The organism is Rhizobium leguminosarum bv. viciae (genome assembly GCF_012276115.1).
Taxonomy (GTDB): domain Bacteria; phylum Pseudomonadota; class Alphaproteobacteria; order Rhizobiales; family Rhizobiaceae; genus Rhizobium; species Rhizobium leguminosarum_T.
This window is the reverse complement of record NZ_WIEU01000027.1, coordinates 1-89346: the sequence shown is the minus strand read 5'-3', so window position 1 is coordinate 89346 and position 89346 is coordinate 1. Positions and strand designations below refer to the sequence as shown.

Below are 89346 nucleotides of genomic sequence, written 5' to 3'. Positions count from 1 at the left end.
TTCACTATTTTGTATTGCTCGACGGATTGCCTCTGTCGTTGTGGCGCTCCCGTGTAGAACCTGGCCCATAGTGCCTCCCTCCATTCTAAGGAAAATAATGCACCATCAAATGCCGGGACTAAACACCTAAGCCCTCCGGGCCAACTGTGTTAACGGCGCGCGAATGCAGTGTTCATGCGCTTAAGGATGTTAAAGCGTTACAAAGGGACTATATAGCGGGCCGAAGTAACTTCCGAGAATCCGCAAGAGTCCCGCATGGCCCCCATCATTTCCGTTCAGAACCTCACCAAGACCTACTCCAATGGGTTCGAGGCCCTGAAGGGCATCAATCTCGACGTCGAAAAGGGTGAGATTCTGGCGCTGCTCGGGCCGAACGGCGCGGGCAAGACGACACTGATCTCGATCATCTGCGGCATCGCCAATCCGAGCGGCGGCCGGGTGCTGGTCGCCGGCCACGACGTCGTGAAGGATTTCCGCGCCACCCGCGGGATGATCGGGCTGGTGCCGCAGGAGCTGACCACCGATCAGTTCGAGACGGTGTTCAATACAGTCAGCTTTTCGCGCGGGCTGCACGGCAAGAAAGCTAATCCTGCGCATATCGAGAAGGTGCTGCGCGCGCTCTCGCTGTGGGACAAAAAGGACAATATGCTGCGCCAGCTCTCCGGCGGGATGAAGCGGCGGGTGCTGATCGCCAAGGCGCTATCCCATGAACCGGATATTCTTTTCCTCGACGAGCCGACCGCCGGCGTCGATGTGACGCTGCGCAAGGACATGTGGCATGTCGTCGAAGAGCTTCGGGCCTCCGGCGTCACCATCATCCTGACCACCCATTATATCGAAGAGGCCGAGGAAATCGCCGACCGTGTCGGCGTCATCAACGGCGGCGAGTTGCTGCTCGTCGAGGACAAGGCGGCGCTGATGGCCAAGCTCGGCCGCAAGCAGCTCATCCTCGATCTCACCGAACCGCTCAACCGGCTGCCGGATTGTTTTGCCGGCAACGGGCTGACGCTGGAGGCAGACGGCAACCGGCTGACCTATGATTTCGACACTGACGACGAGCAGGAAAGCATTGCAGCTCTGCTGACCAGGCTCGGCGAGAACAATATCCATTTCAAGGATCTCTCGACGCGGCAAAGCTCGCTCGAGGACATCTTCGTGGCGCTGGTGGGAGCGGAAAAATGAACGTCGAGGCCGTCAAATCGATCTATTTCTTCGAGATGGCGCGCACGCGCCGCACGCTGCTGCAGAGCGTCATCTCGCCCGTCATCTCGACCTCGCTCTATTTCATCGTCTTCGGTGCCGCTGTGGGATCACGCATTCAGGAGGTGGAGGGCGTGTCCTACGGCGCCTTCATCACGCCCGGCCTGATCATGCTGACGCTGCTCGGCCAGTGCATCAGCAACGGCTCTTTCGGCATCTATTTCCCGAAATTCACCGGCACGATCTACGAGGTGCTTTCCGCGCCGGTGGCGATGACGGAGATCCTGCTCGGTTATGTCGGTGCGGCGGCGACCAAGGGCATGATCATCGGCTTCATCATCCTCATGACCGCCACTCTCTTCGTTGACGTTAGGATCGAGCATCCCTTCATGATGATCCTGTTCTTCCTGTTGACGGCGATCACCTTCAGCCTGTTCGGCTTCATGATCGGCATCTGGGCCGGCAATTTCGAGCAGTTGAACCTCATTCCCATGCTGGTCGTGCCGCCGCTGACCTTCCTCGGCGGCAGCTTCTATTCGGTCAGTATGCTGCCGCCCTTCTGGCAGGCGGTCAGCCACCTCAACCCGGTGCTTTATCTCGTCAGCGGCTTCCGCTGGAGTTTTTACGGGATCGCCGACGTCAACCCGGCGATCAGCCTGGCGATGATCACGGTGTTCCTGGTGATCTGCCTGGGAACCCTCGGCTGGATCTTCAAGACCGGCTACCGGCTGCGGAACTGATCAATCACGCGAACACGCGCCATCGGAAAACCCGATGACACCATCGGTTTCTTCCGTTTTTCTTCGACTCTGATCCGAGGCATCTGCTGCATCAGCCGAGAAGGAGATGGCAGATGACAGATATCAGGATCGAAGGCGCGAAGATCGTTATTGTTGGCGGCAGTTCCGGAATGGGGCTGGCGCTGGCGAGGCGTTTGCTCGGGGAAGGGGCGGCGGTGACGATCGCCGGACGCAGCGAAGACAAGCTTACGGCGGCCCGTCGCGATCTCGGCGAGCATCCTGGATTGGCGACGGTTGCCGTCGATATATCGCGCGACGAAGAAGTCGCGGCGCTGTTTTGCAATAGCGGGCCGGTCGATCACATCGTCAGCACGGCGGCCGATATCGAAGGCGCCTATCAGCTGCTGCCGTCGATCGAACTTGCGGCGGCGCAAAGGGTGGTCGAAAGCAAGTTCTACGGGCCGCTGCTGCTGGCGAAATATGGCGCCGTCCATCTGCCGCCCTCAGGATCGATTACTTATACGTCAGGTGTCGCGGCCTACAGGCCGGCGGCGCGTGGATCGGTGGTCGCAGCCGTCAATGCGGCGCTCGAAGGCCTGGTCAGGGCGCTGGCGGTCGAGCTGGCGCCGATCCGGATCAACGCAGTGTCGCCCGGATGGGTGGATACGCCGATCTGGAGCTTCGTCGCCGGCGACGCCAAGCAGGCGACACTTGATGCGATGGCGCAGCGCCTGCCGGCCGGACGCGTTGGACGGCCCGATGATATTGCCGATGCGATCCGCTTCCTGATCGGCAACGGATTCACGACAGGCACTATCCTGCATGTCGAAGGCGGGCATCGCCTGGTCTGAACGGCGAGAGTTCTTCGCTTGCCGATTGCAGCAGGAGGGTAAGCGCCGGCGGCTGCACGCGCCTGCGCCGCCACATCATCACCAGCGAGGCTGCGGGTGGTTTGCCCGGCCATGGCAGTTCGACGATGTTGTCCCGCATTGCCGCCGGGCCGACGGCAAGGCGCGGGACGAGGCTAAAGCCGGCGCCGGATGCAACGAGCCGGACGATTGTCGCGATGCTGTCGGCTTCAGTCACGATTGGTGGTGCTGCAACATGTGCTTCGGCAAAGGCAGCGTCGAACAGGTGACGGTAGACGCAGCCGGTTTCGGTGGCGACGAAGGGGGCGGTGCTCAGCGCCGCGAGGCTCTCCGGTGGCCGGGCTTGAAAATCGCGACCGGCAATCAGCATCAGCGGTTCGCTGCAGATGCGGCGCGTCAAGAAGCGCTCATCCTGCTGCCCGCGATCGAAGGTGAAGGCGATGTCGATCGAGCCTTGCTGCAATTGTGCCAGCAATTCGCCGCTGCTGGTGACCTTGAGCTTGAGGCCGACGTCTGGGTTCTCCTTGCGAAACAGTGACAGCCAGGGCGCCAGCCGCCCGGAGGCGATGGTTTCGAGCGTCCCCAAGGTGATGGACTGTCCGGCGCTGCCGGCTGCAGCACTGACGGCTGCCTTCGCCTCGTCGTTCAGCGCCAATATCTCTTCGGCATAGGCCTTGAGGACTGCACCTGCGGGTGTCGGGATGACGCCCTGCCGGGAGCGGAGGAAGAGCTCTGCGCCCAATTCCTCTTCGAGCGCCTGGATCTGGTCGCTGAGGCTCGACTGAGCGAGATTGACCTCGGCAGCGGCGCGCGTGAGACTTTCGTGCCGGATCACCGCAAGGAATGTTTTCAGTTGTCGTGGATTCATGTCGAGCTCCGGTATGGGCGCAGAAGCGCCTTGACGCAGGATATCAACAAAGCCGAAGGCGCTGCAACGCAGGAGCATGTGGCGGCGAACTGCTCACCTGCTGCGCATTGCGCCAGTTCCCCTCAGGCGCTGCTGACGAGAAGGGCGCCGGAGATGATGAGGAGGGTACCGGCGACGAGCTTTACGATGTCGAGCTCGGAGGCTTCGCCGAGAAAGACGGCGCCGATCGCCAGTGTCACCAGCACGTTGCAGCTCCAGATTGGGGCGAGTTTCGAGACGGGGACGCCGTAAGTGAAAAGCGCAAAGCTGATGAGGCCGGTGCCGACGGCAAAGCAGGCGCCTGATATGGCGGCAAAACCGAAACCTTCGGCGGTCCAGGGGGCAGGGCGCCAGATGAGTGTCGCGATCAGCCCGGCAAGCGCGCAGGCAGCGCCGAAGGCAATCAGGTAGACGGCGGAGCCGGTGGCAGCCGTGGCGCTCTGCTTCTGGAAGATGGCGGTAATGCCCCAGAACAGGGCAGGCAGAACGCCGCCGATGACGATCGGCCAGAGTGAATTCATTGCGAAGCTCCTGTCGCACCCATGGGTCAAGGCCTCGCTGCGGGCGAAGGCCGGCCGAACTGTGGTGCCACCAGACTAGGAGTTTCTTTTTGCTCTTTGTGGTCTTGTTGTTGCCCTTGAAAGTGACAGATCCGACCGTTGCCGTAAAGGCGCCTGCAGCGGCAGCAGATCATGAGCGCTGCGAGGCTAATCGCGCATGCGGAGTTCGTCGGTCTGCATCTGCAGCGAGCCCAGCGTTTCCAGGAAGCTCATGCCGAGCAGGCTCTGGTCGAGCCGGCCGTCCTCGGCGACGCTGGCTGCGACATTGTTGCGGACGATCGGGCCGATCGCCACCTGGTCGAGGGTGACGGGTGCTGCGCGGCCGCGGCCGTTGGCGGTCATGACGGTCATGGAATAGGTGAGGCGGGAGAGGTCGATGCCGATCCGTTCGGCATCTTCGTGCGACAGCGCCACCATGCTGGCGCCGGTATCGACGAGCATCTCGATCGTTTGGCCGTTGACCGCGACATCGGCTTCGAAATGGCCGTTCAACAGCTTGTGCAGAATGATCTCCTGGCCGCCCTCGCTTGTGGTGACGACGACAGCGCGGCCGGGAACGAGGCCGGCGAGCAGCCTGTTGCCGACGCCGAGCGCTTCCTGGCGATAGAGATAGACGGTCACGAGCGCCAGGATGATGACCAGCCAGATCATCATCTGGCGCATCGTTTCGCCGACACTGCGCCGGCTCGCCCAGATGCCGGCACACAGCATCAGTGCGATCGGCAGCAGATAGACGACGCGGCCGAAGTCATCGCTCTGCAAGCCAAGGATGCGGCTGTTGTCACTGTTGAGGATCAGCACGGCAAGGCCGATGCCGATTACGACGAGGAAGACGGTCAAACGAATCATAGAGGCCGCTCCGGCCCGGCGACAAGGCTTGATTTCATATGGTTCGGCACCTTGGCGGAACCTGCAAGCCTTGCCGGCAGCAGCGCCATGATCCGCTTTCGCTCAGTGTCGGAATAGCTCGTCCAGCTGCCGATTTCCTGAAGAGTCCGGCCGCAGCCGGAACAAAATCCGGTGGCTGAAACCAGGGAGCAGACGTGAACGCAGGGTGTTTGCATGGAGGATATATCGGAGTTTCAAAGAGCGGTGGCAAGGGCGCAAAGGGTGGCGATCTCGCAAATTTGTTGCGTTGCGCCCAAGGTATCGCCGGTGTGACCGGCAAGCTTGCGGCGGATGAAGGCGGTGAAGGCGAGCCCTGCGATGCCGGTGGCGAGCAGGCTTGCGACCAGCGGCCGCAAGCCGAAGGCGGGCCAGATCAGAAGCGCTGCGACAAGGCAGGCTGAGGCGAGCGAAAACTGCATCGCCGCCTCGTCCGGTTGGCCGGTCGAGGCGGCCACGCCATCGGCCTTTGCCGGTGCCAACCGCTGCCAGTGCCAGGCGATGGCGCCGCGGCTGAGAGCCGCGACGGCGGGAATGGCGAGGGCTGCAGTGACCGGCGAGGAATGGCGGGCGATCGCAGCAAGCGCGGCTGCGCGGATCGCGAAGGAGAGGATCAGCGCTATCGCGCCATAGGTGCCGATCCGGCTGTCTTTCATGATGAGGAGGCTCTGTTCGCGGCTCTTGCCGCCGCCGATACCGTCGGCCGTATCGGCCAGGCCGTCCTCGTGCAGCGCGCCGGTGACGAGGGCCTGGATGGAAAGCGCGATCAGGGCCGCCATCAGCGGGTCCGCATGCAGCCCCAAAAGGAGGAGGAGGGCAAGTGCGGGGATGAAGCCGATGACGATGCCGGCAAAGGGAAAGGCGCGCACCAGCCGGCCGAGCCTGCCGTCATAACCTTTGAACAGCGATTGCGGCATGGGAATGCGGCTGAGGAAGGCGACGGCGCGGGCGGTATCGACCGCATAGTCCTTGATCTTCATTCTGCTTCATTCTGCCGGAGGTCTCGGCTTATGGTCGCGGCGGCGCTTTTGGAGTTGTTCGCCTCGTCCGCCCGCTTTAAGAGAGTGGCCACCCGCAAAGAAGCTGATTTGCGGGAAAAAAACAAGAATACCCGGATTCATAGGAAAACCGCACAGATGAGCGTTTCAGGCCTGCCGTTCGACGATTTCCGTACCCTGCTCCGTGACCTGCCGGGGCCGGATGCCCGCGCGCTGGTGGCGGCGCGCGAGCGTGACGCGCAGCTGACCAAGCCGCCGGGCGCGCTCGGACGGCTCGAGGAAATCGCCTTCTGGCTTGCTGCCTGGACGGGCCGCACACCTGCCGTCAACCGGCCGCTGGTGGCGATCTTTGCCGGCAATCACGGCGTCACCAGGCAGGGCATCACGCCCTTTCCGCCAACGGTGACGCAACAGATGGTCGAGAATTTTGCAGCCGGCGGTGCGGCAATCAACCAGATATGTGTCGCCTATGATCTCGGGCTGAAAGTCTTCGATCTGGCGCTCGATTACCCCACCGGCGACATCACCGAGGAGGCAGCGCTTTCCGAGCGCGATTGCGCCGCGACCATGGCCTTCGGCATGGAGGCGATCGCCGGCGGCACCGACCTGCTTTGCATCGGCGAGATGGGCATCGGCAATACGACGATTGCGGCGGCGATCAACTATGCACTCTACGGCGGTTCGGCGCGCGACTGGGTGGGGCCGGGCACCGGTTCGGAAGGCGAGATGCTGGAGCGCAAGATCGCGGCGGTGGAAAAGGCGGTGGCGCTGCATGGTGACCATCTCGACGATCCGCTCGAGATCATGCGCCGGCTTGGCGGCCGCGAGATCGCGGCGATGGCCGGCGCGATCCTTGCTGCGCGTATGGAGCGCATTCCGGTGTTGATCGACGGTTATGTCGCGACCGCAGCGGCGGCGATCCTCAAAGCGGCCAATCCGTCGGCACTCGATCATTGCCTGATCGGCCATGTCTCCGGCGAGCCCGGACATCTGCGCTCGATCGAGATGCTCGGCAAGACGCCGCTTCTGGCGCTCGGCATGCGGCTCGGCGAAGGCACCGGTGCCGCACTTGCCGCCGGCATCGTCAAGGCGGCCGCCGCCTGCCATTCCGGCATGGCGACCTTCGCCCAGGCAGGCGTGTCGAATAAGCATTAAGGCCGCGGTAGGCGCCGTCGATCCGCACGCGTTCGCTTGCGCGGCCTAAGCGGATTCGGTATTTGCGTATTCGCTCATCAAAGAGGAGACGGCAAAGCCTCTCCCGGTCTGTGATGCAACGGAAAGAGGAGAGGGCATCTTGACGAAGCCTGCGGTGACGAAAGAGACCGGACTTCGGCATTTCATCGCCGCCGCCAGCTATTCCTGGGCGGGCTTCCTGAGGGTGCTGAAAGAGGCAGCCTTCCGCCAGGAACTCGGCTTCTTCGTCGTTTCGATCGCGGCGCTGGCGCTGGTGGGAGCTACTGCGGGCGAGATCGTCGTCGCGGTGCTTCTGTTTCTCGGGCTCTTTTCGATGGAGGCGATGAATACCGCCGTTGAAGAGGTGATCGACCGGATTTCGCCGGAGATTTCAATCGTCGGCAAACACGCCAAGGATCTCGGCTCCTTCGCGGTGACCTGCATGATCGCCGCCTGCTGCCTCTATCTCGGCTTCGTTCTCGGCAAGCATCTGTTCTTTGGATCCGGATGATTTCACGCTGGATCGGCCGAATGTCATCCAGATCCAAGTCTAAGAATTGAAGCATGATGTTGCCCGAAAACCGCTCACACTTTTCGGCATCATGCTTTCGCTGAATCAGGCAAAACTTTTGCGCTTGCGCGCGACGGCCTGGGCCTCCTCGACGGCCGGCAGGCTCTGGAGCACGCGCTTGGCGGGCAGGATGGCGATAACTTCGGTGCCCTCGCGCAGCTTCGATTTCAGCAGGAACTGTCCGTCATGCTTGGCAAGGATCGCCTGGACGATCGGCAGGCCGAGGCCGGTGCCCTGTTCGGCGCTCTTGATGGCGATCGAGCCTTGGCCGAAGGCCGACAGGACGACGGGAATCTCTTCTTCCGGAATGCCAGGGCCGTTGTCCTTGATCGAGATGTACTGTCCGCCGCCGGCCGTCCAGCCGACCTTGACGTGGATCTCGCCGCCCTGCGGCGTGAACTTGACGGCATTGGAGAGAAGATTGAGCACCACCTGGCGCATCGACTTCTCGTCGGCCCAAATGGCCGGCAGTTGCCGCTCGAACTGGTCCGAAATGGCAATGTTCTTGGCGCGGGCGCGCAGCTGGACCATGCCGATGCAATCTTCGGTGATATCGAGAAGCGAAATCGCCTCCTCGCTCAACTCGTATTTGCCGGCCTCGATGCGCGACAGGTCGAGGATCTCATTGATGAGATCGAGCAGATGCTGGCCTGAACGGTGAATGTCGCCCGCATATTCCTTGTAGGTCGGATTGGCGAGCGGCCCCATGACTTCGGCCGACATCACTTCGGAAAAGCCGAGGATGGCGTTGAGCGGGGTTCTGAGTTCGTGCGACATGGAGGCAAGGAAGCGCGACTTGGCGAGGTTTGCCTCTTCGGCGCGGCGGCGAGCCTCATCCGACATCGACTTCGCCACTTCCAGCTCGGCGATCAGGTCGTCCTTCTCCGATTGGTAGGAAAGGATCCTGAGGTTCGACTTGAAGAGCCGGTCGCTGATATAATTGAAGAAGACGAGGGTGGTGGTGAAGAGCCCCGTCAGGCTGATTTCGAGGAGGTCGCGCGACAGGCCGCTCTTGGCGGCAAGCGCCAGGACCGCCGGCGAGAAGGCGGCGAGCACGGCGGGCGTCAGCATGAAGTTCGACATCGCCGTGATGGAGAGCGCGATCAGCAGCGTGGCGCCCTTATAAAGAATGAAGCTCGATGGCTCGCAGGTGTCGCAGCCCTGCAGCGCGAAGACGGCCCAGCAGCAGCCGAGCAGGAACTGGCCGGAGAGCAGCAGGCGGCGCCATTTGCGGGCGCTCTCGGCGGTGATCTCCTGCCGGCGGGCGCGCCTTGCAAGCAGGATATTGCCGGCGTGACAGGTGACTGTCAGCAGCGACCAGAAGAGCAATTGCGTATCTTCAGTGAAATAGACGCCAAGCGCGGTGATGATGACGACGAAGAGCGGCATGATCGTCGCGCCCTGCAGCACCGACGCCACATACATGTCGAGCACGTCACGATCGAAGGAGGAATTGGACGCATGACCGGACTGAAGACGTTCGCGCGTCTGCCGCACGGCCTTGGAAACGGCCTTGTTGCGGTGGCTGCGCGACCTGTCGACGATGATCTTGTCGGTCGATGTGCTTACGCCGGTACTCATGTGCACGTTGAAACTTCATCCCAGGGTGGATAAGAGCTTAACCGGCAATTCTTAAGAAGATGTTTGCCATCTTTGCCAAGGATTTGTTTTTTAAGGAGGCAAAAGCGTGACACGGGGTCTGCGCCTGATTCGCGACGGCGTGATTGCTTTTGCCCTGCTGGCGCTCGTGGCGCTGATCGCTGCCAAGCTCAACGATGCAGCAAAAATCGAGCATGCGGGCGCCTTCCATGCTGCCGACGGCGACAGCCTGGTATTGGGAGACGAACGGTTGCGCCTCGAAGGCATCGATGCGCCGGAACTCAACCAGAGCTGCGAGCGGGCGGGGAAAGCCTGGGCCTGCGGGCGCGCGGCGCGCGAGGCGCTGCAGGACATGGTGCTGGCATCGGGAACGCTTTGTCAGGGCAGCCGGCGCGACCGCTACGAAAGGCTGCTCGTCGTCTGCCGGAGCGGGCCGGGCGGCGACATCAATGCCGCCATGGTGCGCCGGGGCATGGCCATCTCCTATGGCGATTATGGCAAGGAGGAGGCCGAGGCGAAGGCTCAGAAGGCCGGTCTCTGGGCCGGGACTTTCGAGCGGCCGCGCGATGTGCGCGATCATGCGCGCCAGAGTTCCGGTTTCGATGGCGCCCTGCGCTTCATCGGGCAGGTCGTCGGGTGGGAGTAAAGCCATGAGCGACGAAGCCATGCTGGAGACGCTGCGACGGGAGATCGCCTGCTGTCGCATCTGTCGCGACGCACCGGCGAAAGGCCTCGAATACCGGCTGCCGCACGAGCCGCGGCCAGTGGCGGTGATCTCATCGAGCGCGCGCATCCTGATCGCAGGGCAGGCGCCCGGGCTTCGGGTGCATGAGAGCGGCCTGCCGTTCGACGATGCATCGGGCGACCGGCTGCGATCATGGCTCGGCGTTGACAGGGCAAGCTTCTATGACCGCGGCCGATTCGCCATCGTGCCGATGGGCTTCTGCTTTCCCGGCTATGATGACAAGGGCGCGGATCTGCCGCCGCGGCGCGAATGCGCGCCGTTCTGGAGGCAAAGAGTGATCTCGGCCATGCCGCAGATCGAACTGGTGCTGGTCATCGGCCAATATGCGCAGGCCTGGCATATGGCCGGCGAAAGACAGGACAATATGACCGAGACGGTGCGAGTGTGGCGCGACGGTCTTCGGTCCGACCGATCGCCGGCGGTGCTGCCGCTGCCGCATCCGAGCTGGCGCAACAGCGGCTGGCTGAAGCGCAATCCCTGGTTCGAGAAAGAATTGCTCCCGGTCCTGCAGGAACGGACGAAAATGCTGCTTTCCTGAAACAAAATTCTTTTCGTTGCGCGGAATCGAGTTATACAAAGAAAATAATTCGAAAGGACTGTTGTGCGCATGGATCGCCTCGACCGAAAAATACTGCGTCTTCTGCAAGAAGATTCGACGCTTGCCGTTGCCGATCTCGCCAAGAAAGTGGGTCTCTCGACGACGCCATGCTGGCGGCGCATCCAGAAGATGGAAGAAGACGGCGTCATCAAGCGCCGAGTCGCCATCCTCGATCCGGAGAAGGTCAATACAAAGGTCACCGTCTTCGTGTCGATTCGCACTGCCACCCATTCGATCGAATGGCTGCGCCGCTTTTCCGAGGTGGTCGCCGAATTCCCCGAAGTGGTCGAATTCTACCGGATGAGCGGCGATGTCGATTATCTCTTGCGAGTCGTCGTGCCCGATATTGCCGCCTATGACGCCTTTTATAAGCGGATGATCGCCAAGATCGAGATTCGCGACGTTTCCTCCGCCTTTGCGATGGAGCAGATCAAGTATTCGACGCAGCTGCCGCTCGACTACATGATTCTCGACAATGCCAAATCCAACGAGGATTGAGGTCAAGCGTGCGGCCGTGACCGCACGCGACACTGCAAAGTCCAGCGCGGCCTCATGCCAGGCGTGAGTCTGTGACCTCGGATATGCCCGTTGGAGGCGACTTGTGACATCCTGGCCGCACGTGGGAATGCCAGTTAGCAAGGCCGAGTTTGGGGATGTGCGGTCCCCCGACTGAAAAAAAGCCTTAAAAATAGCGAAAAAACGCTCAAATCGAACCAAATTCCTGGAAAAATGAATAGCCTGGTAAGGATTCTGGGGTTATGGTCGATAAAACCAGTGGGCGATATGTCATAATTTTGTCTCATTGGTATCGAATTCAGAACACTATGTTCTAAACCGCCATCTTGTTTGTGCTTGTTAGCCGGCGGTAGAGTTTATGCGCTTCACCAGTATGTTCGACGGGGTCGGACGGTGGAGAATTTGACAATGGGTGTAGCGTGTGCGGCTTGCGATGGAGGATTTCCGTCGCGGAGCCGCTTGGTATGTTTTCTTTATAAATATTTGAAATTGTTGTATAAAGATCACGTTGCCGGGGAAAGTAGCCCGTGAGAACCCATCTGGCGTGTATCGACAATTGCTTGATAGAGCCTTGTATGTGATGACGGTTTGGCGGTTCGATCGATCCGCACGCCGAGATGGCTGTTCAAACTGGGCCGGCTTCAAATCGACTACCCGATCTGAAGCCAGCCCCGATCGACAAAGGAATGGATTGGTAAATGAACATCAGAATGGTTTTGCTTGCATCAGCAGCAGCATTTGCTGCATCGACGCCGGTTCTTGCAGCTGACGCTATCGTTGCTGCCGAGCCGGAACCGGTTGAATATGTTCGCGTCTGCGACGCTTACGGCACCGGCTACTTCTACATCCCGGGCACCGAAACCTGCCTCAAGATCGAAGGCTACATCCGTTTCCAGGTCAACGTTGGCGATAACCCAGGTGGTGACAACGACTCTGATTGGGATGCAGTAACTCGCGGTCAGGTTCAGTTCACGGCCAAGAGCGACACCGAGTATGGTCCGCTGACCGGCGTCATCGTCATGCAGTTCAATGCTGACAATGCCACCGATCAGGACGCCATCCTCGACTCCGCTTACCTCGACGTCGCGGGCTTCCGCGCCGGTCTGTTCTACAGCTGGTGGGACGATGGTCTCTCTGGCGAAACCGACGACATCGGTTCGGTCGTAACGCTGCACAACTCCCTCCGCTATCAGTATGAAAGCGGCACCTTCTACGCTGGTCTTAGCGTCGATGAACTGGAAGACGGCGTTTACCAGGGTACCGTGGACCCCGTCACCGGCGACTTTGTTCCGGACGATGGTCCGAACAATGTCGGCGTTGCCTTCGGCATTGGCGGCACTGCCGGCGCATTCAGCTACCAGGTCACTGGCGGCTGGGACGTGGACAACGAAGACGGCGCCATCCGCGCGATGGGTACGGTTGAAATCGGTCCCGGCACGTTCGGCCTCGCCGGCGTATACTCTTCCGGCCCGAACTCGTACTACTCCTCGGCTGAATGGGCTGTCGCTGCCGAATACGCCATCAAGGCAACCGACAAGCTCAAGATCACCCCGGGCGTTCAGTACTACGGCAACTACTTCGGCGGTGGCACGGAAGTTCCGGAAGACTTCGACGGTCTCGGCGATGCTTGGAAGGTCGGTCTGACGGTTGATTACCAGATCGTCGAAAACTTCTACGCCAAGGCTTCGGTTCAGTACCTCGATCCGCAAGATGGCGAAGACTCCACGTCGGGCTACTTCCGTCTGCAGCGTGCGTTCTAATCCACTTGGTGGATATGCTCCCGGTCTTCGGACCGGGAGCAGTTAAATCAGTTTCTGATCCGAGTGACCTCCGATCAGCTACGGGGACGGGTTCCGGTCTTCCCTGCCGGACCGTCCTTGCAGCGTTTTTGGTGTTGCAGTCTTCAAGGCAGTCTTTCAGGAACGCCTTTTCAGGTGAGCCGAACAGGTACGTTGCGTATCGTATGTCGGCATTTTGTTAGCCTCGGCTATTGAGGCACCCCCTTTTCAATTTTTCAAGCGAGCTGGATCGGCCGAGATATTGCCGTGCGGACGGCTGTCGATTGATTGTCTTCGTCTGCGTTGGCTGGCTTTGCGGCAACGGGTCGTGAAAAGAAAATCGAATGCCGACAATGTGATTACAGCTTTTTGGGAGAGAGGATACAACCCTTGCTGGGGGCTGGCATTCATTCTTACTCTCGGATAGCTTGTTCTTATGGACGATCTCAACGACTACTATTATTTCGCCGCTGTCGTCTCCAGCGGCGGTTTCGCTTCTGCAAGTCGCGATCTCAAAATACCACGTTCGAAACTCAGCAGGCGGGTCAGCCGTCTCGAGGATGGGCTTGGCGCAAGGCTTATAGAACGCTCGACGCGTCACTTCCGGGTGACAGAGATCGGCCAAGCTTTTTACGAAAGATGCCAGACCATACTGCAGGAGGCCGATCGTGCCAAGTCGATCGTCACCGAGGCACAATCCGATCCGCAAGGCGTGGTGCGGATGGGGTGCCCGCTCGCTCTCGTCGACATCTCGGTCGGGGGCATCCTGCCTGAATTCCTGGAACGTTACCCGAAGATCAAGCTGCAGATCATCGGCTCCGAGCGGCGCGCCGACCTCATCAACGAACGGATCGATCTCGAGGTGAGAGCGACCAACGAGCCGGAGACGCAGACGAGCCTGACGATGCGCAAGCTCGACCGGGCGCGACGTATCCTGGTCGCAAGTCCCTCGCTCGTCGAGCGTACCGGCAGTTTGAATTGCGTTGACGAGCTCGCCGACCTTCCGACGCTGGCAATGACGTCATGGGTGTCGTTCCACACCTGGGAACTGGTCGGTCCGAATGACGCCAAACAAGTGATTCGTCATCAGCCGCGGCTCACCTGCCGCAGCACGACCGCCATCCTCGACGCGGCCCGGGCCGGTCTCGGCTTCGGGCTTCTGCTCGAAAGAGCCTGCGAGGCCGATCTCCAGGCTGGCAAGCTTGTGCGGGTGCTGCCCGAATGGCAGTCGGAGGAGAGCCAGTTCTATATCGTCTTCACGACGGCCAAGGGCATGCCGCCGGCGGTGCGGGTCCTGATCGATTTCCTGGTCGAAAAATCCAAACAGCATTGACTCACAGCGCCAGGCATCTTTATTCAAGCCGGCATCCCGCCTTATCTCAACCGTGCCAAAAGCTTTTCGCCGGCCAATTCCCTGGCGGCATCCTTGCCGATCCAGCGGGCAGTTTTATCAGGGCTTTCTGCCAGGATCTTTGCAAGTGCCAGCGCCGGTGCATGGCAGGCGAGATTGCGCTTGCCGATGCTGCGCAGCGCCCAATTCACCGCTTTGCACACGAAGTTTCGCGGGTCGCCGGCATAGGCCTCGATCAGCGGCAACCAAGCGAGGAAGGTCGCATCAGGTTCCTTCTTCAAGTGAACCGCAGCACCGGCAATCATGGCGAAGGCTGTGCGCCTGATAAATTCACGCTCGTCGGCGGCGAAGTCTGAGATGAGCTCGTCCAGCCCCGCCTCGACGAAGAGATCGGCGGCGCAATCGACGATCTCCCAGGAGTTGAAATCATCGGCCCAATGTCGGGCTTCTTCCGTCGTCAACCGCTTCGGTTCGGCTGTGTAGAGGGCGAGCAGGCGGGCTTCGCGGATATCGCTTCGCCAGAGCTGCATTGCCCTGAGGTGATCCTTCTTCGCCAGTCTGGCGACCGCCCGGATATCGGAATTGGAGATGCCGAGGGCGCCGCCGGTAACGATGCCGAAGCGCGCCATGCCGGCGACATTCTCCTCCGAACGCAGCGTTTCGAGATGCGCGATCAATTCGGCCGCATCGGAGGAGGGGCCGATCATTTCTCGAGGCGGGCGAGCAGCGAGGATGTGTCCCAGCGATTGCCGCCCATTGACTGCACGTCGCCGTAGAACTGATCGACAACGGCGGTGACCGGCAGTTTGGCGCCGTTGCGGCGGGCTTCGGTGAGCACGATGCCGAGATCCTTGCGCATCCAGTCGACCGCGAAGCCGAAGTCGTATTTGCCTGCGTTCATGGTTTTGTGGCGGTTTTCCATCTGCCAGGAACCGGCCGCACCCTTGGAAATCACCTCGACGACTTTTTCAATATCGAGGCCGGCGCGCTTGCCGAAATGCAGCGCTTCGGCAAGTCCCTGGACGAGGCCGGCGATGCAGATCTGGTTGACCATCTTGGTCAGCTGGCCCGAGCCTGCCGGCCCCATCAGGCCAACCATGCGGGCATAGGCGTCGATGACCGGCCTGGCGCGTTCGAAGACGGCCTCGTCGCCGCCGCACATGACGGTCAGGATACCGTTTTCGGCGCCGGCCTGGCCGCCGGAGACGGGAGCGTCGATGAAGTCGACGCCTTTTTTCCTGGCCGCGGCATAAAGTTCGCGGGCGACCTCAGCGCTGGCGGTGGTGTTGTCGATCAGCACCGAACCGGGCTTCATGCCGTGTAAAGCGCCGTTCTCGCCCGATGTCACCGAGCGGAGATCTTCGTCATTGCCGACGCAGACGAAGACGAAATCGGCACCGGCGGCGGCCTCGGCCGGGGTGGGGGCGGCGTGGCCTGAAAATTTCTCGGCCCAGGCGGCGGCTTTTGCCGGCGTGCGGTTATAGACGGTGACATCGTGGCCGCCTTTCGTCTTCAAATGCCCCGCCATAGGGAAACCCATGACGCCGAGACCGATGAACGCGACTTTTGCCATATGTCCTATCCTTTTCCTCAAGTGCAGGCCCGAGGATTAACCGAAACGACGGGAGCAGAAAAGCCATTACGAGAAACTCCATTCCAATTGATGGATCTGAGGCTGGCCATTGGTCAGTCGAGATCTAGATTAGCGAAAGAGCACAATGTTTCCGGGGGTGACATGAGGGAAATTCCGACGATCAAGCCCCGGCGCAAAGGCCGCAGCGGAATGCAGGCGATGCTCATTCCATCGCAGCAGATGGTCGCAGAGCAGATTCGATCGGCACCGGAAGGTGTCCTCACCGAAGTAGGCACTCTCCGTCGCCGTCTCGCCGCTCAATACGGGGCGGACGCCTGTTGTCCGGTGACCGTGCAGCGGCATTTGCGTGCGATCGCCGAGTTGTCATTCGGCGCGCTGGAGAAGGGCGAGCCGGTTTCGACGGTTACGCCCTATTGGCGCATGGTCGATCCCGCAAGCCTGCTTGCGAAGCGTCTTGCCGGCGGCCCCACCTTCATCCGTGAGCGCCTGGCCGCCGAAGGTCGGGAGTGAGGGACGCGCGAAAAAATTCCGCTTGAGGCCGATTTCCAGGCCGCAAAATTTCAGCAAAGGCCAGATGTCGCAAATAAATTTGTCGATATAAATTATAGATTTCATCATCATGGCATTCATCACTGACAGGGGTCGACCAGCCGAAACAGGCCCGGCACCATCAAAAAAAGGGGAAAGTCATGATTTCACGTCGACAAACGCTCGGGCTTTTCGCAGCCGCTGCGGCCACGGCAATCCTGCCGGCTGTCCGGCCGGCACGCGCTGCCGCCAGCGAATTCCGTATCGGCTGGCAGAAGAACGGCGTGTTGGCGCTCGCCAAGCGGCGTGGCGCACTTGAGAAGCGGCTTGCCGATCGCGGCATTACCGTCAGCTGGTCGGAATTCACCTCCGGTCCGCCGCTTCTCGAAGCGCTGGGTGCCGGGGCTCTGGATTTCGGTGCGACCGGCGATGTGCCGCCGCTCTTTGCCCAGGCGGCCGGCGGGCAGCTCTATTATGTCGGTCTCTACAAGGGCAGCCCGGCAGCGTCGGCCATCCTCGTGCGCAAGGATTCGCCCATCAAGACGCTTGAAGATCTCGAGGGCAAAAAGGTTGCCTTCAAGCGCGGCTCCAGCGCGCATAACGTAACCGTCAAGATTCTGCGCCAGGCGGGGTTGAAGCCCGAAGATGTCGAGCAGCTCGACCTTTCGCCGCCGGATGCCGCGGCCGCCTTTAAGAATGGCAGCATCGACGCCTGGTCGATCTGGGATCCCTATCTGGCGATTGCAGAAGCCGATCCGGAGACGCGTATCCTGACGACCGCCGAAGGCATCGTCGACTCCTACAGTTTCTTCCTCGCCAATCGCGATTTCACCGATGCCAACGGGCAGGTGGTCGTCGATGTGATCGATGAGCTTGCCAAGGTCGGCACGTCGGCCCAGAGCAATATCGAGGAGACGGTGAAGGAACTTTCCGAGATCACCGGCGTGTCGATTGACGTGACGCGCGTGACATTGACGCGAAAGGGTGCCGATCTCGGCAGCGTCTCGACCATCACCGATGCCGCCGCCGCCTATCAGCAGGCGCTCGCCGACGAGTTCCACGGGCTCGGCATCCTGCCGAAGAAGCTTACGACCGGCGATATCGTCTGGCGTCCCAAGGCAAGCTGATTTTCCGGCCGGGCCAAGATTTCCGCGAGGCGGCATGGAGAGCGCCCCCATGCCGCCGAACCGGAAAAATATTCCCCAAAACAGATTAGAATAGCAAATTGATATTGTCGATCTAATTGGTGGTCTATGTCACTATCCTCATGATCGAGCAGACACCGAAAGGCATCTACCTGCTGCCATCCGATCGACAGGGATATTTCAGATGCTCGCGCATAGACAGACAGCCGGCCTTCTTGCCGCCTCCGCCGCCACGAGGATCCTTCCAAGCATCTGTGCGGCGGCGGCGCTACGCAAGGCAGACAGAGAGCCATCTCGACCACGCGAGTTGATTTTCGAATTCCGCAGCTAAAGGACCGTCTTCCAATGACCACCATCTCTCATACTGGCCAATCCGGGCCCATCAATTTCCTCTGGTTCATCCCGACATCGGGGGACGGCACCTATCTCGGCTCCGCCGATCTCAACCGCGCGCCCGAGATCGGCTATCTCACGCAGATCGCCCAGGCCGTCGACCGGCTCGGCTATTCCGGCGTGCTGCTGCCGACCGGGGTTGCCTGCGAAGAATCCTTCGTGACAGCGGCAGCCCTTGCCGCCAAGACCGAGAAGCTGCAGTTCCTGGTGGCGATCCGCCCGGGCACGGCGTCTCCTGCCTATTATGCGCGTCTGGCTACGACGCTCGACCGCGTCTCCAACGGCCGCCTGCTGCTCAACATCGTCGTCGGCGGTAGCCCGGCGGAGCTTGCCGGCGATGGCATCCATCTCGAGCATGACGAGCGCTACGCCCATGCCGAAGAGTTCTTCACCGTGTTCGAGGAACTGCTGGAAAAGGGAACGGCAAGCTTCGACGGCAAATACATCAAGGCAACCAACGCGCGCCTCGGCTTTCCCTCGGTGCAGAACCCGCGTCCGCCGCTCTATTTCGGCGGTTCGTCGGATGCCGGCATCGACTTCTCCGTCGGACGCGTCGACAAATACCTGACCTGGGGCGAGCCGCCGGCACAGGTTGCCGAGAAGATTACCAAGGTGCGCAAGGCCGCCGGCGAGCGCGGCCGCGAGGTGAGCTTCGGCATCCGTCTGCACTTCATCGTGCGCGAAACCGACGAGGAGGCGTGGGAGGCGGCCGAGCGGCTGATCCGCCATCTCGACGACGAGACGATCCGCGAGGCGCAGGAGCGCTTCGTTCATGAGTCCGATTCGGTCGGCCAGAAGCGTATGGCCGCCCTTCACGGCGGTCGGCGCGACAAGCTCGAAGTCTCGCCGAACCTCTGGGCCGGCGTCGGCCTGGTGCGCGCCGGTGCGGGCACGGCGCTGGTCGGCTCGCCGAAGACGGTGGCCGCGCGCCTTCGCGAGTATCAGGAGATCGGCATCGATACGGTGATCGGCTCCGGTTATCCGCATCTCGAAGAGGCCTATCGCGTCGCCGAGCTGCTTTTCCCCGAGCTCGGCATCACCCGAGAGCAGCAGCGCCTGGGTTTCAACAACGAGTTCGGCCGCAAGCAGGTCTTCGCAGGCGGAAGCCATGGCGGCAATCTGAAAGTCGTCTCCGGCTCCTGATCTCGAACGAAGACGCAGAGCGTGACACCGTCGCAAGCCGCTTACGGCTTGCGGCATCCTGCTCCCGATAAGCGCGAGGACAATGCATGTCGACTTTCGATACTCCGTTCGTACGGTCGGTCGCTTCCGAAAAGGCCGGGAAGGCGAGGTTCCACCTGCCGCTGCCCGGCCTGGAGAAGCTGACGCCCTATCTGGTGCCGATGGCGATCGTGGCGTTCTGGCAGCTTGCCTCCTCGGCCGGCTGGATCTCATCGCGCATCATGCCGTCGCCGGCCGATGTCGGCCTTGCCTTTTGGTCGACGATGGTTTCCGGCCAGTTGCCGAATGACGTGCTGGTGAGCGCCAGCCGCGCCTTTGCCGGTCTTCTCGTCGGCGGCTCGATCGGCTTCCTGCTCGGTATCGCCAATGGCGTATCGCGCATCTCCGAACAATTGACGGATACGACTCTGCAGATGCTGCGCACCATCCCGCATCTGGCGATGATCCCGCTTGTCATCCTGTGGTTCGGGATCGGCGAGGAATCGAAGCTGTTTCTCACGTCGCTCGGCGTGCTCTTCCCGGTTTATCTCAACACCTATCACGGGGTGCGCAATGTCGATCGCGATCTGATCGAGATGGGCAAGGTCTATGGCATGGGCAACTGGACGCTTTTTCGCAAGGTGATCTTTCCAGGTGCGCTGCCGTCGATCTTCGTCGGCCTCAGATATGCGCTCGGCATCATGTGGCTGACACTGATCGTATCGGAATCGATCGCTACATCGTCTGGCATCGGCCACATGGCCAACAATGCCCGCGAATTCATGATGACCGACGTCGTCGTGCTCGCCCTCGTCATTTATGCCGTGCTCGGCAAACTTGCCGATGTCATCGCCCGGGTGCTGGAGAGGCGGCTGCTCGCCTGGAACCCGGTCTATCAGAAATAGGAGAGACGCCATGACATCGATCGCAAATGAGCGTTTTCACGCCGTCGCCGAAGAGCCAGCTTATGCGCGCGAAAACGCGCCGGCAGTGGGCCATAGTGCGCCCGCGGCGATCAGCCTGACGGGGCTTGAAAAGAGTTTTGGGGCCAACCGCGTGCTGCGCGGCATCAACCTGCATATTCCGGCCGGCCAGTTCGTCGCCGTGATCGGCAAGAGCGGCTGCGGCAAGAGCACGCTGCTTCGCATCCTGATGGGCCTCGACGAGCCGACTGCCGGCGAGCTGCATTTCGAAGATGCCGACGGCGCGCCGGCGAGCCCGAACGCGCGTATCGTCTTTCAGGAGCCGCGGCTGCTGCCCTGGCTCAGTGTCGCAGACAATGTCGTGGTCGGGCTCGGCGACGGCGTCGACAGCCGGGCGGCGGCGAAGGCGGCCGATGCCGTGCTTGCCGAAGTCCAGCTTGGCGAAAAGACCGGGGAATGGCCGGCGCGGCTTTCCGGCGGGCAACGGCAGCGCGTGGCGCTGGCGCGGGCGCTGGTCAGCCGGCCAGGCGTGCTGGCGCTCGACGAACCGCTCGGTGCTCTCGATGCGCTAACGCGGATCAGCATGCAGGAGCTCATCAACCGTGTCTGGCGCGAACTCGGCTTCACCGCAGTGCTCGTCACTCATGATGTCAGCGAGGCGGTGCATCTCGCCGATCGGGTCATCGTGCTCGATGAGGGGCGGATCGCACTCGATCTTCCCATTCCGTATCCGCGTCCGCGCCGGCACGGCCATCCTGGCCTCGCCGAGCTGGAAGGCCGGCTGCTTGCCGCGATTCTCGGCACCGACGGCGGCCATTGATCCCAAGTCTATTCGCGACGCTACATGACCTCGGAATAGGCGAGGCGTGTCCGCGCGAGCATGCATGTCTAATGGCGAAAATGTATAGCCGCTTGGATATGTGAAATTCACTCACCTCTGCCACGCGCACTAGATGCAGCAATATTTTCTCGAGTTGTTTTACGTCCAGCTTGACTCACTCATACCTCCACGGCTATACGTTAATCCATAGCTAACGGGGTATGGATTGTAGATGTCGGACACCCAGGATGTGCTCTTCAGAACGCTCGCCGATCCGACCCGGAGGGCTCTTTTCGAACGGCTGTGCCGCGAAGGAGAGAAGACGGTCGGGGCTCTGACGGCTCGGGCCGGGGTCTCGCAACCGGTCGTCTCGAAACATCTCGGAATCCTGAAACAGGCCGGATTGGTGCGTGATCGTCACGAAGGTCGCCAGACCCACTATAGTGCCCAGCTCGGTGCGCTGGCACCGCTGGTCGACTGGACAAGTGAGATGGCGGGCTTTTGGCAAAATCGGTTCGACCAGCTGGAAGATCTATTGAAAAGGATGGACCAATGACCGAAATTTCAAACGAAACCCGTTCCGTCATCGTCGAACGAGAGATCCCTTTTCCGCCGGAAAAGATCTGGCGCGCGCTCACGCAGCCGCATCTGATCGCTGACTGGCTGATGAAGAACGACTTCGTGCCGGTCGCGAATCACCGTTTCAAGCTGAGCGCGGATTGGGGCTCGGTCGATTGCCAGGTCCTGGAAGTCGAGCCGAACAAGACCCTGTCTTACACCTGGGCTGCCTATGATCTCGAAAGTGTCGTCACCTGGACTCTCACGCCCACGGGCGCGGGCACGCAGCTGCGCATGGAGCAGTCGGGCTTCCGGCCGGATCAGCGGCAGGCTTACGGGGGCGCCAAAAGCGGTTGGCAGCAGTTCTTCGCAAAGCTGGAGCAGGTGCTGACGCGGATAGAGTGAGACCGTTGCCAAAACGGATCACGCCATCCGCTTCGCTTGTTTTCGCAGGAGGTTCCCTTGAACTGGAATAACTGGCTTCGGCAGATCCACCGTTGGCTGTCCATTGCCTTTACGCTGGCCGTCATAATTAATATCATTGCGATGCTGCAAGAGAAATCGTCTGTCTGGGTGGGCCTCATGGCGCTGCTGCCGCTGACTTTGCTGCTGCTCACCGGTCTCTACTTGTTCGCGCTGCCATATGCCACCAGGTGGCGCGGCGCAGGACGCAGCGGAGGGTAGGAGTGAAGGCAATGTCCGGGAAGACATCCAAGACCGCGGCAAAGGTCACGAAGAAGACAGTCGCCAAGCCTGATACCGCGGAGCCGGTCCTTCTCTCGGGCGGCAACCCTCAGATCGCCAAGGGTTACGGCGACGCTCCCGTGCAAGCCTACATCGCCGCCATGCCCGGCTGGAAAAGCGACGTCGGGCATCGCCTCGATGCGCTCATCACGCGCACGGTGCCCGGGGTGTATAAGGCCGTGAAATGGAACTCGCCCCTCTACGGCATCGAAGGGCAGGGCTGGTTCCTCGGTGTCCATTGCTTCGCGAAATATATCAAGGTTGCTTTCTTCCGCGGCACGTCGCTCAGCCCCATCCCGCCCGGCGAGTCCAAACAAAAGGAAGTGCGTTACTTCCACATCCATGAGGAAGACCAACTCGACGAGGCTCAGTTCGCCGCCTGGGTCGAGCAGGCCAGCCAATTGCCCGGCGAACGAATGTGAACGGACACGAAGATTGAAAAAGTAGAGCGTCCTTTGTGCGTCCGAAAGGACGCACGGCGCTCTAGGCCATCAGCACCTAAGGGATCGAGGGGGAGATATCGATGAAGAAAGCCACGGCAATCCTGAAGAAGAGCGGCTCCAGCGAAGAGAAGGACGGAGACTCTCCTTCTCGTTTGATCGATGCGAAAATCGAGGAGTTGAACGATTGGCGCGGCGAGATGCTCGCCCGCGTCCGAACTCTCATCAGACAGGCCGAGCCCGACGTGGTCGAGGAATGGAAGTGGAGAGGCGTTCCGGTGTGGGAGCACGCCGGGATCATCTGCACCGGCGAGACCTACAAAAGCGTGGTGAAACTGACCTTCGCCAAAGGCGCCTCGCTGAAGGACCCTTCAGGCCTCTTCAACTCCAGCCTTGACGGCAATACTAGGCGCGCCATCGATTTTCATGAGGGCGACGAGATTGACGAGGAGGCGTTGAAGGCGCTCATTCGCGGTGCTGTCGCACTCAACACCTCAAAGCGGGCCGCCGCTCGTCCTGCCGGCTCGGGCAAGAAATCAAGCAGTGCTTGAGGCTTGGCTTATTTCGCCTGAAACGCGTCGCGTCAAACTTGATTCATGCGAGGCGATTTGGTTTTGCGTGACATGCGATCAGTGGATCGGGCTTTCCTCGCGCTCGAGGAAGAGTTCCAGATTGTCGAGACCGATCTCGGTGCCCTGGAGGCGGGCACCGTTATCGGCGTAGCCGTCGAGGAAGACCACCTGTTCGGTGAAGACCATTTTCGTGCCGCCGGGTGCGGCTTCGAAGGCAACGGTTGTGAGCGATGCGGAGATGCGGCTTTCCCCAAGCTTCATCTCATAGGCATAGATGATGCGGACATCGGGTACGATATCGATGTAATGGGCGTCATAGGCATGCAGGAGGCCGTCAGTATCGGCGACGTAGTTCCTTTCCGCGCCGCCGGGACGGAAATCGAGCCCGTAGTCCAGCGGTACCCACTCGCCATGGCAGGCGAACCATTGCCGTTTGGATTCCGGTGTTGACCAGGCGCGGAAGACGCGAGAAATCGGCGCCTTGAGATGGCGTTCGATGACGAGAGTGGCGTGTTCGGCGGATCGTGTCGTCATTCGGGGAGGGTCTCCGTTTCATTGGCGAGAAAGTGGTCCAGCCTGTCGAAGGTGGCGGCCCAGCGGGTCTTCCTCTGTTCCACCCAACGCTCGACGGCGGCAAGTGCATCCTGCTGCAGGCGGTAGGTTCGCACCCGGCCGGATTTTTCGGAGAGCACGAGGCCGCTTTCCTCCAGCACCTGCAGATGTTTCATCACCGTCGGCAGGGCAACCGCAAGCGGCGCGGCCAGCTCGGTGACGGAGGCCGGGCCGCGACCGAGGCGATCGATCATGCCGCGGCGGCTGCGATCGGAAAGTGCATGGAACATGCGGTCGAGATCCGCCTGGCCGTCCATCATTCCGCCGCATCCCGGAAGCGAGCCGGCAGTCTCTCTTTGTAAGGGTAGAACTTGAAGTAGGGGCGGGCCTCTTCCAGTGCCCTTGCAAAGGACGGGCGCGCCAGCAGTCGATCGTAGTAGCCGCGAAGGTTCGGCTGTTCCGATGAAAACGGAACCAGAGTCTCGGCATAGAACAGGGCGGGGGCGGCGGCGCAATCGGCCATGGTGAAGCCGTCGCCCGATATCCATTGCTTGTCGGCGAGCTGCTTTTCGATCATCGCATAGGCGGTCGCGAGCGTCGCCTTGGCGGCTGCCACCTCCATTTCATCTGCCGTGCCCTCGGGGCGCCGACGATTGCTGACGATGGTCTGCATCGGTGCCTGGACATAGTGGTCGAAAAAGCGGTCCCAGAGGCGAACCTGCAGCGCCCGGTCGATCTCCGGCGGCAGCAAGCGAACGGGGCCGGGATAATATTGCTCGAGATATTCGATGATGATCGATGTCTCGGGAATGGTGCTGTCGCGCGCCTCGTCCCGCAGCAGCGGCATCTTGCCGATCGGCCAGAAGCGAAAGAAATCGGCGCGCGAGCTCTCGTCGGAAAGATCGACGATGCGATTCTCGAAGGGAGTGCCGTTTTCGTAAAGCGCGATCAGCACTTTGTGGCAGAAAGAGGCGAGCGGATGCCCATAGAGCACGAGCGACATGCGGCGACCTTTCCTATCGTTGCGGTAAACTTTACCGATCGACTAACTATCAGGTCGTGACGCATTTTGCAACAGATACTTCGCCAACCGGGCAAGTATTCCGTCAGCCGATATATCGGGTGTTGGCGTCAGCCATCATACCGGGCGATCACCAAATGGCCTGGTGTCGGCTGGCCGTCTTCCATGCGCACGTTGATATCCGATATCTCGACGAGTTCGAAACCGGTGGCCGTCAGGCGTTCCCTGACGTAGGCGTCGGCATGGGCGAAGCGCTGGTGTGGGCCGACCATGTAGGCGCGGCCGGCGAGTATTTCCTCGGGTAGGGTTTCCGAGGAGAAGATGAACAGGCCGCCCGGCGTCAGGTTCTCGGCGGTGCCGAAGAACAGCGGTTCGAGCGCGCCGAGATAGGGCAGCACGTCGGTGGCGGCGATGATGTCGAAGGCTTCCTCATCGTTGTCGTCGAGGAAATCCTCGACCTCGGCGACGAAGAGCGTCTCGTAGAGATCCTTCTCATGGGCGATCTCGACCATCTTCTCCGATATATCGATGCCGGTCATATCAGCGCAGAGGTCGCGCAGCGCGCCGCCGGTGAGGCCCGTGCCGCAGCCGAGATCGAGCAGCCGCTTGAACGGTCCGAGCTTCAGCGCCTGCAGGCGCTGGCGCACCAGCATCGGCACGTGATAGCCGAGCTGCTCGACGAGCACATCCTCGAAAACCTCGGCATGCTGGTCGAACAAGGTCTCGACATAGGCGTCGGGCGCCTTGACCGGCGTTTCGCCGCGACCCATCGCGGCAATGCGCACGGCTGCACCGCCGTGATCGTCGGGATCGATCGTCAGGACTTCCTCATAGGCTGCAACGGCGGCGTCGACATCGCCGGCCTTTTCCAGCGCCAGCGCGCGGTTGTAGGCCTCGCCAAGAGCTTCTTCGTCGATCTTCTTTGCCATCGCAGTCCATCGTCCTTTTGTTTCAGGCCGTCCTTTTATTTCAGGCATGCGTCTAAGACTGCTTTCGATGTTTTGCAATGGTGCGATTGCGGGCGCAGAATGGCCGAAAAGAAGACCGAGGGAGGAAAGGCCATGAAAACGGAGCCAGTGAGGACATCATCGGCGAGGGAAGGAGATGCCGGCCGGGCATTACTGCTACCTACGACACCAAACGAGGTCACCAACACGCTCAGCCATTATTACCGTGGTGAACTCGGGCGGATGACGAGCTGGCGCGACCGCATCGACCGGACGTCCAACTGGGCGATCACCGTGGTCGCAGCACTGCTTTCGGTGTCGCTGTCGACGCCGACTTCGCATCACGGGGTGCTGCTGTTCGGGATGATGCTGGTGACACTGCTTCTGATGATCGAGGCACGGCGCTATCGCTTCTTCGATATCTATCGCGCCCGCATTCGCCAGATCGAGCGCTGCTATTTCGCGCAAATCCTGGCGCCCGACGCCAATGCCGGCAGCGAATGGGCGGTTGTGGTCGCCAGCAGCCTGCGCAAGCCGCGCTTCCTGCTCAGCTATCAAGAGGCGATGCACCGCCGGCTCAAACGCAACTACGGCTGGATGTATTTCATCCTGTTGCTCGCCTGGTGCCTGAAGATCTCGACGCCGAAGCTGCAGGCGGAGGGCATGCCGGCGCTGCAGGCGCAGTCATGGGCCTATGTCATCGACAATGCCGTGCTCGGGCCGGTTCCCGGCCTTGCGGTCATTGCCATCGTCGTCGCCTTCTATCTCGGCATGCTCGGTTTCGCGCTTCGCCCGGATCGCGACGAAGGCGAATTCGGCCATGGCGAGGCGCATGTCTGACGCGGTCAGAACATATCGCCCGAACCGTTCACACTTTTCGGCATCATGTTGCAGAGCCGATCAGTGCAGGATGAACTCGCCCTTGAGTGCCCGCCACTCGGTTGCCGAGATCAGTTTGCGGTGGATGTAGCGCACCGAATGCAGCGGCCCGTCCAGCTTCTCTTCCCAGAATTTCAGGAAACCGCGCATTTCGGGAAAATCAGGAGCGAGGTCGTAATCCTGCCAGACATAGGTCTGTAAGATCACCGGGTGGTCCGGCAGACGGTAGAGGATCTGGGCGGTCGTCAGACCATAGCCCTTCAATTGTTTTTCCATGTCCTTGTGCATCGTATTCCGCTTCTTCTTGTTCCCACTCGCGCGCTTATTAGCGCTACATGATATGGAAACATGCGAGTGGTTAACGGAAGCTTTACAGATACTTCGTAAAAGGACAATTTATTTTTAATATCAATGTCTTGGCAGCATCGTCCCAAGAGTGCTGCCAAACCGGCTTTTGTTTGATGAATGCCATAATCCAAAGCCGCGACACAGTTTTGGGCGTCATGAATCAGCGCTTGAGGTGCCGGGTCAGGCGGCGCTCGAACCAGGCCCAGAGATGGCGTAAGGCCTCTACGATGGTGAGGTAGAAGATCGCCGCCCAGAGATAGGTCTGGTAGTCGAAAGTGCGGGAGAAGGCGTAGCGGGTTTCGCCCATCAGGTCTAGCACGGTGATGATGGCGACGACCGCCGAGCCCTTGATCAAAAGGATGATCTCGTTGCCGTAAGGGCGAAGTGCGACGATGAAGGCCTGCGGCAGGATGATCTTGCGGAAGGCGATGCTGTTATGGATGCCAAGTGCCGCGGCGGCCTCGCGCTGGCCGTGCGGCACGCTTTCGATCGCGCCGCGCAGGATTTCCGCCTGGTAGGCCGCGGTATTGATGGTCATGGCAAAAAGGCCGCAATACCAGGCTTCGCGGAAGAACCACCAGATGCCGACGGCCTCAAGCTGCGGCCGGAATACGCCGAGGCCGTAATAGACCAGGAACAACTGGGCAAGCAGCGGCGTGCCGCGGAAGAAATAGATGTAGCCGTAGGCCAGCGCGTTCAGCACGCGATTGTTTGACATTCGCGCCACGGCAAGCGGTAACGACAGGATGGCGCCGCAGATAACGGAAATGAAAACGAGGCTCAGCGTTATCCAGAGACCATGGAGGTAACGCGGCCCGTAGCGGATGAATTTTTCCGGATCCCAGCCATTGATGACGGAAATGACAAGAAGGGCCGCGAGCACGGCCCAGATGGCGACGAGAATATAGCCGGCCATGCGCGCCGGCGTCATCGGCTTCATCAACTCGCGGGGCGCTGGCTGCGGCGGGATCAGCGTTTCGGCGTAGCTCATCGACGGACCTCCGAACGTTTGGCCCAACGCTCGACATAGACGAGCAGAAAGGAGGAGAGGATGGCAAGCACCAGATAGAGACAGCAGGCCACACCATAAAAGAAGAAGGGCTCCTTTGTCACGCGCACGGCGACACTCGTCTGGCGCAGGATATCGGCGAGGCTGATGATCGAGACGTAGGAGGTGTCCTTCAGGAGCACCATCCAGAGGTTCGTCAGGCCCGGCAACGCGATGCGCACGAGCTGCGGCAGGATGATCAGGCGCAGCGTGCGGCCGCGATGCAGCCCAAGCGCGTCGCCCGCTTCATATTGACCCCTGGGAATGGCGTGGAAGGCGGAGAGCAACACTTCCGAACAGTAGGCGGAGAAGACGACCGAAAGCGCGATGACGCCGGCGAGAAAGGCGTTGATCTCGATCGGCGGCCCGTCATAACCGACGAAGGCAAGCAGAGACTGGATCAGCATCTGCATGCCGTAGTAAATGATGAAGAGCGTCAAAAGCTCCGGCAGGCCGCGGAAGATCGTCGTGTAGATGCCGGCCGCCAGCCGCAGTGACTTTTCCTCCGACTGCTGGCCGAGCGCCACCAGGAAGCCGATGGCGAGGCCGATCGGCAGGGTGACGATCGCCACCGAAACGGTGACCTGCAGGCCAAGCGCAATCTCGTCGCCCCAGCCGGTATCGCCACAGGCAAGGATCGTCGACTGACCGAACCAAGTGAAGATGCCAACGGGCCCGCACAGCGGATCGAAAATGTGCACAATCCAGCTCCAGAAGGAGCCCAGCGCGGAAAATAATCCGCCCATGCGAGAATTCCCCTCACGGCTTTTGCCGTTTTAATCTTGCTCTCTTTGTCAAACAAAAATGGCGGAAGAGCAAGCCTTCCGCCATTACCTTCATCGGCGAGATAACGAATTTCTTATTCGCCGTAAACGTCGAAGTCGAAGTACTTGTCCTGGATCTTCTTGTATTCACCGCTGGCGCGGATCGCAGCGATCGCCGTGTTCAGCTTTTCCTTCAACGGGTCGCCCTTGCGGATGGCAATGCCCGCGCCGTTGCCGTTGATTTCCTTGTCGACCGGCAGGGTCGTCAGGATCTTGCAGCAGGCGCCGGCGTCGGACTTGACCCATTCGGAGAGAACGACGACGTCGTCGATGACGGCGTCGACACGGCCGCTGGCAACGTCGAGCTTGTATTCGTCAGCGGTCGGATAAAGCTTCAGCTCGGTGTCGGCGAGATGCTTCTCGGCATAGTTGGCGTGCGTCGTGGAGGTCTGCGCGCCAATCACCTTGCCCTTGAGGCCGGCGACGTCTGATATCGTCGAATCCTTCGGCACGGCAATGGCTGGCGGGGTGTTGTAGTACTTGTTCGAGAAATCGACGAGCTTCAGACGCTCCGGCGTGATCGACATGGAGGAGACGATCATGTCGAACTTCTTGGCGTTGAGCGCCGGGATGATGCCGTCCCAGTCGGTGCTGACGAAGGAGCATTCGGCCTTCATTTCAGCGCAGAGCGCCTTGGTGATGTCGATGTCGAAGCCCTGGATCGTGCCGCTGGCATCGACGAATTCGAAGGGCGGATAGGTCGAATCGGTGCCGATCACGTATTTTTCGCCCTCGGCCATGGCCGAGCTGGCAAAGAGCGACATTGCCGCGATCGAGGCTGCCGCGAAGATACGGGTAGGGTTAAGCATGAGGATCCTCTCTGTTGGTAGCCGTCGCTCGTTTTTCTGTTGGGCTGACGGCCGCAGTTCAACGGTGTCGACACCGCCTTGTGGCGATAATCAGACTTTTTTTCATGGAATTGCAACAGAAATTCCCGCGCAATTGTGCGGTGCAAATAACAGGCGAGATGAACGAAAGCAGACTGCAACATTCACGGGAGGTTAATCCGGAGCTTTCTAGAACCGGAACAAATCGGTGGGTTGGCGCTTTGCCATTTCGCCGTTTCGCCTCATTGCGACGCTAGGGGGCGGAACCAGGGCCTGGCGGCCTCAAGAAGCTCAAACAGGATCGAGGAAACCCGATGGGCAAGAAATCAAGTTTGTTTGCGAGCGCAGCCTTCCCGCTGCTTTCCCTCTCGCTGGCGCTGCAGCCGGCATCGGCAATGGCCGCCGCGCGCGGCGCCGCAACCGAGACTGCAGCCGTGCGGCAGATTGAACAGGGCAGCTTCGAAGTGGCGCAGGACGCGCCCTCCGAGGAGGAGCTCTTAAAGAAGAAGCGCAAGCAGAAGGAGGAAGCTCCGGCTGAACAGGCGCCGGCCGCCGAGCAGCCGAAGGAGGCGCCCGCCGAGAAACCGAAGGCCGAGCGGAAGGAGGCGCCTACGCCCGAACCCAAGGCAGAGCCGGAACCGCCGAAGGCCGAAGCGCCGAGGGAGGAGCCTGCGCCCGAAAGCAAACCGCAGCGGAAAGCTAAGCAGGCAGCTCAGCCGGAAGCCGAGCCGCAGCAGGAAGAGCAACCCGTAACGCAGGAAAAGCCGAGAAAGCCGAAGAAGCAGGAGACGCAGCAAGCCGAGCCTGAGGCGCAGCCGGCGCCCGAGCAGCAGCCGGCCGCCAAGGAAACTCAGCCGGAGACGGAACAGGCCCAGCCCGAGGTCAAGCCCGAAGGCGGTAAGCGGGAAAAAGGGCAGGATAAGGCCCAGGGCCGAGACAAGGGCAAGGCTAAGACCGAAACTGCCGCTCCCGAGGCGGTGTCGCCGGTCGAGGAACAGGCAAAGCCCGAGGTGAAGCCGGAGGCAAAACCCGCTGCCGAAGCGCCTGCCAAGAAGCCGACAAAGGGCGAGGCTGCGGCACCCGCAGAGAAGCCAACCGAAGACAAGGCAGCCGCTCCCGAAGCCGCGCCCGCCGAAACGCCCAAGGATGGCACGGCTGCAAAGCCTGCCGCCAAACAGCCCGCCGGCGAACAGCCCGACGGCGGACAGCCGGCTGCGCCAGCCACCGACACCGCCCAGCCGCTACCGGATGCCAGCAGTGGTCAGCAGGTGGAGCAGGCCATTCCAGCGCCGGAAAAGGTTTCGCCCGAGGAGCTGGAGCGCCGCAAGAAGATCGCCGCAGATCCGGCCAAGAGCAACGAGACCGTCGTGCTGCCGGTCGAAAACGGTGCAGCCGTGCTCGACAGCGACAAGGATGCCGACCGCAGCAAGGGGCGGGAAGGTCGCCGTGACCGTGACAAGCTGCGCGCCGAGAGCCAGGAAGTGAAGGTGCCGACCTCGGACGCCGATGCGCAGGCCGTTGCCACCGCTGCGGCACCGGCGATCAAGCTCGAGGCAGTGACCAGCGAGAAAGGCACGAGGCTCGATACCCGGCCGCAATTCGTCCGTCCTGAGGGCGCGCGCATCGACGACCGCACCGACGACAGCCGCGTGATCATTCAGTACAACAATCAAGTGATCGTGCGCAGCGACGACGACAGGCGGTTTCTGCGCGACGGCGAACGGCCAAGCTATGAGCAGCTGTCGGGCGATCGTTATCGCGAGACGATCGCGCGGCCGGAGGGCTATCGCATCGTCACGATCCGCAACCGCTACGGCGATATCATCCAGCGGTCGCGCGTCGATGCCCGCGGGCGCGAATACGTACTCTACTACTCGCCAGATCTCTACGAGGACCCTGATCGCGACTACTTCGAGGATCCGGGCGCCGATCTGCCGCCGATGCGGCTGCGCGTGCCGCTCAACGACTATATCATCGACACCAGCAGCGATCCGGACCGGGATTATTACGAGTTCCTCAGAGAGCCGCCCGTCGAGCAGGTAGAGCGCGTCTATTCGCTTGACGAGGTGAAGTATTCCGCCCGTATTCGCGACAAGGTGCGTCGTATCGATCTCGACACGATCACCTTCGCCACCGGCAGCGCCGAAATCCCGATGGCCCAGGCACGCACATTGCGCAAGGTCGCCGACGCGATCAACCAAGTGCTGGAGAAGGATCCGAGCGAGACCTTCCTGATCGAAGGCCATACCGATGCGGTTGGTTCCGACCAGAGCAACCTGATCCTCTCCGACCAGCGGGCGGAGTCGGTCGCCAACGTGCTCTCCGATGTCTACGGCATCGCGCCGGAAAACCTGGCGACGCAGGGCTATGGCGAGCGCTACCTAAAGGTCAATACATCAGACCCAGAACAGGAAAACCGCCGCGTCACCATCCGCCGCGTCACGGCACTGGTCCGCCCGGTCGCTTCCAACAAATGATGATGTGGGTGCTCCTCTCCATTTTGGGGAGGGGCATTCTGTTTGCTTCTTCTTTCCACATTGCGACGCCTTTTAGCGGCCTATGCGGCGCTGCCGACGCCCCGTATCTTTGAATTCATACGGCGCAGATTGCGATGTCAGCATGTCTTCTTGGGGATTGCCGTACAAGTTTACGGTGCTTTTTAGCCCACCGTGTCTCCGGTACTTTTAAGGAAAAAGTGCATTTTTTGAGTATCAATTGGAACGCTAATCCTGTCATCCGGGCCAACGCGCGATGACGCGTGGATCTGGGCAGTAAAGGCCGCTGGCCCGACCTTGCCGATCGCCAGTGTGTATGGACCGAGGGGCTCGATATCGGCGACATGAAGGCTCACAGTTGAAACGTTGGGATCCCCAACCATAGTATGTTCCGGTCGGATTCCGAGAACCACTGATTGTCCCACTGCCACCGAAAGGCGCTCGGCTCTTTGTGTAGGAACCGGAATGTCGACCCCACCCTCGGCTTGGAAGGCAATTCCACCGGCGTTTTGCACAAGTTGCCCCTCGATGAAGTTCATGCTTGGCGAGCCGATGAAGGCAGCAACAAAGAGATTCTTCGGAGATTCATAAAGGGTGATCGGATCAGCGGCCTGTTCGATCCGCCCTTGATTCATAACCACGACCCGATCTGCCATCGTCATCGCCTCTACCTGATCATGTGTAACGTACACGATCGTGGTTTTGAGCCTGCGGTGTAAGAGCTTGATTTCTGTTCGCATTTCAATGCGCAATTTAGCATCGAGGTTGGACAACGGTTCGTCGAACAGGAACACATCCGGCTGGCGAACAATCGCCCGGCCAATCGCCACACGTTGGCGTTGGCCACCTGAGAGCGCGTTCGGCTTGCGTTTCAAATAGGCACCGAGATTGAGGATGCGCGCCGCATTTGCGACGGCGGCATCGATGTCCTGCTTCGGCGTCCCGCGCACCTTCATGCCGTAGCCGATGTTTTCGGCAACCGTCATATGCGGATAGAGCGCGTAATTCTGAAACACCATGGAGCAATTGCGCAGACCCGGGCGCAGCGTGGTAACGTCCCGCTCGCCTATACGGATTTCCCCTGACGTCGTCTGTTCCAGCCCCGCGATCATCCGCAGGGTGGTTGTCTTCCCGCAGCCGGAAGGTCCGACAAGAACCACGAATTCCTTGTCGGCAATTGCCAAATCGAGCGGAGGGATGACCTCAACGCTACCAAAGGACTTGGTGACCTGATCCAAACGCACCTGGGACATGCTGTAACCTTTTCATGAGAATTCCATCGCCTGGCCCAGCGCATCGGCCCGAAAATCGGAGTCGATTTTCGGAAGGCGCGATGCGTGGACTGAAAGAGTTAGAGCGTCCATTGTGCGTCCGAAAGGACGCACGGCGCTCTAAGCGGCGATGGTTTGCTTCTTCTTCCAACGATGTCTAATCCCATCCCGACATCGCCGGGATGGGATGTTGAGGATGGGTTTACTTCGCAGGCAGGCCCATCGACGAACGATAGGCTACCAGTTGCTTGTCCCGGCCAAACTCGTCCGTCAGCTTGTTCCATCCGGCAGCCACGGTATCCAGCGCCTGCTGCGGCGTCACTTCTCCAGCCAATGCCTTGGAAAGCTCGATCTCAAGAATTTCCGTATAGGAGAAATAGCCCGGCAGGCGCATGTCGAGCGCCGTATTCTTGGCGGTCACCGCGTCCTTCTGGCTTCCAAGATATTCCTTGGCCTCACGCTCGGAAAAGATCTTCGACCACAACGCCGTATTTGTCGTGTGCGAAAGACGGTAAGGATTGACGCCTGTGCCGCCGGTGATGGCCGCCTGACCGGAAACCGCCGGGCTCGTCAGGAACTGGATATAGTTCCAAGCGGCCTCTTGGTTCTTGGAGGACGACGGTACGGCTGCCTGCCAACCGCCGAAGGCCATGAAGGAAGTCTGGACGACCTCGGGCTGCTTGTCCCACTTTTTGGTCTTGTAGTTCCAGATCTCGTCGGATCCCGGCAGGGATGCCGAGCCGACGCTACCAGCAACCTTAGACTGCTTCGGGTCGGCGGCGATGACGCCGGTATCGCCCCAGCCGATCGACTCGGCAACCTGGCCACCGGCGAAGGCGGCGTTCACTTCGCCGAACGAGAAGTTCAACGCATTTGGCGGCGCCAGTTTGGAGGCGCGGATATATTCCTCAAGGCCGCGCACCCAGCCCGGATTGTTGACCTGCGCATCCATCGTGTCGGGATCGAAGAACATGCCGCCGGGATTGTCGGGATGGCTGGTGTATCCCGCCACGTGACTGAACAGGAACCAGAATTGCTGGCCACCACGGCGGAAGGCTTCCGCCGTGCCCCAAAGGCCCTTGTCCGGCTGCTGGAAGAATTCAGCGATGTCGAGATACTGCTTCCATGTCTTCGGCGGGGCCAGATCGTAGCCATACTTCGCCTTGAAGGCGCTCTGGTTTTCCGCGTTTTCAAACAGATCAATGCGATAGGTATAAGTATGGGCATCACCGTCCATGGTCTGCGACAGGACCTTGCCGTTCCAGACCATCAGTTGCTCGCGGTAAACCGGCGCGATGTCCTCCCAGTCGGCACCTGATTGCATATTCTTGGGCATTTCCGAGAGAAAGTCGGTGAAGTCCGGTGCCCAGGCCGGCGCAAAGGCAACCACGTCGAACGTGTCTTCACCCGAGGTCAACGAGGTTACGATTTTCGGATAGAGTTCCGACCACGGAAATTCGACGACATTCACCTTGCCGCAGGTCTTTTCTTCCCAGCCCTTGGCCGCGAGTTGCAGCGCAGAAGCAATATAGGGGCCTGTCTGCGTCGTGGCGGTGAGCGTGACACCGGTGTAGTCCGGTTCGCACGCGAGCGCGGATGTGACGCCCGCCATGGCAAGTAGTCCTGCGGCCGTTGAACTCAGTAGCAATCTTCTCATGTTTTCCTCCCCGGAATTGAACAATGACTAGGCTTGTCGAACGGTCACTTTATTGCTCCTAAAAGCAGGCCAGACCGCATCAGCCTGCTCAAAATGCCCGCCATGACGACCATGGGTATGATCGCGACCAGGGCGGCTGCCGATATCGACCACCACTCGTCGCCGCGTTGGCTGTTTTGCCCGGCAACGAGAATGGGAAGTGTCTGCCATTTGGAACTGGTCAGGAAGAGTGCGAACAGGAACTCGTTCCAGACGAAGGCGAGCGTGATCATGAATGTCGCGATCAGGCCTGGCTTGGACATGGGCAGGACGATACCGAAGAAAATTCTCCACGACGGCACATTGTCGACCATCGCCGCCTCTTCGACTTCCACCGGCAGTGCCGCGAAGAAATCGCGCATCAGCCAGATCACGATCGGCAGCGAGAAGGCGACATAGGCAAAGGTGAGGCCTGTATAGGTGTCCACCAGCTTGAACCCCAACTTGCCCATTTCCGTATACATCAGGAACAAGGCAAAGGCGGCGACGATCGGCGGAAACATGCGCTGGCTGACAAACCAAAAGACGATATCATCATTGCCGAGGAGCGGCCCCGGAAGCCTGATACGGCTGGAGCCGATGGCGAGCGCAAGCGCAGCGACAAAGGCGTAGATCAGCGAAATAGCTTGTCCGTAGCCCAGCACATGACGGCCAAGCAGATATCCGCCGAAGGCAACAACGACGAAAATCACGCCGGACAGCAGCTTGACCTCGAAGGTGAAGCGCACCAGCGCGTAGGCTGCCATCGATCCGATGAAGGTGGCCAGCAACGATGCGGAAAGCCCGACGATCGTCGAGGCGATGAAGGTGTTGTAGAACTGGCCGCGCGCGCCCGACAGAAGCTCGCTCCAGGCTGTCAGCGTCGGGTCGAAGTCGACAAATGGAATATAGGTCGGCCCGCCGACGACGCCAAGCGGCGACTTGAACGAGGTGATCACGACCCAATAAAGCGGAAAGAAGGTGAAGGCCAGCCAGAGCAGGCAGCCTGCGAGCGCCCACCAGCGGCCGGATCCTTTGAGGTCACGCACGCTCATTTGTGCTTCTCCAGATAGGGCTTCAGGATGGCGAGATAGACGAGCCCGATCACGGTAATGACGATCAGGAAGAGGAAGGAGAGGGCGGAGGTGTAGCCGAGGTTGAACTTCTTGAAGCCCTCCTGATACGCGAACAAGGTCAGCGTTTCGGTCGAAATGCCAGGCCCTCCGCCTGTCATGACGAACACCGTGTCGATGATCTTGTAGCTCTCGATGAGGCGGATGAAGACCACGGCCACCGAAATCGGCAGCATCATCGGGAACGTGATCCCCCAGAACTGTTGCCAGGGGCTGGCATTTTCAAGCGCGGCAGCCTCGTAGACGTCCTCGGGCAGAGTTTGCAACCCGGCAAGAAGCATAAGGATGACGAAGGGTGTCCACTGCCACACTTCGACAGAAATGATGGCGCCGATAGCCCATCTGGTCTGTGTCAGAAACGGCAGGTTGGGAAAACCGAAGACGGTCATCAGCTCATTGAGCGGGCCCATCGTGGGATTGAGGATCTGGCGGGCAATGAGTGCGACGGCAACGGGCGCCACCAGCATTGGCACCAGGAAGCTGACCCGGAACAGACCTTCGCCAGGCACCCGACGGTTGAGCGCCAGCGCCACGGAAAAACCGATGACATACTGCAGCGTCACCGCGACAGAAGCGATGATCGTCGTCGTCCAGGTGACACTCCAGAAGCGCGGATTCTGAAGCAGTTCCGCATAGTTGCCGAAGCCGACGAACCGCGCGGGGATCGGCGGCACGAGCCGCAGGCTCATGAAGCTGGTGGTCAGCGAGTAGATCAGCGGGAAGATCGAGATCACCAGCACGATCAGCAACGCCGGCCAGATGAAGAAGTGTTTGATCGGGTCGTTGCGGGTCATGCTGCGCCTCCTTTCTGGAGAAGCGCCTCGATTTCATCGATCTTCGGCATGGCAGGCGCGGTACCCCGCCGCGTCACCGCAATACCGGCGGTCGCGCAGCCGAAACGCACGGCCTCGACCGGACTAGCGCCCCGCGAGAGCGCTGCCGAGAAGCCGCCGACAAATGCGTCGCCGGCGCCGGTGGTGTCGATGACGGCTCCCGACGAGACCGCCGGAACATGAACCGATTGCCCGGCCGTATGATACAGCACACCGCGACCACCCAGGGTGATCAGCGCGGCTTTCACGCCCTTGGCAAGAAAGGCGTCGCCAGCCCGTCTGGCGTCGTCGAACGTGTCGAGCGGAAAACCGACGATGGCGGCTGCCTCGGTTTCGTTTGGCACGATATAGTCACAGAGCGGATAGATCGTGTCTGGAAACGGCTCGGCCGGCGCTGGATTGAAAACAGTGGTAACGCCGGCCGCATGGGCGATTTCGAGGGCGCGCTGCGCCGCTTCGGCCGGTTGTTCGAGCTGGGTAACGAAGACAGCCGATTGCTCGATGGTTTGGCGTGCCGCTTCAACATCATCAACGCCGATGGTGCCTGCGGCACCTGGATAGACGATAATCGCATTGTCGCCGTTACCGTCATTGACGTAGATGAAGGCAGCGCCGGTCGGCATATCGTCCATCTGCACAACCTTCGGCGTCACGCCTGCTTCTGCATAGGTCTTCAGCGCCATGTCGCCGAAAGTGTCGCGGCCGATCTTCGAGATGAAGGAGACTGTTCCACCGGCGCGGGCAGCAGCGACAGCCTGGTTGGATCCCTTGCCGCCCGGACCTACTGCAAAACCGGTCCCGGTGATGGTCTCGCCGACGTTTGGCATGCGCTTGGCCAGATAGGCCGTGTCGGCGACGAAGATCCCGAGGATCGAAACACCCACCTTCATTATCGTTTCCCTTCAAACGGCTTCCGGCGGAATCACGCCTTTGGTGAAGAGGAAGCAGCCGTAGAAGCGGTTTTCGCCCGTGGTGATGACGCAATAGGCCTTTTTGGCTTCCTCATAGAAGGCGAAACGCTCGATGCCATACATCGGCGCCGGCTTGCCCTCGGCGCCGTCGATAACGGCCTGGACTTCCTGCTGCACGGGAGGGATCTCGTCAGGCGCGCCCATGATTTCCATTCGCCCGGCAGACGGCTGCAGCGGCGTATCCAGCGGCATTACCGAAAGAATAGCGTTGATGGCGCGGGCAGCAGACACATTGTCTATCCGCAACAGCTTGCCGAGCATCGTTTGCCGGGCAATGGAATCCGAAGGAAAATTGGTGTCGGAAACGACGACCGTGTCGCCATGCCCCATGGACCGGAGCGCATGCAGCACATCCGCATTCAGAGCCGGATCGATATTCTTCAGCATGAAAATCCTCCCTTAGTTGCACCATTTCGCAGCACCTCGTGCCGCAAAACAGAGCCCAATAACCGCAGCTCCTTTACAGCTCTGCGATTCCCTCAAATTCCGTCGTTCTCGCCTGCCGGTGCGGTTCTCCTCCCGCCCGGATGACCAGAGTTGGAGCCCTTATTCTCCGTAGGGGATCCAGATATTCTTCACATCCACAGCGCGGCGAAGGTATAGCGCGCCTTCGGCAGCGGCTCTGTCCATCCAGTCCGTCGCCTTGCCATTGTCCACGAAGGTTCGCTTGAGATTGCCCGACGACAGCTTCTCCACCGTCGTCGAAAGTTCTGCCGAGCCGAAGGCCCACAACGCATCAACGTCATTGTGCGCCGCAAGGATCTTTGCCAGTTCGATCGCCGACCCGGTGACGATATTGACGACACCGGCAGGCACATCCGACGTTTCCAGAACGGAATAGAAATCCGTGGCCGAAAGCGGGAAGGCCTCACTCGGCACCGCGACGACACGATTGCCGGTGGCAATCAACGGCGCAATCAGACTGATAAAGCCGAGCAGCGGCGCTTCCGGCGGGCAAATGACGCCAACGACGCCGATGGCTTCCGGCATGGCCAGGGCAACGCCGCGAAGCGGCGGCTGGTGAATGCCGCCTTCATATTTGTCCGCCCAGGCTGCGTAGGTGAACAGACGCGAAATCGCGGCGTCGACCTCGGCGTTTGCATTGGCTGCGGAAGCTCCGGTCATCGCTGTTATCCGCGCGGCGAACTCGTCGGCGCGGCCACTGAGGTTTTCGGCGATGTAATAGAGAATCTGGGCGCGGTTATGAGTGGTCGCATTCGACCAGGCGGAGGCGGCCTGTGCGGCAACCACCGCATTGCGGATGTCCTTGCGGTTGCCTTCGCCGACCTCCCCGATCGCCTTGCCCTTGGGCGAGGCGATGACACGGGAATAATTGCCGTCCGGACGCGCCTGCTTGCCGCCGATGAAGAGCTTTGCCGTTCGGTCGATGGTTGGCAGGGCAAAATCGCCGGCAACCGGCTTTACTTGCGAAATTGCGGGCATTGCTGCACGGGCCTTGCGACCGACCCAAGCCTTCGGCTTCAGATATTCGTAGCAACCTTCGCGTCCGCCCTCGCGGCCGAATCCGGATTCGCGCTTGCCGCCAAAACCGACGGCGGCATCGAAAAGATTGGTGGCATTCACCCAGATCACGCCGGCTGCAAGTTTTGCCGCCACGTTCAGCGCCAAGCCGATCGTCTCGCTCCAGACGCTGGCGGCGAGGCCGTAACGGGTGTGATTGGCAAGCTGGATGGCCTCTTCCGGTGTGCGGAAAGTCATGGAGACCGCAACCGGGCCGAAGATTTCCTCGGTCGCGACGATCGATGTCGGCTGCACGCCGCTCAGAAGCGTCGGCGGGTAGAAGCTGCCACCCTTCGGCAGGTCGACCTTGGCCTGATGCAGTGTCGCGCCTTCTGAAACGCCCTTTTTCACCAGCGCTTCGATACGCGTCAATTGCACGGGCGCTATGATCGCACCCATATCGATGCATTTGTCCAAAGGCTGACCAACCCGCAATGTCTGCATGCGGCGCTTCAGCCGTTCATGGAAAAGATCGGCAATGCCTTCCTGGACCAGAAGCCGCGAACCGGCGCAGCAGACCTGTCCCTGGTTGAACCAGATCGCGTCGACTACGCCTTCCACGGCGCCGTCGATATCGGCGTCGTCAAAAACGACGAAAGGGGACTTGCCGCCGAGTTCCAGCGTCAGCGATTTACCGCTACCCGCGGTGCGCTCGCGAATAACGCGCCCGACTTCGGTGGATCCGGTAAAGGCAATTTTGTCGATATCCTGGTGCCCGACGAGCAGCGCGCCTGTTTCGCCTTCTCCCGTCACGATATTGAGTACGCCCGCCGGAAGGCCCGCCGCGGATGCCAGTTCGGCAAAGAGAAGTGCCGTCAGCGAGGTGAATTCGGCAGGCTTCAGGATCACGGTGTTGCCGAGCGCCAAAGCCGGCGCCACTTTCCAGGCCAGCATCAGGAATGGGAAATTCCACGGGATGATCTGGCCGACGACGCCGACCGGCACATGATCGGCAAATTCCGTGTCCTGGATCTGCGCCCATCCAGCGTGATGATAGAAATGACGGGCCGCCAGGGGCACGTCGAGATCGCGGGTTTCGCGGATCGGCTTGCCGTTGTCGATCGCCTCGACCACAGCAATCAGACGCGCGTGGCGCTGGATCATCCGGGCAAGCGCATAGAGATGGCGCGCCCGCGCATGGCCCGGCAATCGCGCCCATGATGCCTGTGCCTTGCGGGCAGCAGCAACCGCGTTGTCCACATCCGCCGCGCCGCCGTTCGCGAGCTTCGCCAGGACCTTGCCGGTGGCTGGCTCGAACGTGTCGAAGTTCTTGCCCGACGCGGAGGGCACGAAGGCGCCATTGATGAAGTGACCGAAACCGGAAGCGTGGCGCGCTAGCCAGTCGCGAGCCTCGATATCGGATTCAGGGGCAGGGCCGTAGGACATTTCGTCGAAATACTTTGCAACAGTCATCTGGATCATCCAATCGGGTGTCTGTTGAGGGCCGAATAGGCACCGGTGACGTGATGCTCCAGCTGCCGCTCGATATCCGCAAGCAAGCTTGATGCACCGATGCGGAAGAGATCGGACTCCAGCCACTCGCGTCCCAGTTCGTCCTTCATCAGGAACTGGTAGTTCAACACGTCCTTTGCCGCGGAAATGCCTCCGGCCGGCTTGTAGCCGATCTTGATACCAGTGCGCTCCTGATAGGCGCGGATCGCCCGCAGCATGGTCAATGTCACGGCCAGCGTCGCATTGACGCCTTCCTTGCCGGTCGAGGTCTTGATGAAATCGGCTCCCGCCATCATGCAGACCAGCGAGGCCCTGGTGACATTGCGGAGCGTCTTCAGGTCGCCGGTCGCCAGAATGGCTTTGACATGCGCATCACCGCAGGCGGCGCGATATTCTTTCATTTCCTCGTAGAGTGCTGTCCAGTTGCCGGTCAGCACATGCTCGCGGGTGATGACGATGTCGATTTCCTTTGCGCCATCGGCAACTGACGCCTCTATTTCCTTGAGCTTGAGGTGGTGCGGGCTGAGGCCGGCAGGGAAACCGGTCGAAACCGCGGCGACCGGAATGCCGGAATCTCCGAGCGCCTCGACCGCCGTTGCAACAAAACGATGGTAGACGCAGATGGCGCCGGTGGTGATCGAACGCCCGCTCATGCCAAGGGAATCCAGAATGTCGGCGCGTATCGGATTCATCGCCTTCGCGCACAACCGTTTGACGCGTTCGGGGGTATCGTCGCCGTTCAATGTCGTCAGGTCGATGCAGGTCACCGCCTTCAGGAGCCAAGCTGCCTGTGCGTCCTTTTTGACGGTGCGGCGTCCGGGAAGCGAGGCTATACGGCGCTCTGTGGCAGACAGGTTGACCCGGGTGTCAAGCACCCAAGACAGATCGAGCTCCATCCCGGTATTGCGCGGCCGGTTATGGGTGCCGTCCGGCAATCGCGAAGGGGCTGCGTGATGCGTCGCGTTTGCCGCATTGTGAACAGCAACGGTTTCCAAATCGAATCCTCCCGGCCAGAGCGTGAAAGTCCTGTTGCCATCAGTGCAGACGCACGAAGCGGAAGCTTCACGACTGGGTCAAATGTGACTTTTTTTTCACTGTTTGTGACGTTTGCATCACCGCGCCGCTGCGTCAAGTTTAGATTTCAATAGGCGCAGAAAAAATGCGGATCTCTCAGTCGAAGTCGTTCATACCGTTTTCGGTGATGATCACATCGAACGACTTCATGTCGCTGAAAAAGGCCGGCTTGAGCTTGCCGATTTTGCTGCTGTCGGCGAGAAGAATATTCTTTCGTGCCCGGGACATCGCCTTTTTCTTGATCTCCGCTTCGTGAAAATGCGCGCAGGTCGCGCCACGCCGGGCATCGATACCGGCTGCAGAAAGAAATGCCACGTTGATTACAAGCTGATCGAGCATTTCCAGCCCCGTGGCCCCGGAAAAGCTCGCCGATGCGGGATGGTAGAGACCACCGAGCATAACAAGGCGAACGTTGGGTTTTCGCGTCAGACGATCGGCGACATTCATGGCGTAACAGATCGCCGTTATGTGAATCTGGTCTGGGAGGAGATCGACCAGATAGGGTAACGTGGTGCCGCAATCGAAAAACACCGTATCATCATGGTGAATGTAATCAATGGCTTGTGTGCAAACTTGCCGTTTTGCAGCGGCATGACTGTCGGCTGCTTTGGAAATTTCATAGGGATCGTTTTCCGCTTCGACAGCCGGAACGATATGGCCGCCGAGAAACGCGAACTGGCTTGCATTGGCGCTGACATCACGCCGAACCGTCATCTCTGAGACGCCCAGGATCTCAGCAGCATTCTTGATGTGCAGAATGCGATGTTGTGAAAGGGCCTCGGACAAGACTGCGATGCGCCGGCCCCTGCGACTATCCATATCGCGTGTCTCCCTTATCGTTTACACTGCAATAGTGTTCTGATGAAAATTTAACAAGGGACTGCCATTCCCATCTCGTTTTTCCCTCGACCTACGATCCGGCATTTGCGCGGAGATACAGCTTCTGCATCAACCGGCTGCGCGCGATATGGCATATCGCCTCAATTTTATAGGGAAACCCCGCGATTTGGAATGAGAATTTGTGACTAATCTTCCATTTTTTGATGGAATAGTCACAATGCCGCATAAATGGTGCCCGACTTCGGCTGCGGGAAGCGGGGGGGACGACGAGATTGACATTTCGGCCGGCAGGGACGACTTCGTCACGCCTCTGGTCGGGTGGCCCTCCGACCAGAGGCTTCATCCTCGCGACTGCTTAGGGCATTCCTGGCTGCGCGTGCTACTCGCCGGCTCTCCTCGCTGCCGTTTCGATCACATCGGCGACCTTTTCTGGTTGGGATGCGAAGACGGCGTGGCTTGCCTTTATTTCAGTCACGTCGCTTCCCGCACGTTTTGCCATGTCGCGTTCCAGCTCGGGGTTGATGGAGCGATCCTCGGTGGCGACGATCGACCAGCTTTTCTTCGACCGCCATGCAGCCTGAGTGATCTTGGCGGAGAATGCCTGCTTTGCGGCGAAGACCTGTGACTTTGCCATGAAATTGGCTTCGGCTTGCGGAAGGTCGGCTGCGAAATCCGCGGCGAAGGCGCCCGGATCGAGATAGAGATATTTGCCGTCCTTCGTTTCCTTTATATCCATGCTGCCGGCGGGCTTCGAGCTGGCGAGGCTTAGCAGGCTTTCGCCCTTGTCGGGCTGGAATGCCGCGACATAGACCAGGCCCGCGACCGCGGGATTGTTGCCGGCTTCGGTGATGACCATGCCGCCGTAGCTGTGTCCGACGAGCAGGACCGGTCCGTCCTGAAGGTCGAGAACCCGCTTGGTCGCCGCCACATCGTCGTCGAGCGAGGAAATGGGCTGCTGGACGATGGTGACGTTGAAGCCGCGTTTCTCGAGAATGTCCGTCGCCTTGCGCCATCCCGAGCCGTCTGCCAGCGCGCCGTGGACGATCACGATGTTCTTGACCGCGGCAGCCTCTGCTGCGAACGCGATGGCGGTGGTGGCAAATGCAAGCGCTGCAGTGAAAAGAAGACGTTTGTACATGACTATCACTCCTTTGGTCATTGTTGATGATCGGGATATTGATGCGTTTCAGGTTCAGCCGAATGTGAAGGCGTAAGCCTGCACGCCGGGATCGAGGAAGCGGATCTCGAAGTTGCGGGCGGCGACCGTGCCGGACTGGCGGACGAGTTGATAAAGCCTCGTCGCGGTCACCGTGCCATTGCCATCGGCATCGATGTCGGAGCCGTGGTCGAGCCCCGGCGCCTTGCCGTCGATCTTCACCTGGAAGCGGATCGGCTTGTCGCTGGCGCCGGGACCAAGAACGAGATGCAGATCGCGGGCGCTGAAGCGATAGGTGATGCCGCCGCCCGGCTGATCAAGCGTCGCTTGATCCCGGCCGACGGTCCAGGTTCCGGCCAGACCCCAGCCATTGAGGCCGGGTTCGGCAATCGAATAGTTGTGCGCTGTGTCTGCCTGCAGCCCTTCGGGAGAGGCGAAGTTCGCCGCCTGTTGGTAGCCGAGATAGGTTTCGCCGGAGCGGATATTGCCGAGATCAGGACCTGCTTCCACGCCCTTGGCATCCGGCACGACCGGCGCACTCGCCGTCGTTTGGCTGCCGGATTCTCGCAGCAGGTCCTGAATGGCCTTTTCGGTCCTGTTGTAATTGCCTTCGCCGAAATGGTGGTAGCGGATCTGGCCCTTGGCATCGATCAGATAGGCGGCAGGCCAGTAGCTGTTTTCGAAGGCGCGCCAGATGCCGTAATCATTGTCGATCGCAACGGGATAGCCAATCTGGAAGTCGCCGATCGCCTTCTTGACGTTGTCGATCTTCTTCTCGAAGGCAAATTCCGGGGCGTGGACGCCGATCACCACGAGACCCTGATCCGCATATTTTTCGGCCCAGGCCCTGACATAGGGGATGGTACGGATGCAGTTGATGCAGGAATAGGTCCAGAAGTCGACGAGCACGACCTTGCCTCGCAGCTGTTCCGTGGTGAGAGGCTCAGAGTTCAGCCATTCGACCGCGCCGTCGAGCGAAGGGGCGGGGCCTTCGACGGGCAAGTCGCTACGAAAGGGCTTCCTCGCGTCAGCTGCGGCGACCATTACCTCGTTGCTCGCCAGCTCGGAAGATGCGCCACTCAGCGGCTTTGCATGCAGCCTGTCGAGGACGGCCTGTTCCAGCGATGTGGTGCTGGCATAGGAGAGCCGGGCGAGCAGGCTGGTGTCGAGGCCGAGCGCGATGACGGCGACACCCGCCAGCACGGCGGCGCCGAGTACCTGACGAATCCTGTCGCCAACGCCCAGCGAACGCTTCATGGCGGTGAATATCCGGCCGCCGACAAGCAGGGCGACCGCAAGCGAACTTGCAGCACCAGCGGCATAAGCGATCAGCAGGAAGGTCGTCTGCAGATTGGCGCCCTGCAATGCAGCTCCGGTCAGCAGAAGGCCGAGAATCGGACCGGCGCAAGGCGCCCAGAGCAGTCCGGTGGCAACGCCGAGAAGAAGCGCGCTCTTGACTGTCGTGGTGCCGCGCCCGCCGCCGGTGGCGTTAATAAGATTGTTGCCAAGGTCGACGACCGGCCGGGCAAGCGTGCTTGCGAAACGCGGCGAAAGCAGGCTGGCGCCAAAGAGCGCAAGCAGGACAATGGCGGCAAGGCGGCCATATTCATTGGCGCGAATGGCCCAGCTGCCACCGACTGCGGCGAGTGTGGCGACCAGCGCGAAGGTGGCGGCCATGCCCGCCAGCATAGGCAGCGTGCTTCTGACGAAGGGCTGTCCGGCACGCGCGAAGACGAAGGGGAGGATGGGGAGAATGCACGGGCTGAGGATCGTCAGCGCGCCTCCGAGATAGGCAATGATCAGAAGTGTCATCATCGTTTCCTTTGAAACCGATTGATCGGGCTCTGGACGGCGATGGAGCCTGAACCAGCAACGGCGGGGATATGGCCGGGCGGACGTATCCCCGATGTGTCGGGTTTGGCGGGGAAATGTACCGAACTATTGCGATGAGGCGCTGACGATACAAAGCGATACAAACTACCGTCCCGGCGTGGGCCGCGGCGAAATGTCTGCTGCCGGTGCGATGCTTTGCTCGGTCGCCGCGATTGTATCAGAATGTATCCTCACGGCCGGAAGCTACATCCGTATTCAAAAATCGGAGACTTGCGACATATGGTCGATACAAGCGCCGCGTCATATCCGCACTGTGATCCATTCGACAGGAGAGACCAATGTCAGAGCAAATCAACCATCACCGCCGCCGTTTCTTCGGCATGACGGCAGTCGCCCTTGCGGCCGTCGAGTTCGGCGTGGCCGGCATGGCCGCCGCCCAGTCGCCCACGACGGCCGCATCGGTGCCAGCTATAAAGCCTGGGACCAACACGTCCTTTGAAGCGCTGAAACAGGTCAAGGCAGGCGTGCTCGATATCGGTTATGCCGAGGCGGGAAAGGCGGATGCCCCGGTCGTATTGCTGCTGCATGGCTGGCCCTATGACATCTATAGTTTCGTCGATGTCGCGCCGCTGCTTGCTTCGGCAGGTTACAGGGTGATCGTGCCTTATCTGCGCGGTTACGGGACGACCCGCTTCCTGGACGATCAGACGCCGCGCAATGGCCAGCCGTCAGCGCTCGCCGCTGATATGATCGCGCTGCTCGATGCGCTCGATATCGAGAAGGCCGTCATTGCCGGCTACGACTGGGGCGGGCGGACCGCCAATATCATGGCGGCGCTCTGGCCCGAGCGCTGCAAGGCGATGGTATCGGTGAGCGGCTACCTGATCGGCAGCCAGGAGGCCAACAAGAAACCGCTTCCGCCCAAAGCCGAACTTGCCTGGTGGTACCAGTTCTATTTTGCCACCGAACGCGGCCGTCTGGGATACGAGACCAACACCCATGATTTCGCAAAGCTCATCTGGCAGACGGCTTCGCCGAAGTGGAACTTCGACGATGCGACATTCGACAGATCGGCCGCCGCCTTCGCCAATCCTGACCACGCCGCGATCGTCATTCACAATTACCGCTGGCGCCTGGGGCTTGCCGAAGGCGAGGCCAAGTATGATGCCTACGAGACGACGCTTGCCACAACGCCCATCATTTCGGTGCCGACCATCACCATGGAGGGCGATGCAAACGGTGCGCCGCATCCGCAGCCTTCCGCTTATGCCGGAAAATTCTCCGGCAAATACGAGCATCGGACGATCGGCGGCGGCATTGGCCACAACCTGCCTCAGGAAGCGCCGCAGGCTTTTGCGCAGGCGGTCATAGACGTCGATCGTTTCTAGGTCGACGATGCCGGTTGCAGCGCCTCGTTGCTCCGGCCAGCGGAATATGCGTAGGTCGCGTCTGTCGCTTCGGTCAGGAACGAAGCGACCGGCGCGGCCGCTTCTATCGATAAGGAACAGGGAAATATGGATCATGTCGATCACATCCTGATCGTCGATGACGATCGCGAAATCCGCGAGCTGGTCTCGGGCTATCTGCAGAAGAACGGCCTGCGCACGAGCGTTGCCGCCGACGGACGGCAGATGCGCAGTTTTGTCGAAGCCAATGCGGTCGACCTGATCGTGCTCGACGTGATGATGCCCGGAGACGACGGGCTGGTGCTGTGCCGCGAACTGCGCGCCGGCCGGCACAAGACGATCCCGATCCTGATGCTGACGGCCCGCACCGACGAGATGGACAGGATCCTCGGGCTGGAAATGGGCGCCGACGACTATCTTCCCAAGCCCTTTGCTGCGCGTGAGCTTCTTGCCCGCATCAAAGCGGTGCTGCGGCGGACGCGGATGCTGCCTCCCAACCTGCAGATCAGCGAGGCCGGACAGTTGCTGACTTTCGGTGACTGGCGGCTCGATACGGTCGCCCGGCATCTTCTCGACAGGGAAGGGACCGCGATTGCGCTCAGCGGCGCCGAATACCGTCTGCTCCGCGTCTTCATCGATCACCCGCAGCGTGTGCTCAATCGCGACCAGCTTCTCAGCCTGACGCAGGGCCGCGACGCCGATCTCTTCGATCGCTCGATCGATCTTCTAGTCAGTCGCCTGCGTCAGCGGCTGGGCGACGATGCGCGCGAACCGACCTATATCAAGACGGTGCGCAGCGAAGGCTATGTGTTTTCGGTTCCGGTCGAAATATCGGAGCCGCGCCAATGAAGGCGGCAATCCCCTGGCCTTCGGGCCTGACGTGGCCAAGCACATTGCGGTCGCGGATATTTCTCATCCTCCTGATCGGATTGGCCTTGGCCTACGGGTTGTCGTTCAGTGTGCTCTATATGGAGCGGTACATGTCGGCCAAGGCGGTGATGCTCGGCACGCTGGAAAACGACGTGGCGACATCGATTGCGGTTCTTGATCGGCTTCCGCCAGGCGAACGCGGCGATCTGCTCGACCGGCTGAGCCGCGGCAATTATCGTTTCGTGCTCGGGCCCGGCCTTCCCGGCGTGCCTGACACATCAAGCAAAGGGGCAGAAATCTCAGGAAAGATCGAGGAGGCCATCGGGCACCGCTTTCCTATCCGTATCGAACGGATTCCTGGCGATGTGAACCGATTGCAGGCGCATCTGACGCTGAGCGACGGAAGCCCCTTGACGATCGACGTCACGCCGAAGGGCGTCATGCCGATCGCCGCGTGGCTGCCTTATGTCTTCGTCGTCCAGATGGTGCTGCTCATCCTCTGCACCTGGTTTGCGGTTCGCCAGGCGATCCGGCCGCTTGGCGAGCTTGCCGCCGCCGCCGATGCTCTCGATCCGAACAAGGACAGTCCGGCTTTGAGCGAGGCCGGGCCAAGCGAGGTCGCGCATGCGGCAAGGGCGTTCAACGCGATGCGGGAGAGGATCGCCCATTATCTCGAAGAGCGCGTCCAGATATTGGCGGCAATCTCGCATGACCTGCAGACGCCGATCACCCGCATGCGGCTGCGTGCAGACATGACGGAGGAGTCACCGGAGAAGGGCAAGTTGGTGCACGATCTCGGCGAAATCCAGCGCCTCGTCCAGGACGGCATAGCCTATGCGCGCAGTGCGCACGGCAGTGGGGAGAAAAATGCCCGCATTGACCTTGCCTCGTTCATCGACAGCATAGCCTACGACTACCAGGACATCGGAAAGGCAGTCACCGTCATCGGCCTGGTTCAGGGTGCCGCTTTCACCAAGCCGCATGCCCTTCGCCGCATCCTGTCGAACTTCATAGACAATGCGCTGAAGTTTGCCGGCGCCGCCGAGATCGGCGTCGAGCGAAGCGTAGAAAACGATATCGTCATCACGATTATGGACCGTGGGCCTGGAATCCCCGACGATATGCTCGAGGCCGCCATGCAGCCATTCTTCCGGCTGGAGCAATCCCGAAACCGGGAGACCGGCGGCACCGGTCTCGGTCTTGCGATCGCCCAGCAGCTGACGGCCAAGATCGGCGGGTCGCTCCGGCTCTATAATCGCGCCGGCGGCGGCCTGGCCGCGGAAGTCACCATCCATTGACGTCGGGGGTCGCCGCAAAATCTCGCCAGGTTTTGTATGCGAAGATGTCCTGGATACCGGATGCTACTTTTTGTGACATTTGTGGCGTTTTCGGAAACATGGCCGATATATCCGTCGGTCAAACCACACTCCGTCAACCCGGCCGCGCCGCGGCCAGTCGCATGCAGCGACGCAACACAAGGAGTGTTCCATGACGAAGATCGACAAGGTTCTCTATACCGGCAGGACCCACACGACGGGCGGGCGCGACGGCGCATCGCACAGCGACGACGGGCATCTGGATATCAAGCTTTCGCCTCCGGGCAGCAACCGCGCCGGGACCAATCCCGAACAGCTTTTCGCCGCCGGCTGGTCTGCCTGCTTCGTCGGCGCGATCGGCATTGCTGCCGGCAAGCTGAAGGTCAAGCTTCCTGCAGATGCCGCCGTCAACGCCGAGGTCGATCTTGGGGCGACCGGCGGCGACTATTTCCTGCAGGCTCGCCTCAAGGTCAGCCTGCCGGGCATCGAAGCGGATCTGGCAAGGGCGCTTGTGGATGAAGCGCACCGGACCTGCCCCTATTCGAAAGCAACCCGCGGCAATATCAATGTCGAATTGAGCATTGCCTGACGGATGGGATCGATCGCCAAAAGAAACATGGCGAGGTCGGTCGGGCCTCGTCGATGGAGGAACCAATGAGGCTGATGATCATCTGCATTCTGGGGGCGACGATTTTCGCAGCGCCCTGCATCTACAATGTAAGCTCACAGGAGCCGTCGCCGCTTGCCGGCCTCGTGACGGCGGCATCCTCAGGGGAGCGGCCGCCGTTCCAACTGCTCTTTTAGTTCACCAGGGAGAAAGACAGTGAAACTCTATCAGAACGAAATTTCCTCGGCGACATCTCGAGTCCGCATCGCACTCGCCCTGAAAGGACTGACGGCCGAAGCGCTGCCGGTGACCATCCTCGGCGAAAATGCCGAGAGCCGGCAGGCCGGATATCGCAGCGTCAATCCGCAAGGGCTTGTACCGGCCTTGCTGACGGATAGCGGCGTTCTCCTCACCCAGTCACTGGCGATCGTCGAGTATCTCGATGAGCTGCAGCCTGAACCACCGCTGCTGCCTGACACGGCGGAGAGCAGGGCTCTGGCGCGGTCAATCGCGCTTGCGATCGCAGCCGAGATCCATGCGCTGTTGCCGCCGCGGATCGGCCTGCATCTTCGCGCCACGTTCCAGGCTGATGCCGATGCCATCACCGCCTGGGATCGTCATTGGGTCGGCGAGGGAATGGCCGCGGTCGAGACGATGATCGCCGGCCGCAGGCGGGGGACCTTCGCCATCGGGGATCAGCCGAGCATTGCCGACATCTTCCTCTTCCCGCAGGCGATCGGCGCCCGGCGCCTCGGCTTCGATCTCGCCCTATGGCCCAATATCGCCGAGATTGTCGCCAGGCTGGAGGCGATACCGGCTTTCCGGGATAATGCGCCGACACCGAGACGATGATGCAATCGATGAAGAAGCGGCCGCAGGTGGTTGTGGCCGCTTCGCTTCTCGTGTTCGGATGAGCGATTCGCCCTGACGGTCTTTCGGCCGCTTTTAGCGATCGACCCTTGCCTGCAGATGTGCGGGATAACGATCGCCTTCCACCTTGATCGTGGCGAGCGCGCTTTCGATGCTACGGAGATCTTCAGCCGTCAGTTCGACCTCGGCGGACTGGATGTTTTCCTCGAGGCGGTGCAGCTTGGTGGTGCCGGGGATCGGCACGATCCAGGGCTTCTGCGCCAGCAGCCATGCGAGAGCCACTTGCGCGGAGGTTGCTTTTTTGCGGGCGGCGATTTCTCCGAGACGATCGACGAGCGCCTGGTTGGCCTTTCGCGCCTCCTGAGAAAAGCGCGGCACGACGTTGCGGAAATCCTTGCTGTCGAAGGTGGTCGTTTCGCTGATCGCGCCAGTCAGAAAGCCCTTGCCGAGCGGGCTGAAGGGCACGAAACCGATGCCGAGTTCTTCAAGCGTCGGCAGGATTTCCTGCTCTGGTTCGCGCCACCATAGCGAATATTCGCTCTGCAGCGCCGCCACCGGCTGGACCGCATGGGCGAGGCGGATCGTCCGGGCGCCTGCCTCCGAGAGGCCGAAATGCTTGACTTTGCCTTCAGCGATCAGCGCCTTGACCGTGCCGGCGACATCCTCGATCGGAACATCGGGGTCGACACGATGCTGGTAGAAGAGATCGATAACATCGGTCTTCAAACGCTTCAGCGCCTGGTCGGCCACCGCGCGGATCTGTTCCGGCCGGCTGTTCATGCCGCTCTGGCCGCCATTGGCATCGAAATTAAAGCCGAATTTCGTGGCGATCACCACCTCCTTGCGGAACGGGGCGAGGGCCTCTCCCAGAAGCTCTTCGTTCTTATAGGGGCCGTAGGCCTCGGCCGTGTCGAAGAAGGTCACGCCACGTTCAAATGCCCGCCGGATCAATGCGGTCGCTTCCTGAATATCGGTCGCCGGGCCATAACCGTAACTCAGCCCCATGCAGCCGAGACCGATGGCCGAGACTTGAAGTCCGCTCTTTCCAAGTTCACGCTTCTGCATAGACGTTTCCTTTTCTAACCTTGGTATTGCGTGTCGGTGACATGCTCCATCCAGTCGACCACCTTGCCGTCGAGCTGTTCCTGGATGGCAATATGTGTCACTGCCGTCGTCGGCGATGCGCCGTGCCAATGGCGTTCACCCGGTGCGAACCAGACGACGTCGCCGGCGCGGATCTCCTCGACGGGGCCGCCTTCGCGCTGCACGCGACCGAAGCCCGATGTGACGATCAGCGTCTGGCCGAGCGGATGAGTGTGCCAGGCGGTGCGGGCGCCGGGCTCGAAGGTGACGCTGGCGCCCGCCGCTCGTGCGGGGCTGGTCACGGCAAACAGCGGGTCGACACGCACGCTGCCGGTAAACCAATCGGCCGGTCCTTTGGCCGAGGGCTGCGAACCGCTTCGCTTGATCTCCATCTTTGCCTTCCTTTCGATGTCGGGGTGGACATGTCCACTCGAGTAGCAAGGTATTTAGCGCGTGCGCCAGGTCGCGATTAGATGGTATAAACGGCAAGAACCCATGAGGAAATTTCATCAATGCCGCGCCCCGTCGTCAATGACCTCATCGCCTTCCTAGCCGTCGCGCGCGCTCAAAGCTTCACCAAGGCGGCGGGCAAGCTGGGTGTGTCGCAATCGGCGCTCAGCCACACGATCCGCGGGCTCGAGGAGCGGCTTGGACTGCGATTGCTGACACGCACGACCCGCAGCGTCGCGCCGACAGAGGCCGGCGAACGCCTGCTCGTCTCCATCGGACCGCGGCTCGACGAGATCGAAAGCGAGCTGGCTGCCTTGAGCGCGTTGCGGGAGAAGCCGGCAGGCACCATCCGCATCAATGCCGGCGAGCATGCGGCGGATGCCGTCCTCTGGCCTGCCTTGGAAAAGCTGCTTCCCGATTATCCCGATATCAATGTCGAGATCATCGTCGACTACGGTCTGACTGACATCGTCGCCGAGCGTTACGATGCGGGGGTGCGGCTTGGAGAACAGGTGGCGAAGGACATGATTGCGGTGCGCATCGGCCCCGACATGCGCATGGCCGTGGTCGGCGCTCCGGCCTATTTCGACACCAGGCCGAAGCCGCTGGCGCCGCAGGACCTTACGGATCACAATTGCATCAATCTGCGCCTGCCCACCTATGGCAGCGTTTATGCATGGGAGTTCGAGAAGGACGGGCGCGAGCTCAGGGTTCGGGTCGAAGGACAGTTGGTTTTCAACAATATAGCGTTGCGGCTGAACGCAGTACTGGCCGGAGCGGGGCTGGCCTGCATGCCGGAGGATCTCGTCTCGACGTATCTTACCGACGGGCAGCTGGTGCGTGTGCTCGAAGATTGGTGTCCGCCGTTTTCCGGCTACCATCTCTACTATCCGAGCCGCCGGCATACGTCGCCGGCATTCGCCCTCGTCGTCGATGCACTTCGCTATCGAGGATAGAGGATTGCCATTTCCCGGCGGCCGGCCCTGGGACTTACTGCCGAGCCTTTTTGAGGCCGACGATGTCAGCGATGAAATCGGCGATGGCGCCTATGTCGTCTAGATCGAAGACCGGCAGGGCCGTATCCGTGACGGCATGATCGGCGGCGATGGCGCAGATATGGGGATCGCTCGGCGCCAACGGTTCACGATTGGCCGCCTCCAGGCGGCGGGCCTCGATCTTCGGGATCGGTTCGCGCTTGTAGCCCTCGATCAGCACGAGGTCGCAGGGGGCGAGACGAGCGAGAATCTCCTCGAACTCAGGTTCGGGCGCACCGCGCAGCTCGTGCATGATGGCGTAGCGGGTGCCGGAGACGATGGTGACCTCGTGGGCGCCGGCCTGGCGGTGGCGGTAGCTGTCGGCCCCGACCTTGTCGATGTCGAAATCATGATGGGCGTGCTTGATCGTCGAGATCCTGTAACCGCGGCGGGTGAATTCCGTCACCAGTCGGACGGCAAGCCCCGTCTTGCCTGAGTTCTTCCAGCCGGCGATGCCGAAGATTTTCGGTGCGGTCATCCGCGAAGGGCCTCCAGCCAGCGTTCCGCCTCGACGAGATCGTCGGGCGTGTTGATGTTGAAGAAGGGATCGAGCAGGCTGGCGCGGGTCGGATGCAGCGGGAACGCCACTTCCGTCACGTCATGCCGTAACAGGAAGTCGCGCACGCGGCGCTTCTCGTCGGTGGCGATCCAGGCTTCGAGATCGGCCGCCAGCGTCACCGGCCAAAGCCCGAAGACCGGATGGCTGCGGCCCTCGGAGGCGGCAATGGCGATCTGCGACGGGTGCTCGACCGCCGCCGCCAGCCGGGCGACGAGATCGGCCGGGAAGAATGGGCAATCTACCGAGACGGTGACGACATGGGTGATTGAGGGAAGGCCGGCGGCATAAGCCATCGCCGCATGGATACCGGCCATTGGTCCGGCCTTGCCGGGAAAACGGTCGGGAACGACAGGCACTTCCTCGGCGACGGCATCGGCATTGACGGCAACGAGAAAAGCCTGCTGCGAGAGGCGGGTCAGCACATGGCGGAGCAGGCTCTCGGCCCCAAGCATCACGCCCGCTTTGTCGCGGCCCATGCGCTGCGAACGGCCGCCGGCCAGCACGACGCCTGCTATATGAGATTTATGCAACGAGAATTCAGCCATCATCCTTACTCAAACCGGCGCACGCGGCGCGGATTCCTGCGCAATTGGCGACACACGGCGCTTGGCCTCACGATAGAACGTATAGAGGCCGGAGGCGATGACGATCGCAGCCCCCAAGAGCGTCCAGCTGTCAGGCACTTCGGCGAAGAAGAGGAATCCGAGCAGAGAGGAAAAGATCAGGCTGGTATAGCGGAACGGCGCGACGAAGGAGATTTCGCCGGTGCGCATGGCGAGGATGACCGACTGGTAACCGACGAGCACCAGTACCGAAGCGAGCGCGAGATGCCCAAGCGCTGCGGCGCTGACCGGTTGCCAGCCGCCGAGCACCGGAATAAGCAGCGCGCCGAAGAAGGAGGCTGATATGGCGGTGATGACGGTTATCATCAGCGAGGGGATCTCCGGACTGATGCTCCGGGTGGCGAGATCGCGGCCGGCCGTCGTCAGCACCGCGGCGACGCAGAGGAGGGCGGCGGCGGTGAATCCCTCAGGGCCGGGGCGGATGATGATCATCACGCCGACGAGGCCGACGAGGATCGCCGACCAGCGCCGCCACCCAACCGGCTCGCCGAAGAAGAGGGCAGCGCCGAAGGTGACGACCAACGGCAGCGACTGCAGGATCGCCGAGGCATTGGCGATCGGCATCATGCCGAGCGCGGTGATATAGGTGACGGCGGCGAGCGTCTCACAGATGATCCTGAAGATGATCATCGGCTCCAGCATGACGCGCCAGGAACGCAGCGCGCCCATTCTCCAGGCGATCAGATAGACGAGCAGGCTGGTGAAGAGGCCGCGCAGGAACATGATTTCGCCGGCGTTCATGTGGGCGATCACCGATTTGGACAGAGCGTCGCTCGCGGAAAAACCGGCCATCGCCAAGCTCATATAGATGGCGCCCTCAGTATTGCGTGACCGCGGCATGAAGAGATTCCTGTTACCTGTGCGCTCCTTTTAGTCGCGAAGATGCATCAAGGGAATCGGATGAATGTCACACAAAGCATAAATCGATGATGCGATGCACAATAACGCTGACATCAACGCAGGCGTGTGAGTGGAGATCGCCGCAAATCACCGTTTATAACGTGAATCCCGATACTTCCGACGCCGCAATCAAGGCGTCGATGAGGACGCGCCGTCGCGCTGCCGGTTCGTCCATAGGCGTTTTTCTCTTCCTGTGCGGGAAACGGGTGGCTGCACCGCCTGATGTTTGAGCATCTCAGATCTCGCAACAACGAAGGAGAAACCGATATGACACTTCTCAACGACAAGATCGCCATCATCACCGGCGCAAGCTCCGGCATCGGCCGCGCGGCGGCGAAACTCTTTGCGCGGCAAGGCGCCAAGCTCGTGGTCACCGGCCGGCGACAGGACGCGCTCGATGCCGTCATCGCAGAAATCGAGGCGGAGGGCGGTCAGGCCATCGCCATATCAGGCGATGTCAGGGACGAGGCGCTGCAGGCAAGGCTTGTCGAGACGGCGGTCTCGCGTTTCGGCAGGCTCGACATTGCCTTCAATAATGCCGGCATCCTCGGTGAGATGGGGCCGGTTGCCGGGCTGTCGGTGGAGGGCTGGCGCGAGACGATCGAGACCAATCTCACCGCCGCCTTCCTCGGCGCCAAGTACCAGTCGGCGGCGATGGGAAAAGGCGGCGGGTCGCTGATCTTCACCTCGACTTTCGTCGGCCACACCGCCGGCATGCCTGGCATGGCGGCCTATGCGGCGAGCAAGGCGGGGCTGATCGGCTTCGTGCAGGTGCTCGCCGCCGAACTCGGGAGGCAGAACATCCGCGTCAACGCCCTGCTTCCCGGCGGCACCGACACACCCGCCAGCATCACCAACGCTCCTGATGCCACGCCAGAAGTCCTTGCCTTCGTCGAGGGACTGCATGCGCTGAAACGCATGGCGCAACCTGAAGAGATCGCCAATGCGGCGCTCTTCCTCGCCTCCGACATGTCGAGCTTCGTGACCGGGACGGCGATGCTGGCCGATGGCGGCGTTTCGATCAGCCGGACATAGGCGGGAAATAGGGTGCTGTGGCAACCAGCCGTGCGCGTCTGGGACCCAGCCACCCGCCCTCGTCCTTCGAGGCTCCGGCCTGCGGCCTGCGCGCCTCAGGATGAGGGCTGGTCGGTGTGCCTTGCCGCTGCGGCCGCAACCTCTCTCCAGCCTCATCCTGAGGCGCCCCGCAGGGGCCTCGAAGGACGGGGCTGGTCGCTTTGCGCCGATCAGGCGACTTCGCGTACGTCTCTTTCCGCTTGGCGGTCGAGGTAGGCGACCAGATCCTCGATGGTGACGAGGGGGAGGTTGTGGCGTTCGGCGAAGAGCGTGAGTTCGGGCAGGCGGGACATGGTTCCGTCGTCGTTGGCGACTTCGCAGATAACGCCGGCGGGGATCCTTCCGGCGAGGCGGGCGAGATCGACGGCGGCTTCGGTGTGGCCGGGGCGGCCGAGCACGCCGCGGGGGTTGGCGCGCAGCGGAAATATGTGGCCGGGGCGGGCGAAATCGGCAGGCTCTGCGCGATCGTCGACCAGGGCGCTGACGGTGGCGGCGCGGTCGGCTGCCGAGATGCCGGTCGTGGTGCCCTTGAGGTAATCGACCGAGACCGTGAAGGCGGTTTTGTGCGATTCCGTATTATTGGGCACCATCAGCGGGATATCGAGCGCATCGAGACGCTCGCCTTCCATGGCGACGCAGATGAGACCACGGGCGTGGGTCATCATGAAGGCGATTGTTTCCGGGGTGACGGCATCAGCCGCGACCACGATATCGCCCTCGTTTTCCCTGTCCTGGTCATCGACGACGACAACCATCTCACCACGAGCAATGGCTGATATGGCATCTTCAATTCTTGCGATAGTCATGCTGTCTGGCCTTTCAAGGGTTATGTCAGCGGGCTGACATGGTCTGCTCGGCTCAATCCGTGAGCGAGCCTTCTGCCCTTGGGCGAACAAACGTCAGCCGACTCCGGGATGGAGTGCGACTGCCCGTGTTGTCCTCTTCCATCCGGACTATACCGTCGGCTCCGGCATCTCACCGGATCTGCTGACCTTCCGACAGGAGGTGCCAGAAGCGCTCGCGGGCTCCAGGATTGCTCCTGATACCGCCGGTGGGGAATTACACCCCGCCCTGAGAACATTTCAAAGATAGGATCAAAAACAGGCGGATGGCAAGGTCACTTGACCGGGCAAAAATGCAAAGCTGCCCTCACGCGGATGGACACACTGTTCACACGGAGGCGACGACCGTGTCGCCCCGGTGCTTCGTTGGTGGTTTGATCTTTGTCCCAAAACCGCTGCAAACTTTTGGGCGACCTGCGTCAGGACATGATCAGGCCGCCGTCGACATTGATCGTCTGGCCGGTGATATAGGCGGCGTCCTCGCTGGCGAGGAAGGTGACCAGGCCGGCGACGTCTTCGCCGGAGCCGGCCCGTTTCATCGGGATACCCTCGACCCATTCCTTCATCAGTTCGCCGGGGGCGTAGTTGCCGAGCAGCTTGCCCCAGGCCTGGTCGTTATAAGCCCACATGTCGGTCTCGATGATGCCGGGGCAGAAGGCGTTGACGGTGATCTTCTCGGTCGCAACTTCCTTGGCCAGGCTCTGGGTGATGCCGACGACTCCCATTTTCGAGGCGGCGTAATGCGGCGTGTAGATAAAGCCGTCGCGGGCCTGGCCGGAGGCCGTATTGATGATGCGGCCGCCGCGCTTGTGCTTGCGCATTCTTGATATCGCCTCCTGGGCGCAGAGGAAGACGCCCTTGGTGTTGACGGCCATGACCTTGTCCCACTCGTTTTCGGTCAGATCCTCGACGCGGGCAATGGTGATGACGCCGGCGTTCTGGATCGAGACGTCGACCGAGCCGAATTCCTTCTCGGCGGCATCGTAGAGGGCGGTGACGCTCGCCTTGTCGGTGACGTCGCCGATGAAGGAGATCGCCTTGCCGCCTTCGGCCCGGATCTGTTCGGCAACGCCGTGAACGAGATCCTCGTTGGCCGAGACGACGAGATTGGCGCCTTCTTCCGCAAAGCGTTTGGCGATCGCCGCTCCGATGCCGCGGCTGCCCCCGGTAATGACGACGGTCTTCTGCTCAAAGCGTTTCATGCTCTTTCCTTGTCCATCGATAAACAGAAAATCTGGGTGCGACCTACCATGCGATCATTATTGGAGCTCAACTGGTCGTCGTGAATTCAGGCAGTCTTGAACGCTGATGACGACGCCTGAGCTCTCCGTCCGTTCGATCGGCGTGAAGGGCGGGCAGACGGCGATATCGCACGCCGTCTTGCCCGTTAGTCCCTTCAGCGCCTCGATCTCAGCCAGGGAGGAAGCGAGATCGGTCACTTTCCCGCGGCGGCAATGAGCTTTCCCATCACCAGCAGCAGAAACCGCCGTCGACGAGAAGATCGACGCCGGTCACGAAACTTGCCGCATCCGACAGCAGGAACACCGCCGGACCCACCATCTCGTCCACCGTTGCCATGCGCTGCATCGGCGTCTGCTCTTCGAAGAGCTTGGTCTGGTGGACCATCTCGGGGCGGGTGTTCATGGGCGTTGCCGTGTATCCGGGGGAGATGGTGTTGACGCGAATGCCGCGGTCGACCCATTCCATCGCCAAAGACTTCGACATGTGGATCACGCCCGCCTTGGAGGCGTTATAGTGTGCTTGGTTCAGCCCCCGGTTCACGATCACGCCGGACATCGAGGCGATATTGACGATGGAGCCGCGTCCATTCTTCAGCATGGCCCGAGCCTCTGCCTGGCAGGATAGAAAGACGCCTTTCAGGTTGATATCCATCAACGTCTGATATTGGTCCTCCTCCATCTCTTCCGCGGCGTTCGCGTTAGCGATGCCCGCCGCGTTGACTGCAAGTGTCAATAGGCCGAGATCGGCTTCGGTACGTGCTACGGCATCTCCAAGGGAAGACCTGCTCGTGACATCCGCCGCGATCTGGATCGAGCGGCGGCCGACGGCACGAATATGTTCAGCCGTCTTGGCCAGCCCGTCGTCGGTTCGGCGGTCGAGCAGCGCCACGTCGGCGCCGCATTGCGCAAGGCCGATGGCAATGCGCTGCCCAATGCCGCTGCCGGCTCCGGTAACGATGGCAACCTGGCCGCTGAGATCGAAAAGCTTCGGGGCGTTCAGAGTGATGTCGGACACCGCTCTTCCTTTCTCTGTCTGTTTAGATGGTAGCTAGCTCCATGACCGAAACGTCATTTGCCTGGTCACGATTGAGAATCCCCGCCTGCTTGCCTTGCGCAAGCACCAGAATGCGATTGGAGACTCCGAGAACTTCTTCGAGGTCCGAGCTTACGACGATGACCGCGACGCCCTGTTTGGCAAGATTGACGATGATGTCGTAGATGCCCGCTCGGGCGCCGACGTCGATGCCTCTCGTAGGTTCATCGAGCACGACGACCTTGGGATCGCGCATGAGCCACTTCGCGATCACGACCTTCTGCTGGTTGCCGCCGGATAGGTCCGAGGCGTGCTGTTCAGCACGGCCCTTTACCCCGAACTTGGCAACTGCTTTTTCTGCAAAGGAGCGCTTGACGCGCGGCGTGATCCAACCGCCGCCGAGTTTGTCAAGATTGGCATAGATAATGTTCTCGCTGATCCGGTGCCCGACGATGAGGCCTTGCTCCTTGCGGTCTTCCGGAACCATCACGATACCCTTGGCGATCGCGTCCGCCGGATCGCGCAGCCTGAGTTCCTCGCCTTCCAGCTTGATCGAGCCAGCACTGATTGGATCTGCTCCCGAAATCGCACGCACCAGTTCGGTGCGGCCGGCGCCGACCAATCCGGCGATCCCCAGAATTTCCCCGGCCCGGACCTCGAAGGTAACGTCACGGAACGAGTTGTCCGGCGAGCTCAGCCCGGACACCTGGAGTACCGGACGATCTGTCGGAACCGGCAGGGTAGGGAACAAGCGGTCAAGCGGGCGCCCGACCATGCTCTCGACAATCGTTCGCACCGGGGTCGCGCTGTCTGAGAATTCTTGCACCCGCTCCCCGTCACGAAGAACGACGATCCGGTCGGTTATCTGCTTGATCTCTTCCATACGGTGGGAAATGTAGACGATGCCGACGCCTTCTGACCGAAGCTTCCGAACCTGTTCGAAGAGAGCTTCCGTCTCCGCGCCGCCAAGGGCGGCTGTCGGCTCATCGAGGATCAGGAGCTTTGCGTTTAGAGCCAGCGCCTTGGCGATCTCGATAAGTTGCTGATTTGCGGTGGAAAGGCCGGCAACCGTCCGCGTTGCGGGGATGTGAAGGTTCAAGCGAGCGAGCTGGTCCTGGGCCCGGCGAACCATCTGGGCGCGGTCGATGACGCCGTTCTTCATCGGCCAGCGTCCGATGAAGACGTTTTCCGCGATCGACAGCTGCGGCAGAAGCTGCAGCTCCTGATGGATCAGGACAACGCCCTTGTCGATCGCTTCCCTTGGGGTGGCCGGGGCATAAGGTTGCCCCAGCCATGTCATTGATCCTTCGGACGGCGTGCGTGACCCGGCGATGATGCCCGATAGCGTTGACTTGCCCGCTCCGTTTTCACCGAGAAGTGCAACCACTTCGCCCGGATAGACGTCCAAGCTGACATTCTTCAGAACCTGGAGCGGCCCATACCATTTGGATATGCCCCTCAGGGAAAGAACTGGATCAGTCACGGCACACCTCCTCAAGACCTCGACTTCATCATGGATGGTTGGCGATGAAGCCTGCGACGTTTTCTTTGGTTGTCAGCGTGGCATCCATAAGCTGCACCGGCGGTACCTTTTCTCCGGCGACAAGCTTGGCGGCATTCTCGACCGCATCGCGGCCCATCTTCTGCGTCTGCTGCGTCGCCGTTACGTTGAAGACGCCCTTGCTGAGCGCTTCGAGAGCTGCGGTGTCGCCATCGAAGCCGCCAACCACGATCTTCTGCGACGGATTGGCGACCTTGATCGCCTGCGCGGCGCCAAGTGCGAGGCCGTCGGCCTGTGCGAACACGATGGAAACGTCAGGATTTGCCTGCAGCATATTCTGCATGATCTGGAAGCCTTCGTCCTGGCTCCAGATGTTCGAGAACTGTTCGGCGACAACCTTGACGTCCGGATATGCCTTGAGAGATTCAGCGCAGCCCTTCGAGCGGTCGACTTCCGGCGTCGTGCCCTTCTGGCCGTGGATGATGACCATCTTCCCCTTGCCGCCGGCTTCCTTCAGAATGTAGTCGCACACGGCCTTGGCAGACGCGACGGAATCCGTTGCAAGGAATGTATCGCCGGGTGCTCCCTCGGCGTTGCGGTCGACGTTTACGACCGGGATGCCGGCGTTCTTGGCGAGTTTGACCGGAACGGTCGCAGCCGCCGCACCTGCCGGAATGTAGATCAGCGCGTCGATTTTCTGGGTCAGAAGATCCTGGATCTGATTGACCTGTGTCGGCCCGTCGCCCTTTGCGTCGACGGTGATGACTTCGATGCCGCGCTTCTTGGCTTCGGCTTCGACCGATTGCTTGATCTGGTTGAAGAAGTTTGCCTGAAGGTTGGCAACGGCCAGGCCGAGCTTCTTCAGTTCCGCCGCGTGTACGGGGCCGAGTGTCAGGCCGAGCAGTGCAGCAGACGCGAGCATGGTGCGCGCTATTTTCATTGTATTTTCCTCCGTTGTTTGATGGAACCCTCGGGTATGTCCTCCCCCTCGGGGTATTGATCCGACCCAAATTCCTGGGGCGGTATTTCTGGTCCGCCGACGCGGCGGACCCCGCTCGTCAGGCGCGACGCCGACGAATGGTCTCCGCGCCGACCGCAAGCACGATGACGATGCCGATGATCACCTGCTGCAGGAACGGCGAGACGTTGAGAAGGTTGAGACCGTTGCGAAGCACACCGATGATAAGAACGCCGATCAGCGTTCCACCGATGCCGCCCGCGCCGCCGGAGAGCGACGTCCCGCCGATGACGACCGCAGCGATGGTGTCCAGTTCATAACCCAGACCACTGGACGGCTGGACGGAATCCAGCCGCGCGGCGAGCACGATGCCTGCGAGCCCCGCAAGGACGGCACTCACGACATAGACGGCTATCGTCACGAGCGGGACGTTGATACCGGCCAGGCGTGCGACTTCCGGATTTCCTCCCACCGCGTAGAGCATGCGACCTTCGGACCGGAAGTGCAGGAAAAGCCACGCGGCAAGAACAACCGCAAGCATGAGAAACACAGTGGCTGTCAACACGCCGAAATGGCGATCGATTGCCAGCATCATGAACCAGTCGGGGAATCCCACGATCTGTTGGCCGTCGGTGATCATATTTGCGACGCCGCGAGCCGCGGACATCATCGCAAGAGTGGCAATAAAGGCTGGAACCCTGAACTGCGTCACCAGAAGTCCGACGATCAGGCCCGAAACGCCCGATGCGACCAGAGCAAAAGCGATCCCGACGGGCAGCGGTAGACCGGCGACGTTGGCGGTCCAGCCCATGACCATCATCGCCAGAGCAAGTGCCGAGCCGACGGAAAGATCGATGCCGCCGATCAGGATGACGAACGTCATTCCGACGGCCATGATGCCGAGAACAGTGATCTGATCGAGGATGTTGAGGCCGTTTCGAACCGAAAGAAACGTGTCTGTGCTGAGGCTCAGAAAGACGCACAGTGCGAGCAGTCCCACGAGTGGGCCGGTAGCTCCCTTGAGCTTGCTCAGCCAGGCTCCGGACGACAGCCTGTGTTCATTGATATCGAGCGCCACCATTGCTCCTCCCTATGCGTAGGCTTGTATCCGATATTTGTGCACGGTAGAATAATTATTCATGCCTGCTGGAAAATTCATTAACAACTTGCTATTCGGCTGTCAATAAGCTTTCTCGTGGCGTGTGCCCTCACGGGCCGCCTAAGGGGCTTGACTAATCGGCCTGTTATGCAAAAATATTGATAACTGAATATTTATGCACGGAGGAATCCATGGATCCGATAGAACTTGAGCGCATCGCCCGCCAGATCCGATTGCGCGATCTACAGGCGGTCTTTGAAGCGGGCGCCGGCCATATTGGCGGCGAGATGTCGGTCATCGACATTTTGACGGCTCTGTATTTTCGTGTGCTGAATGTCTGGCCGGATCAACCCAAACATCCCGACCGCGACAGGTTCGTTCTTTCAAAGGGGCATACTGCATGCGCGCTGTATGTGACGCTCGCAAAACGCGGCTTTATCCCGGAGGATGAGATTTCCACCTTCTTGCAGCCGCATTCGAGGCTGAACGGGCATCCAAATTGCAACAAGGTTCCTGGCGTCGAGACGAATACCGGGCCGCTTGGCCACGGTCTCCCGGTCGCGGTAGGAATGGCGATAGCGGCCAAGCTCTCGAGCGCCAAATATCACACCTATGTCGTCACCGGCGACGGTGAGATGCAGGAGGGCTCAAACTGGGAAGCGATCATGGCGGCCGCTCAGTTCAAGCTCGATAACTTGACCTTGGTCATCGATCACAACAGGTTCCAGCAGGGCGCCGCTCTGGCCGAAACCAACGATCTCGCCCCGCTTCGTCCGAAGCTTGAAGCGTTCGATTGGGAAGTCAGCGAAATCAACGGTAACAATATGAGCGAAATCGTTCCTGCTCTCGAACACCGGGGGTCAAGACCTCATTGCATCGTTGCGCATACCAACAAGGGCCATGGAATATCGTTCATGCAGGACCGGGTCGACTGGCACCATAAGGTGCCAAGTAAGGAACAATACGAAATCGCATTGGCAGAATTGTCGGAGGCACTGTAATGAACGCGCCAATAAACGCACCCAAGCTCTACGATTGCCGCGACGCATTCGCCACCACGCTTGAGCGGCTGGCAGCCGAAAACGAAACGATCGTTGCCGTCTGCAACGACTCTGTGGGTTCCTCCAAGCTCGGCGGCTTCAAGGCGAAGTTTGGAGAGCGCCTCGTCAATGTCGGTATCGCTGAGCAGAACATGGTGGGGGTTGCAGCAGGCCTCGCCAATGGCGGACGCCTTCCGTTCGTGTGCGCTGCCGCTCCGTTTCTAACGGGACGGTCGCTGGAGCAGATCAAGGCCGATATTTCGTATTCGAATGCCAACGTCAAGCTGGTCGGCATTTCTTCGGGAATGGCGTATGGCGAACTCGGCCCGACCCATCATTCGATCGAGGATTTTGCCTGGACGCGGGTTCTGCCCAATCTTCCGGTCATTGCGCCTTGTGACCGCATCGAAACAGCTGCTGCGGTTGAGTGGGCCGCGGCCTACAACGGCCCCTGTTTCCTGCGTCTGTCTCGCGTTGGTGTACCGGATCTGCTTTCGGAGGGTCACAAGTTCGAACTCGGCAAGGCAAATCTGCTTCGCCAGGGTTCCGACGTCACCCTTATCGCAAACGGCACTTTGACTCATCGCATCTTGAAGGCTGCCGAAATTCTCGCAGACCGCGGCATCAACGCCAGAGTGCTCAACCTCGCAACGGTTCGTCCGATCGACGAGGAGGCTATCATCGCCGCGGCGAAGGAAACCGGAGCGATCGTGACAGCAGAAGAACATTCGATCTTCGGTGGGCTCGGTTCCGCGATAGCCGAAGTCGTGGTCGACAATGCGCCGGTCCCGATGAAACGTCTTGGAGTTCCCGGCGTCTACGCTCCGACCGGTTCGGCAGAGTTCCTGCTCGACGAATTCGGGATGGCGCCGTCCGCAATCGCCGACGCGGCGCAGTCGCTGATCAGGCGCAAGTAACTGGGATCACGTGACTTTTGTTCTTACGCAATTCCGGACGGAAAACCGCTTGGCATTTTTCCTGGAATTGCTCTAGCCCGGACGCTTTTTGTCGTCCCGGCTGCCGTCTGATCTGGGGAGGATAGAATGCGGGCAATTCTGGCAATCGACCAGGGCACGACCAATTCAAAGGCAGTTCTGGTTTCCGAAAACGGTGAAATTGTCGGCAGAGGTTCGGCTCCTGTCGGCATTTCCTATCCGAAGCCGGGCTGGGTCGAACAAGACCCACGCCGGCTCTACGCATCGGTCTGCGCAGCGATCGATGCCTGCCTGAAGGCTACCCCCGACGTGGCTGTCGAGGCGGTGGCCATTTCCAATCAGCGCGAGTCAGTCACTGCCTGGGACGCCGAAACGGGAGAAGCACTTGGGCCGGTGGTAAGCTGGCAGTGCCGTCGAACGGCACAGGATTGCGAACGTCTCATTGTCGAAGGCCACCTTGACCGTGTGCAGGCGCTCACAGGCCTGCCATTGGATCCGATGTTCCCGGGTTCGAAATTCCGATGGCTGCTCGACCGCATTCCGGCCGGGCGATCGGTGCGGCTCGGAACGGTTGACAGTTGGCTCGTCCACTGCCTGACCGGCGGGCGCCGGCATGTTTGCGACGCGTCGAATGCCGCCCGGAGCCAGTTGTTCGATCTCCGGGAGCAGAGATGGAGCGAGGAGCTTGGCGAGATTTTCAGCGTGGATATCGCGCTTCTGCCCGAGGTGCTCGACAGCTCTGCCGATTTCGGCCGAACGCAAGGATTGCCTGGGGTGCCGGATGGCACTCCGATAATGGCTGCGATCGGAGACAGCCACGCAGCCCTGTTCGGTCATGGAGCATTCAAGCCGGGCGACGGGAAGGTGACCTTCGGAACCGGCTCTTCGGTAATGACGACGCTGCCGCAATTCATTCCCGCACGCAACGGCGTCACAACCACCGTCGCATGGCGTATCGAGGGAAAGCCGACTTTCGCTTTCGAAGGCAATATTCTCGTTTGCGCCGCCAGTCTCCCCTGGATGGCAGGCATTCTCGGCCTTTCGGACGTGGCGGCCCTTGTCGAACTTGCGGCAGGCGCCGAACCGGGCGGACCGGGCTTCGTGCCAGCATTCGTGGGACTGGGCGCACCCTATTGGAATTCCGACGCCCGTGCCCTGTTCTCCCAGATCAACTTCAATACGACACGTGCGCAAATGGCGCGGGCGGTCACCGACTCGATCGCCTTTCAGGTGCATGACGTGATCGCGGCTATGCGAGCACAGAGCGGCGGCGCGCTTGGCGCGCTCTACGTAGACGGCGGACCGAGCCAGAACCGCTTTCTGATGCAGTGTGTCTCGAACCTCATCGAACATCCGGTGATCCAATGCGAAGCACCCGAGGCTTCGGCTTTGGGCGCTGCTTATCTGGCGGGGCTTTCACTCGGCTTGTGGAGCAATCTCCAGGTTGTCGCGGAGTTGCCGCGAAACACGCAAATCATTGAGCCGCAACCCATGGATCGCGCGCTGCTTCTCGATACCTGGAATGATGCGCTTGCCCGCTCGACGGCCCGCGAAACAAAGGCTAAAGGTGAATAAAAATTCACTCTGGGATTAGCGATGACTCGCCTTAACGAACTCCGCCTGATTTCAAGGGTCGCCCAGATGTACCATATGGAGGGGCGGCGACAGGCGGAGATCGCACAGCACCTTCGCCTCTCCCAGGCGACGGTGTCGCGCATGCTTAAGCGTGCCGAGGCTGAAGATATCGTGCGAACCAGCGTGATCCCTCCCGCCGGCACCTACAGCGAGCTTGAGGGCGCGCTTCGCGAGAAATACGATCTGCCGGAGGCGATCGTCGTTGAGTGTACGGAAGATCGGGACGGAGCGATCATGGCCCGTATCGGAGAGGCAGCGGCTCATCTCTTGGAGGTGACGCTTGCGCCGGGGGAGATCATCGGCGTTTCCAGTTGGAGCCAGACCATTTTCAAGATGGTCGAGAACATTCATCCTCAGAAGAGCGCTCAGGCGAAATACGTCGTCCAGACCCTTGGAGGCATGGGGGATCCTTCAGTGCAGACGCATGCGACGCAGCTTACCACGCGGCTAGCACGGCTGACTGGCGCCGAGCCGAAACTGCTCCCCGTGCAGGGTGTTACGTCGTCCAGAGAGGCAAAGTTTCTTATGCAGGCCGACCCGTTCGTCCGCGAGACGATGGACCTGTTCGGCAGCATAACGCTTGCGATTGTCGGGATCGGAGCAGTCGAACCGTCCGAACTTCTCGCCCGGTCCGGCAACATCTTTTCTTCTCGCGAACTGTCTGATCTCGCGGAAGCGGGAGCCGTCGGCGATATCTCGCTTCGCTTCTTCGATAAAAACGGCAAGCCGGTCAAGACACCTCTGGACGACCGGGTCATAGGCCTTCCACTCGAGGATCTCGAACGGGTGGACCGGGTCATTGCTCTTGCCGGCGGGTCCAAAAAGACTGACGCGATTGCAGGCGCGCTCCGCGTGGGGGTCATCGACATGCTTGTTACCGACAAGTTTACCGCGCAGCGATTGATCGACTGACGAGGCAGGTGTTGCCCACCTCAATGCGCCGTCCCATCCACAATCACATGATCGTATTCCATCGAGCATTTCTCGACCCGGGCCTCGACCCGGTAGATCTCGCGCAGCATCTTGGCGGTGATGAAGCTGTGCCGGCCGAAGACATGCGGCACGAACGCTGGCAGCAGGCGATCGACGTCAATCTCACCGGCATCTCCTCTCCAGCCAGGCGGAAGCGCGGTCATGCTACCGCGAAACAAGTGCTCGATCGTCGACATCGCCTCGATCGTCAACCGCGGCGTGCTGCAGGCGCACTACAACATCTCGAAAGTCGGACATTGATTTTCGAAACTACGCTACTTCGTAGTGAGGGCCACTTTTCCAAGAGACGCCCCGCGCATTCTGGCAGCTCGTAAGGCCTTACGCTCGTCATCGGTGAGCACATTCGCGGGCTCTCGGCCGGACGAATCGCCGACAAGAGCCGCTGGATCAAGTTGCCAGCCCATTTGATCAGCGAGACATTCGGCGAACGCCCGTGACAACGGCGGTGGTACTGCGTTCCCAACTTGGCGATACTGCTGCAAGCGGGGGATACGGTCTGGCCAACGGAAATCGTCGGAAAACCCCTGCAAACGCGCGCTTTCACGTACGGTAATGACTCGATTGTGCCTATAATGAACGGGGCGAAGTGGGCTAAAATTGCCCGATCCCGCGCGTAATGTGTACGATGGGCGCTCCGGGTGCAAGCGATCATGGAATGATCCACGCTCGCGTTTGCCCGGCTCCAACGTGGTTAAGCGAGCGACCATATCGGCCGAATGCATTGTGGGTTCGTGATTGTAGATGCCGGTTTCGCCGAATTCGCCCGCGTCGGGTAAATCGTTGATCGCACTCGACGCGGATATATGCGGACGTTCGGGGGTGCCGTGCGTCGCTGGCGGAAAGATCACGGCCCTCTTTTCCCTTGCGCCAAGTACTACAAGTCGTTTGCGATTCTGTGGTACGCCGAAATCGGCGGCAGATACCACAATGTGGTCGACGCTGTAGCCAAGCAAGCGAAGTTCGGTCTTGACCTCGTCGAGGAATTCTCCGTTGTCAATCGATGCTAGATTGGGGACGTTTTCCAGCATGAATACGGACGGCTTGAGTTCGTCCACAATACGTATGAAATGCCCGATTAGGTCCGCACGAACGTCGCGTTTGCCCTGGCGTTTGCCAGCGATCGAAAACGGCTGGCACGGCGGCCCGCCGATTATAAAGTCGGCGTGTTTAATTCCAGCTTTCGCTAGCAGTTCGGCTCCAGACACCGCGCTGAGGTCTGCGAGAAAACCCCGACTGCCGCGGTACTCATGGTTGTAATTATAAGCGTCCACCGCGCGAGCATCAAGTTCAAATCCCGCAGCGACTCGCAAGCCTGCATCCAGAAAGCCGGTTGATAGCCCGCCGCATCCGGCGAAAAGTTCAATACCTGTAGGTCGGTTTATTGTCATTGTTTTGGTACATTCGTTTTGCGGATCATCGCAAGTTGGGCTTCTGATGTGTTGATGGCATAGCTGGCATTTCGAATGACCCGAAGTTCACTTGGACGAGCAGCTACGTTGAACTCCATAAGATGCACGGCGGACTGGTAATCGACCTTCAGCGCCAACGGCCGGACCTTCATCCCGGGGAAGTAATGGGCGGCATACTGTATCATGTTGAATATTTGGACACGGTTGAGTTCGTCTGAAACGGCCTTGGCTTCAATCGGGAAGATGACGGGCACGTCATCGTCACCAGATGCTATGCCCACATCAATGGCGTCCAGTTCGGCTTGCCCAATACCCGGTACACTTTTCCGCACGTGCGACCGCAGTCGATAAATTTTCATGCCGGTGAAGTGGTCGAGTAGCTGGCAGTATCCGACAACGGACAGCAAAGCTTGCTCGTCCATTTCCGCCATGGTTTCTGGCAGCAATCGTCGTACCGGCATCGGCGTTTGGTCGATAGCAGGGGTAAGATCACAGACTGGTACCTCCATGATGCCGCTCGACGCCTTCTCGAATTGATAGCGGCCGCGTCCAACGGCTCGTAGGACATGAAAGCCTTTCGCCAGTATTTCCTCTGGCAACTTCGTTCGCGAACGCATACGGTAAATTACATCTGCGGGGTTGCGCGACGATATGGCGTCCGGATTAGGGGATACAGCCCTAACTGCTTCAACCGCCGTTCGCACGTCATCGAGTGAGAATACGACAGTCGAGGCTCCGGGTCGCCAGCGATCCTGAAACAGTTTCAGGATGACGGGAACATATACCTTCGAATTTTTGCCGTGGCTTTGAAGACTCTTACCCTTCGGCTTCGCGATTTCAGGCGAAACGGCATCGGCCTTTGTCGCCCGGCGACGCTTTGACGCTGTGATGTCGAGGTCAGTCTCGTCTGTCATGTTCCCTCATTAACGCAAATGGAACAAAAAGGGAACCCTCACTTCGGACAACTTTTTCATTTTCGAATCAGAAGAGCGCTCCTCCGTAAACGTCTAGCTGAATTTGATAGTCGGTAGAACTGGGGATCGTCATGGGTAGGAGTACGATCGGACACGTGGCCATCTCGTTCATACCCTCGAAATTTTGGGATCACCGCTCCACATATCGCGTTGAGCAGGTCGAAGAGCAGCCGCATTATAAAGGGGTAACTGTGGATCACCTCACACAGGAACGACGGTCGTGGTTGATGTCCCGCGTGAAGGGCAAAGACACCACACCCGAAATGCGGGTAAGACGCGCGGCGCATGCACTCGGCTTTAGATACAGCCTGCATCGCAAGGACTTGCCGGGTAAACCTGACCTCTGTTTTTCCCGAACCAAAACGGCAATCTTCGTACACGGTTGCTTCTGGCATCGACATGAAGGATGCCGAAAGGCGTCCCTTCCTAAATCGAGAACCGAGTATTGGCACCAAAAATTCGCTGCCAATGTTGAGAGGGACGAGAAAGCTAAGATTGCCCTTTCCGGCCTTGGATGGATCGTTCATATCATTTGGGAATGCCAAACCAAAAGTGACATCGAGTTGCGCGAGCGACTTCTAGAGATTTTAACCTCGAAGAGTTTATCGTAAATTGGGCATACCAAGGTGAGGAAGCGTGGCACCGATATCCGTCTACGGCGCGCCGAAATATCATAGAGCCCAGTTGCAGTTCGGCGGTTCGGCGACCGTAATATAGAGCGTCGGGGGCGGGCGGATCTAATGATCGCTGTCATTAAGGGTGAACTCGCGTTCGAGATTGGCGTGTGCCACAAAGTTCCCCAGCCTCAATGCGCCGTCCCATCCACGATCACATGATCGTATTCCATCGAGCATTTCTCGACCCGGGCCTCGACCCGGTAGATCTCCCGCAGCATCTCGGCGGTAACGACGTCGCGGGGGGTGCCGCAGGCGTGCATGCGACCGTTGGCGATGACGAGGACCTTGTCGGCGAAGCGTAGTGCCTGGTTGAGATCGTGAATGGCGATCAGCACGATCATGCCCTTGCTACGCGCTTGGCGGCGCATGAAGTCGAGGACCTCGACCTGGCGGTGAAGATCGAGCGCGCTGGTTGGCTCGTCCATCAGCATGATCTCGGGTTCGCGGACCAGCGCCTGGGCGATCGAGACGAGCTGGCGCTGGCCACCGGAAAGCGCGCCGAGATCGCGGAAGGCGATGGCGGTGATATCCAGCGCTTTCATGATCTCGTCGATGAAGCGCAGGTCGCTGTCGCTGACTGCCCAGGACTGGCCCTGCTTGCGGGCAAGCAAGATGGATTCATAGACCGTCAGCACCGCGTTGGCCGAGGTATCCTGCGGCATGTAACCGATGGCGTTTTTCGCCTTCGACCCTTCGACGACGACATGGCCCGGCCCTTTGAGGAGGCCGGTGATGCGCTTGAAGAGCGTCGACTTGCCGGCAGCGTTCGGGCCGATCACCGCCACGACCTCGCCTGATTCCATCACCGGCGTCGTCACATCTTCGACGAAGAGCTTGCGGCCGTGATAGGCGCCGACCGATTGCAACTGAAGCGCTACCACGACCGGCTCCTGTTCGAGAGGATAAGCGAGAAGAAGAAGGGCACCCCGACCAGCGCGGTGATAATGCCGATCGGAAAGACGACACCTGGGATGATTGACTTCGAGACGATCGATGTCAGCGAGAGCAGCAGTGCGCCTGACAGGATCGAGCCCGGCAGGAAGAAGCGCTGATCCTCGCCGAGGATCATGCGCGCGATATGCGGCCCGACGAGGCCGACGAAGCCGATCGTGCCGACGAAGCTGACGGGTATTGCGGCAAGCAGCGAGACCACCAGCATGGTTTCCAGCCGGATGCGGCGGACGTTGACGCCGAAGCTCGCGGCCTTGTCCTCGCCGAGGCGGATGGCGGTCAGCGCCCAGGCATTGCGGGCAAAGAGCGGCAGCGCCATCAGCAGGACGGCGAGTGTCACCCAGATCTTCGGCCAGGTGGCCTTGGTGAGGCTGCCCATCGTCCAGAAGACGACGGCGGACAGTGCCTGTTCGGAGGCCAGATACTGCAGGAAGGCGAGAGCTGCATTGAAGGTGAAGACCAGCGCGATGCCGAGCAGCACCACCGTCTGCACCGAGACCCCGCGGGCCTGCGAGACGAAATGGATGAAGAGCGTGGCGATCAGCGCCATGATGAAGGCATTGACCGGCACCAGCAGGCCGGCTGCAACAGGCAGAAGCGGAACGCTGGTGACGATCGCCAGTGCGGCGCCAAAGCTTGCCGCCGCCGAAATGCCGAGCGTGAAGGGGCTGGCGAGCGGATTGGCGAGGATCGTCTGCATCTGTGCGCCGGCGACGGAGAGCGACGCGCCGACGATGATCGCCATCACGGCAACCGGCATGCGGATGCCCCAGACGACGGCCCGCACCTGGTCGGAAACGGAGGAGGGGTCGAGAAGGGCGGACACGACCTCGGTAAGACTATAGCGGGCCGGGCCCCAGGCGAGATCGACGGCAAAGGACAAGCAGAGCGCTGCCGTCATGGCGGCTAGGATCAACAGCTTGCGCCGGGCAAGGGCGCGGTAGCGCTCCCTCCCGGCTTCGGCTTCGATCGATATGGCGGCGATCTCGGCCATTTCGGATTACTGACCCGCCTTGGCGTCGACCCAGTAACCCGGCTGGTAGGCGACCGGCAGGAATTTTTCGTGAAATTCCTTGAAGGTGGCATCGGGATCGAGATCGGCAAAGAGGTTCGGATGGAACCACTTGGCCAGCTGCTGCACGGCGACGAACTGGTAGGGGCTGGTATAGAACTGGTGCCAGATCGCATGGACATTGCCGCCGGCAACCGCTCTGGAGCCGGTGAAGGCAGGGTTTTCCATCAGCGTGTTCAGCGCCTTGCGGCTGTCGTCGAAGGTGGCGGCGGCATTGGGACCGACATTCACAAAGTCCTTGGCATTCTTGGTCTGGCTCCAGTTGGAGCCGGTGACGACGATGACGTCAGGATTGGAGGCGACGACCTGCTCGGCATTGATCGAGCCGGTATAGCCCGGCAGGAAATCGGAGCCGAGATTGTGACCGCCGGCCCAATCGACCATCAGGCCGAAATTGTCGGGGCCGAAGGTGCCGCAGCATTCGACCAGGCCTGCGGCGCGGTACATGAAGACATTCGGCTTCGGCGGATTGGCGGCCTTCAGTCTGTCGGTCACGCGGGCCATCTGCTCTTTCCAGAAGCTGGCGACGGCTTCGGCGCGGTCTTCATGGCCGAAGATCTGGCCGAGGATCTTCAAGCTCGGTTCGGTGTTGGCGAGAATGTGCTCGCGGAAATCGATATAGACGATCTTCACGCCGATGCCGGCGAGCATGTCCTCGAGCTTCACTTCGTCGGCGGCCGTCTTGTTGCCGATCGGCAGCAGCAGCACGTCGGGATCCAGCTTGACGACCGTCTCGGTCTGCAGCGTGCCGTCGGTCAGATTGCCGAGGAAGGGCAGGTCCTTGCCCTTCGGAAACTTCTCGACATAGGCGTTGAAGCCGTCCTTGTCGGTGGTCCAGAGATCGTTGCGCCAGCCGACGATCTTGGCGAAGGGATCCTCCTTCTCGATCGGCGCGACCGCGTAGAGCATGCGGCCTTCCCCAAGGATCACACGCTCGACCGGCTTGTCGAAGGTCACTTCGCGGCCCGCGACATCCTTGACGGTGAAGGATTGCGCCCAGGCCGAAAGCGGCATCAGGCCGGCAATCGCAGCCGCGGAGACTGCGAGCATTTGAACGAAATTCATCTGGAAATTCCCCCGATGTCTGAATAATGTCCGCAGGCATAAGAAATATGACTTTGTGAATCAAGTTATATGTTTTAGAGCCTTTCCAAACTGATCCGATGCCGGGGTGCCTCAGATGAATTCGATGAACACGAACTACTCGATCCGCGACGAAATCCGCGATTTCTGGTCGGAACGGGCGGCGACCTTCGACCAGAGCGTCGGTCATGAAATCTTTTCGGACGCGGAGCGGAAAGGCTGGCAGCGGCTGATCAGAAAACATCTCGGCGAGGGGCAGGGGCGCCAAGCACTCGATCTCGCCTGCGGCACCGCTGTCATCTCGCATCTGATGCATGATGTCGGCTTTGCGGTCACCGGGCTGGACTGGTCGGATGCGATGCTGGCGCAGGCGCGCGCCAAGGCGAAGAAGCGCGGCACCGATATCCGTTTCGTTTCCGGCGACGCCGAAAACACGATGGAGCCCAAAGACAGCTACGACGTCATCACCAACCGCCATCTCGTCTGGACGCTGGTGGACCCGGCTTCTGCGTTTAAGGAATGGTTCTCGGTATTGAAGCCGGGCGGCAAGGTGCTGATCCTCGATGGCAATATGGGTAAGGAAACCTGGGTCAAGGGCCTGCAGAAGCTCTGGACGAAGGTAACAGGCAAACCGCCAGCGAGCCATATGTCGCCGGAGATGATGGCGCGGCACCAGAAGATCCGCTCACGCGTGCATTTCTCCAGCCAGATGCCGGCCGAAGCCGTCGTCGATCTTCTGCGCCAAGCCGGTTTTACCGATATTGTCGTCGACCGCAAACTCGCCGACATCCATTGGGCGCAGGCGCGCAAGATGCCGTTTTTGCGCGGGGTGGAGCGCATGGTGCAGGACCGGTTTGCGATCTGTGCGCGTAAGCCGGGGTGATGGGGTGATGCTGCGGCTTGCTCCCTCTTCTCCCCAGCGGGGAGAAGATGCCCTCAGGGCAGATGAGGGGGTGAGCGGCAAAGCCGCGAATGCGCTGAGCGCAAGCGAAGGGCAATGAAGGGTGTGCCGTGCGGCCCCCTTCATCCGACCCTGCGGGCCACCTTCTCCCCGCTGGGGAGAAGACAAGAGGGAAACTGCCGCACCGTATCCCGGCCCTTCGCATGGCTCAGGGCGTTCGAAGCTGCAATCGATTCACTGGATCGATTGCTCCCGCTTTGCGGGACCGCTTCTCACCCACCCGTAACACTCATATGCCTGGCGACGGCAGGACGGTTATGCGTGCGGTCGATGATGAAGTCGTGGCCTTTGGGTTTGCGGGTGATGGCCTCGTCGATGGCGGCGTGGAGGAGGTCGTCGTCTTCGGTGGCGCGGAGTGCGGCGCGCAAGTCGGCGGCGTCGTTCTGGCCGAGGCACATGTAGAGCGTGCCGGTGCAGGTGAGGCGGACGCGGTTGCAGCTTTCGCAGAAATTATGGGTCATCGGGGTGATGAAGCCGAGGCGGCCGCCGGTTTCCTCGACCCTGACGTAACGCGCCGGGCCGCCAGTCTGGTAATCGATGTCCGCAAGGGTGAACTGGTCTTCGAGATCGGCGCGCAGCTTTGAAAGCGGCAGGTACTGGTCGGTGCGGTCTTCTTCGATCTCGCCCATCGGCATGGTTTCGATGACGGTCAGATCCATGCCGCGGCCATGGGCGAAGCGCAGAAGCTCCGGCATCTCGGCATCGTTGAAATCCTTCAGCGCCACGGCGTTGAGCTTGATCTTCAGCCCGGCTTTCTGAGCCGCGTCGATGCCTTCCATGACCTTGGCGAAATCACCCCAGCGGGTGATCTTGCGGAACTTGTCGGGGTCGAGCGTATCCAGCGAGACGTTGATCCGGCGCACGCCGCAATCATAGAGCTCCTCGGCGTGGCGGGAAAGCTGCGAGCCGTTGGTGGTCAGCGTCAATTCGTCGAGGCCGGAGCCGATCTTCTGGCCGAGCTGGCGCACCAGATACATGATGTTCTTGCGCACCAAGGGCTCGCCGCCGGTCAGCCTGATCTTGCTGACACCCTTGGCGATGAAGGCGGAACAGAGCCGATCGAGCTCTTCCAGCGTCAAGAGATCCTTCTTTGGCAGGAAGGTCATATTCTCCGCCATGCAATAGGTGCAGCGGAAATCGCAGCGGTCGGTGACGGAGACGCGGAGATAGGTGACCGCCCGCCCGAAGGGGTCGATCATCGGATGTGCATCCGCTGCCAGCGGCGATGCATTGCCTATCGTTCCGACTCTGGTGTTCACCTGTATCTCCGCACTCTCATCAATGTGGGCATATGCTGTTGTCGCGTCAAGGGAAACAGCCCGCGCGAGCATGCCAATTTCAGCTTGCGCTGAAAAAGATCAGCGCCTACTCCTCGCATGAGAAGAGGACAAAATGATGAGCGATATCTGGCCGAGCGAACTTCGCGTCTCGAAAGACAGGCAGCGGCTGGTGGTGACCTTCAACGACGGCCAGAGCTTCGACCTGTCGGCCGAACTCCTGCGCGTGCTGTCGCCCTCCGCCGAGGTGCAGGGCCATGGGCCGGGGCAAAAGGTGACGGTGCCGGGCAAGCGCAATGTCGCGATCATCTCGATGATGCCGACCGGCAATTACGCGGTCCGGATCGGCTTCGACGACATGCACGATACCGGCATCTACACCTGGACCTATTTGCGCGAACTCGGCGAACGGGGCGCTGAGCTGTTTTCCGCCTATGAGGATGAGCTCAGCGAAAAGGGCATGAATCGCGATACGGCGGAGAAGCCGCGCTGACGCTCGCGAGCGCGCCGCTATCAGTTTCAATAGACCCATAATTCCAGCCATCGGGGGGCCATATGGCGAAAACGAACGGAAAGAACTGGCTGCGCGCCAAGGGCAGCGCTAGCAGCAACAAGGTGACCTTTCTCGAACTGTTCTTCGATCTGGTCTTCGTCTTTTCGATCTCGCAGCTCTCGCATGCGCTCGCCGCCCACTACACGCCGCTCGGTGCCGCCGAAGCGGCGCTGATGACCTTCGCCGTCTGGTGGGTGTGGATCTTCACCGCCTGGGTGACGAACTGGCTCGATCCGGACAAAATGCCGGTGCGCGGGATGCTGGTGGCGCTGATGATGCTCGGGCTGCTGCTGTCTGCCTCCATCCCCGAGGCTTTCGGCGACAAGGGCCTGCTGTTTGCCGGCGCCTATGTGGCGATGCAGGTCGGGCGCTCGCTGTTTACGACCTATGCGATGACGCGCGTCGACCGCCCCAATACGCTGAATTTCGTCCGCATCACCGCCTGGCTCGTGGCAGCAGGCGTCTTCTGGATCGCCGGCGGGCTGATCGAGCATGAAGCCCGGCTGATTGCCTGGGTGATAGCGCTTGCGATCGAATATGCCGGGCCGGCCGCGGGCTTTGCGGTGCCGGGGCTCGGCCGCTCGACGGCGCGGGATTGGGACGTTTCCGGCGCGCACATGGCGGAGCGCTGTGCACTCTTCGTGATCATCTGCCTCGGCGAAGCGATCCTCGTTTCCGGCCGCACCTTTGCGGAGCTGCCGTTCTCAGGACTGACCAGCGTCGTCTTCGTCACCGCCTTCATCGGCACGGTCGCCATGTGGTGGCTCTACTTCCGCTTCGGCCACGGGCGCGCCGCCCACCGCATCGAGCATGAAGAGACGCCGGGAAGCTTGGCGCGGCAGGCCTTCACCTATGGGCATATCCCTATCCTCGCCGGTATCATCGTCCATGCGGTGGCAGTTGAATTCATGTTCTCGCATCCGCACGAAACCGGAGATCTCGGCATCGCAGCCGCGGTGCTCGGCGGCTCCGGCCTGTTCCTGATCGGCAATCTCTGGTTCAAGGGCGCGACCAGCGGGCGGATGCCGCTCTCGCATCTTGCCGGCCTGGTGTTTTTGATCCTGCTTGCCTTTGTCGCGCCCTTCATCGAGGTATATCTGATGGGTATTCTGGCGACGCTGGTGCTGATCGTCGTCGCCGCCTGGGAATATCGCTCGCTGACCGGTACGGAGGCGGCGCCGACGCTGCATTGAACATCAGTCCTCGTCGCGCAGATCTTTCAGCAGCACGGTGATGATCCGCTCCATCGAATCGGCGGTCGCCATGCATTGCTCTATCGGCTCATCCGACAGGACGCGGTCGATGAGGCCGGTCTGGATGGCCATGGCTTCCTCACTCAGCTTCCGACCCTCTGGCGTCAGATAGAGGCGCAGCACGCGCTTGTCGCGCTCGTCATCGCGGCGAAGGATCAGACCGCGCTTTTCCATCTGTGGCAGCAGCATGCTCATATTGGAGCGGCCGACCAGCAGTTTGCGCGCCAGCTCCTGCTGCGAGATTCCTTCGAAACGATAGAGATTGACCAGGATATCGAGGTGCGGCGGCTTGATGTCGAGATTGGCAAGCGAGCGGGCAAGAGATTGTTGCATCAGCTGGCAGGCGCGAGCCACCGCGATCCAGCTGCGAAAACGCGGATGATCCCAGGGAAGGGATTGATTTTTGTTCATCGTTGTACTTTATTGTTCAGTGTTGAACAGTCTTTTGGAATCCCACTATGGCAAACTTTGCGCTTGACGTCACCCGCCTCGGGTTTTCGCTGCTGCAGGCGGTTTCGCCTGATCTGGCAGGCAGAGTAGCGTTCCGGCTGTTCTGCCGGACGCCATCGGCTAAGCCGAAGGGAGCAAAGGCGAGGGCGGCGCATGCCGCGGGTGCGGCCCGGCTTGCCGGCGCCGAACGTTTCACCCTCAGGCTTTCCGGCGGACGCCAAGCGCACGCCTATCGGCTGAACGGCGGGGCGAGGGGCAAGCGCAAGCGTTATCTGGTGACGCACGGCTGGGGATCGAGCGCGGCATATATGGCCGAACTCGTCTCGATGCTTTCGGCGACGGGCGCGGAGGTCGTGGCGCTCGATTTTCCCGGCCACGGCCGTTCCGGCGGGCGCTTCCTGCATATGGGGCTTGCGGTCGAGACGATCGCGGCGGCCGAGGCGCGCTTAGGCACATTCGATGCCGCGATCGGCCATTCCTTCGGCGGTGCGGCGCTAATGGTCTCAGCGGCAGGCCTCCTGCCTGGCGTGACGCCTTTCAGCGGAGAGAGGCTGGTGCTGATCGGTGCGCCGAGCGAGATGGGCTGGCTCTTTACCGATTTCGGCCGGATGATCGGCCTTCGCCCTGCAGCGCAAGCGGCACTGGAGAACAAGGTTCGTCGCGTCACCGGACGGAGACTTGAGGATTTCGACGCCGGCGAGGCGGCGGGCGCCATCGGCCGTCCGGTGCTCGTCATCCATGCCGAGGACGACAAGGAGGTGTCGTCTCTCCATGCCAGGCGCTATGGCGCAGCGGGGAAGGGCATTCGACTGTTCTGGGCGAACGGCTTCGGCCACCGGCGCATCATCGGCGCCGCACCGGTTCTTGCTGCGATCGCGGCGTTTCTCGGCGGCGATCGGGACTCGGGTGAAGCGCCTGATGAAAGCATCAAAAAAGATGCGGAGATCATTCCGTTTTTTGAGCTTCCGGCGAGGCGTGTGGCATTGTAGCGTCCGTCGCGAAGATCAAGCCCCGGTGGGACGCCTCATGAAAATCATCAGCAGCATCGAAGAGCTCAACACGATCTACGGCGCCGGACTTTCGCCGGCCTCCGTCACCAAGGTGACGAAGAAATTGACCCCGCTCTATCGGGAGATGATCGAGATCTCGCCATTTGCGGCGCTTGCGACCGTAGGACCGGAAGGGCTCGATTGTTCGCCGCGCGGCGATCTTGGCGGCGTGGTGCGCGTCGTCGACGACGGGACGCTGCATCTGCCGGATTGGCGCGGCAACAACCGGGTCGATTCGCTCTCCAACATCGTGCGCGATCCGAGACTGGCGCTGATGTTCCTGATCCCCGGCTCGAACACGACGATGCGCATCAACGGCCACGGCGTCGTCTCCGACGACGAGGCGCTGCTTTCGAGCTTCGAGATGGACGGCAAACATCCGCGTACCGTCGTCGTGATTTCGATCGACGAGGTCTATTTCCAATGCGCGCGCGCCGTGATGCGAGCCGAGCTCTGGAATGGAGAGCACTTCGCCGATCCGGCAAAGCTGCCGACGCCCGGGCAGATGCTGAAGGCCGCAACCGGCGATTTCGACCAGGAAACCTACGATCGGGAGTGGCCGGGGCGGGCGGCGAAGACGATGTGGTAAAACATCATATCCGTGGAGGCCGGCTTTTTACTCGGCGTCGCGAGCGGCGAACTCGCTCGTTCCCTCAGGCTCCTGACGGAATAAGGCGCTGCCACATACCTCTTCTCCCCAACGGGGAGAAGTGCCGGAGCGATAGCGAGGCGATGAGGGGGTGAGCGACGACAGGAGCGAATGCGCTGAGCGCAAGCGAAGGGCAATCATGAAGGATGTGCCGTGCGGCCCCCTCATCCGCCCTACGGGCACCTTCTCCCCGCTGGGGAGAAGAGGGAGCAAGCGGCGCGAACCGGATAGCAGCTTGTCGCCGTCACTACCGGTGACAGCGTGCGCGCTGGATTACCGTCACGTCTTGTAGATCAGCCAGCTCTTGGTGAAATCCTTCTGCATGCCGTCCTGATAGAGGATGGTGCAGTTGCGGCCGGCATTCTTGGCGCCGTAGAGGGCGATGTCGGTCTTGCTGTAGAGTTCGCCGGCATCCTCGGCATTGGAGGCCATGCAGATGCCGATCGAGACGGTGACCGGGCCGTAATTTACCCGCGTGCGGGAATTCTTGAAAGGGGTTGCCTCCAGCGTGCGGCGGATGCGCTCGGCGATTGCTGTCACCTCTTCAGGCGTGTTGCCGTCGACGATGAGGGCGAATTCCTCGCCGCCGGTGCGGGCGACGAAGATGTCGCGCCGGACATTGCTGCGGATGACGGAGGCGACGGTGGCGAGCACCTTGTCGCCAACCGGATGGCCGTAGGTGTCGTTGATCTTCTTGAAATTGTCGATGTCGCAGAGCAGCAGCGCCGTTACCGGCCGCATGCCGGGATTGTTGAAGACAGCGGCGAGGCGGTCATCGAAAGCGCGCCGGTTGGAAAGGCGTGTCAGCGAGTCGGTGTTGGCGATGCGCTTGTATTCGTCGAGTTCCTTACGGACCTGATCCATCTCCTGAGAGCGCTGGATGACGTCCTCGACGGTGCGTTCGCCATGCGCCATGGTATCGCCGGTCGCCTGGCTGAGAAGATCAATGGCGTTTTCGATCAGTTCAACGCTGGCATTGCTCTTGGAGGTGATGCGCTTCTGGGTCTCGCCGAGCAGCCTGGTGTAGCTTTCGAGCGAGCTCTGCTCCTGCCGGAGAATGCGCAACAGGCCGTCGAGTTCGCCTGATATGCGCGTATGGGCATCGTCGAAGACACGGGCCGGGCTGTGGGTGAAGTGCTGCGCGCCGAGCGCATCGAGTTCGGCCTGGGTCACCTGACCGCCGAGGGCCGCGAGCTCGCGGGTCAGGGCCGGATTAGAGCCGATATAGGCCTCGTAGAAGAGTTGGTAATTGCGCGGTATCGGCGCGACGCCCATGGAGCGCATGGCATAGGTGATCTGACCCGCAACGTCGGGAATCTGCACCTTGGGCGCGACAGCCGTATTCATCCGGCGAACTCCTCATATATTCAAAGGCAATATTCTATTTGTTAGCTTAAATTTGTTGGGAAAAGATTAAAGCGATATATACCAAGGATTACATACGACAAATGCCCGATGGGTCAATACTTCGATCAGACCTATGATTCTTCACGGAAAAACGTATCTTTAGCGGGACAGTGCATACTCGTTGAGCGGGAGCGGTGTCTGAAAAACTTACAGTTCTTCTCTGCCGGAGACCGTATTCATCTTGTCGACAGCTGATTTTGGCCGTTTCGTATTGCAGTGCCGGTATTTCGGAGTGATATTTCTTGGTGGCAAACCCGATCCTAGCCTGCAAGCCAGGGCTTGAGATCGTGGAAACCTCCCGTCATATTTCTTTCGCCATCCTCGCATTCACCGTCCTCGCCGCCGGCACCTTGCTGCTGGAGCACACCGGCTTCTTCGCCGGCGCTTTCCGCACGGAGATCCTGGCAAGGGTCGATGCCGGGGATGTGGTGAGCGTGGGCGAGGCGGTCACAGCGCGGAATGTCAACGCGTCGGATAAGGCGTCGGCACGGTAGAACGGGCGGCAACGCAGCCTGCCAATCACCCCAAATTCAGTTCCTGGAAGAAATCATTGCCCTTGTCGTCGATGACGATGAAGGCGGGGAAGTCTTCGACTTCGATTTTCCAGACCGCTTCCATGCCGAGTTCGGGATATTCGAATACTTCGACCTTGCGGATACAGTCCTGGGCAAGACGGGCGGCAGGGCCACCGATCGAGCCGAGATAGAAGCCGCCGTGTTTCTTGCAGGCTTCGCGTACGGCGCGCGACCGATTGCCCTTGGCAAGCATCACCATCGAGCCGCCGAAAGACTGGAACTGATCGACGTAACTGTCCATGCGGCCGGCCGTCGTCGGGCCGAAGGAGCCGGAGGCGTAGCCGACCGGTGTCTTGGCGGGGCCGGCATAATAGACCGGGTGGTTTTTCAGGTAGTCGGGCATGCCTTCGCCCTTTTCCAGCCGCTCGCGGATCTTGGCGTGCGCTAGGTCGCGGGCAACGATGATGGTGCCGGTCAAGGACAGGCGCGTCTTGACGGGATGCCTGGAGAGTTCGGCGAGAACCTCGGCCATCGGCCGGTTGAGATCAATGCGCACCGTCGATTCCGACAGTTTCGCCTCGTCGATCTCGGGCATGTATTTCGACGGATCGGTTTCGAGCTGCTCGACGAAGATGCCATCTCGGGTGATCCGGCCCTTGGCCTGACGGTCGGCGGAACAGGAGACGCCGAGGCCGATCGGCAGCGAGGCGCCGTGGCGGGGCAGGCGGATGACACGCACGTCATGACAGAAATACTTGCCGCCGAACTGGGCGCCGACGCCCATCTGCTGGGTCAGCTCGTGGATTTCCTTCTCCATCTCGATGTCGCGGAAGGCGTGGCCGCTCTCGGAACCTTCGGTCGGCAGCTCGTCGAGATAGCGGGTGGAGGCGAGCTTGACGGTTTTCAGGTTCATCTCGGCCGAGGTGCCGCCGATGACGATCGCCAGATGGTAGGGAGGACAGGCTGCCGTCCCTAACGTCAGGATCTTCTCCTTAAGGAAGTCGATCATCCGCTCATGGGTCAGGAGCGAGGGCGTGCCCTGGTAGAGGAAGGTCTTGTTGGCCGAGCCGCCGCCCTTGGCGACGAAGAGGAATTCGTAGGCGTCGGTGCCTTCCTCGTAGATGTCGATCTGGGCCGGCAGATTGTTTCTGGTGTTCTTTTCCTCGAACATTTTGACCGGCGCGAGCTGCGAGTAACGCAGGTTCTTCTTCTCATAGGCATCCATGACGCCGCGGGCGAGCGCCGCCGTATCCTCGCCCTCGGTCCAGACCCTGCGGCCTTTCTTGCCCATGATGATCGCCGTGCCGGTATCCTGGCACATGGGCAGCACGCCGCCGGCGGCGATATTGGCGTTCTTCAAGAGGTCGTAGGCGACGAAACGGTCGTTGTCGGTCGCCTCGGGATCGTCGAGGATCGAGGCGAGCTGTTTCAGATGGCCGGGGCGCAGCAGGTGGTTGATGTCGGCAAAGGCGGTTTCGGCCAGCAGACGGATGCCTTCCGGCTCGACGGTCAGGATCTCCTGGCCCTTGAACGTATCGACCGAGACATGGTCGCCGCTGAGCTTGCGATAGGGGGTGGTATCCTTGCCGAGGGGGAAGAGATCGTCAGCCATCGAAGTGACCTTTCTGGTAGGGCGTCGCTAGATTGGAACCGGTCTAAATCCGCTGCGGGGCAAAAGCAATCAGGACCACGCGCGGCGGATGAGGCGAACCGTCGAAATCGGTCCGACAAATAGACGACTTCAAGTTGCCTTCTGTTGGAGGCCAGTACATATTCCCGGCAGCGTTAACCTGCCGGGGCTTCCAATGACAAATGCAAAGCCAACTGCTGTCGACGACCTTCTCGTTTTTTTCGAAGACAATTGGATCCGCGGGAATCTGCTGCGCCTCTCCAGCGATCCCGAGGGAGCGGACATGTATGTTCGCTTCGTCAATGGCGTGCGCATCGACGCCAAACATGGGCCTGACCACGAAACGATCATAAGGGGCGAATACGGAACCTTCAGACTGAAACCTGACGGTCACTTCGAGTACGAGTTGGACTATACACTCGACGTCGTGAAAAATTTAGCGAAATACGATCAGCTCATCGAGAAGCTGAGCTTCAAGATGTCCGATGGCTCAGGGGGCACGGACCTCGGCGTGCTGACCCTTGCGATCGACGGCGTCAACGAAGGCGAAAAATACCACGAGGTCCTGGATTTCGACGATTTGGGCGTCACATCGAGGGCCGATAATTTCTCTCTGCCTGATTATCGCAACTTTGCACTCTCGGTGAATGGAAGCCACGAGGTGACGCTTCTGAACGGGTATGTCTATGATACCGTCCCGGGTGTCGACGCCATCACCGAGGACGGTTTCAGCGATACCGTTCTATCGCCAGGTTCTGCGCCCGTAAGCTTGAAAATGCTCGATGGCGGGGAATTCACCTTTCAGAGCGTTTCGATTGCCGAATTGTCGGTAGCGCCCTTTCACCTGACGCTCACCGCGCTGAACGACGGCCAGATCGTCTATCAGCAGGAGCTCGAGGTCACCGGCCCCACTCTCGAAGTCAATCTCGAAGACATCGAAGAAATCCGTTTCGACTTCATGGGCAATTCTGTCGTGATGGACAATTTTTCGCTGTTTGCCTTGCTATAGGCTGGAGGGAGTCGAGGCGTTGCGGCATATCCCCTTCTCTCCGCGAGCGGGGATCCGAAGGACGGGTCGAGACCTGTGGCTCGACCCCGGTTGGTGGCGGCAGCCGGATGAGCGGCTGTGGCTATGCGACCTTCCTACTTCGGCCCGATCATCGTTTCCGGGCGCACGATCTCGTCGTACTCTTCCGAGGTCACCAAGCCGCTGGCGAGGGCCTCTTCCTTTAGCGTCGTGCCGTTCTTATGCGCTGTTTTGGCGATCTTGGCGGCTGCGTCGTAGCCGATCTTCGGGGCGAGGGCGGTCACCAGCATCAGCGAGCGTTCGAGGCCGGCCTTGATATTGTCCTCGCGCGCCTCGATACCGACGACGCAATTGTCGGTGAAGGAGACGGCGGCGTCGGCGAGCAGCTGCACCGACTGCAGGAAATTATAGGCCATCATCGGATTGTAGACGTTGAGTTCGAAATGGCCCTGGCTGTCGGCGAAGGTCAGAGCCGCGTTGTTGCCGAAGATATGGATGCAGACCTGGGTCAGCGCCTCGCACTGGGTCGGATTGACCTTGCCGGGCATGATCGAGGAGCCGGGCTCGTTTTCCGGCAGCGCCAGCTCGCCGAGGCCGGCGCGCGGGCCGGAACCGAGCAGGCGGATGTCGTTGGCGATCTTGAAGAGGGCGGCGGCTGCAGCATTGATGGCGCCGTGGGAAAAGACCATGCTGTCATGCGAGGCGAGCGCCTCGAACTTGTTCGGCGCGGTGACGAAAGGCATGCCTGTGATGGCGGCGATCTCTTCGGCGACCTTTTCGGCAAAGCCCACCGGCGCGTTGAGGCCGGTGCCGACGGCAGTACCGCCCTGGGCGAGCTCGCAAAGGCCGGGCAGGGTCATTTCGATGCGCTTGATGGCGGAGCCGACCTGGGCGGCATAACCCGAAAACTCCTGGCCGAGCGTCAGCGGCGTCGCATCCTGGGTGTGGGTGCGGCCGATCTTGATGATGTGGCTGAATTCGGTGACCTTCATGTCAAGGGCGGCATGCAGGTGCTTCAGGGCCGGCAGCAGGTGATGGGCGATCTGCTCGGCACAGGCGATGTGCATGGCCGTCGGATAGGTGTCGTTCGACGACTGGCTCATGTTGACGTGATCGTTCGGATGCACCGGCTTCTTGGAACCCATGACGCCGCCGAGCATTTCTATCGCACGATTGGAGATCACTTCGTTGGCATTCATATTGGACTGCGTGCCTGAACCGGTCTGCCAGACGACCAGCGGAAAGTGGTCGTTCAGCTTGCCGTCGATCACCTCCTGGGCGGCGTCGACGATCGCTTTGCCGAGGGCAGGATCGAGCTGGTCGAGCGACATGTTGACGCGGGCGGCGGCCTGCTTGACGATGCCGAGCGCGCGCACGATCGACAGCGGTTGCTTTTCCCAGCCGATCTTGAAATTGCCGAGCGAACGCTCGGCCTGGGCGCCCCAATATCGGTCGGCGGCGACGTCGATCGGGCCAAAAGTATCGGTTTCGGTGCGGGTTGCGGTCATCGGCCTTGCCTTCCCTTTACATGCTGTTTTCGGGCATTTTCAAATGATGAGGTCTTATAGGTTGGAAAGTCCGACAAGAAAACTGGACGCCGCGCGAAATATTGAAATCGGCAGTCATGTTTGCGATGGCTTTTCGGCGTGCCTTTTAGGCCACTTTGGAAATTTTATGCGTCCGGGCGTTTTCGCCGGACTGGTCTGGCGGCGAAAATTCGGTAAAAAATTAACTAATAATTTCATAATTTTGTGTGAACTGCTGGGCGGCGCCGTGCAGGATCTCCGTCACACAAAATTGAGTCCGCCGGCGCTGGCGGCGCAGGCCGGTTTCTGATCAATGAGGCCCCTACGCTGCTTGAGTTTCGCGGGATTTGAGCTTGAGCCTTGCGCTCGTGACAAGAACAGCATGACCGGACTGGAAGATATATGACGTTCGTTTTGAAAAGCGCGGCATCCGCATTGGCACTTTCCTGCGGCGTGGCAATGATGAGTGCCGCACCCGCGCATGCTTATACACTGATGGACATGCTGCGCGGCGACAGGCAGCGGACGCAGAGCACCATCTTCATGGACCAGATGCCGCCCGGCCGTCTGGGCCAGCGCGGCGGCTCGCTCGGCGGGCTCGATCCGGAAGCGCCGCTGCCGAAGGTGAGCGGTCCGCGTTATTATACCTATAAAACCGAGACGCTGCAGTTCGTCGATACCGGCAGGTTTGCCGATCCGGTGGTCACCGGCGCGGTTGCCGACGTTTCGGGCAGCGGTGACGCCAGCGCCGAACCCGCCGTGCAGCGTCGTTTCCTGGCGCAGGCCAAGGTGCGCGCCAATGCCGACGTCGCAAAGGCGCTCGAAGCCTATTACGGCGACAGCCGCAATCCGCTCGTCTGGGTCGATGGCAACCAGATCAACGACCGTGCCAAGTCGGCGATGCTGGTCCTTGCCGATGCGGCCTTCGTTGGCCTCGACCCGGCGGATTACGCCGTCCAGACGCCTGATATCGACCCGGCCAATCCCGATCCCGCCTTCCGCGACCGGGCGCTGACACAGTTCGAGCTCGATCTCTCCGCCAAGGTGCTCGCCTTCGTGCAGGACACGGTGCGCGGCCGCATCGATCCGAACAAGATCTCCGGCTATCACGACTTCCAGCGCAAGGTGGTTAACCTGGCCCCGGTGCTGAAGCTTGCCCGCATGAGCCCCGATGTCGGCGCCTACATCGGCAGCCGCTCGCCCGATAGTCCGCAATTCCAGGCGCTGAAGGCGGAGCTTGCCAAGCTTCGGGCTGCCGACGGCGGCAATGAGGAGCGAATCGTCGTTTCGCTCGACAGGCTGCTGAGGCCTGGCGACAGCTCGCCGGAGATCGCCAATATCGTCAAGGCGATCGGCAAGCACGGTTCCGAAACGCTGAAGACCGATCATGCGGCAACGCTTGCTGCTTACGCCGGCAGCATCGACTATTCGCCCGACATCGTTTCGCTGGTCGAGGATTTCCAGAAAGAGCGCGGGCTGAAGCCCGATGGCGTCATCGGCCAGGCGACCGTGCGCGCCATGACCGGCGGCGATACCAATGCCTCGAAGATCGACAAGCTCGTCGTTGCCATGGAGCAGGCGCGCTGGCTGCCGGAGGATCTCGGTTCCCGCTACGTCATGATCAACCAGCCGGCCTACATGGTCTACTACCACAATGACGGCAAGGAACAGCTGTCGATGCGCGTGGTGGTCGGCGGCAAGAACAACCAGACCTATTTCTTCGACGACGAAATCGAGACGGTCGAGTTCAACCCGTTCTGGGGCGTGCCGCAGTCGATCATCATCAACGAGATGCTGCCGAAGCTGCGCTCGGATCCGAACTATCTCGACCAGCTCGGTTATGAGGTCGAGGTGAACGGCCACGCCGTCGCCTCGTCGAGCGTCGACTGGTACGGCTCGACCAATAATGTTTCGGTGCGCCAGCCGCCAAGCAGCGACAATGCGCTCGGCGAACTGAAGATCCTGTTCCCGAACAGCCACGCGATCTACATGCACGACACGCCGTCGAAGAGCTTCTTCAAGCGCGACATGCGGGCGCTGAGCCACGGTTGCGTGCGCCTTGCCGATCCGCGGGCGATGGCGGCCGCCGTGCTCGGCACGACGGTCGACGACGTCGCCAAGCAGATCGCCAGCGGGCAGAACCATGCGGTCCGCGTGCCGGAGAAGATCCCGGTCTACGTCTCCTACTTCACCGCCTGGCCGAACAAGGACGGCGTGGTGGAATATTTCGACGACGTCTACGGCCGCGACGCTTATGTCGACAAGGCTTTCGACGCGACGAGCAAGGCGCGTGGAGCGCAGATCTGACGCTAGTTTCTATGGTATTTTGGCGGGCGGTCTTCGGGCCGCTCGTTTTGTTTTTTGGCCGCGAGCACAGAAACAAAGTAGAGAGGGCGTACCGTGGGGCACCCCCCTCTGCCCTGCCGGGCATCTCCCCCACAAGGGGGGAGATCGGCAAGCGGCACGACCTTCCGGCCCATCATCCGCTTTGCCGGCTGCGACGATGATTGTTTGGGGAAGCCGGCGCGCCTATCCAATCTCCCCACCTGTGGGGAGATGCCCGGCAGGGCAGAGGGGGGTGCCACACTGTAAGCCAGCAGAAAGTAAGGAACGGCTAGGTGTTTAGTCCCGGCATTTGATGGATAGGATCGATGATGAATCGATCTGGCTCGGAAGTCCACCTTTTGCAGATGAACTCGAAGGGGGTGAGGCCCTTTAGTGTCTTGAGCCTGCGCCCAAAATTGTA

Annotated in this window: 92 protein-coding genes, 3 pseudogenes and 1 riboswitch; of the genes and pseudogenes, 45 read left to right on the top strand and 50 right to left on the bottom strand. The window is 60.7% G+C overall.

The features are described 5' to 3' along the window. Positions 1-255: 255 nt before the first annotated feature. From GFM02_RS31065 to GFM02_RS31055, 3 genes are all read left to right on the top strand, one after another. Positions 256-1182 carry an ABC transporter ATP-binding protein gene (locus GFM02_RS31065; RefSeq protein ID WP_131664944.1) on the top strand — a complete coding sequence of 309 codons (927 nt, stop codon included), beginning with the start codon at positions 256-258 and terminating at the stop codon, positions 1180-1182. Further along, positions 1179-1940 carry an ABC transporter permease gene (locus GFM02_RS31060; RefSeq protein ID WP_168323795.1) on the top strand — a complete coding sequence of 254 codons (762 nt, stop codon included), beginning with the start codon at positions 1179-1181 and terminating at the stop codon, positions 1938-1940. The genes GFM02_RS31065 and GFM02_RS31060 overlap by 4 nt, the downstream gene beginning before the upstream one ends. A 113-nt stretch (positions 1941-2053) precedes the next feature. After that, a complete protein-coding gene (locus tag GFM02_RS31055; RefSeq protein ID WP_168323794.1) occupies positions 2054-2791 on the top strand; it encodes an SDR family oxidoreductase in 738 nt (245 codons plus the stop codon). Here GFM02_RS31055 and GFM02_RS31050 read toward each other — a convergent pair. The 5 genes from GFM02_RS31050 to GFM02_RS31030 form a co-directional block, all read right to left on the bottom strand. Beyond that, positions 2754-3677 (bottom strand): LysR family transcriptional regulator, encoded by a 924-nt coding sequence (locus tag GFM02_RS31050; RefSeq protein WP_168323793.1) that lies wholly within the window; start codon positions 3675-3677, stop codon positions 2754-2756. The genes GFM02_RS31055 and GFM02_RS31050 overlap by 38 nt on opposite strands. A gap of 122 nt (positions 3678-3799) precedes the next feature. Further along, entirely contained in the window at positions 3800-4237 is a 438-nt protein-coding gene (locus tag GFM02_RS31045; protein WP_168323792.1) for an EamA family transporter, read from the bottom strand. 186 nt (positions 4238-4423) lie between these two features. Further along, a complete protein-coding gene (locus GFM02_RS31040) occupies positions 4424-5125 on the bottom strand; it encodes a TIGR02281 family clan AA aspartic protease (protein ID WP_168323791.1) in 702 nt (233 codons plus the stop codon). Next, positions 5122-5340: a DUF1289 domain-containing protein gene (locus GFM02_RS31035; RefSeq protein WP_168323790.1), complete on the bottom strand. Its 219-nt coding sequence runs from the start codon at positions 5338-5340 to the stop codon at positions 5122-5124. The genes GFM02_RS31040 and GFM02_RS31035 overlap by 4 nt, the downstream gene beginning before the upstream one ends. An 18-nt stretch (positions 5341-5358) precedes the next feature. Next, positions 5359-6141: an adenosylcobinamide-GDP ribazoletransferase gene (locus GFM02_RS31030; protein ID WP_168323789.1), complete on the bottom strand. Its 783-nt coding sequence runs from the start codon at positions 6139-6141 to the stop codon at positions 5359-5361. A gap of 156 nt (positions 6142-6297) precedes the next feature. Between GFM02_RS31030 and cobT the strand changes: the two genes are divergently transcribed. Both cobT and GFM02_RS31020 read left to right on the top strand, forming a co-directional pair. Further along, complete coding sequence (gene cobT / locus GFM02_RS31025) at positions 6298-7314, top strand: nicotinate-nucleotide--dimethylbenzimidazole phosphoribosyltransferase (protein ID WP_020050292.1); 1017 nt, start codon at positions 6298-6300, stop codon at positions 7312-7314. A gap of 139 nt (positions 7315-7453) precedes the next feature. Next, positions 7454-7843: a diacylglycerol kinase gene (locus GFM02_RS31020; protein WP_020050291.1), complete on the top strand. Its 390-nt coding sequence runs from the start codon at positions 7454-7456 to the stop codon at positions 7841-7843. Between the two features lie 105 nt (positions 7844-7948). On the opposite strand, the gene GFM02_RS31015 is transcribed toward GFM02_RS31020, so the two are convergent. Then, a complete protein-coding gene (locus GFM02_RS31015; RefSeq protein WP_025394875.1) occupies positions 7949-9484 on the bottom strand; it encodes a sensor histidine kinase in 1536 nt (511 codons plus the stop codon). 106 nt (positions 9485-9590) lie between these two features. Here GFM02_RS31015 and GFM02_RS31010 point away from each other — a divergent pair, with 106 nt between their 5' ends. The 5 genes from GFM02_RS31010 (at position 9591) to GFM02_RS30990 (ending at position 14472) form a co-directional block, all read left to right on the top strand. Beyond that, complete coding sequence (locus tag GFM02_RS31010) at positions 9591-10148, top strand: thermonuclease family protein (protein WP_168323788.1); 558 nt, start codon at positions 9591-9593, stop codon at positions 10146-10148. Positions 10149-10152: 4 nt separating this feature from the next. After that, on the top strand, positions 10153-10785 hold the full coding sequence (locus tag GFM02_RS31005) for a uracil-DNA glycosylase family protein (RefSeq protein ID WP_168323787.1): 633 nt from the start codon (positions 10153-10155) through the stop codon (positions 10783-10785). A gap of 69 nt (positions 10786-10854) precedes the next feature. After that, positions 10855-11343 (top strand): Lrp/AsnC family transcriptional regulator, encoded by a 489-nt coding sequence (locus GFM02_RS31000; RefSeq protein WP_003540387.1) that lies wholly within the window; start codon positions 10855-10857, stop codon positions 11341-11343. A 716-nt stretch (positions 11344-12059) separates the two neighbouring features. Further along, positions 12060-13121, top strand: coding sequence for a porin (locus tag GFM02_RS30995; RefSeq protein WP_168269850.1), 1062 nt, complete (start codon positions 12060-12062; stop codon positions 13119-13121). 454 nt (positions 13122-13575) lie between these two features. Next, positions 13576-14472, top strand: coding sequence for a LysR substrate-binding domain-containing protein (locus GFM02_RS30990; protein ID WP_168323786.1), 897 nt, complete (start codon positions 13576-13578; stop codon positions 14470-14472). Positions 14473-14513: 41 nt separating this feature from the next. Here the strand turns inward: GFM02_RS30990 and GFM02_RS30985 are convergent, their stop codons facing one another. Beyond that, positions 14514-15197 carry a DNA alkylation repair protein gene (locus tag GFM02_RS30985; protein WP_168323785.1) on the bottom strand — a complete coding sequence of 228 codons (684 nt, stop codon included), beginning with the start codon at positions 15195-15197 and terminating at the stop codon, positions 14514-14516. Further along, on the bottom strand, positions 15194-16063 hold the full coding sequence (locus tag GFM02_RS30980) for an NAD(P)-dependent oxidoreductase (protein WP_168323784.1): 870 nt from the start codon (positions 16061-16063) through the stop codon (positions 15194-15196). Before GFM02_RS30980 ends, GFM02_RS30985 begins: the two co-directional genes overlap by 4 nt. A 162-nt stretch (positions 16064-16225) precedes the next feature. On the opposite strand from GFM02_RS30980, the gene GFM02_RS30975 reads away from it, so the two are divergent. From GFM02_RS30975 to GFM02_RS30930, 10 genes are all read left to right on the top strand, one after another. Then, a complete protein-coding gene (locus GFM02_RS30975) occupies positions 16226-16594 on the top strand; it encodes a hypothetical protein (protein ID WP_168323797.1) in 369 nt (122 codons plus the stop codon). Between the two features lie 179 nt (positions 16595-16773). Next, entirely contained in the window at positions 16774-17739 is a 966-nt protein-coding gene (locus GFM02_RS30970) for an aliphatic sulfonate ABC transporter substrate-binding protein (RefSeq protein WP_168323783.1), read from the top strand. A gap of 363 nt (positions 17740-18102) precedes the next feature. Then, entirely contained in the window at positions 18103-19293 is a 1191-nt protein-coding gene (gene ssuD / locus GFM02_RS30965; protein ID WP_168323782.1) for an FMNH2-dependent alkanesulfonate monooxygenase, read from the top strand. An 86-nt stretch (positions 19294-19379) separates the two neighbouring features. Then, positions 19380-20216: an ABC transporter permease subunit gene (locus tag GFM02_RS30960; protein WP_168323781.1), complete on the top strand. Its 837-nt coding sequence runs from the start codon at positions 19380-19382 to the stop codon at positions 20214-20216. A gap of 10 nt (positions 20217-20226) precedes the next feature. Then, positions 20227-21054, top strand: a complete 828-nt coding sequence (locus tag GFM02_RS30955; RefSeq protein WP_168323780.1) for an ATP-binding cassette domain-containing protein — start codon at positions 20227-20229, stop codon at positions 21052-21054. Between the two features lie 232 nt (positions 21055-21286). Then, a complete protein-coding gene (locus GFM02_RS30950; protein ID WP_003540367.1) occupies positions 21287-21610 on the top strand; it encodes an ArsR/SmtB family transcription factor in 324 nt (107 codons plus the stop codon). After that, positions 21607-22017: an SRPBCC family protein gene (locus tag GFM02_RS30945; protein WP_132609123.1), complete on the top strand. Its 411-nt coding sequence runs from the start codon at positions 21607-21609 to the stop codon at positions 22015-22017. The genes GFM02_RS30950 and GFM02_RS30945 overlap by 4 nt, the downstream gene beginning before the upstream one ends. A gap of 57 nt (positions 22018-22074) precedes the next feature. After that, complete coding sequence (locus tag GFM02_RS30940) at positions 22075-22296, top strand: hypothetical protein (RefSeq protein ID WP_131664969.1); 222 nt, start codon at positions 22075-22077, stop codon at positions 22294-22296. 11 nt (positions 22297-22307) lie between these two features. Next, on the top strand, positions 22308-22778 hold the full coding sequence (locus GFM02_RS30935; RefSeq protein ID WP_168284452.1) for a DUF1801 domain-containing protein: 471 nt from the start codon (positions 22308-22310) through the stop codon (positions 22776-22778). Positions 22779-22879: 101 nt separating this feature from the next. Next, positions 22880-23347, top strand: coding sequence for a DUF1801 domain-containing protein (locus tag GFM02_RS30930; protein WP_168323779.1), 468 nt, complete (start codon positions 22880-22882; stop codon positions 23345-23347). A 78-nt stretch (positions 23348-23425) separates the two neighbouring features. Here the strand turns inward: GFM02_RS30930 and GFM02_RS30925 are convergent, their stop codons facing one another. The 4 genes from GFM02_RS30925 to GFM02_RS30910 form a co-directional block, all read right to left on the bottom strand. Continuing rightward, positions 23426-23902, bottom strand: a complete 477-nt coding sequence (locus tag GFM02_RS30925; RefSeq protein WP_168306111.1) for an SRPBCC family protein — start codon at positions 23900-23902, stop codon at positions 23426-23428. Next, positions 23899-24240: an ArsR/SmtB family transcription factor gene (locus tag GFM02_RS30920; protein ID WP_131664975.1), complete on the bottom strand. Its 342-nt coding sequence runs from the start codon at positions 24238-24240 to the stop codon at positions 23899-23901. Before GFM02_RS30920 ends, GFM02_RS30925 begins: the two co-directional genes overlap by 4 nt. Continuing rightward, on the bottom strand, positions 24237-24923 hold the full coding sequence (locus tag GFM02_RS30915) for a glutathione S-transferase family protein (RefSeq protein ID WP_168306112.1): 687 nt from the start codon (positions 24921-24923) through the stop codon (positions 24237-24239). Before GFM02_RS30915 ends, GFM02_RS30920 begins: the two co-directional genes overlap by 4 nt. Before the next feature lie 128 nt (positions 24924-25051). Then, positions 25052-25870 (bottom strand): class I SAM-dependent DNA methyltransferase, encoded by an 819-nt coding sequence (locus GFM02_RS30910; protein WP_168323778.1) that lies wholly within the window; start codon positions 25868-25870, stop codon positions 25052-25054. 132 nt (positions 25871-26002) lie between these two features. On the opposite strand from GFM02_RS30910, the gene GFM02_RS30905 reads away from it, so the two are divergent. After that, a complete protein-coding gene (locus GFM02_RS30905; protein ID WP_168323777.1) occupies positions 26003-26728 on the top strand; it encodes a DUF2270 domain-containing protein in 726 nt (241 codons plus the stop codon). A 60-nt stretch (positions 26729-26788) separates the two neighbouring features. Here the strand turns inward: GFM02_RS30905 and GFM02_RS30900 are convergent, their stop codons facing one another. The 4 genes from GFM02_RS30900 to GFM02_RS30885 form a co-directional block, all read right to left on the bottom strand. Next, complete coding sequence (locus GFM02_RS30900; protein WP_003540344.1) at positions 26789-27055, bottom strand: usg protein; 267 nt, start codon at positions 27053-27055, stop codon at positions 26789-26791. Positions 27056-27275: 220 nt separating this feature from the next. After that, complete coding sequence (locus GFM02_RS30895) at positions 27276-28106, bottom strand: ABC transporter permease (RefSeq protein ID WP_168323776.1); 831 nt, start codon at positions 28104-28106, stop codon at positions 27276-27278. Then, positions 28103-28909: an ABC transporter permease gene (locus GFM02_RS30890; RefSeq protein WP_025394853.1), complete on the bottom strand. Its 807-nt coding sequence runs from the start codon at positions 28907-28909 to the stop codon at positions 28103-28105. Before GFM02_RS30890 ends, GFM02_RS30895 begins: the two co-directional genes overlap by 4 nt. A gap of 113 nt (positions 28910-29022) precedes the next feature. Beyond that, on the bottom strand, positions 29023-29796 hold the full coding sequence (locus GFM02_RS30885; protein WP_017960768.1) for a transporter substrate-binding domain-containing protein: 774 nt from the start codon (positions 29794-29796) through the stop codon (positions 29023-29025). A 332-nt stretch (positions 29797-30128) separates the two neighbouring features. Between GFM02_RS30885 and GFM02_RS30880 the strand changes: the two genes are divergently transcribed. Beyond that, positions 30129-32291 (top strand): OmpA family protein, encoded by a 2163-nt coding sequence (locus tag GFM02_RS30880; RefSeq protein ID WP_168323775.1) that lies wholly within the window; start codon positions 30129-30131, stop codon positions 32289-32291. A 182-nt stretch (positions 32292-32473) separates the two neighbouring features. Here the strand turns inward: GFM02_RS30880 and GFM02_RS30875 are convergent, their stop codons facing one another. The 11 genes from GFM02_RS30875 to GFM02_RS30825 form a co-directional block, all read right to left on the bottom strand. Next, entirely contained in the window at positions 32474-33562 is a 1089-nt protein-coding gene (locus tag GFM02_RS30875; RefSeq protein ID WP_168323774.1) for an ABC transporter ATP-binding protein, read from the bottom strand. A gap of 220 nt (positions 33563-33782) precedes the next feature. Continuing rightward, complete coding sequence (locus GFM02_RS30870) at positions 33783-35237, bottom strand: ABC transporter substrate-binding protein (RefSeq protein WP_168269819.1); 1455 nt, start codon at positions 35235-35237, stop codon at positions 33783-33785. A gap of 44 nt (positions 35238-35281) precedes the next feature. Continuing rightward, positions 35282-36310, bottom strand: coding sequence for a carbohydrate ABC transporter permease (locus GFM02_RS30865; protein WP_168323773.1), 1029 nt, complete (start codon positions 36308-36310; stop codon positions 35282-35284). Then, positions 36307-37182 (bottom strand): carbohydrate ABC transporter permease, encoded by an 876-nt coding sequence (locus tag GFM02_RS30860; protein WP_168266273.1) that lies wholly within the window; start codon positions 37180-37182, stop codon positions 36307-36309. The genes GFM02_RS30865 and GFM02_RS30860 overlap by 4 nt, the downstream gene beginning before the upstream one ends. Continuing rightward, the gene (gene rbsK / locus GFM02_RS30855; protein WP_168323772.1) at positions 37179-38111 is read right to left on the bottom strand and encodes a ribokinase; all 933 of its coding nucleotides are present in this window, start codon (positions 38109-38111) and stop codon (positions 37179-37181) included. The genes GFM02_RS30860 and rbsK overlap by 4 nt, the downstream gene beginning before the upstream one ends. Positions 38112-38123: 12 nt before the next feature. Next, positions 38124-38579: an RbsD/FucU family protein gene (locus tag GFM02_RS30850; RefSeq protein ID WP_168323771.1), complete on the bottom strand. Its 456-nt coding sequence runs from the start codon at positions 38577-38579 to the stop codon at positions 38124-38126. 159 nt (positions 38580-38738) lie between these two features. Then, a complete protein-coding gene (locus GFM02_RS30845) occupies positions 38739-41126 on the bottom strand; it encodes an aldehyde dehydrogenase family protein (protein WP_168323770.1) in 2388 nt (795 codons plus the stop codon). A gap of 5 nt (positions 41127-41131) precedes the next feature. Beyond that, positions 41132-42160, bottom strand: a complete 1029-nt coding sequence (gene deoC, locus GFM02_RS30840; protein WP_168323769.1) for a deoxyribose-phosphate aldolase — start codon at positions 42158-42160, stop codon at positions 41132-41134. A gap of 175 nt (positions 42161-42335) precedes the next feature. Then, a complete protein-coding gene (locus GFM02_RS30835) occupies positions 42336-43058 on the bottom strand; it encodes a DeoR family transcriptional regulator (protein ID WP_168323768.1) in 723 nt (240 codons plus the stop codon). 400 nt (positions 43059-43458) lie between these two features. Continuing rightward, positions 43459-44217, bottom strand: coding sequence for an alpha/beta hydrolase (locus GFM02_RS30830; protein WP_168323767.1), 759 nt, complete (start codon positions 44215-44217; stop codon positions 43459-43461). Positions 44218-44271: 54 nt separating this feature from the next. Continuing rightward, a complete protein-coding gene (locus tag GFM02_RS30825; protein ID WP_168323766.1) occupies positions 44272-46047 on the bottom strand; it encodes a cytochrome c biogenesis protein DipZ in 1776 nt (591 codons plus the stop codon). Between the two features lie 359 nt (positions 46048-46406). On the opposite strand from GFM02_RS30825, the gene GFM02_RS30820 reads away from it, so the two are divergent. The 6 genes from GFM02_RS30820 (at position 46407) to maiA (ending at position 51119) form a co-directional block, all read left to right on the top strand. Then, positions 46407-47456, top strand: a complete 1050-nt coding sequence (locus GFM02_RS30820; RefSeq protein WP_025394839.1) for an alpha/beta fold hydrolase — start codon at positions 46407-46409, stop codon at positions 47454-47456. A 126-nt stretch (positions 47457-47582) separates the two neighbouring features. After that, positions 47583-48323: a response regulator gene (locus tag GFM02_RS30815; protein WP_077978363.1), complete on the top strand. Its 741-nt coding sequence runs from the start codon at positions 47583-47585 to the stop codon at positions 48321-48323. Next, a complete protein-coding gene (locus GFM02_RS30810; protein ID WP_168323765.1) occupies positions 48320-49642 on the top strand; it encodes a sensor histidine kinase in 1323 nt (440 codons plus the stop codon). The genes GFM02_RS30815 and GFM02_RS30810 overlap by 4 nt, the downstream gene beginning before the upstream one ends. Positions 49643-49832: 190 nt before the next feature. Continuing rightward, on the top strand, positions 49833-50249 hold the full coding sequence (locus GFM02_RS30805) for an organic hydroperoxide resistance protein (protein WP_168266266.1): 417 nt from the start codon (positions 49833-49835) through the stop codon (positions 50247-50249). 65 nt (positions 50250-50314) lie between these two features. Further along, positions 50315-50464, top strand: a complete 150-nt coding sequence (locus tag GFM02_RS30800) for a hypothetical protein (protein ID WP_168323764.1) — start codon at positions 50315-50317, stop codon at positions 50462-50464. A gap of 19 nt (positions 50465-50483) precedes the next feature. Further along, positions 50484-51119: a maleylacetoacetate isomerase gene (gene maiA, locus GFM02_RS30795; protein WP_168323763.1), complete on the top strand. Its 636-nt coding sequence runs from the start codon at positions 50484-50486 to the stop codon at positions 51117-51119. A 93-nt stretch (positions 51120-51212) separates the two neighbouring features. Here maiA and GFM02_RS30790 read toward each other — a convergent pair whose 3' ends face one another. After that, on the bottom strand, positions 51213-52202 hold the full coding sequence (locus tag GFM02_RS30790; protein ID WP_168323762.1) for an aldo/keto reductase: 990 nt from the start codon (positions 52200-52202) through the stop codon (positions 51213-51215). A gap of 14 nt (positions 52203-52216) precedes the next feature. Next, a complete protein-coding gene (locus GFM02_RS30785) occupies positions 52217-52612 on the bottom strand; it encodes a (R)-mandelonitrile lyase (RefSeq protein WP_020050247.1) in 396 nt (131 codons plus the stop codon). A 120-nt stretch (positions 52613-52732) separates the two neighbouring features. On the opposite strand from GFM02_RS30785, the gene GFM02_RS30780 reads away from it, so the two are divergent. After that, a complete protein-coding gene (locus GFM02_RS30780) occupies positions 52733-53626 on the top strand; it encodes a LysR family transcriptional regulator (protein ID WP_168323761.1) in 894 nt (297 codons plus the stop codon). Between the two features lie 34 nt (positions 53627-53660). Here the strand turns inward: GFM02_RS30780 and mobB are convergent, their stop codons facing one another. From mobB to GFM02_RS30765, 3 genes are read right to left on the bottom strand one after another with little or no spacing between them, the layout of a single operon-like run. Further along, positions 53661-54182 (bottom strand): molybdopterin-guanine dinucleotide biosynthesis protein B, encoded by a 522-nt coding sequence (mobB, locus tag GFM02_RS30775; protein WP_168323760.1) that lies wholly within the window; start codon positions 54180-54182, stop codon positions 53661-53663. Next, a complete protein-coding gene (gene mobA, locus GFM02_RS30770) occupies positions 54179-54808 on the bottom strand; it encodes a molybdenum cofactor guanylyltransferase MobA (RefSeq protein ID WP_026265283.1) in 630 nt (209 codons plus the stop codon). The genes mobB and mobA overlap by 4 nt, the downstream gene beginning before the upstream one ends. A 9-nt stretch (positions 54809-54817) precedes the next feature. Continuing rightward, entirely contained in the window at positions 54818-55726 is a 909-nt protein-coding gene (locus GFM02_RS30765) for a DMT family transporter (protein WP_020050243.1), read from the bottom strand. 327 nt (positions 55727-56053) lie between these two features. Here GFM02_RS30765 and GFM02_RS30760 point away from each other — a divergent pair, with 327 nt between their 5' ends. Next, on the top strand, positions 56054-56821 hold the full coding sequence (locus GFM02_RS30760) for an SDR family oxidoreductase (protein WP_168323759.1): 768 nt from the start codon (positions 56054-56056) through the stop codon (positions 56819-56821). Positions 56822-57030: 209 nt separating this feature from the next. Here GFM02_RS30760 and ribB read toward each other — a convergent pair whose 3' ends face one another. The 6 genes from ribB to GFM02_RS30725 form a co-directional block, all read right to left on the bottom strand. Next, a complete protein-coding gene (gene ribB, locus GFM02_RS30755; RefSeq protein WP_168323758.1) occupies positions 57031-57666 on the bottom strand; it encodes a 3,4-dihydroxy-2-butanone-4-phosphate synthase in 636 nt (211 codons plus the stop codon). A gap of 126 nt (positions 57667-57792) precedes the next feature. Next, positions 57793-57943, bottom strand: a riboswitch (FMN riboswitch). A gap of 178 nt (positions 57944-58121) precedes the next feature. Then, on the bottom strand, positions 58122-58904 hold the full coding sequence (locus GFM02_RS30750; protein WP_168323757.1) for a glucose 1-dehydrogenase: 783 nt from the start codon (positions 58902-58904) through the stop codon (positions 58122-58124). 265 nt (positions 58905-59169) lie between these two features. After that, positions 59170-59958 (bottom strand): SDR family oxidoreductase, encoded by a 789-nt coding sequence (locus GFM02_RS30740; RefSeq protein ID WP_168323756.1) that lies wholly within the window; start codon positions 59956-59958, stop codon positions 59170-59172. A gap of 22 nt (positions 59959-59980) precedes the next feature. Next, positions 59981-61459, bottom strand: a complete 1479-nt coding sequence (locus GFM02_RS30735; RefSeq protein ID WP_168323755.1) for an ATP-binding cassette domain-containing protein — start codon at positions 61457-61459, stop codon at positions 59981-59983. Positions 61460-61487: 28 nt separating this feature from the next. After that, on the bottom strand, positions 61488-62417 hold the full coding sequence (locus GFM02_RS30730) for a sugar ABC transporter substrate-binding protein (protein WP_168323754.1): 930 nt from the start codon (positions 62415-62417) through the stop codon (positions 61488-61490). A 118-nt stretch (positions 62418-62535) separates the two neighbouring features. Then, entirely contained in the window at positions 62536-63516 is a 981-nt protein-coding gene (locus GFM02_RS30725; protein ID WP_168323753.1) for an ABC transporter permease, read from the bottom strand. A gap of 209 nt (positions 63517-63725) precedes the next feature. Between GFM02_RS30725 and GFM02_RS30720 the strand changes: the two genes are divergently transcribed. The 4 genes from GFM02_RS30720 (at position 63726) to GFM02_RS30705 (ending at position 68056) form a co-directional block, all read left to right on the top strand. Then, a complete protein-coding gene (locus tag GFM02_RS30720; RefSeq protein ID WP_168306139.1) occupies positions 63726-64535 on the top strand; it encodes a transketolase in 810 nt (269 codons plus the stop codon). Then, a complete protein-coding gene (locus tag GFM02_RS30715) occupies positions 64535-65491 on the top strand; it encodes a transketolase family protein (protein ID WP_168323752.1) in 957 nt (318 codons plus the stop codon). Before GFM02_RS30720 ends, GFM02_RS30715 begins: the two co-directional genes overlap by 1 nt. Positions 65492-65617: 126 nt before the next feature. Further along, complete coding sequence (locus tag GFM02_RS30710; RefSeq protein WP_168323751.1) at positions 65618-67084, top strand: FGGY family carbohydrate kinase; 1467 nt, start codon at positions 65618-65620, stop codon at positions 67082-67084. 21 nt (positions 67085-67105) lie between these two features. Continuing rightward, positions 67106-68056 carry a sugar-binding transcriptional regulator gene (locus GFM02_RS30705; protein WP_168323750.1) on the top strand — a complete coding sequence of 317 codons (951 nt, stop codon included), beginning with the start codon at positions 67106-67108 and terminating at the stop codon, positions 68054-68056. 20 nt (positions 68057-68076) lie between these two features. On the opposite strand, the pseudogene GFM02_RS30700 reads toward GFM02_RS30705, so the two are convergent. Further along, positions 68077-68178 (bottom strand): annotated as a pseudogene (locus GFM02_RS30700) (ABC transporter ATP-binding protein); the annotation flags it as partial. Between the two features lie 48 nt (positions 68179-68226). On the opposite strand from GFM02_RS30700, the pseudogene GFM02_RS35785 reads away from it, so the two are divergent. Beyond that, a pseudogene (locus GFM02_RS35785) lies at positions 68227-68371 on the top strand (SDR family oxidoreductase); the annotation flags it as partial. A 20-nt stretch (positions 68372-68391) separates the two neighbouring features. Here GFM02_RS35785 and GFM02_RS30690 read toward each other — a convergent pair. Beyond that, on the bottom strand, positions 68392-69525 hold the full coding sequence (locus GFM02_RS30690) for a DNA cytosine methyltransferase (protein WP_168323749.1): 1134 nt from the start codon (positions 69523-69525) through the stop codon (positions 68392-68394). Next, positions 69522-70460, bottom strand: coding sequence for a hypothetical protein (locus GFM02_RS30685; protein ID WP_168323748.1), 939 nt, complete (start codon positions 70458-70460; stop codon positions 69522-69524). The genes GFM02_RS30690 and GFM02_RS30685 overlap by 4 nt, the downstream gene beginning before the upstream one ends. A gap of 131 nt (positions 70461-70591) precedes the next feature. Between GFM02_RS30685 and GFM02_RS30680 the strand changes: the two genes are divergently transcribed. Further along, the gene (locus tag GFM02_RS30680) at positions 70592-71131 is read left to right on the top strand and encodes a very short patch repair endonuclease (protein ID WP_168323747.1); all 540 of its coding nucleotides are present in this window, start codon (positions 70592-70594) and stop codon (positions 71129-71131) included. 194 nt (positions 71132-71325) lie between these two features. Here GFM02_RS30680 and GFM02_RS30675 read toward each other — a convergent pair whose 3' ends face one another. From GFM02_RS30675 to GFM02_RS30665, 3 genes are read right to left on the bottom strand one after another with little or no spacing between them, the layout of a single operon-like run. Next, positions 71326-72078: an ATP-binding cassette domain-containing protein gene (locus tag GFM02_RS30675; RefSeq protein WP_168323746.1), complete on the bottom strand. Its 753-nt coding sequence runs from the start codon at positions 72076-72078 to the stop codon at positions 71326-71328. Then, complete coding sequence (locus GFM02_RS30670; protein ID WP_168323745.1) at positions 72072-73142, bottom strand: FecCD family ABC transporter permease; 1071 nt, start codon at positions 73140-73142, stop codon at positions 72072-72074. The genes GFM02_RS30675 and GFM02_RS30670 overlap by 7 nt, the downstream gene beginning before the upstream one ends. A 6-nt stretch (positions 73143-73148) precedes the next feature. Then, positions 73149-74285: an ABC transporter substrate-binding protein gene (locus GFM02_RS30665; RefSeq protein WP_168323744.1), complete on the bottom strand. Its 1137-nt coding sequence runs from the start codon at positions 74283-74285 to the stop codon at positions 73149-73151. A 115-nt stretch (positions 74286-74400) separates the two neighbouring features. On the opposite strand from GFM02_RS30665, the gene GFM02_RS30660 reads away from it, so the two are divergent. Further along, the gene (locus GFM02_RS30660) at positions 74401-75186 is read left to right on the top strand and encodes a class I SAM-dependent methyltransferase (RefSeq protein ID WP_168323743.1); all 786 of its coding nucleotides are present in this window, start codon (positions 74401-74403) and stop codon (positions 75184-75186) included. A 290-nt stretch (positions 75187-75476) separates the two neighbouring features. On the opposite strand, the gene moaA is transcribed toward GFM02_RS30660, so the two are convergent. Then, positions 75477-76523, bottom strand: a complete 1047-nt coding sequence (gene moaA, locus GFM02_RS30655) for a GTP 3',8-cyclase MoaA (RefSeq protein ID WP_168323742.1) — start codon at positions 76521-76523, stop codon at positions 75477-75479. Positions 76524-76659: 136 nt separating this feature from the next. Between moaA and GFM02_RS30650 the strand changes: the two genes are divergently transcribed. Beyond that, the gene (locus GFM02_RS30650; protein WP_032980674.1) at positions 76660-77034 is read left to right on the top strand and encodes a gamma-butyrobetaine hydroxylase-like domain-containing protein; all 375 of its coding nucleotides are present in this window, start codon (positions 76660-76662) and stop codon (positions 77032-77034) included. Between the two features lie 62 nt (positions 77035-77096). Continuing rightward, positions 77097-78287: a low temperature requirement protein A gene (locus GFM02_RS30645; RefSeq protein WP_168323741.1), complete on the top strand. Its 1191-nt coding sequence runs from the start codon at positions 77097-77099 to the stop codon at positions 78285-78287. A gap of 3 nt (positions 78288-78290) precedes the next feature. On the opposite strand, the gene GFM02_RS30640 is transcribed toward GFM02_RS30645, so the two are convergent. Further along, positions 78291-78758: a MarR family winged helix-turn-helix transcriptional regulator gene (locus tag GFM02_RS30640; RefSeq protein ID WP_168323740.1), complete on the bottom strand. Its 468-nt coding sequence runs from the start codon at positions 78756-78758 to the stop codon at positions 78291-78293. Between the two features lie 47 nt (positions 78759-78805). On the opposite strand from GFM02_RS30640, the gene GFM02_RS30635 reads away from it, so the two are divergent. Further along, positions 78806-79786, top strand: coding sequence for an alpha/beta hydrolase (locus GFM02_RS30635; protein WP_168323739.1), 981 nt, complete (start codon positions 78806-78808; stop codon positions 79784-79786). Positions 79787-79823: 37 nt separating this feature from the next. Continuing rightward, positions 79824-80435 (top strand): pyridoxamine 5'-phosphate oxidase family protein, encoded by a 612-nt coding sequence (locus GFM02_RS30630; protein ID WP_168323738.1) that lies wholly within the window; start codon positions 79824-79826, stop codon positions 80433-80435. 339 nt (positions 80436-80774) lie between these two features. On the opposite strand, the gene GFM02_RS30625 is transcribed toward GFM02_RS30630, so the two are convergent. Next, entirely contained in the window at positions 80775-81842 is a 1068-nt protein-coding gene (locus tag GFM02_RS30625; RefSeq protein WP_168304423.1) for a GGDEF domain-containing protein, read from the bottom strand. Between the two features lie 347 nt (positions 81843-82189). On the opposite strand from GFM02_RS30625, the gene GFM02_RS30620 reads away from it, so the two are divergent. Continuing rightward, on the top strand, positions 82190-82396 hold the full coding sequence (locus tag GFM02_RS30620) for a hypothetical protein (protein ID WP_020050219.1): 207 nt from the start codon (positions 82190-82192) through the stop codon (positions 82394-82396). A 25-nt stretch (positions 82397-82421) separates the two neighbouring features. Here the strand turns inward: GFM02_RS30620 and GFM02_RS30615 are convergent, their stop codons facing one another. Beyond that, entirely contained in the window at positions 82422-84029 is a 1608-nt protein-coding gene (locus tag GFM02_RS30615; RefSeq protein ID WP_168323737.1) for a fumarate hydratase, read from the bottom strand. Between the two features lie 193 nt (positions 84030-84222). Between GFM02_RS30615 and GFM02_RS30610 the strand changes: the two genes are divergently transcribed. Next, the gene (locus tag GFM02_RS30610) at positions 84223-85056 is read left to right on the top strand and encodes a VCBS domain-containing protein (protein ID WP_168323796.1); all 834 of its coding nucleotides are present in this window, start codon (positions 84223-84225) and stop codon (positions 85054-85056) included. A gap of 134 nt (positions 85057-85190) precedes the next feature. On the opposite strand, the gene fumC is transcribed toward GFM02_RS30610, so the two are convergent. Beyond that, on the bottom strand, positions 85191-86582 hold the full coding sequence (gene fumC, locus GFM02_RS30605; protein WP_168323736.1) for a class II fumarate hydratase: 1392 nt from the start codon (positions 86580-86582) through the stop codon (positions 85191-85193). A gap of 61 nt (positions 86583-86643) precedes the next feature. Between fumC and GFM02_RS30600 the strand changes: the two genes are divergently transcribed. Both GFM02_RS30600 and GFM02_RS30595 read left to right on the top strand, forming a co-directional pair. Next, on the top strand, positions 86644-86910 hold the full coding sequence (locus GFM02_RS30600; RefSeq protein WP_132609179.1) for a hypothetical protein: 267 nt from the start codon (positions 86644-86646) through the stop codon (positions 86908-86910). Positions 86911-87002: 92 nt separating this feature from the next. After that, positions 87003-88907 carry a L,D-transpeptidase family protein gene (locus GFM02_RS30595; protein WP_168323735.1) on the top strand — a complete coding sequence of 635 codons (1905 nt, stop codon included), beginning with the start codon at positions 87003-87005 and terminating at the stop codon, positions 88905-88907. 307 nt (positions 88908-89214) lie between these two features. Here the strand turns inward: GFM02_RS30595 and GFM02_RS30590 are convergent. Then, positions 89215-89346 (bottom strand): annotated as a pseudogene (locus GFM02_RS30590) (IS481 family transposase); the annotation flags it as partial.

Bases quoted from the DNA above. Each gene is read 5' to 3' on its own strand.
- GFM02_RS31065 (WP_131664944.1), top strand. From the start codon at position 256: ATGGCCCCCATCATTTCCGTTCAGAACCTCACCAAGACCTACTCCAAT.
- GFM02_RS31060 (WP_168323795.1), top strand. From the start codon at position 1,179: ATGAACGTCGAGGCCGTCAAATCGATCTATTTCTTCGAGATGGCGCGC.
- GFM02_RS31055 (WP_168323794.1), top strand. From the start codon at position 2,054: ATGACAGATATCAGGATCGAAGGCGCGAAGATCGTTATTGTTGGCGGC.
- GFM02_RS31050 (WP_168323793.1), bottom strand. From the start codon at position 3,677: ATGAATCCACGACAACTGAAAACATTCCTTGCGGTGATCCGGCACGAA.
- GFM02_RS31045 (WP_168323792.1), bottom strand. From the start codon at position 4,237: ATGAATTCACTCTGGCCGATCGTCATCGGCGGCGTTCTGCCTGCCCTG.
- GFM02_RS31040 (WP_168323791.1), bottom strand. From the start codon at position 5,125: ATGATTCGTTTGACCGTCTTCCTCGTCGTAATCGGCATCGGCCTTGCC.
- GFM02_RS31035 (WP_168323790.1), bottom strand. From the start codon at position 5,340: ATGCAAACACCCTGCGTTCACGTCTGCTCCCTGGTTTCAGCCACCGGA.
- GFM02_RS31030 (WP_168323789.1), bottom strand. From the start codon at position 6,141: ATGAAGATCAAGGACTATGCGGTCGATACCGCCCGCGCCGTCGCCTTC.
- cobT (WP_020050292.1), top strand. From the start codon at position 6,298: ATGAGCGTTTCAGGCCTGCCGTTCGACGATTTCCGTACCCTGCTCCGT.
- GFM02_RS31015 (WP_025394875.1), bottom strand. From the start codon at position 9,484: ATGAGTACCGGCGTAAGCACATCGACCGACAAGATCATCGTCGACAGG.
- GFM02_RS31005 (WP_168323787.1), top strand. From the start codon at position 10,153: ATGAGCGACGAAGCCATGCTGGAGACGCTGCGACGGGAGATCGCCTGC.
- GFM02_RS31000 (WP_003540387.1), top strand. From the start codon at position 10,855: ATGGATCGCCTCGACCGAAAAATACTGCGTCTTCTGCAAGAAGATTCG.
- GFM02_RS30995 (WP_168269850.1), top strand. From the start codon at position 12,060: ATGAACATCAGAATGGTTTTGCTTGCATCAGCAGCAGCATTTGCTGCA.
- GFM02_RS30990 (WP_168323786.1), top strand. From the start codon at position 13,576: ATGGACGATCTCAACGACTACTATTATTTCGCCGCTGTCGTCTCCAGC.
- GFM02_RS30985 (WP_168323785.1), bottom strand. From the start codon at position 15,197: ATGATCGGCCCCTCCTCCGATGCGGCCGAATTGATCGCGCATCTCGAA.
- GFM02_RS30980 (WP_168323784.1), bottom strand. From the start codon at position 16,063: ATGGCAAAAGTCGCGTTCATCGGTCTCGGCGTCATGGGTTTCCCTATG.
- GFM02_RS30975 (WP_168323797.1), top strand. From the start codon at position 16,226: ATGAGGGAAATTCCGACGATCAAGCCCCGGCGCAAAGGCCGCAGCGGA.
- GFM02_RS30970 (WP_168323783.1), top strand. From the start codon at position 16,774: ATGATTTCACGTCGACAAACGCTCGGGCTTTTCGCAGCCGCTGCGGCC.
- ssuD (WP_168323782.1), top strand. From the start codon at position 18,103: ATGACCACCATCTCTCATACTGGCCAATCCGGGCCCATCAATTTCCTC.
- GFM02_RS30960 (WP_168323781.1), top strand. From the start codon at position 19,380: ATGTCGACTTTCGATACTCCGTTCGTACGGTCGGTCGCTTCCGAAAAG.
- GFM02_RS30955 (WP_168323780.1), top strand. From the start codon at position 20,227: ATGACATCGATCGCAAATGAGCGTTTTCACGCCGTCGCCGAAGAGCCA.
- GFM02_RS30950 (WP_003540367.1), top strand. From the start codon at position 21,287: ATGTCGGACACCCAGGATGTGCTCTTCAGAACGCTCGCCGATCCGACC.
- GFM02_RS30945 (WP_132609123.1), top strand. From the start codon at position 21,607: ATGACCGAAATTTCAAACGAAACCCGTTCCGTCATCGTCGAACGAGAG.
- GFM02_RS30935 (WP_168284452.1), top strand. From the start codon at position 22,308: ATGTCCGGGAAGACATCCAAGACCGCGGCAAAGGTCACGAAGAAGACA.
- GFM02_RS30930 (WP_168323779.1), top strand. From the start codon at position 22,880: ATGAAGAAAGCCACGGCAATCCTGAAGAAGAGCGGCTCCAGCGAAGAG.
- GFM02_RS30925 (WP_168306111.1), bottom strand. From the start codon at position 23,902: ATGACGACACGATCCGCCGAACACGCCACTCTCGTCATCGAACGCCAT.
- GFM02_RS30920 (WP_131664975.1), bottom strand. From the start codon at position 24,240: ATGATGGACGGCCAGGCGGATCTCGACCGCATGTTCCATGCACTTTCC.
- GFM02_RS30915 (WP_168306112.1), bottom strand. From the start codon at position 24,923: ATGTCGCTCGTGCTCTATGGGCATCCGCTCGCCTCTTTCTGCCACAAA.
- GFM02_RS30910 (WP_168323778.1), bottom strand. From the start codon at position 25,870: ATGGCAAAGAAGATCGACGAAGAAGCTCTTGGCGAGGCCTACAACCGC.
- GFM02_RS30905 (WP_168323777.1), top strand. From the start codon at position 26,003: ATGAAAACGGAGCCAGTGAGGACATCATCGGCGAGGGAAGGAGATGCC.
- GFM02_RS30900 (WP_003540344.1), bottom strand. From the start codon at position 27,055: ATGCACAAGGACATGGAAAAACAATTGAAGGGCTATGGTCTGACGACC.
- GFM02_RS30895 (WP_168323776.1), bottom strand. From the start codon at position 28,106: ATGAGCTACGCCGAAACGCTGATCCCGCCGCAGCCAGCGCCCCGCGAG.
- GFM02_RS30890 (WP_025394853.1), bottom strand. From the start codon at position 28,909: ATGGGCGGATTATTTTCCGCGCTGGGCTCCTTCTGGAGCTGGATTGTG.
- GFM02_RS30885 (WP_017960768.1), bottom strand. From the start codon at position 29,796: ATGCTTAACCCTACCCGTATCTTCGCGGCAGCCTCGATCGCGGCAATG.
- GFM02_RS30880 (WP_168323775.1), top strand. From the start codon at position 30,129: ATGGGCAAGAAATCAAGTTTGTTTGCGAGCGCAGCCTTCCCGCTGCTT.
- GFM02_RS30875 (WP_168323774.1), bottom strand. From the start codon at position 33,562: ATGTCCCAGGTGCGTTTGGATCAGGTCACCAAGTCCTTTGGTAGCGTT.
- GFM02_RS30870 (WP_168269819.1), bottom strand. From the start codon at position 35,237: ATGAGAAGATTGCTACTGAGTTCAACGGCCGCAGGACTACTTGCCATG.
- GFM02_RS30865 (WP_168323773.1), bottom strand. From the start codon at position 36,310: ATGAGCGTGCGTGACCTCAAAGGATCCGGCCGCTGGTGGGCGCTCGCA.
- GFM02_RS30860 (WP_168266273.1), bottom strand. From the start codon at position 37,182: ATGACCCGCAACGACCCGATCAAACACTTCTTCATCTGGCCGGCGTTG.
- rbsK (WP_168323772.1), bottom strand. From the start codon at position 38,111: ATGAAGGTGGGTGTTTCGATCCTCGGGATCTTCGTCGCCGACACGGCC.
- GFM02_RS30850 (WP_168323771.1), bottom strand. From the start codon at position 38,579: ATGCTGAAGAATATCGATCCGGCTCTGAATGCGGATGTGCTGCATGCG.
- GFM02_RS30845 (WP_168323770.1), bottom strand. From the start codon at position 41,126: ATGACTGTTGCAAAGTATTTCGACGAAATGTCCTACGGCCCTGCCCCT.
- GFM02_RS30835 (WP_168323768.1), bottom strand. From the start codon at position 43,058: ATGGATAGTCGCAGGGGCCGGCGCATCGCAGTCTTGTCCGAGGCCCTT.
- GFM02_RS30830 (WP_168323767.1), bottom strand. From the start codon at position 44,217: ATGTACAAACGTCTTCTTTTCACTGCAGCGCTTGCATTTGCCACCACC.
- GFM02_RS30825 (WP_168323766.1), bottom strand. From the start codon at position 46,047: ATGACACTTCTGATCATTGCCTATCTCGGAGGCGCGCTGACGATCCTC.
- GFM02_RS30820 (WP_025394839.1), top strand. From the start codon at position 46,407: ATGTCAGAGCAAATCAACCATCACCGCCGCCGTTTCTTCGGCATGACG.
- GFM02_RS30815 (WP_077978363.1), top strand. From the start codon at position 47,583: ATGGATCATGTCGATCACATCCTGATCGTCGATGACGATCGCGAAATC.
- GFM02_RS30810 (WP_168323765.1), top strand. From the start codon at position 48,320: ATGAAGGCGGCAATCCCCTGGCCTTCGGGCCTGACGTGGCCAAGCACA.
- GFM02_RS30805 (WP_168266266.1), top strand. From the start codon at position 49,833: ATGACGAAGATCGACAAGGTTCTCTATACCGGCAGGACCCACACGACG.
- GFM02_RS30800 (WP_168323764.1), top strand. From the start codon at position 50,315: ATGAGGCTGATGATCATCTGCATTCTGGGGGCGACGATTTTCGCAGCG.
- GFM02_RS30790 (WP_168323762.1), bottom strand. From the start codon at position 52,202: ATGCAGAAGCGTGAACTTGGAAAGAGCGGACTTCAAGTCTCGGCCATC.
- GFM02_RS30785 (WP_020050247.1), bottom strand. From the start codon at position 52,612: ATGGAGATCAAGCGAAGCGGTTCGCAGCCCTCGGCCAAAGGACCGGCC.
- GFM02_RS30780 (WP_168323761.1), top strand. From the start codon at position 52,733: ATGCCGCGCCCCGTCGTCAATGACCTCATCGCCTTCCTAGCCGTCGCG.
- mobB (WP_168323760.1), bottom strand. From the start codon at position 54,182: ATGACCGCACCGAAAATCTTCGGCATCGCCGGCTGGAAGAACTCAGGC.
- mobA (WP_026265283.1), bottom strand. From the start codon at position 54,808: ATGGCTGAATTCTCGTTGCATAAATCTCATATAGCAGGCGTCGTGCTG.
- GFM02_RS30765 (WP_020050243.1), bottom strand. From the start codon at position 55,726: ATGCCGCGGTCACGCAATACTGAGGGCGCCATCTATATGAGCTTGGCG.
- GFM02_RS30760 (WP_168323759.1), top strand. From the start codon at position 56,054: ATGACACTTCTCAACGACAAGATCGCCATCATCACCGGCGCAAGCTCC.
- ribB (WP_168323758.1), bottom strand. From the start codon at position 57,666: ATGACTATCGCAAGAATTGAAGATGCCATATCAGCCATTGCTCGTGGT.
- GFM02_RS30750 (WP_168323757.1), bottom strand. From the start codon at position 58,904: ATGAAACGCTTTGAGCAGAAGACCGTCGTCATTACCGGGGGCAGCCGC.
- GFM02_RS30730 (WP_168323754.1), bottom strand. From the start codon at position 62,417: ATGAAAATAGCGCGCACCATGCTCGCGTCTGCTGCACTGCTCGGCCTG.
- GFM02_RS30725 (WP_168323753.1), bottom strand. From the start codon at position 63,516: ATGGTGGCGCTCGATATCAATGAACACAGGCTGTCGTCCGGAGCCTGG.
- GFM02_RS30720 (WP_168306139.1), top strand. From the start codon at position 63,726: ATGGATCCGATAGAACTTGAGCGCATCGCCCGCCAGATCCGATTGCGC.
- GFM02_RS30715 (WP_168323752.1), top strand. From the start codon at position 64,535: ATGAACGCGCCAATAAACGCACCCAAGCTCTACGATTGCCGCGACGCA.
- GFM02_RS30710 (WP_168323751.1), top strand. From the start codon at position 65,618: ATGCGGGCAATTCTGGCAATCGACCAGGGCACGACCAATTCAAAGGCA.
- GFM02_RS30705 (WP_168323750.1), top strand. From the start codon at position 67,106: ATGACTCGCCTTAACGAACTCCGCCTGATTTCAAGGGTCGCCCAGATG.
- GFM02_RS30690 (WP_168323749.1), bottom strand. From the start codon at position 69,525: ATGACAATAAACCGACCTACAGGTATTGAACTTTTCGCCGGATGCGGC.
- GFM02_RS30685 (WP_168323748.1), bottom strand. From the start codon at position 70,460: ATGACAGACGAGACTGACCTCGACATCACAGCGTCAAAGCGTCGCCGG.
- GFM02_RS30680 (WP_168323747.1), top strand. From the start codon at position 70,592: ATGGGTAGGAGTACGATCGGACACGTGGCCATCTCGTTCATACCCTCG.
- GFM02_RS30670 (WP_168323745.1), bottom strand. From the start codon at position 73,142: ATGGCCGAGATCGCCGCCATATCGATCGAAGCCGAAGCCGGGAGGGAG.
- GFM02_RS30665 (WP_168323744.1), bottom strand. From the start codon at position 74,285: ATGAATTTCGTTCAAATGCTCGCAGTCTCCGCGGCTGCGATTGCCGGC.
- GFM02_RS30660 (WP_168323743.1), top strand. From the start codon at position 74,401: ATGAATTCGATGAACACGAACTACTCGATCCGCGACGAAATCCGCGAT.
- GFM02_RS30650 (WP_032980674.1), top strand. From the start codon at position 76,660: ATGAGCGATATCTGGCCGAGCGAACTTCGCGTCTCGAAAGACAGGCAG.
- GFM02_RS30645 (WP_168323741.1), top strand. From the start codon at position 77,097: ATGGCGAAAACGAACGGAAAGAACTGGCTGCGCGCCAAGGGCAGCGCT.
- GFM02_RS30640 (WP_168323740.1), bottom strand. From the start codon at position 78,758: ATGAACAAAAATCAATCCCTTCCCTGGGATCATCCGCGTTTTCGCAGC.
- GFM02_RS30635 (WP_168323739.1), top strand. From the start codon at position 78,806: ATGGCAAACTTTGCGCTTGACGTCACCCGCCTCGGGTTTTCGCTGCTG.
- GFM02_RS30630 (WP_168323738.1), top strand. From the start codon at position 79,824: ATGAAAATCATCAGCAGCATCGAAGAGCTCAACACGATCTACGGCGCC.
- GFM02_RS30625 (WP_168304423.1), bottom strand. From the start codon at position 81,842: ATGAATACGGCTGTCGCGCCCAAGGTGCAGATTCCCGACGTTGCGGGT.
- GFM02_RS30615 (WP_168323737.1), bottom strand. From the start codon at position 84,029: ATGGCTGACGATCTCTTCCCCCTCGGCAAGGATACCACCCCCTATCGC.
- GFM02_RS30610 (WP_168323796.1), top strand. From the start codon at position 84,223: ATGACAAATGCAAAGCCAACTGCTGTCGACGACCTTCTCGTTTTTTTC.
- fumC (WP_168323736.1), bottom strand. From the start codon at position 86,582: ATGACCGCAACCCGCACCGAAACCGATACTTTTGGCCCGATCGACGTC.
- GFM02_RS30595 (WP_168323735.1), top strand. From the start codon at position 87,003: ATGACGTTCGTTTTGAAAAGCGCGGCATCCGCATTGGCACTTTCCTGC.